Origin of the sequence: Peptoniphilus stercorisuis, from assembly GCF_017874395.1 — a bacterium.
Lineage (GTDB): Bacteria > Bacillota > Clostridia > Tissierellales > Peptoniphilaceae > Anaerosphaera > Anaerosphaera stercorisuis.
In genome coordinates this window covers 1-94,080 of sequence record NZ_JAGGLJ010000008.1, presented here as the reverse complement: position 1 = coordinate 94,080, position 94,080 = coordinate 1, and the positions used below count along the sequence as shown (strand labels likewise).

The window sequence follows — 94,080 nt, the reverse complement described above, 5'->3', positions numbered from 1 at the left end:
GCAACTTAGTAATTTAGCTATTTTATTTGCCCATTAAAGATTTTAATTGGGGATAAGTATCCTTAAATATCAAATTCCTATTCTGCAACTACCTATTTCGATTTTTTCTAAAAAATATCCTAAAATTGAATTAAATATTGTAGAAACTAATACTTCTAATTTAGAAAAGTATTTATATAATGGTGAACTTGATGTAGTTATTGATAATTTTGATTTTGATACTGAAGTTTATCACCAACAGTTTTATTCAAAAGATAATATTATTTTAGCAGTACCGAAAAGTTTTGAATCTAATAATATTGCACAAAAATATCAAATACCTTATGAAGATATTTTAAATGGAAATTATTTAAATAATAATGTTAAAACAGTGCCTTTAGAACTATTTAAAGATGATTTCTTCTTATTTTTAAAAGAAGGTAATGATACTAGAAAAAGATCTGAAAAAATATGCAGTAGAGAAAATATCTCTCCAAATATACTTTTAGAATTAGATCAACAAATAACAGCATACAATTTAACTTGTTTTGGTATGGGTATATCCTTTGTCAGTGACTTGTTAATAAAAAATGTTGAAGAAAATAAAAATATCAATTTTTATAAATTAGAGTCTATTGACTCAGGAAGAGAAATTTCATTTTTCTATAAAAAATATAGATATTTGAAAAAATCAACTAAAGAATTTTTAAAAATTGCTGATGAATACAGTAAATCAAATTCAATTTAAAAGAATTTTTAAATAATATAAACGGCAAAAGATTTTAAAGTCTATTGTCGTTTTTTATTTAATATTATAGATGATTGTAATGGTGAGTTTTTCATAATATAATTAAATATTATGGATGTGAGGTTTTAATATGGAAAATTTAAATTTAATTAATGATTATAATGAAAATATTGAAGAATATATAAGAAAACTAAGAAATAATTATACTAATAATAAAGTAGCAAAAATAGTAACACATGGATGTCAAATGAACGAACATGACTCTGAGAAAATTAGATGGTTACTTGAAAAAATGGGTTATATTTTTTCTGAAAATGAAGAAGAATGTGATTTAGTAATATTAAACACATGCTCTATAAGACATTCTGCAGAGGATAAAGTATATGGTCAAATTGGAAGACTAAAACATCTAAAACAAACTAAACCTAGTATAAAAGTTGCCGTTTGTGGATGTATGATGCAAAGAGATGAATCTAGAGAATATGTATTAGAAAAATTTGAAAATGTAAATATAATATTTGGTACAAATAATATTTATAAATTCCCAGAATTACTTTATAAAAATTATTGTGGAAAAAAATTATCTATGGACATTGAAGAAAACTTCAAAAATATAGATGACAAATTAGGAGCTAATAGATTATATTCTTATAAATCTTATGTAAATATTATGTATGGATGTGATAATTTCTGTACTTACTGTATCGTTCCCTATACTAGAGGAAGGGAAGTAAGTAGAGATCCTTATGAAATTATTGAAGAGGTTAAAGATCTTGTTAAAAATGGAACTAAGGAAATTACACTTTTAGGTCAAAATGTTAATTCTTATGGTAAAAGTCTTAATTCTGATATGACATTTACAAAATTATTATACAAAATCAACGATATAGAAGGACTTGAAAGAATAAGATTTATGACATCTCATCCTAAGGATATTTCAGATGAGCTAATATATGCCTTTAAGGATTTAGATAAATTATGTAATTTTTTACATCTTCCTGTTCAAGCTGGATCTACTAAAGTATTAAAAGAAATGAATCGTAGATACACTAAAGAAGAATATTTAGAAAAAATAGAAAAAATCAAAAAAATAAATCCTGATATTGCTCTTTGCACAGATATAATGGTAGGTTTTCCTGGAGAAACAGAAGAAGATTTTAATGAAACTTTAGATTTAGTCCAAAGAGTAGAGTATGATACCTCTTTTACTTTTATCTATTCTCTAAGAGAGGGCACAAAGGCTGCAAAATCTAGTGAGCAAGTTCCTGAAAATATAAAACATGAAAGATTTGAAAGATTACTTGATGTATTATATCCAATTCAATTAGAAAAAAATAAAGCCTTTATAAATAAAATTGTTAAAGTACTTGTAGAAGATTTAAGCACTTCTAAAAAAGGTAATGTCATAGGAAGAACTAGTGAATTTAAATTAGTTTCTTTTCCTGGAGATGAAAGTTTAATAGGAAAAACTATAGATGTGAAAATTGTAGATGCAAATACTTTTGCATTAGTAGGTGAACAAATTGACTAAAGAAAATCTAACTCCAATGATGAAACAATATTTAAGTATTAAAGAGGAATATAAGGATTCTATATTATTTTTTAGACTTGGAGATTTTTATGAAATGTTTTTTGAAGATGCTATCATTGCTTCTAAAGAACTTGAAATTGCTCTTACTAAAAGATCTACAGGAGCAAATAGCAAATCTCCTATGTGTGGGATTCCTTATCATGTTGCAAATACTTATATATCAAAACTTATAAGTAAAGGTTATAAAGTTGCAATATGCGATCAACTAGAAGATCCTGCTCTAGCTAAGGGGATAGTTAAGCGTGATGTTACTAAGGTTGTAACTCCTGGAACACTTGCGGATTTTGACTATTTAAAACAAGATGAAAATAATTATTTATTAAGTATGATTGTAAAAAGTCATATGGTTTATTTAAGCTATACAGACTATAGTACAGGAGAATTATATACTACATCTAAAGCATATTTTGAAATAGATGAAGCTATAGATTTTATTGCAGATGAACTATATAGAATTAATCCACCAGAAATATTAATAAATGAAATTTCTAATGATAAAATAAATAATTTTTTAAATTTATCAAATTTTTATATCAATAGGATTAAAGAAGAAGAGTTAGAAAATATTGTTTTTAATAGCGAAGAGAAATCTCTTATTAATGAGATAGTATTTGAAAATATTGAAAAAATTGAAAAAGAAAATAAATTATCTGATTTATCTTCTATATATATACTTTTAAAATATTTAATAAAGACACAAAAACATAGTCTAAATCATTTAAATACGATTATTTATTATGAGAGAAATAAATTTTTAATTCTTGATGAAAACTCTAAAAAAAATCTAGAGTTAGTAAAAGGACTAAATACTAATACAAAATCTGGCTCTCTTCTTGAAATTCTTGATAAGACAAAGACTTCAATGGGATCACGTGAGCTTAAAAAATGGGTTGAAGCTCCTCTTAATAATAAAGATGAAATAGAATATAGATTAAATTTAATTGAAGAATTTAATAGTAATTTAATTTTACTAGATGATATTACAAATATCTTAAAAGATATATATGATATAGAAAGATTAAGTGTAAAAATTTCTAATAAAAATATCAATCCAAAAGAGATTGTTTCTCTAAAAAATTCTTTATATGAAATAAATAATATAAAAACACTACTAGAAAACAGTAATAATAATCTATTTAAAGAATTATCATCAAGTATTAATCCATTAGTAGAAATTCAAAAAGAGATAGATAGTATTATAGTAGAGGATCCTCCTGTTACTACAGATGATTCTAGATTTATAAAGATTGGTTTTTCTGAAGAATTAGATGAACTTTTTGAAGCTAGTGAAAAAGGTAAAAACTGGTTATTAAATTTGGAAAACTCAGAAAAAGAAAAAACTGGTATTAAGAACTTAAAAATTAAATATAATAAAATATTAGGATTTTTCATAGAGGTTACGAAGGCAAATTTATCTATGGTTCCAGATAACTATATAAGAAAACAAACACTTGTTGGATCTGAAAGATATTTTACTATGGAACTTAAAGAGATGGAATCTAAAATACTAGGTTCTAAAGATGAAGCTTTTAAATTACAATTAACTATTTTTAATAAATTAAAAGACTTTTTAGTAGATAATATTTTTAATATTCAAAAAACAGCTAAGAATATTGCTAAAATAGATTCTATTATTTCTCTTGCTCAAGTTTCTAGAAATAACAATTATACTAGACCTAATATAAATGATAGTGGAATTATAGATATAAAAAACGGAAGACATCCTATAGTAGAAGCTAAGTTTACAGGTGAGTTATTCGTTCCTAATAATACATTTTTAAATAATAGTGATGAAATGATTCATATAATTACAGGGCCAAATATGGCAGGAAAATCAACTTATATGAGACAAGTTGCATTAATAACTATTATGATGCATATTGGCTGCTTTGTTCCTGCTGATAGTGCAAATATATCTATAATAGATAGAATATTTACAAGAATTGGTGCTTCTGACAATTTAGCTAAGGGCGAAAGTACTTTTATGGTAGAAATGAAAGAAGTATCTAATATTGTTTCTAATGCTACAAAAAATAGTTTATTAATACTTGATGAAGTTGGAAGAGGTACTAGTACCTATGACGGACTTTCTATAGCTTGGGCCATAGTAGAATATATTGCAAAAAATATTAAAGCAAAAACACTTTTTGCAACACATTATCATGAACTTGTAATATTAAGTGAGAAATTTGATAATATTAAAAATTTAACTATAGAGGTTGAAAAAACAGAAGATTCTATTATATTTTTAAGGAAAATTATTGAAGGATTTACTAATAACTCTTATGGTATAGAAGTTGCAAAACTTGCAGGAATTAACGATGAAATAATAAGAAGAGCATCTCAAATATTATCTGTTGTTGAAAATAAAGAAAATAGTAATTTTAAAGAAAAAATAAACGATAATTCTTTAGTAGATATTCAGCAAAAGTCAATTTTTGATGTTAAAAAAGATGAATATATTAATAAAGTTGCAAATATTAATATTAATAGTATTTCACCTATAGATGCATTAAATCTTCTTAATGAACTAGTAAAGGAATCAAGGGATATATAATGAGTATAAAACTTTTAGATGATGCGACAATCTCAAAAATAGCTGCTGGAGAAATAATAGAAAACCCTGCATCTATTATTAAAGAATTGTTAGAAAATTCAATTGATGCTAATGCTAAAAACATTGTAATAGAAATAAAAGGATCTATTGGAGAGTATATTAGAATAACAGATGATGGAGATGGAATAGATGAAAGTGATTTAGATATTGCATTTTTAAGACATTCTACTTCTAAACTTAGAAAAGTCGAAGACTTATATAATATAGTTTCCTTAGGTTTTAGAGGAGAGGCTCTAGCTAGTATTTCTCATATTTCTCATGTAGAAGTAATGACTAAAACAAAGGATTCTAAAGTAGGAACGCGTGCTGTTGTTGAAAATGGAAAAATAATTTCTAAAAATAATATAGGTCTTCCTATTGGTACAACTTTCTATATTAAAGATGTATTTTATAATACTCCCGTTCGAAAAAAATATCTTAAAAATGATACTACTGAATTTAATTATATAAATGAAGTCGTGCAAAAAATAGCACTTGGGAATAATAATGTATCTATTAAATTAATAAGAGATGGAAAAATCGTGCTAAATAGTAATAGAGATGTTGAACTTAAAAACCATATCTATTCAATACTTGGTAGAGATATTGCTGCAAACTTAATAGAAAACAATTTTAATTCTGAATCCTATAAAATCAAAGCATTTTTTTCTAATAATAAATTATATCGTTCTAATAGAAATCACCAATATATTTATATAAATGGACGATATGTTAAAAATTTAGATATTTCAAGAAAACTAGAAAAAGAATATTATTCTTTAATACCATTAAATAGATATCCAGTATTTCTTTTATATATAGAGATAGATCCAATTCTTGTAGATGTTAATATTCACCCTAAAAAGCATGAAGTTAAACTATCTAAGGAAAATAATCTAATAGCTATTTTATGTGAAATGATAGAAGACTCTATATATCCTAATAGAAGTATTGAAAAACCTATTGAAGAAATTGATAGTAAAAATAAAAAAAATGTTACTGTTTTTGAAATGTTTACAGAAAAAGATACAGATGAACCTATAATTGAAGAGAATTTTTTATTAAATGATTTTAATAGTAAAAAATCCTATGATTTTTCTAATATTGATTCTAAGGATAGTATTGAACTTATAAAAGAAAGTGATGAGTTTTTCCAAGATAATTTAAAAGAAACTACATCTTCCTATGAAGCTGAAGACGATATTATAAATAACAATATAGTTACTGATGATAATAAAATTATTCCTGCTAATGAAGATTCAAAAATTGATAAAAGTCTATTGGAAACTACTATAATAGGAACTCTTTTTAAAACATTTATAGTACTTGAAAATTCCAAGTCTGAAAAATGTTATTTAATAGATCAACATGCTGCACATGAAAGAATTATGTATGAAAAATTCAAATATCAATATGAAAATACGAAAATTGATAAACAAATGTTATTAACTCCTGAAATAATAAATGTAAATGCTGAAGAAAAAAATAAAATAGAAAATAATATAGAACTATTTAATTCTTTAGGCTTTGAAATTGAAGAATTTGGTGAAAACTCTATTTTAATAAGAACTGTTCCTATGATTTTTGGTACTCCTTCTAATATAAGTTTCATATATGACTCTATTAATATGCTTGATAGAGATATTAAATCAACTTATGAAATAGATCCCTATAAAATCATGAGAAAAGCTTGTAAAGCAGCAGTAAAAGCAGGAGATGTATTATCTAATTCAGAGATATATGCTTTAATTGAAAGTTTAATAGATTGTGATAATCCCTATACATGTCCTCATGGAAGACCAACTATTATTGAATTTAGCAAATATGATATAGAAAAAGCATTTCTTAGAGAGGGGATGTAAATGGAAAATTTATTAATATTAACAGGGCCAACTGGTATTGGAAAAACAAAATTATCTCTTAATATTGCAGAAAATTTTAATGGTGAAATCATATCTTCAGATTCTATGCAAATATATAAAAAAATGGATATAGGAACAGATAAAATAAATCTTGAAAATACTAATATAAAACATTATATGGTTGATATTGTAGATCCTGATGAAAATTTTACAGTTTCTGATTTTAAAAATCAGGCAAAAAATATTATTTCAGAAATTAATTATAAAAATAAACTTCCTATTGTAGTAGGTGGTACTGGATTATATGTAAATTCTTTAGTTTATAACTTAACATTTTCAAATGTTGAGCCTAATCAAGAGTATAGAGACTACCTTGAAAATATTATTTCAGATAAGGGACTATATTATCTTTATGAACAACTTCAGGAATTAGATAAAATAGCTTCTGAAAAAATAGATAAAAATAATAAACAAAGAATTATACGAGCTTTGGAGATAATTAAATTTAGTGATAAAAAAGAGACAAAAAACTTCAGAGAAGAAAATACAGATTATAATTTAAAAATGATTGGCCTTAATATGGATAGAGCTCTCTTATATGAAAGAATCAATAATAGAGTTGATGAAATGTTCCAATTAGGATTAGTAGATGAAGTTAAAGATTTATTAGATAATGGCTATAGCGAGAATCTTGTTTCTATGAAAGCAATAGGATATAAAGAAATAATATCTTATTTAAATAATGAGATAACACTTGAAGAATCCAAAGATCTTATTAAAAAGAATTCTAGACATTATGCTAAGAGACAGTTGACATGGTTTAGAAGAGATAATAGAATAAAGTGGTTTGATCGATTAGATAAAAACTTAGAAGAAAAAATATATAATTATATAGGAGATAGTTTTGAAAGAATATAAAGATTTATTATTTAACAGTTATAATATAGATGAAAAAGTAGTTGATTATGTAAATAATTTAGAAAGTGAATTACATGAAAAGTTTGATGCTTTATCACTTATTAGCGAATATAATCAAGTTAAAATATTAAAAGCTATGCAAGATAATAGACTTGCTGCTACAGATTTTAACTGGACTACTGGTTATGGATATGGAGATATAGGTAGAGAAAAGGTCGAAAGTATTTTTAGTAATATTTTTAATACAGAAGATGCTTTAGTAAGACCAAATATCGTTTCTGGAACACATGCTATATCACTTGCACTATTATCAGTATTACAACATGGAGATCATGTATTGTCAGGTTCTGGCACTCCCTATGATACTTTATTAAAAGTAATAGGAATAACTGGCAACGAACCTGGAAATATGCTTGAGCAAGGCATAGAATATTCAGAGGCTGAACTTATAGATAATAAAATTTCAATTGAAAATATAAAAGAAAAACTTCAAAAAAATACAAAGGTAATAATGCTTCAAAGATCTACTGGATATAGTGATAGACGTGCTATTACTGCTGATGAATTTAAAGAAGCAATTGCAGGAATAAAAAAAATAGCTCCTGATGTTATAATCTTTGTTGATAATTGCTATGGTGAGTTTACTGATTTATATGAACCGAGTGATTTTGGCGCCGATATAATGGCTGGATCTTTAATTAAAAATCCAGGTGGTGGACTTGCATTTTCTGGTGGATATGTAGTAGGTAAAGAAATTTATATTAATAGAATTGCAAATAGACTTACAGCTCCAGGAATAGGTAAAGAATGTGGACTTAGTTTTGGAATGACAAGACAAATATTACAAGGATTGTTTATTAGTCCTAAAGTAGTTGAAGATGCAATAAAGGGAGCTCTACTTTTCACTAAAATTTTCACAAATTTAGGATATGATTGTACACCATCTCTTGAAGATAAAAGATCTGATATTATTTTAGCTATAAAATTTAAAGATCCAGAAAAAGTTAAGGCTTTTTGTCAATCTATTCAAGAGGCATCTCCTGTAGATGCACATTTTCTTCCAGAACCTTGGGATATGCCAGGATATGATGATCCAGTCATTATGGCAGCTGGTGCTTTTATTGAGGGATCTTCTATTGAACTTTCTGCAGATGGACCAATGAGAGAACCTTATTATGCTTATTATCAAGGTGGACTTACTTATTATCATGCTAAGTTTGCGCTTATAAAAGTTTTACAAAGTTTTTTAGATAAAAATTTAATAAATATAGATGAATTAATTTAAAGAAGGTCGGTTTATTCCGACTTTTTTTATTGTCTAAAATACTACATATTTTATATAAGACTAAAATAGTATATAATTATACAAATTAATGGGTACCATTGTTAATACAAAGATATATTACATTATTTGAATATAAGGATGGCGATTTTATGAAAGATGTAGTAATTGTAAGTTACGCTAGAACGCCTTTTGGTAAATTAGGAGGTGCTTTAAAAGAATTTTCAGCAGTTGACTTAGGTGCTATGGCCATAAAAGAATCTCTTAATAAAATTAATCTTAACCCTAAAGAAGTAGATTATATGTATTTCGGACAAGTTTTACAAGCAGGTTCTGGACAAATGCCTGCAAGACAAGCTCAAATAAAAGCTGGGCTTAGTTGGGAAACTCCATCTGTTTTGATTAATAAAGTTTGTTGCTCAGGTATATCAGCTATACAATCAGCTTATTTTCGAATTTCTATGGGCTTATCAGATATTGTAGTCGCTGGTGGAATGGAAAATATGAGTAATACTCCTTATGCAATAGATAAAATGAGATTTGGTACAAGAATGGGAGATTCTACGGTAAAAGATTTAATGATTAGTGATGGATTATGGTGTCCTTTTTATAATAGACATATGGCTCTACATGGAAGTGATATAGCAAAAGAATTTAATATTTCAAGAAAAGAGCAAGATTTATGGGCTGAAAGATCTCATAAATATGCAATAAAGGCTATAGAATATAACAAACTAGACAATGAAGTATTTCCAATAGAGACTAAAAATGGTATTTTTTCAAAAGATGAGTCACCAAGAAAAGACACAAATTATGATATTTTATCAAAATTACCTCCAGTTTTTGATGAACACTCTCTAATTACAGCAGGTAATGCTCCTGGTATAAATGATGGAGCTGCATCACTAGTATTAATGTCTAAAAATAAAGCAGAAGAACTTAATTTAAAAGTACTTGCTACTATAATAGACTATCAAGAAGCTTCTAGAGAGGCTAAATATATAGCCACTGTTCCAGGACATGCTATTAATAAAATTATTGAAAAAAATAATATTAACATTGATGAAATTGATTTATTTGAAATAAATGAAGCTTTTGCTGCAGTTGTTCTAGTAAGTCAAAAAATCGCAAATTATGATTTAAATAAAGTTAATGTCGATGGAGGAGCTGTAGCTTATGGACATCCAATTGGTGTTACAGGAGCAAGAATTGTAATGCATTTAATAAATGCTCTTGAACAAAGAAATGGCGGATATGGAATAGCAGCTATTTGTAGTGGTTCTGCTCAAGGTGATGCTATTTTATTAAAAGTTGAATAAGAAGGGATATAATGAAAAAACTTAATATCATGGTTATAGGAGCAGGACAAATGGGAGGAGGTATTGCTCAAACATTTGCCCAATCAGGCTATAAAGTATATCTATATGATTCTATAGAAGATGCTCCAAAAAAAAGAATTGAATTTATAGAAAATATATTAAATAAAAACATTCAAAAAAATAAAATAAGTGAAAAAGATAAAGTAAATACTTTAAATAATATTAATATCTCTACATCTTTAAAAGACGCAAAAGACTGTGATCTAATAGTTGAAGCAATTATAGAAGATATTGATATTAAAGCTGATTTATTTAGAGAGTTAGATAATATAGTTAATGATAATTGTATATATGCATCAAATACTTCATCACTTCCTATAACAGAATTAGCTTCTAAAACAAAAAGAGCAGATAAATTTATAGGAATGCATTTTTTTAACCCAGTACCTGTTATGACTCTTGTGGAATTAATAAGAGGTCTTGCAACAAGTGATGAAACATTTAATTTTATTTTTGAAATATCTAAAAAAATCAATAAATATCCAGTATATGTTAAAGATTTTCCTGGATTTATTTCAAATAGAGTTTTACAAGTAATGATCAATGAAGCAATATACTGTGTTCATGAAGGAATTAGCTCTATAGAAGGAATAGATGAAATAATGAAAAGAGGCATGAACCATCCAATGGGACCTTTAGAACTTGCTGATTTTATAGGATTAGATACTGTATATAATATATTGAATATTATGTACGAAGGTTTTGGTCAAGAGAAATATAAACCTTGTCCACTATTAAAACAGTATGTAACTATGGGATGGTTAGGTAAGAAGACAGGAAGAGGTTTTTATAATTACAATAAAGAGGTGTAAATAAATGAATATATTGTTATATTAAAAAATTCTATAGAAAAAGATAGCGACTATACTAGTATAAACAAATTTGATAGAGCTTCACTAGAGATGGCACTAAGTATAAAGGATCAATTAAAAGACACTAATATTATAGCTTTATCTAGATCTAATGATGAACTTTTAATTAGAGAAGCTTATTCTATTGGCGTAGATCAAGGTATATTATTTAAAGATGAAAGTTATACAAAAGAGACTTTAATAGAAAAAATCAAAGAATTTGAACCAAGTATTTTAATTACAGGAAAAGATAATTTAGAAATTCAAGAAGATATATCTAAAAAACTAAATTTACCTTTAATAAATAATGTAGAAAATATAAATATAAAAGACAATAAACTTGAAGTTAAGTGTGAAACTAATAATGAACTATTAAATTTTCCTATCTCTGTAAATATAATTAACAAAGATATTAAGATTAGATATTCTTCCATTGGAGAAATTTTTAAATCATACGATAAAGATTTATTAGTTATTTAAATATGAAAAGGAGATGTCTATATGTTTGAATTAACTGGAAAATATAAACTTGTACAACAAATGGCAAAAGAATTTGCCGAGAAAGAAATAAAACCTATTGCTCAAGAAATAGACGAAAACGAAAGATTTCCAGAAGAAAGTATACCTAAACTTTTTAAAGCAGGAATAATGGGATCACAATTCCCCGAGGAGTTTGGTGGTGAAGGTGGAGATACAATGTCCTATGTTATAGCTTTAGAGGAAATAGGAAAAGTATGTGCTACTACGGCTACTATTGTATCTATACATTCATCTATTGGAATTAATCTTTTAATAAAATATGGAAATAAAGAACAACAAGAAAAATATTTACCTATTTTAACATCTAAAGGAATAGCTGCTTTTCTATTAACAGAACCTCAAGCAGGAACAGATGCCACAAATCAAAAAACAACTGCAATTAAAGATGGAGATTACTATATTATAAATGGTAGAAAAATGTTTATATCTAATGCTGGACATAATGATCTTTATATTGTTATTGCTGTAACAGATGCTGATAAAGGAACTAAGGGAATTACTGCTTTTCTAGTAGAACCTGATAATCCAGGAATAAGAGTTGGAAAACCTCTTAAGAAAATGGGAATAAGAGGATCTTCTACATCAGCAGTATTTTTAAAAGATTGTAAAGTCCATAAGGATTCAATTTTAGGCAATGAAGGAGATGGCATAAAGATTGCTTTAGGAACTCTTGATACTGGTAGAATTGGAATAGCTGCAGAATCTATAGGAATAGCTCAAGGAGCTCTTGATGAAGCTATTAAGTATGTAAACAAAAGAGAGCAATTTAATCAAAAATTATCTGCATTTCAAAATACTCAATTTAAAATTGCTGATATGCAAACAAAAATTGATGCTGGGAGACTTTTAATCTGGAGAGCAGCAACTTTAAAAGATGACGGTAAAAACTATGCTAAAGAAGCTGCTATGGCAAAACTTTATTGTTCTGAAATTGCAAATGATTCAACTAGACTTGCTGTTCAATTATTTGGAGGATATGGATATTTAAGAGGTAATCATGTCGAAAGAATGATGAGAGATGCAAAAATTACAGAAATTTATGAAGGAACATCTGAAGCACAAAAAATTGTCATATCTAGATTTTTAGGAGTTAAATAATAAATTTAAATATAAAAGGTACTTAAGATAAATTTATCTTAAGTACCTTTTATATTTTTCTATACAATCCAACAATTTTTCCTAAAATTTTAACTTCATTTAAAATAATAGGTTCCATAAAATCATTTTCTGGCTGTAATCTATAATATCCCTTTTCCTTATAAAAAGTTTTTATAGTTGCTTCATCATTTATTAAAGCTAAAACCTTATCTCCATTCTCTGCATAATCTTTTTTTTCGATTATTACAAAATCTCCATCTAAAATTCCAGAATTTATCATACTCTCTCCAGAAACTCTCAATATAAATAGGTTTTTAGAGGCTGCAAACTCTGCTGGTATAGGATAGGTATCCTCAATATTTTGATATGCTAAAATAGGTTCTCCTGCCGTTACACGTCCAATCACCGGAATATCCACAGTTTTTTTCTTAATCATTAAAAAATCATCACTTGGATCTAATATTTCAATAGCTCTAGGCTTTGTTGCATCTTTTCTTATATATCCCTTTGTTTCTAACTTTTCTAAACTAGCATGAACAGTTGAAGTACTTTTAATATTTAATTCTTTACATATTTCACGAACAGTAGGGGGATATCCTTTCATATCAATAGCTTTTTTTATATAGAGTAAAATTGCAATTTGCCTTTGATTTAAATCTTCATACATAAAATTTCTCCTTTATATTAAAACATCAATTTAATAAAGTTTAACTACATTATATCAAAACAATATAATCTCTTCAAACATTTGTTTAATCTCAAAAAATAAAAGAGCATACGTTTGAAACTTATGTTTGTAATATTTTTAAAATTTACTATTAACTAATTGTAATAATAGAAGCGGTTAATATTTTATATAATAAATATATTTAACCTTTTAATTATATCTGAATTTAAAAAATATTATTTTATAATTATTTAGATCTATTATAATTATATTTTTATCTTGCACGAAATAGAGAAGTAGCAAAAAAATATAATTATAAAAATTTTAGAAGAGGAATAGTGATAAATAGTCTAAAAAAGGTCTTTTAAATTAGTCACAAAATAATAATTTTGTGACTAATTTAAAATATTTTTGACCAGTTCTCTTAAATTTTCACTTTTTTAGCTATTTTATGATTTTTTCAAATTTGTTAATAATTACTATATTCTATAAGTATTTTTATTTATTATAATGAGTTTAATAATAATAAAATAAAATTAAAATAAATAAATAATATATTTATCTATATAAATTATTAATAACTTTAATTTATGATAAATATATTCTTTATATTATTCTTATATCTTATATTTAATTAACACTTACTCAAATATATTATTAATTACTTATTTTTAATAAGTTTGTTAATTTTTAAACAATTCTATTATTCTTCTTAAGATTACCAAATTGCTATATTTGAATCTGTTCTAGGATCACATCCACCACAATATATATTTGCATCATTTTTCCATATAATTTGTCCTCTTCCAAAAGTTGATGAATCTTTTTTAATTATTGTATTATGTCCTATATCATTTAATCTATTGATTATATCCTTATCATAACTATCTTCAAATTCAATAATCTTATCACCTACCCATTGCCAACGTGGCTTATTTAAAGCATCTTGAGGATTTAACCCCTCAATTATAGTTGATAGCAATACTTGTAAATGACCTTGTGGTTGCATAAAAGCTCCCATTACTCCAAAAGGACCTACAGCTTTATCATTATGCATTAAAAATCCTGGAATAATTGTATGATATGGACGTTTATTAGGCATAATATAATTATCTGATTTTTCATTTAATGAGAAATTACATCCTCTATTATGTAAAGATATGCCTGTATTAGGAATTACTATCCCAGATCCAAACTGAGTATAATTACTTTGAATATAAGATACCATATTCCCCCACTTATCAGCTGTTGCTAAATATACAGTACCTCCTGATTGAGGTTTACTTATAGTTGGAAGGATAGCATTATCTTTTATTAAATTTGCTCTTTTATAAGCATATTCCTCAGATAATAAGTAATCTATGCTATATGTCATATGATTTTTATCAGCAACATATTCTTTTACATCAATAAATGCAAGTTTTAAAGCTTCTATTTGTTTATGAATAGATTCTACAGAGTTTAAATTTTCTATATCTAAATTTTTTAATATATTTAATGCAATAAGAACTGTAATTCCATGACCATTAGGTGGGATCTCACATATATCAAAACCTTTATAGTTTGTAGATATTGGATCTACCCATTGGCTAGAGAAATTTTCTAAATCTTTTTTTCTTAAATATCCTCCATTTTTTTTTCATGAAATCATCTATCTCATAAGCTATTGCTCCACTATAAAAACTTTTACCTTTAGTTTTAGCTATTTCTTTTAAACTTTCAGCTAAATCTTTATTTTTAAAATATTCTCCTGCTTTTAATGGCGCATTATTTTTAGAAAAAACTTTAAACCATTCATTAAATATAGAATCATCTTTAACTTTATAAAACCTTTTAAATTCTTCTTTCCATAAATGACCTACTAGCGTTGAATTATATATCCATTTTCAGCATAATCAATTGCTGGCTTTAATAGCTTTTCAAAATCTACATTTCCAAACTTATTTGACATTTCAGACCATGCTTTTACTTGTCCTGGTACTGTTATTGGAATTAGTCCCTCAAAGGGAATTTTATTATATCCTAAGTTTTTAATTTTTTCTGCTGTTAATAACTCTGGTGATACTCCTGAACTATTTAGTCCATAGAGTTTATCATTATAATATATAATTGAAAAAGCATTTCCACCTTGTTTTAACACTTCTAAGCCTGCTTGAGATGCCATAGGGTTTCCTGTTGCAACCATTCCTCTATTAGAATAGACTACATTTCTATTTGAACTATACTTATAATTATATGTATCAAAGTTTAAATTCATTATTATCTCCATTTCCTTTTTACTATATAATAACATATAATTTTAAATATAAAAAAAGCCACTAGAAAACTAGTGACTTTAAATATTTATCTTAAAACATTAGCATTGATGCACATAGTATTACAACATTTACTACGGCAATTATTAACATTGGTTTCGTAACAAATTTTACCCAAGTTGAATACTCTACTTTAGCCATTTCAAGACCACCCATAACTACTCCTGATGTAGGTGTAATTAAGTTAATAAGTCCACATCCAGCTGAGAATATCATAATCATAACTTCAGGGCTCATATCTAATGCATATGCAAGTCCACCCATTACAGGTATTGAAACTGATGCAAGACCTGATGTAGATGGTATTAAGAATGATAAGAATAGATATAATAAATAAGATCCTATTACAAAGATTATAGGACTTAGTCCATACAATGCTTTAGCAGCTCTATCAAGGATTAAAGCGTCTATATGTGTACTACTCATTAATACAGATACAGCACGTGATACAACTATAATTAATACTACTGATAGAATATCTGCAGCTCCTGCAATAAATTCATTAACTATTTCTTTTTCACTCATACCAGCAACTATTGCAGTGACAATTCCCATAATAAAGAACCACATTGCAATTTCACCAAAGTACCAGTCTCCATAGTCTTCTCCTGTTAGTTTAGAAGACCATCCATCAAATACATTAACTCCAAGATCTTTCCAAGGAATTAGTGAACCAATCATTACTATAAATGTTATAGCAAAAACAATTAAAATTGCTTTATGTTTTCCTGTAAATTCAAGTTTTTCTGAATCAGATAAACTAAATTCATTTCTCATATCTTCTTGTTCTTGTAAAGATAAAAGAGTAGATCCCTTATCTTCTTGAACTTTTTTAGCGTATTTTGTAACAGTAAAGATACAAATTATAAGAGTTACTATCCAAAGAACAACTCCTATTGGTAATATGATTTTTTGGTTGGCATCTATTCCAACACCTTTTAAAGCATCAACTGCAGCACTTATAGAGAATGGATTTACTGTTGAACCTAAAACTCCTGCACCTGCTCCAAGACATATTGTTCCAACAGCAACTAATGAGTCAAATCCTGCAGCAACCATAGCCATAGTAATTATACCATAAAAAGCTACAGTCTCTTCTGCCATACCATAAGTAGTACCACCTATTGAAAATAGTATCATTAAGATAACTATTAAACTTAATTCTTTACCTTTTCTTTTCTTTACTAATGAATGAATTCCTGCTTCAAGTGCACCTGTAGATTGAATTATTCCTAAAAAACCTCCAAGTACAAGTACGAATATTGAAATATCAATAGCATCAACGAATCCATTATATGGTGACATTACTAGTGTTGATATTTTTGCACCAGTTACTTGAGACACCATCTCACCAGTAATTCTATCTTCAATGGGATCAAATCCCATTCCATTTAACAATTTAGAAATTATAAAAATTACAAATAAAATTATAAAGAGTATACTAAAGGCTGATAATGATTTCTTTTTTTTCTTAGTATCCATTATCTCACTCCTGTTCTAGTACTATTTTTTAATTACTGTTCCAGTTTCTCCACTAATAGCTTCAGCAGCTTTTTCTAAAGAAGTAATTATAGCTACTGCATCTTTTTTGCTATTTTGAACAAAATTTCTACATGCCTCTACCTTTGGTAACATCGAACCTTTAGCGAAATGTTCCTCTTTAATATATTTTTCTACATCTTCAAGTGTCATTGAAGATAATTCTTCTTGATTTGGTTTATTAAAATTAATTGCTACTTTTTCAACAGCTGTTAGTATTACTAATATATCTGCTTCTAAATCCATTGCAAGTTTAGCACTTGATGAATCTTTATCAATAACTGCTGGAACTCCTTCAAGTCCATTTTCAGTTTCAATAACTGGTATTCCACCACCGCCAACTGTTATAACAATATTTCCTTCTTCTACAATTTTTTCAATTACATTAGATTCAACAATTTCAACAGGTTTTGGTGAAGCAATCACTCTTCTATATCCTCTTCCTGCATCTTCTACAAAAGTATATCCTTTTTCTTTTGCAATAGCTTCAGACTCTTCTTTTGAATAGAAAGAACCTATTGGTTTTGTTGGATCTTTAAATGCATTATCATTTTTATCTACTACTACTTGTGTAACTACAGTTGCACAAGTTTTATCAATACCTTGTTTTTTTAACTCATTTCCTATAGCTTGTTGTAAATGATATCCTATATATCCTTGGCTCATAGCACCACATTCAGGAAAAGGCATATAAGGTGTATTGATATCACCTTGCGATGCATATTCCATCGCAAGGTTAATCATACCAACTTGAGGGCCATTTCCATGTCCAATCATAATTTCATAGCCTTCCTTAACTAAATCAACAATAGGTTTTGCTGTATTTTTAACTAATTCTAGCTGTTCTTCTGGACTATTTCCTAGTGCATTACCACCAAGAGCTATTACTATTCTTTTACTCATAAAATCCCTCAATTTTAATTTTTATTTTAAATTTAATTTTTATTTTAAAGTAGCATACATAACTGCTTTAATTGTATGCATTCTATTTTCAGCTTCATCAAATACCTTAGATTGACGAGATTCAAATACTTCATCTGAAACTTCCATTTCTTTAATTCCAAATTGTTTTTCAATATCTTGACCAACTTTAGTATTTGTATCATGGAAAGATGGTAGACAGTGAAGGAAAATACATCCTTTAGCTCCTAAATCCATCAATTCTTGTGTTACTCTATAAGGTTCAAGAAGTTTAATTCTTTCTGCCCAAACATCAGCAGGTTCACCCATTGAAACCCAAATATCAGTATAAATTGCATGAGCATCTTTTGCTCCTTCTTTTGGATCTTCAGTTAGAGTAATTGTACTTCCATGTTCTTTTGCAAGCTCTCTACAAGTTTCTACTAAGTCAGCTTTTGGCATTAAGTCTTTAGGTCCACAAGCTGTAAAGTTTATTCCAAGTTTTGCACTTACTACCATTAATGAGTTCGCTACATTGTTTCTAGCATCTCCCATATAAGTTAAGTTAAGTCCTTTAAGACGTCCGAAGTTTTCTTCAATAGTCATTATATCTGCAAGCATTTGAGTAGGATGGAATTCATCAGTTAAACCATTCCATACAGGAACTCCAGCCTTATCAGATAATTCTTGAACAAGATCTTGTGAGAAACCTCTATATTCAATACCATCATAAAATCTTCCAAGTACTCTTGCTGTATCTGCAATAGATTCTTTATGTCCCATTTGAGAAGAACCTGGTTCTAGATATGTTACTCCCATACCTAAATCATATCCAGCTACTTCAAAGGAACAACGAGTTCTTGTTGATGTTTTTTCAAATAATAAAACTATATTTTTTCCTTCAAGATATCTATGTGGTGTTCTTGTTAGTTTTAATTTCTTAAATTCTTTAGATAATTCTAAAAGGTATAAAATTTCTTCTGTTGAAAAATCTAAAAGTTTTAAAAAACTCTTTCCTTGTAAATTAATAGGCATATTCTTAATCACTCCATCTATATTAAATTTATATTTAAAATTCTTCTATTAGTCTTCTCTTACTAGAGGCATTGACATACATCTTGGGCCGCCACGTCCTCTTGATAACTCTGCACTTGGCATTTCAATAAGATTAAGTCCTTTCTTTCTAAGAACTTCATTTGTTACATCATTTCTTTCATAAACTACAATAGTTCCAGGACTAATACATAAAGTGTTAGATCCATCATTCCATTGTTCTCTAGCTGCTACTATTGCATCACCATCACCACATAGAATTAAATCTACTGGATGACCTAGTGCTTCTGCTAGAACATGTTCTAAAGTATCATGCATTTCAACAACTTTAACATCATCATTTTCTTTAGTTAATTTAAATACTCTTAATGTTCCTAAAATTGCTGGATGAATTGTAAATTTATCAGTATCAATTTGTGTAAATACAGTATCTAAGTGCATAAATGCTCTTGTAACTGGTATATCAAAAGCAAGTATTTCTTCTACTTTTGAATTTGATTCAAAGAAAATATTTCTAGCAAGTTGATCTATTGCTGCAGCTTCAGTTCTTTGAGAAATACCTATTGCAAGAACTTTATCATTAATATTTAGCACATCTCCACCTTCAATATGGAAAGGAAGATCTCTATTATAAAGTAATTCTACTTTTCCTTTGTATTCTGGATGATATTTGAAAATATAATCAGCATAAATTGTTTCTCTATTACGAGTTACTGAATACATTCTATTTAAAACTACTCCATCACCAACAGATGCAAAAGGATCTCTTGTGAAATAAAGATTAGGCATTGGATTTAAAATCATCATTGAATTTGAATCATTCATATAATCAACTAAAGAGTTAGATTTTTCGATTTTGAGTTCGTTAATGTTAACGCCTTCCATAGTTTTTAGAACTAATTCCTTATCATCTTTAATAGCATTAAAGAAATCAAAAATCATTTTTTGGTATCTTTCTGTTTTTATTCCTGCTTCTTTAATAAATTGTTTTAAAAATTGTTCTCTAAGACCTTCATTAGCTTTTAGTGTTTCAGCCATTAAGTCTTCTAGATAAACTACCTCTACTCCATTATCTTTTAAGATTTTAGCAAAAGCATCATGCTCTTCTTGAGCTACTTTTAAAAATGGAATATCGTCAAATAGTAATTCTTCTAATGTTTCAGGAGTTAAATTTAATAATTCTTTTCCTGGCCTATGAAGTAATACTTTTTTTAAAGGTTTAATTTCACTAGTTACATTAATTACAGACATTATTTTTAACCTCCTTGTTAAAACTAATATATTCTACTAAATATTCTTACATTAATATTATACCCATAAATAATTTCTTAATCTGGGAAAATACAATGAATATTTTTGTATAATCCATTAAATTTTTAAAATTGATGACTATACTTGAATTTCTACATCTCTTCTAAAGTCAGTTGGTCTCATTTTTTTCAAGCAATAAAAGTGGTTGTTAAAAGTTTTTACATTATTGTATCCAACCATTATTGCAATATTCAATATGGTATAATTGGTAGTTTTTAGTAACTTACATGCATAATTTATTCTCAAATACTTGAGAAAATCATCTACATTCATCTCTACATTAAATAATAATATTTTATTTATTTCTGAAATAGACATTGAAAATTTTTCAGATAAATACTTTTCATCTAAATTTTCTAGAAAATTATTTTTAATATACATAATTAAATCATAAGTTATATTCTTTTCTTCTGAATTTAAAATATTGACAACATTTTGATTGATCTTTCTATACTTTCTAGGAGTGGTACCTATTCTTTTAGTGAAAAATTTAGACAAATGAGATGCATCGCCAAAACCTACAATTTCAGCTATCATGTTTAGAGAAAAATCAGAATACATTAAAAAATCCATAGTCTTTACAAGACGCATTTCATCTAATAGATCATGAAAAGTATTTCCAGTAATACTTACACAATAATTAGAAAGTGTAGATTCTGATATATAGAATAATGATGATATAGATTTTAGAGTTTGTTTTTCTCTTAAATGTGAATATAAATATTTAAAAATAGATGATTTATCTTCTTGAGATATATTTGAACTGTCTATACAATCTAAATTCTTGGTTTTATGTTTAATCCTTATATAATGAATTAAAAACTCTATAATTTTATTAGTTATATATATATTTGATAAGATTTTATGCTGTTTTGTATCAAGTAAAGACTCCACTCCAACTTCTTCTTTGATATCATTAAGTATAATAGATAAATTTTCAGCTTCCTTCTTGTCACAATATACTATTGGACATTCTGAGAGTTCTTGTAAAAAATTCATTTCTTCACTTAAAGGACTATAAGAAGCCTTTATATTTTCATTTAAAAAGTTAAAATTATAAATAACCTTTATAAATTGAAGAGGTTCTAATACTTCTGTAACTTCACTTATTTCCCAAGGGATGATTGCAACACAAGAATTAGGAAGTATTTCATAAGATTTCCCATTTAGTTTTATTGTTCCTTTTCCCTTTGTAAAATATAAAAATCTTGAATTTTGATGCATTATTAAATGTGTTGGTTCTAAAATTTGTTCTACATCATAAGAGCAAATTTTTCTTTTATCGAACATTGAACTATACTGTGTTTGAAGTTCAGAAATTTTATTCATTTACACATACACTCCTATACGTTATTTAAATAAAAAACAGCATAACTAATCCTCATCTTCACCTATATTAGCAAGAGGATTACTATTTACAGTATTTTTAAGTTGTTCACTTCTTACATGAGTATATATTTGAGTTGTAGTTATAGATTCATGACCTAATATTTCTTGTAATGACCTTATATCTGCTCCACCATATTGATACATTAAAGTTGCTGCTGTATGCCTTAATTTATGAACACTATATTTTTTTGAATCTAATCCTGTATCAACTATATATTTTTCAATCATATGTTGAATGGCCCTATTACTCATTCTATTATTTCTCATTGATAAAAATAAAGCATTGCTTTCTATATCAGGTCTATTCTTCATATAATCTTCTAATGCATCTTGACATGCATTATTTAAATAAATAGTCCTTTCTTTATTACCTTTACCCAATACTCTAAGTGTATTATCATTTGATATGTCATCTAAGTTTATTCCAGATAGTTCTGATAGTCTCATTCCACAGTTTAAAAATAGAGTAACTATTGCATAGTCTCTAGTCTTATATATTTCTTTTTTATTTGTATTTTTAATTGTATCTAATAAATTTAAAGCTTCATTTAAATCTAAATATTCAGGAAGAGTTTTCTCAAGTTTAGGCATATCTATATTTTCTATTGGATTATATTCTATTAAGTCAACTTTTGCTGATAGATAATTAAAAAATGTCCTAATAGATGAGATTTTTCTATACTTAGAACGATTTGAAACTTTTCTAGTTTTTTCTAAAAAGGCATTAAATGCATATATATCTTGTTTTTTAACTGATTTTAAAAGTTCTATATCTATATCTTCTATTGATATATCATCAAATTCTATATCTTTTGCAAGACCTCTTCTTTGTTTTAAAAATCTTAGAAATAATCTAATGTCATAATAATATTCTTTTACAGTAGATTCCGAAGAACCCCTTGTAGATTTCATATAATCTAAAAAATCATCTAATAAATTACTTTTTATCAAAAAATCACCTTCTATTATTCTTTATATATTAAAATAACCTGCCAGATGGCAGGTTATAATTTATTTTGCATAATCAATTGCTCTTGTTTCCCTAACAACATTAACTTTGATTTGTCCTGGGAAATCTAATTCAGACTCAATTTTTTTAACTATATCTCTTGCAAGTATAATTATTTCAGATTCTGAAATATCTTCAGGTTTTACTATTATTCTAATTTCTCTACCTGCTTGAACTGCATAAGATTTTTCAATTCCATCAAAGGAATCAGCTATTTCTTCAAGTTTTTCAAGTCTCTTTATATAAGCTTCTACTGTTTCACGTCTTGCTCCAGGTCTTGCAGCACTTATAGCATCAGCAGCTTGTACTAATACAGCTTCTACTGAATGTGCTTCAACATCTCCATGATGAGCTTCTATTCCATGAATAACAGCTTCAGATTCTCTATATTTACGAGCAAGTTCAACACCAATATCTACATGTGGTCCTTCTACTTCATGATCTATACTTTTTCCTATATCATGTAAAAGTCCAGCACGCTTAGCAACTTTTACATCTGCTCCAATTTCACTTGCAAGCATTCCTGCAATATGTGAAACTTCAACAGAGTGTTTTAAAACATTTTGTCCATAACTAGTTCTAAATTTAAGTCTTCCTAGATACTTTATAAGTTCAGGATGAATTCCATGAACTCCTGCATCATAGGCTGCTTGATCTCCAGACTCTTTAATAGTTATATCAACCTCATGTCTTGCTTTTTCAATTGTTTCTTCAATTTTTGTTGGATGAATTCTTCCATCAGAAACTAATCTTTCTAATGCTATTCTTGCTACTTCTCTTCTTATAGGATCAAAACAAGAAAGTACTACTGCTTCTGGAGTGTCATCTATTATTAGATCTACTCCTGTTAGAGATTCAATAGCTCTTATATTTCTTCCTTCTCTTCCTATAATTCTACCCTTCATTTCATCATTAGGTAGATTTACAACAGATACTGTGCTCTCAGCAACTTGATCAGCGGCATATCTTTGAATTGCTTGTGCAATTACTTCTCTTGCATACTTGTTGCTCTCATCTTTAATTTTAGCTTCATTTTCTTTAATTATAAGTGCAGATTCTTGAGTTATTTCTTTTTCTAGTTCAGATAAAAGTATTTGCTTACCTTCATCTGCAGTTAACCCTGCAATTTTTTGAAGTTCTTCTTCTCTTTCAACTACTAAAGCTTCAGCTTTTTCGTCTTTTTCTTTTAAATTTTCAATTTTGTTAGTTAATTTTTCTTCTTTTTTCTCTAATTGCAAAGATTTTCTTTCTACAGATTCTTCTCTAGATAAAACTCTTTGTTCTAATTGTTGTAATTCGTTTCTTCTAATTTTAATTTCATTATCATGTTCAGATCTTAATCTATGAATTTCTTCTTTCGCTTCAACTAATAATTCTTTCTTCTTAGTTTCAGCATCATGTTCTGCATCTGTTACTACTCTTCTTGCAATTTCTTCAGCATTATTAAGCTTACCTTCTGCAATATATTTTCTAACAGCATAACCTATAGCTACACTGATTAAACAGCAAATAATAACAATCAATACATTTAGCATAATTGGCAACGGTTACACACCTCCCTATTAAATTTTCAAGTTCCAAATTATTTATTTTAAATTTTATATTTAAACTTGTATAAAATTATTTTATATCTTTTTTAAAAATAAGTCAATCTTACAAAAAATATGTATATAGGAAGACCTATTAAATTTAAGATACTTCCTCAACTTTCTCCAAAAAACTAATTCCATCTTTAATATTTATAGTATGTGATTTGTCACATATTTGAGATAAATAAGTATTATGAGTTACCATAATTATTTGTCTTCTAAACATTTTTGAAGCCTGTTTTAAAAATTCACCTAAGTTGAAAACATAATCATCACTTACATGTTTACCAGGCTCATCTAACAAGATAGGGCCCTCTATTTGAGGTTTGTGTATCTGAATGAAGGCAAGCCTTAGTGCAATTGAAATTATATCAACTACACCCCCTCCACGAGCTATCTCTGGTTTTGTCTTTACAGAATACCCATCACTATAATGTGACACTACATAAAACTCAGCTTGTGGAATATTTCTGCTTTCTGTTATTTCAATTTGAAATTCAATATTACTTTCAAATATAAATTGCAAACATTTAGTTACTAACTCTTCGATTTGAGTCTTAGCTTGAAGTCTTCCATATTCAGATGTTTTTTGAAATAATATCATTACTTTACTTAATAATTCTTCCTCTTCTACTAAGTTATTTATTTCCTTAGATACTTCCTTTAAATTCTTTGAAATAACTTCTTTTTTTCCTTTTTCAATATTTATATCTTTATCTAATTGATTAATATATATATCTAAATCTTTAACATTCATTTTAATCCCTCGGAATTAAATTTTCAGCTTCTTTAAATAATGCTTCTATTTCATTTTTCAACTTTATTATTTCATTTTCTAATTCATCAGGTTCAATACCTTCTTTTTTTATATCTTCTATTAAGCTATTCTTTTGAATATTTAGTTGTTCAAGTGCAGCTTCTGCTTTATACTTCTTTTCTTTAGATTCTTCTAAATTATTTTTTAAATAATTTAGTTTTTCTTCATAATTCATTTTTCACCTCAAAAAATGTTGATTTATATGTTCTAATGTATTATTATCAATTTTACTTCTACAAAAAGGACAATATCCTAAGTCTAATAAAAGAGTATTATAAGTTTTCATATCTTCATCTAGATTATAATTTAATATTTTTAATTCCTTATCTCTTTTACTTATTTTAAGAGATAAATTCTTATAATCTAATAGAGATACTTTTAATTTTTCTAGTTTTTTATTTTTTACATAAATAGTATTTATATCTTCTTCAAATTCTCCTATATAAGATAATTTATTTAAAAAAATCAGACCATCATTTATTCGTTTATTAGTATAATTATAATTTTTATTTAATTTACTTATCTTATTATATCTATAAATATATTCATCTAAACTTCTAGCTTTTACATATAATTCATCTAAGTAAATATATTTATCTAAAAGATATTTTAATGAATTTTTTTGTTCCTTTAACTTAATAAGATTAGAATATAAATTAGTATATTTTTTATAATTTTTTAGTTTAAAATCTAATAATAAAAGATTTGAATTTAATTTATCTATATCTATAAATTTATTAATTAATATTTGATTGTTTTTTATATTAATATTAGCTCTTTTTATTTCTTCACTATATCTTCTAAATCTTTTTAAATTATTCAAGTTATTTTCTTCTAAATAAATTTTTTCAGCAATTAAGTCTAAATTTGTATATTTACTGTAAATTTCTTCGTTAATTTCAATTTTTGCATTTAAGTTTTTTAAATTCTCATTAAAATTAATTAATAAATTTAACTTTGATTGATTATCTAAAATAAGAGTTCTTATTTTTTTTAGATTGTTTAAATCCTCTTCGGCTTTATCTAAATAATCAAACTTTTTTAAATCCTCTTCTAAATTTTCTTTTCTGATATATAAATTTTTAATATTAGAATTAATTTGTTTATTATCTCTAATAGTTTCTCTTAAGGCGTCATCTATATAATTCACACCAACTAGTCTACCTATTGCACTTGCTCTAATTGATGATTTTTCATTTAATAGAAAAGGACCTTCAAGTTGTTCTGCAATATTTATAATTGATGTAGATTTTTCATCTAAGTTGATCTTATCCATTTCTATTTCATCAATTATTTCCTTTGGAACTCTTTGTCCAAATCCATCAAAAGTATATTCTTCACCATCAGATTTTTTTAAATAGTAAGTATTTTTAGATGAAGATCTATATCGTCTAACTATGGCATTAGTGTTAAAGTGAATTGTGACAGAAACATCTTTTTCACCTTGTTTTATAAAATAATCTCCTAAGGGTTCATTATATAATGCCCATTTAATAGCACGAAGTATTGCAGTCTTTCCACTATCAGAATTTCCAACAATTACATTTAAACCACGATGAAACTCTAAAGTAGTATTTTCATGAGACTGAAAATTTTTAAGTTCTACTTTTGTAATAAAAATCATTAATATTCAGCCTCCCTTAATTGAATGTCTTGTACCCTTTTTATAGCTTCATCTCTAACATCTTCTGGTATTGATTCATTTTTAGAAATTTGAACTAATAAATTAAATATATCTAAACTTCCTAGATCTGATGTCGTATCTATTATCTCTTTAAATTCATATATTTTACTTCTTTTAAATTTATGTCTTTCCATTTCATTTCTGTCTAATACAAGTTCTCCTGGAAGTGCTGATTTTAAATAAATTTCTTTTATAGATATTTCATCTTTTAAGTCTATTAAAATAACCTTAGGACGTCTTTTTATCTCTTCTAAACTATTAGAAATTCTAACTATAGATCCAGGATTTATAAAATATTTATTATCTATATTAATAGTTTTAAATCCAAAATGATAATGTCCAGCAAGTGTTATATCTGCAAGTGTATCTGTAATTTCACTTATTAATGTATGAGGAACTCCTTTAATAAAAGGTTTATCTAATAAAAATCCATGTACCATATGAATCATATAATTTACATCTTTATTTTTTTCTAATACTTTGTATTTATCTTTATAAGACTCATCTTCCATATTAAAAGAATATGGATTTGCCGTTAATTGAACTTTTATATTATCTTTTTCTAAAATAATTGGATTTTCATCAACTAATTTTACAAGGTTTAAGCTAGATAATAATCCAAGCATAGTTCTATTTATGGTTTTTTGATTATGTCCAAAAATATCATGATTACCACTAACTATATAAATAGGAGCTTCAAACTTTTGTAATATTTGAGAAAACTCACTAACCACTGCAATAGAAATATCGGGACGATCAAATAAATCGCCCCCATGTAATATATAATCAACATTTTCATTTATACTAATATCAACAACTTCATTTAATTTATTTTTTAATGTTTCAATAAAATTGTCTTTTCTATTTTTTGGATTGTTTCCTCTAATATGAGTGTCTGTAAAATATAATAATTTCAAATTATCACAATCCTTATTTTTCGTCTTTCTTGCTTTCTTCTTTTATTTCTACTTCTTCATCTGCAGGAATTAATTCATAAAATTGTCTAACTTTCTTTTCAACTTCAGTTAATATCTCTGGATTTTCAACTAAGAAATTTTTAGCATTTTCTCGACCTTGTCCTAATTTTTCTTCACCATAAGAATACCAAGATCCTGCTTTATTTATAATGTCTGCTTGAACAGCTACATCTAAAATATTACCTTCTTTTGAAATACCTTTTCCATACATAATGTCAAATTCAGCTTGTTTAAAAGGTGGTGCTACTTTATTTTTAACAACTTTAACTCTAACTCTATTACCTATTATGTCATCACCTTGTTTTAAATTTTCAATTTTTCTTATATCAAGTCTAACTGATGCATAAAATTTCAGAGCTCTACCACCTGTAGTAGTTTCTGGATTTCCAAACATTACTCCAATTTTTTCTCTTAATTGGTTGATAAATATAACTGATGCTTTAGATTTATTAATTGCACCTGTTAGTTTTCTAAGTGCTTGAGACATAAGTCTTGCTTGAAGTCCCATATGACTATCTCCCATTTCGCCTTCGATTTCAGCCTTTGGTACTAGTGCCGCAACTGAGTCTATAACTACAAGATCAACAGCGTTACTTCTTACTAAAGATTCAGTAATTTCAAGTGCTTGTTCGCCTGTGTCTGGTTGAGAAATTATTAAATTTTCTGTGTCTACACCAAGATTTCTAGCATAGGCAGGATCAAGAGCATGCTCTGCATCTATAAAAGCTGCTATTCCACCGCTTTTTTGTGCTTCTGCTAATATATGAAGAGCAAGTGTTGTTTTTCCTGATGATTCTGGTCCATAAATCTCAATTATTCTTCCCTTTGGAATTCCACCAACTCCCAAAGCTAAATCAAGAGCTAAAGAACCTGTTTCTATAGTTTCAATATCTAAAGTTGAATGTTCACCTAATTTCATTATGGAACCTTTACCATATTGTTTTTCTATTTGAGCAATTGCTAAATCAAGTGCTTTCTTTTTATTTTCATTTTCCATTTTACTTGCCCCCTTAATTGATTTTTAATAATAATTTTGTAATTATATAGTTTGCAGCTCTTTCTTGTATTTCATTTCTATTTCCATGAAATTTTATATCTTTAATAAAATAATTATCTTCGCCTTCATAAAAACAAATAAATACTTGTCCCACTTCTTTTTCTGTTGGAGTAGGACCTGCTTCACCGGTAATTGATATTGCAATATTAGAAAATCCTTTATTATATAAACCTCTTGCCATTTCAATAGCTGTTTCTTCACTAACTGCACCAAATTCATTTAAAGTTTCTTCTCTTACATTAAGTTCAAAGATTTTAGCCTCATTTGAATATGTCACATAAGATGATTTTAAAATTTTAGAAGAGTTTGGAACTGATGTTATCTTTGATGAAAGTAAACCTCCAGTAATAGATTCCGCAAAACTTATTTTTATATTTTTATCTATTAATTTTTTAACTAGAGTTTCACATGGTGTTGTCAAACCTGTTGAATATACATTTTTACCAAATTCTTTTCTTATTAAATATTCAATTTTACTGATTTCTTCTTTTAATAATTCACTATTAAGTCCCTCAGCTATAATTTTTACTTCAGTATCATAGAAATGAGCAAAGGTATTAATTGTAACATTATTATAATTTATATTTAATTTTCTAATTCTATCTTCAATATTTGATTCTCCAAGACCTATTATATTAATAGATAAAATTTCAATATCATTATCTTCATAGATATTATTTAAAACATATTTATTAACCATAGGTTCAAATTCCTTTGGTGGCCCTGGTAATAAAAATATTTTTTTACTATCTAATTCAATAAGTTCTCCAGGAGCTATCCCCCAATGGTTATGAAAAACTTTTGATCCTTCTATTACTCGAACTTGTCTAATATTATTTTTAGTCATAGTTTTATTAGAATTTTTATAAAACTCTAATAAATTCTCTTCTTCTTTTTTATCAATATATAGCTTTTTATTTAATACATCTGCTAAAACATCTTTTGTAATATCATCTTCTGTAGGTCCAAGTCCACCACATAAAAATATTAAATCTGATCTTTCTATAGATCTATTTATTTGGTCATATATTTTATCATAGTCATCTTTTACAGAAATTTGATACTCAACATTAACACCTATTTCAGATAATTTTTCAGATAAAAATTTAGCATTTGTATTTAAAATACTTCCGATTAATACTTCTGTTCCTATTGTTAATATTTCAGCTTTCAAATTTCACCTCAAATATTTTTTAAATCCAATACTTTAATATTTTTAACAAAATAATCTATTCCTGATATTATTGTAAATAAAACTGCAAAGTAGAATAAATATAAACCAGCATTATATAAACTTACAATATCAGATAATAAAAGTATCATAGCAATTAATTGAGATACTGTCTTTATTTTTCCAAGTTTACTTGCTGCTATTGTAATATTTTCAGATGCAGCTATAACACGAAGTCCTGTAACTGCAAATTCTCTAGCTATTATAATAATTACGCCCCAAGCAGGAATGTCTCCTATTTCAGTTAAACAAATAAGAGCTGCACACACAAGGATTTTATCAGCTAAAGGATCTGCAAATTTACCAAAATTTGTAACAAGTCCATCTCTTCTTGCAAGATAGCCATCTAAAAAATCAGTGAATGAAGCTATTGCAAATACTGCTGTTGCTACAAGTCTTGAATTTTCAAAATTACAATACATTAATACTACAAAAATTGGTACCATTAATATTCTTAAAAATGTTAATTTATTTGGCAAATTCATATTAATTCTCCTATTAAATCATATTCTAGGGTTTCATTAATTTTAACATTAACAAAACTACCTAAGTCTAAAGGCTCATCACTATGAATATATACAACACCATCTATTTCTGGAGAATCCATATAAGATCTGCCTATAAATAGATTATCTCCAGCAACTTCCTCTACAATAACTTCTAAAGTTTTACCAATGTTTTTTTCAAGTAAGTTAGATGAAATTTCTTGTTGTACTTCCATTAATCTATTTAATCTATCTTCTTTTATTTCTTCATCTATTTGATTATTCATAGAACAAGCAACTGTATCTTCTTCTTGTGAATATTTAAAAGCTCCCACTTTATCTAAAGGATTTTCTTCAATAAAATTAGTTAATTCATTGAAATCTTCTTCACTTTCTCCTGGAAAGCCTACTATAAATGTAGTTCTTATAACTATATTTTGCACGTTTTTTCTAAGTTTTTTTATTAAATTAATAATATCATCTTTATTAGTTCTTCTATTCATATTTTTAAGAACATTGTTACTAATATGTTGTAGTGGAATATCTACATATTTTACTAATTTTTCATTGTTTATAAACTCATTTACTAGTTCATCTGTAAAATGATCTGGATATAAATACATAACTCTGATCCATTTAATTTTTTCTATTTTAGATATTTCTTTTATTAATTCATGAAGTTTATATTCTTTATAATTATCTATTCCATAATCAGTAGTATTTTGAGCTATTAAAATAACTTCTTCAGTTCCATTATTAGCTAGATACTCTACTTCTTCTACTATAGATTCTATATTTCTAGATCTATTTTTTCCTCTTAATTTAGGAATTATGCAATAGGTACAATTATTATTACAACCTTCTGAAATTTTTACATATTCAGTTTTTAAAATAGAATTTTTTTCTTTTTTATATCCCTCTAAATATTCATCATTAATATTATCAGCTTTAATTATTTTTTTATCATCTAAAACTTTATCTAAAAAAACATTAATATCTTTAATATTTCCAGTTCCTAAAATACCATCAACTTCTGGCATTTCTTCAAGCAACTCTTTGGAATATCTTTGAGCTAAACAACCAGCTAATATTAATTTATCACATTTTCCAAACTCTGAATCTTTAAATTTCGCACATTCTAATATAGTTTCAATAGATTCTTCCTTTGCTGAATCTATAAAACCACAAGTATTTACTACTATTATATTGGCTTCTCTAACATCCTCTGTAACAGCATATTTACTATTATCTAATACAGATTTCATAAGAGATGTGTCAACTTCATTTTTTGAACAACCTAATGTTACAAAATTAATGTTATTCATTAATTTCCTCCAATATCTTTTCTATTTCTTCCTTGCTCATTAATAAACTTCTTGGCTTAGATCCTTCATGTGGTCCAAGTATTCCAACTTCTTCCATTTGATCTACAATTCGAGCAGCTCTTGAATATCCAATCCTAAGTTTTCTTTGTAGAAATGAAATTGAAGCTTGCTCCTCATTTACTATATATGATAATGCATCAAAAAATAGAGGATCTTTTTCACTTTGACTTTCATTCTTTTTCTTTTCTATTTCTTTTATTATAATTTTTTCTAATTTATCTTCTTTTATATCTGATGAATTTGCTTTTATAAAGTCAACTACACTTTCAACTTCTTCATCACTTATAAAAGCACCTTGAACTCTTTGAGGTTTTGAATAGAAACTTGGATAGAATAACATATCTCCTTTTCCAAGTAATTTTTCAGCTCCACCCATATCTAAGATAGTTCTTGAGTCCACAGCAGAAGATACTGCAAAAGCAATTCTAGATGGAATATTTGCCTTAATTGTACCTGTAATTACATCTACAGAAGGCCTTTGTGTTGCAATAATTAAATATATTCCTGCAGCTCTTGCCATTTGAGCAAGTCTTGCTATATAATCTTCAACTTCACTTGCAGCAACCATCATTAAATCAGCAAGTTCATCTACAACAATTACTATTTTCGGAAGTTTATCATCTTTATTTCCATTTTTTTCTAATTTTTTATTATATGATTTTAAATCTCTTACTGAACTTTCAGCAAATAATTTATATCTTTTTTCCATTTCTCCAACAGCCCAACTTAATGCAAGTGCTGCTTTTTTTGTATCTGTTACAACTGGTATCAATAGATGAGGAATTCCATTGTATACATTTAACTCAACAACCTTAGGGTCTATAAGCATTAACTTTACCTCTTCAGGTGATGATTTATACAATATACTTGTAAGTATACTATTAATACAAACAGATTTACCTGATCCTGTTGCTCCTGCAATAAGTAAGTGAGGCATTTTATCTATTGAAGATATAATAATTTCTCCTGATACATCTTTTCCAAGTGCTAGTGGAAGATCTGTATTTAGATTATTATATACATCACTTTCTATAATTTCTCTTACACTTACAGGATCTTTTATTTTATTTGGAACTTCTATTCCAACTGCTGATTTGCCAGGAATAGGAGCTTCAATCCTAATATCCGAACTTGCAAGACTCATTGCAATATTATCATTTAAAGCAACTATTTTACTAAGTTTAACACCTGGAGCAGGCTCTAATTCATAACAAGTAATAACAGGACCCTTATTAATGGCAACAATTTTAGAATCTATTCCAAAGTTTTCCATTGTTTCTTCAATTATTTCGCCATTTTTAATAATTTCATCTCTTGATGTATTATTCTTTAATTCTGTAATGTCTAATAGCTCAATAGGAGGAAATGTATAATCACTTTTTTGCATTTCATCTATTTCTAATACTACATCATCATCTTCTGAATTTTCATCTATTACATCATTATTTTTTGGTGTATCTTCTTTATTTTTATTACTACTATATTCTGTTATTACAACATTTTTCTTGCTAATTTCTTTATTTTTTTCTTTAGTGGATTTTTTCTTTGTTTTTTTAGCACTTTTTTCTTTAACAGTCTCTTTGTTATTTTCTATTTCTTTTTGTTTTTTATTTTCTATTGCTCTTTTTTTGTATTCTTCAAATTTAATTTTTATATTTTTAAATAAGTCTTTAATATTTGAAAGATTTAATTTTAATATGAAATATATATTTACTAAAATAACAATAGTTAGTATTGTATAAGTACCTATTGATCCAAATAATTTATACATAAAAAAACCAAATATTGCTCCTATTATTCCACCACTGCGAGCTATATCAGCATATTCTAGTGATAATTGAATTCTATCAATTAATGTTAAATCATAGGGCTTACTACCATCTAAAATAATCAATATACAAAGTAAGATTAAACTAGTACCTATTATATATCTTTTATAAGAGTTAATAAGATTTTTACTATTTAAAACTATTCCCCAAAATACTAATAATATAGGCATTATAAAATTCCCACTTCCTAAAGTTAAGGAAAAGAATTTATAAAGTAAAGTTCCCACTATGCCCATTTTATTACTATACAAACTTATAAAAGAGATAATTCCAAATACTATTAAAAATAATCCTAAAATTTCAACATTTATTTTTTTAGAATTTAACTCTTTAGTAGATTTAGTTTTTTTCTTTACTGATTTTTTTTTAGTTTTTCTCTTGTCCAATATAACACCTCTTTTGTATTAATTATAACATAAAGAAAAGTCAAAAACTATTAAACACCAGTATGTCCAAAGCCACCTTCTTGTCTGTCAGAATCAGTAAGAGACTCAACTATCTCAATTTCTGCACGCTCATATTTCATTATTACAAGTTGAGCTATTCTATCTCCATCATTAATAATGATATCTTCTCTACCAAGGTTTATAACTATTACTTTAAGCTCTCCTCTGTAGTCTGAGTCGATAGTTCCTATTCCATTTGGAAGTGATAATCCTTTTTTAAGAGCAAGTCCTGATCTTGCACGAACTTGTCCTTCAAAACCCTCTGGTATTTCTACAAAAATTCCAGTTGGAACCAATGCTCTATCTAAATTTTTTAAAATTAAAGGTTCTTCTAAATTTGCTCTTAAATCCATTCCTGAAGAACCCTTAGTTTGATACTTTGGAAGTTCATTTTTACTTTTATTTACAATCTTAACTTTCATAATTACTCCTTTTATTCCTAAAAAAACATGAACCAGTGGGTTCATGTTAATTCATTTTATAAACAATTATTGACAATCTTTTTCTTCTTTTTCAATTAATGCTTTTCTTGATAAAGAAATTTTGCCATCTTGATCAATATCTAATACTTTTACTTTAACAATTTCTCCAGCTTTAAGAACATCTTCAACTTTATTAGTTCTTTCATGTTGAATTTCTGAAATATGAAGTAATCCTTCTGTTCCTTTTTTAAGTTCTACAAAAGCTCCAAATTTCATTATTTTCTTAACTTTTCCTTCATAGATATCTCCAGGTTCAACTTCTTTTACAATTCCTTCAATAATTTTAATAGCTTCTTGTGCTTTTTCATTGTCTTCAGAAAGAACTGCAACTTTTCCATCTTCATCTATATCTATTTTAACGCCAGTTTGTTCAATTATTTTATTAATAACTTTACCACCTGCACCAATAACATCTCCTATTTTTTCTGGTTTAATAGAAATCGTATGGATAATTGGAGCAAATTTTGATAAATCTTTTCTTGGTTCTTCTATAGTAGTATGGATATGATCTAGTATTTGAAGTCTTGCAACTTTTGCTTGTTCTAAAGCTTTTTCTAAAACTTCTCTACTGATACCTTCTACTTTGATATCCATTTGAATAGCTGTTATTCCCTCACGAGTTCCAGCTACTTTAAAGTCCATATCACCGAAATGATCTTCTAGACCTTGAATATCTGTTAAAATCTTTGTTACACCTTTTTCTTCAATAAGTCCCATTGCAATTCCTGCTACTGGAGCTTTAATAGGAACACCTGCATCCATTAATGCTAAAGTAGATCCACAAATTGAAGCTTGAGATGATGAACCATTTGAACTTAATACTTCAGATACAACTCTGATAGCATATGGGAATTCCTCTTCAGATGGTATAACTGGAACTAATGCCTTCTCAGCTAATGCACCATGTCCGATTTCACGTCTTCCTGGTCCTCTTACTGGTCTTGTGTCTCCTACGCAATATGGTGGGAAATTATAATGATGAATATATCTTTTTGGTGTATCATCACCTATTCCATCTATTACTTGAACATCTGAAAGTCCAGATAAAGTTGCTACAGAAAGAGCTTGTGTTTGTCCTCTTGTAAATAGTCCTGAACCATGAGTTCTAGGTAGAAGTCCAACTTCAGAAGAAAGTGGTCTGATTTCAGTTAATGCTCTTCCATCAGGTCTAATTTCATCTTCAAGTATTCCACGTCTAACTTCAGTTACTTCAATTTCTTCCATAACTGCAGATATATCTTTTTTATAATCTTCTAATAGATCTTCAAAATGCTCTTTAATAGTTTCTTTAGCTTTTTCAACTTGTTCTATTCTAAGCATTTTATCTGCTTCATTAATAGCGTTAACAATAAGGTCTGTACCAAATTCTTTAACTTTTTCTGCTATTTCTTCATCAGGTTTAAATACTTCATATTCAGATTTTTCTTTTCCAACTTCTGCAACTATTTCATCTACAAAAGTACAAATTTTCTTAATTTCATCGTGACCTTTTATAATAGCATTTAGCATTTCTTCTTCAGTTACAATATTAGAACCTGCTTCAACCATCATTATGGCACTGTCAGTTCCTGAAACAACTAAATTTATATTAGTTTTTTCTCTTTGCTCTTCAGTTGGGTTAATTATATATTCTCCATCAATATATCCAACCATAACAGAACCTGTAGGTCCATCAAATGGAATGTCTGATATTGCAAGAGCTATAGAAGAACCTATCATTGCTACAATTTCTGGAGAACAATCTTGTTCTACTGATAATACTGTTGCAATTACTTGTACATCATTTCTATAACCTTCTGGAAATAGTGGTCTAATAGGTCTATCGATTAGTCTAGAAGTTAGTATTGCTCTATCGCTAGGTCTACCTTCTCTTTTAATAAATCCACCAGGCATTTTTCCAACTGAATACATTTTTTCTTCAAAATCTACACTTAATGGAAAGAAATCTATTCCTTCTCTTGGATTTTTAGAAGCTGTAGCTGTTACTAATACAACAGTATCTCCATATTGTAAAAGACATGCTCCATTTGCTTGTTCAGCAACTTTTCCAATTGTAACTTTTAAAGTTCTTCCTGCTAAATCTAGGGTAAAAACTTTTTCCATGTTTCCTCCTCTTAAAAAATAAAGAGCGGCATCCCCCCGCTCTTTTTCATTAACCTCTTATTCCTAATTTTTCAATAAGATTACGATATCTTTCAATATCTTTTTTCTTTAAATATCTAAGTAAGTTTCTTCTCTTACCAACCATTTTTAAAAGACCTCTTCTTGAATGATGATCTTTTTTATGTTCCTTTAAATGTTCATTAAGTTCATTAATTCTTTTAGTAAGAATAGCTACTTGAACTTCTGGTGAACCAGTATCTTTTTCATTAATTTTAAATTCTTCAATTATTACTTTTTTTTCATTTGCTTTTATCATTATATACCTCCAAAATTTTTAATATGCCAATGCACAAGTAAGCGCCGAGGAACGTCAAACACATGCATGGTATTATATTTAATATATTATCATAAGATTTTTAAGATGTAAATAATTAAATCACCTATTCTCTACATCTTTTACATCTTTAGCTATTTGTTTAAACAATTCATCTACAGTATCAAATTTGATTTCAGGTCTTAAAAATTTAATAAGTCTCAATGCAACTTTTTTACCATAAATGCTTTCTGAAAAGTTTAAAATATGTGCTTCTACTCTTAATCCTTCATTTTCAATTGTTGGATTTTTCCCAATATTTGTAGCAGCTTTATAGACTTTTCCATCAATTATAATATCTGAGTCATATACTCCATACATTGGAATTACATATTTTACATCAGGTTCTATATTGGCTGTTGGATAACCCATTTTATTTCCAAGTTGCTTTCCATGTATTACATACCCATCAATTGTATAACAATGACCTAGTAATTTATTAGCCTTATCAACTTGACCTGATTTTATTAAATTTCTTATATAAGTGCTAGATAATAGATCTCCTTCTATTTCAACTGGTTTTATAATATTTAAATCAATATTATTTTTCTCACAAAGTTCTTTTAATATTTCAATATTTCCACTTGCTTTATATCCAAAAGTATAATCAAAACCTACTATTACAGAATTAATTTTTAAATTATTAAATAAAAAATCTTCTGCAAAATACTCTGGTGTCATTGTCATAATATCTTCATTGAATATTATTTCATAGACAATATCTATTCCTATTTCTTCAAATATTCTATATTTTTCTTCATTTGAAGTTAATAAAAATTGTTTTTCTTTATAAATAAAGTTTTTAGTATGTTCTTTAAATATAAGAATACTGCTTTTCATATTTAATTCTTTAGCCTTTGATACTAAAGTTTTTAATAATTCTCGATGTCCTAAGTGTACACCATCAAAATTCCCAAGAGCTATTACAGATTTGTCATTTGCAATATAGTCTTTGTCTATTTTTATAATTTCCATAGGTCCCCCCTACAACAAGAGTTTTTTAATTTTCAACCTTTGGTCACTATCCTTAGTTACAACTTCGCCAATTCCCAAAAACTCATTGTTGCAATAAACTCTATATAGTTTTTCTTCAACATTTTTTTTCAATATAAATTGTACACCATTAATAGCACGATTGTAAAACCATTCTGGTAAAATAAATTCTTCTAAATCACTTAATGCTGTATCCATAGATATAATCTTTTCTTCTAACTCTTCTAAAGACATTAGATCCAGTTCTTCTTTAGTAATTGAATCTTCTATTTTATAGTTTCCAACTTGGGTTCTTTTTAAAGCTGTCATTGTACATAGTGAATTTAAGGCTATTCCCATATCTCTAACTAAAGATCTAATATAAGTTCCACTAGAACAATTTACTTTTATTTCAATTTCTTTATCAGATATTATATTTAAAATTTCTAAATTAGAAATAGTTATTTTTCTTTTTTTTCTTTCAACAGTTATTCCTTCTCTTGCAAGTTCATATAGTTTTTTACCATTGTGTTTAAGTGCAGAATACATAGGTGGCTCCTGAAGTATTTCTCCAGTAAATTCTTTTAGAATACTTCTTACCTCCTCTATTGTTGGTATATAGTCTGTAGTTTTAGTTGTAGTTCCTGTAATGTCATAAGTGTCTGTTTCATATCCAAATTCAAGGCGTGCTATATATTCTTTAGTATCAGCACTTATATATTCTGCTACCTTCGTAGCTTTACCTATACACATAGGAAGAACCCCTTCAGCAAGTGGATCCAGGGTTCCAGTGTGTCCTATTCTTTTTATTCCAGTTTTTCTTCTTAGAATATAAACTACATCATGAGAAGTTATACCTTTAGGCTTATTAAAAATTAATATTCCCTTCATCTTCTTAACTCCTCAATAGCATATTTTAAAACATCTTCTTTGGCAGTTTTTAAATCAGAGTTAATAGTTGCACCAGCAGCTCTAATATGTCCACCTCCACCAAACTTTGAAGCTATTTTTGTTACATCTACATAAGATTTACTTCTAGAACTAAATCTTACACAATCAGTTTTTTCTTTTAAAAGAATTGCAAGTTCAACTGTTGAAATATCTCTTACAAATTCTACTATGCCATCTGCATCAGATTTTCTTGCATTGCAAGATTTTATATCCTCATCTGTTAATACTACAATTCCTAGTTTATTATCTTCATAAAGCTCTAAAGTATCCATAACTTTTAATAAAAGTTTAGTTTTCCCAAGACTTCTTTTTTGATATAAATTAACAGCTATTTCATTTAGATTAATTTTATAATCCATAAGTTCTGCAGCTATTAAGAAAGTTTCTTTCCTAGTACTGTCATATTTAAAACTTCCAGTATCAGAAGATATTGCAGAATATATAGATGTTGCAATATCTTTATCTAATTCAAAATTCATATTTTTTAATACTTCATATAAAGTTTCTCCTGTTGCTGGAGAATTTTCATCTACAATATTTAAATCTGCAAATCTTGTATTAGTACTGTGATGATCTATATTTACAGTATGCTTAGCACCATTAAATAGATCTTTTGCACTTGCTAATCTATCTACATCAGCACAGTCAAGAGTAATAAATAAATCAGCATTATTTTCTAATTCTTCGCTTCTCACCATAAATTTATTTGCAGGAAGAAACTTTTGAGCATCTGGTATTTCATCATCTTCTATAAGAAATACATTATCTTTTCCATATTTTTTAAGAGCTAAATACATTGCATTTATACATCCTAAATTATCCCCATCAGGATTAATATGTGATGCTATATAAATTTTATTTGAATTATCTATTAGAGATTTTAATTTACTTATCTCCATGATTTACCTCATTTATTAATTTAGCCATTTTTACTCCTCTTTCTATAGAGTCATCAGCTACAAAAATAAGTTCTGGCATTGCTCTTAATTTTACAGATCTTCCAAGTTCTTTTTTTACAAATCCCTTAGCACTATTAAGTCCTTCTATTGCTTCTTCTTGTTCCTTCTCAGAGCCAAATATAGATATATATATTTTTGCAAAGGAAAGATCATTAGTAACATCTACATGAGATATACTTATAATCTCAGGGATTCTTGGATCTTTTACTTTATTTTGCACAATATCAGAAACACATCTTCTTACTTCTTCTGATATTTGTTGAATCCTTTTTTTATTCATAAAATCACCTTAATCTTTTTTTACTTCTTTAAGAATATAACTTTCGAAAAAGTCCCCTTCTTTAATATCGTTAAATTTATCAAGAGTCATACCACCTTCATAACCAGTAGCAAGTTCTTTTACATCATCTTTAAATCTCTTAAGAGAACTAATAGGTCCCTCATGGATTACAATATCATCTCTTAGAACTTTAACCATTGAATTTCTAGGAAGTTTTCCATTAAGCACATAAACTCCTGCTATAACTCTATTTCCTGGAAGTCTAAATGTTTGTCTTACTTCAGCTCTACCTTGAATTTCTTCAACAATTGTAGGTTCAAGCATACCCTTTGCAGCAGTTTCAATGTCATTTATAATATCATATATTACTCTGTAAGTTCTAACATCTACATCTTCAACTTTTGCAAGTTCAATAGCATTAATATTAGGTCTAACATTAAATCCTACTACTATTGCATTTGATGCTGATGCAAGAGAAATATCACTTTCGTTTATTCCACCTGCTCCAGAGTGAATTATATTAATTTTAACTTCTTCATTAGTTATCTTTAATAAAGATTGATTTACAGCTTCTACAGAACCTTTAACATCACCTTTTACAACGATGTTTAGCTCTTTCATTTCGCCCTCTTTAATTCTATCAAATAGATTTTCTAAAGATACTTTAGTATGAGCATGAATTCTTTCTTCTCTTATTGATGCTCTATTTGTATCAGCAATTTCTCTTGCTACTTTGTCATCCTCTACTGCATATATTAATTCTCCAGAGTTAGGAACTTCTGATAGACCTAATATTACAGCTGGCATTGATGGACCTGCTTTTTTAATTTCTCTATTTTTATCATCAGTCATAGCTCTAATTCTACCACTAGATACACCTGATACAACAGAGTCTCCAAGTCTAAGAGTTCCTTTTTGTACAAGTATAGTTGCCATAGGGCCTTTACCCTTATCAAGTCTTGCTTCTATTACTGTTCCAATAGCTTTTCTATTAGGATTAGCTTTAAGTTCTTGCATTTCAGCTACAAGTTGAATCATATCTAATAAATCGCTTATACCTTCTCCAGTTTTTGCAGAAACAGGAACCATTATTGTGTCTCCGCCCCATTCTTCAGGCATAAGACCATTTTCAATAAGTTCTTGTTTTACTCTGTCCATATTAGCCGTTGGTTTATCCATTTTATTAATAGCAACTATAATTGGAACTCCTGCAGATTTAGCATGAGAAATAGCTTCTATTGTTTGTGGCATTACACCATCATCTGCCGCTACTACAAGTATTGCTATATCTGTAATTTGTGCTCCTCTAAGTCTCATTGAAGTAAATGCTTCGTGACCTGGTGTATCTAAAAATGTAACTTTTTTTCCATCAACATTTACAGTATAAGCTCCTATATGTTGAGTAATTCCACCAGCTTCAGAAGTAGTTACATGTGAATTTTTAATATAATCTAGTAATGATGTTTTACCATGATCAACATGGCCCATAACTGTTACAACAGGAGGTCTTGATTTTAATTGAGATTCTTTATCTTCAAAATCAAGTCCTAATTTTTCTTCAATTGTTTTTTCTGCTTCTGGCTCTTTAAACTCTACTTCAACACCAAATTCATCTGCAAGTAAAATACAAGTATCTTCATCAAGTGCTTCATTTTGACTTGCCATTATTCCTAAACCAATTAATTTTGTTATAACTTGTGCTAGTGGTTTTTCAATTTCTTCCGCGAATTCCTTTACTGTAATAGGACTATTTAGACTAATTATAATATCATCTCCAACTTCTAATTCTTTTTTTTCTTCTTTTTTTCCAGCTTTACTTTTTTTGTTCTTTTTATTATCTTTTTTATCTGATTTATTAGTTTTGTTTTTTTCTTTATTGTTAGAATTTTTAGAACTATCTTCTTCTTTTTTCTCAACCTTTTCTACACTAGGTTTTAAAGAATTTTTAACCAACTCTTGTTCTTTTTCTCCAATAGTTGACATATGATTTACTACCTCTATTTCTAAAGACTCTAATTTTTCTATTAAATCTTTACTACTGATACCTAACTCTTTTGCTAATGCGTGAACTCTAATTTTTGACAATTAGAACACCTCCTTAAAGACGAGGAGCTATTGTTTTTTTAATAAATTTATTGATTCTCTTAACTCATCATAAGTCGTATTTTCTATTTGCATTTCAAAAGCTCTATTTAAAGCCTTTGATTTAATAGCCTTTTCAAGACATTCATTATTAAAACATATATAAGCACCTCTACCGTTTTTCCTACCAGTTTCGTCTAAAAAGATTTCTCCATCTTTGTTTTTTACAACTCTTATAAGTTCTTTTTTTGGTTTATTTTCATTACAACCAATACACTTTCTCATTGGAACTTTCTTTATTTTAGCCATAATACACTCCAAAATTAAATTTCAAAATCTTCATTGTTTTCTAACTCTTCTTCTATATCTTCAGAATCTTCATCTGATTCAATAATTTCTTCTATTGATTCTTCTTCTGTTAAGTCTTCTAGATTATTTTCAGGTTCAATTATTTCTTCTGTTAAGTCTTCATTTTCCTCAACTTCAACAACTGAGAATAATTTTATAACATCTTCTTCTGTTAAGTTTTCAGTTTCTAAATATTCTTCAAATTGTGCAACTGATTTTATATCTATTTTCCAGTTTGTAAGTTTAGCTGCAAGTCTTGCATTTTGTCCTTCTTTACCTATTGCAAGAGATAATTGATAATCTGGTACAACTACTAGAGCAGATTTTTCTTTTTCATTTGCAAATACTTTTTCTACTTTTGAAGGACTTAATGCATTTGCTATAAATTTTTCAATATCTTTTTCATAAATTACAATATCAATTTTTTCATCATGTAATTCATCTACAATAGCCTTTACCCTAGCACCTTTATATCCTACACATGCTCCAAGAGGATCTACTTTTTCATCTCTTGAAAATACAGCAATTTTAGTTCTAGAACCAGCTTCTCTTGCTATTGAATAAATCTCTACAATACCATCAGAAATTTCTGGTACTTCTAATTCAAATAATCTTTTTATTAAATTAGGATGTGATCTTGATAAAACAACTTGTGGTCCTTTTGTAGTTTTTTTAACTTCTAATAAAAGCAGTTTAAATCTATCACCTTGTTTATAATTTTCACCTTTTATTTGTTCATTTTGTGGTAATACAGCTTCAGTTCTTCCTAAATCAAAAAATACATTTCCATAAGAAACTCTTTGAACTTGACCTGTTATAATTTCATTTTCTCTATCTGTAAAATCTTCATATATAACATCTCTTTCAGCATCTTTTATTCTTTGAATAACTACTTGTTTTGCTGTTTGTGCTGCAATTCTACCAAACTTTGCAGGTTCTATTTCTTTACTGTATATATCTCCTACTTCAAATTTAGGATCTAATTTTTTTGCATCTGTAATCGTCATTTGAACACTGTCATCTTCTACATCTTCATCAGCTACAATTTCTTTTACTGCAAATAATTCAATTTTTCCTGTTTCACGATCTATATCAACAGTTACATTTTGTGATGTACCAAAGTTTTTTTTGTAACTTGATATAAGTGCTGATTCTAAAGCATCAAAGATAATTTCCTTTGAAATTCCCTTTTCACGCTCTATCTCTTCTAGTGCACCTATAAATTCTTCATTCATAATTTCCTCCACCTTAAAAAATAATCCTTTGTCTCATTAACGAAATGGACTTAACAGGTAATTTTATTTCATCTTTTTCTCTTTTTATAGTTACATTTTCATCATCATAAGAATATAATATTCCTTCTAGATGTTTTTCTCCATTTAATGGAGCATATAATTTCACTTCAACATCTTTATTCAGGTTTCTTCTAAAATCATCTTTTGTTTTTATTGGTCTATCTAAGCCTGGAGAGGATACTTCTAAATAGTAAGGATTCTCTATTAAATCTCTATTTTCTATTTTATCTTCAATGTCTCTGCTCATATCAGAACAGTCATCTAAATCTATTCCTTCTTCCTTGTAAATGAAAATTGTAAGTAAATCGTGTTTAGATCCTTTTTTGTATTCAATATCAACAATTTCGTATCCTAAATTTATAGCGCTTTTTTCAGCTATTTCGTAGATCTCTTTAATTAATTCACCCTTTTTCATAATACACCTCCCCTTTTTAAAAAAACAAGAGTGGGAAAACCCACTCTTGAAACAATTTCTATATCTTTCTTAACAATTATAACACAATTCTCTAGTATTTCCAATAGTTTAGGCCTTAAAAATAGTATGTTTTAAAAATTCATTTTATAAATTAAATAAGCTAAGTTGATTACTTTCAGGAAGTTTATCTACCATATTATTCTTTTTAAATATTTGAATATTTGTCTTAGTAGCCTTTGTTCTTTTAACTAAATCTTCAATAGATAAAAATTCTCCTTTTTTTCTTTCTTCAACTATATTATTAGCAACATTCTCACCAACTCCAGATAATCCTCTTAAAGGTATTAAGACTTTATTATTATCTATTGTAAACTTAGAGGCTTCAGATTTATATAAATCAACTGGTTCAAACTCATAACCTCTTGAAAGCATTTCTAATACAACTTCAAAAATAGCAATTTGCCCTTTATCTCTTGCTGATAATTTTTCATCTGAATTTTTTAAAATATCTAATTGCTGTTTTATTGCATCTGGACCACTTAATACAAGTTCAGCATCAAAATCTGCAAGCTTTATTGTAAAATGTGTTGCATAAAATGCAAGCGGATAATTAATTTTATAGTAAGCTATTCTAAAAGAAAGCATTACATAGGCAACAGCATGAGCTTTAGGGAACATATATTTAATTTTTTCACAAGAATCTATATACCAATCTGGCAAGGGTAATTTTGACATAATTTCTTTCTTATCATCTGTTAGCCCTTTACCTTTTCTAACTTTTTCCATAGTATCAAAGGCCATTTTATTTTCAGCACCTGCATGAATTAAATAAAGCATAATATCTTCTCTTGTACATATTACTTCAGATAATTTTGCTCTTCCTGCTCTAACAAGTTCTTGAGCATTATTAGTCCATACATCTGTACCATGTGAAAGACCTGAAATTCTTACAAGTTCAGAAAAGTTTTGTGGTTTTGTTTCAAGTAACATTTGGATTACAAAATTTGTACCAAACTCTGGGATACCTAAAGTTCCAGTACTACATTTAAAAATCTCATCATTCATATTTAAAATATCAGCATTTGAAAAAAGAGATATTGTTTCTGGATCATCAAGAGGTATTTCCATTGAATTTACTCCAGTAAATTCTTCTAATAATTTTATTATAGTAGGACCATCATGCCCTAAAATATCAAGCTTTAAAATTTTTCCATGAATAAAGTTATAATCAAAATGCGTTGTTATAACACCTGATTTTTTATCATCTGCTGGATATTGAATTGGAGTAAAATCAAAAATCTCCTTGTCTCTTGGACAAATCATAACTCCACCAGGATGTTGTCCCGATGTTCTTTTTACACCGATACACTCTTGTGCTAATCTTTCAACTTCAATATTTGGCATATATTCTTCTTCATAAAATTTCTTAACAAATCCATAAGCTGTTTTTTCAGCTACTGTTCCTATTGTTCCTGCTCTAAATACATATCCCTCTCCAAATAAGTCTTCAGTATATTTATGAGCTCTTGGTTGATACTCTCCAGCAAAGTTTAAATCTATATCAGGCTCTTTGTCTCCATAAAAACCTAAGAATACTTCAAAGGGAATATTGTGCCCATCTTTACGCATTCTAGTATTACAATTTGGACAATCTTTTTCCTTTAAATCTACTCCTGAACCTATATCTGGATCATCAATAAATTCTGAATGTTTACAATTTGGACAAACATAATGTGGCGGAAGTGGATTAACTTCAGTAATATCACTCATCGTTGCTGCAAAAGAAGAACCAACTGATCCTCTTGAACCTACTAAATATCCATCTTCATTTGATTTTTTTACAAGTTTTTGTGCAATTATATATAAAACAGCATATCCATGAGTTATTATAGAATCTAATTCCTTTTCAAGTCTTTTTTCTACAACTTCTGGAAGTACATCTCCATAAATTTCATGAGCTTTTTTATAACACATATCCTTTAAATCTTTTTCAGATCCCTCAATTACAGGAGGGTATGTTCCATCTGGTATTGGCTTTACATCATCACACATATCTTTTATTAAATTAGTATTTTCTATTACAACTTCTCTTGCTATATCCTCACCTAAATATGAAAATTCTCTTAACATTTCATCAGTTGTTTTAAAATAAAGTTCTTGAGGAATTTCTGCATTCATAGGAGGTCTTCCAGTTTGACCATTTAATATAATTCTTCTTGTAATATCATCTTTCTCATCAAGATAATGTACATCACCTGTTGCTACAACTGGAATATTTAATTCTTTTCCAATTGAATATAATTTTTTATTTATATTTTGTAAATCTTCTTTACTTTTTACCATATCTTTTACTATATAAGAAATATTATTATTCACTGGTTGAATTTCAATATAATCATAATATTTAGCAATATTTTTTATAGTTTCATCAGTTTCCATATTAAATACAGCTTTATATAGTTCTGAAGAAGAATTTCCACTTCCTATAATTAATCCTTCTCTGTATTTATCTAATAAAGATCTTGGAACTTTTGCATTTATATAATAATTTTCCATATGAGATTCACTTACAAGTTTATATAAATTTTTAAGTCCTACTAGATTTTTAACTAGAATTGAAATACTTCCTGCAAAAAGAGCTGAAGAATTTATTTCTTTATTTAAAGTATTCATTTCATCAAAGGTTTTTATATTGTCTTTTTCCATTATATCTAGCATTTTCAAAAATACTTCTGCCGTAGCTTCTGCATCATTTACTGCTCTATGGGCATTTACCAAACTAACACCAAGTCTTTTTGAAATAGTTCCTAAATTAAACCTTTTAACACCTTTTACAACTGCCCTTGCAAGAGATAGTGTATCTATTACTGGATAATCATATTCAAGATTATTAGACTTCATCTCACGCCTAATAAATCCTGTATCAAAGGTAGCATTATGAGCTACTAATACTGCACCTTTACAAAACTCATGAAAATCTTTAATAACAGTATCTATTGTTGGCTCATTTTCTACAAAGGAATTACTTATTCCAGTAAGTTCTACTACAACTTGCGGAATAGGCATTTCTGGATTTACAAGTTGAGAAAATCGCTCTACTATATGTCCATTTCTAATTTTTACAGCACCTATTTCTGTTATCTTATCATTTCTAACAGAAAGCCCAGTAGTTTCAATATCAAATACTACAAAAGTATTATATTCAAGATTAGAATCATAATTTGTAACTATTTTCAACTGATCATCTACAAAATTCCCATCTAATCCATATAATAATTTTAGATCATATTTTTCTGCAGCTTCCATAGCTTCTGGAAATCCTTGAACATCTGCAACATCTGTAATAGCTATTGCATCATGGCCCCAATATTTAGCCCTTTTAGCAAGACTCATAAATGAAGATACTCCATTCATCGTACTCATTTTACTATGAAGCTTTAGCTCAACTCTTTTATCATTACTTTTATCTTGTCTTATATATCTTGAGGACTCCTCTAAATATCTAATCATTATATTTTCAGATTTAGAAAAGTTATCATATTGCATATTTCCCGTAATTATTAATGTATCTCCAGTTGAAACATTATCTAAAAAATCCTTAGATTTATCTTTAGACATAAATATCTTTGCAGTTATAGAAGATGTATAATCTGTTACTGACAAAATAAGTAAGTCTTTTCCACTTTTTAAGTTTTTGACCTCTAAATTAAATAAATCTACTTTTACTGTAACTTTTTGCATATTTAAATTTAAGTCTCTAATATCTAAAATTTCTCCTATATCTTTTCTTCCATAGGAGTATATTTCATCACTTGATTTATTATTATTTGATTCTTTAGCAGGAATATCTCTTTTAATTTCAATATTTTTACATAAGTTTTTCTCTTCTGACTCAATACTTGATATAAAATCTTCTATTTTTCCATTAGAATCTTCTTCATTCATTAAAAACTGAACACTATATGTGTCAAATTCTTCTAATTTATTTTCTAAATGCTTCTTTAGACCATTATTAGTAAGTGAGTAATATATACTTTCTTGATTTACTAAAATTTGAACTGATTTATTTTCTCTATTCACATTTATATTAATAGTTTCAATCCAAGCTCCACTAGAGGGATTGTATTTTAATATTTCATTTTTTATTAAATCTTCTTCAGATTTATAGTCATTTAACTGCACTTCATATTTTATATAAACTTTAAATTCGCTTAAAAGTCTTCTTGCCCCTTTTAAAATTAATTGTTTTTCTTCTTGTGTAAATTCACTATAAGAAAGAATATGGAAAAACATCTCCATATTCTTTTCATCTAGATATATTTTTTCAATTGTAGCGTCTTTATTATTTAATTCTTCTTTTTTAACTGATATAACACTTAAAAATTCTGAAAAACTAACCAAAATATCACCTATAACTTTTCTATTTCTTTAAATAATTCATCTAGTAAGTCTTCTTCTCTTACCTTTTTAACGATTACTCCCTTTTTAAAGATGATGCCTTCTCCATCTCCACCTGCTATTCCAATATCAGCTTCACGAGCTTCTCCAGGTCCATTTACAGCACATCCCATAAGAGCAACTTTTAAATTTTTATCTTTTATTTTATCAAGTCTTTTTTGAGCTTCTTCAACAATTTCTAATAAATTTATTTTAGTTCTAGCACAAGTAGGACAAGATACTATATCTATTCCTTTAGTATATAAGCCTAAGGACTTTAAGATTTCACGACCAACTTTAACCTCTTCAACAGGATCAGCTGTAAGTGATACTCTTATAGTATCCCCTATTCCATTAGCAAGTAAAGTACCTATTCCAACAGAAGATTTTATTGTTCCTGCAAAAGCAGGTCCTGCTTCTGTAATACCTAAATGTAATGGATAATCGCTTAATTCTGAAAATCTAGTATAAGATGCTATAGATAAATTAACATCACTTGCCTTTAGAGAAACTTTTATATCATTAAAATTCATAGATTCTAAAATTTCAATTTCTTCTAGTGCTGAGTAACATATTGATTCTTCATTTACTCCATTATATTTTTCCAAAAACTCTTTTTTAACAGATCCTGAATTAACACCAACTCTTATTGAAATATTATGTTCTTTGCAAGCTTTTACTACTTCTTCAACTTTCCATCTTTCACCAATATTTCCAGGATTAATTCTAAGTCCATCTATTCCATTTTCAGCAGATGCAAATGCTAGTCTATAATCATATTGTATATCTGCTATAGTTGGAATATTAATTTTACTTTTAATAATTGGAATTGCTGCTGCGTCTTCTAAATCATTTACAGCAAATCTAATAATATCACAACCTGCATCTTCTAATTTTAAAATTTGTTCTACTGTTTTATCTATATCTTTTGTAATTGTATTAGTCATAGACTGCACTGATATAGGTGCATCTTTACCAATATATAAATTTCCTACTTTAATTTGTTTTGTTTTTTTTCTATTTATCATATTATTACCTACTAATTATCCTTGCTAAATCTCCAAATATTGTCACATATAGCATTAAACCTATTAAAAAGCTAAAACCTATTAAACTAATAGTTGTTTCAAACTTTTCATTGATTTTTTTGCCAGTGATTGCTTCTATTAATAAAAATAAGAATTTTCCACCATCAAGTGCAGGAATAGGAAGTAAATTTACAACTCCTAAGTTTGCACTTATTATACCTAGTATATTGATTAAATAGACAATTCCCTTTGCCGTTTCTTTTCCAATTTGAGATATTACTCCAACTGGTCCAGATAATAATTGCATATTGAAGTTTCCACTAAAAATCAACTTAAATACATCAATTATACTTATAACTATATACCATGTCATTTGAAAAGCTGATAAGATAGATTTTGATACAGACTTTTCAAGTTTTGTACCTATTCCAACTGTTGGAACTCCATCTTTTAGCTCAGGTGTAATTTCTTTAGTTATCTTTTCACCATTTCTATCTAATTCTAATTTAATAATCTCACTATTTTGTGTTGATGAAATTTCTTCAATAGTTTCTTGCCATGATTTAATTTCTTTATCATTTACAGATAAAATTTTATCATCTTTTTGAACTCCTGCTATATAAGCTGGAGAATTTTCAATAACTACACCTACATTTGTAGTTGAAGATCCTAGTAAAAGCGCAACAAAGAAAAAGGCAACTATTGCCAGAACAAAATTCATAAAAGCTCCTGCAAGTACAACTGCCATTTTCTTTGGAATTGAAACATTTTCAAAACTTCTTGGATCATCTGATGATTCTTCTTCACCTTCCATAGCAACATATCCTCCAATAGGAAGTGCTCTAATGGAGTATTTAGTTTCTCCTTTTTCCTTTTGAATTAACTTTGGTCCCATACCAATTGAAAATTCATTTACCTTTATTCCAACTAATTTAGCTACTGTAAAATGCCCAAGTTCATGTAGCATTATAACTAGCATAAATACTATTATAGATCCTATTAATGTTGCCATAATACCTCCATTTTAGAATAAAAAGAACTGTAAAATATAAATAAATGGAATAATTAAAATAGTACTATCAAATCTATCTAAAATTCCACCATGTCCAGGTAAAATCTTAGCATAATCTTTTATTCCTGTAATTCTTTTTATTTTTGATGCAAATAAATCTCCTATCTGTCCTGCCATTGAAGCAATAATAATAAATATTATAGATAAAATATTTATAGGTAATTTTATATAGTAAAAGTATATTAATGTCAATACTAAACATCCTATAATGCCACCAAGTGCCCCTTCAATAGATTTATTCGGACTTACTTTTGGGATTAATTTATGTTTTCCAATAGCAGATCCTATAAAATAAGCAAATGTATCTGTACTAAATGCTATAATAAATACTAAATATATTAAACTTTTGTCTAAACCATATAGTAAATTTAATAAGTAAGGACCATATATAAAAGAAAAAACTGTAAAAGCAATATCATTTAATGAGTACTTTTCGCTAAATAATACAAATATAAAAGATGAAATTAAAACTAAAATAATACTAAAATCTAAAGACACTTCATAAATTTCAAATATAAATAAAGATATACAACCTATTAATAAACTTATTATATTTAAATTTATTTTAATATTTCTAAAAGCATTATAAAGTTCTCTAACTACTTCTACTGATAAAAGAAATAGTGCTAATTTTAAAAAGATTCCGCCTTGCATTAGTACGAATAATAAAACTACTATTCCCACTATACCTGTTAAAACTCTTTTTTGTAATTCTGTCAATTATATCCCACCAAACCTTCTGTCTCTATTTTGATAGTCTATTATGGCTTTGTATAATAATTCTTCTTTAAAATCTGGCCACAATATATTTGAAAACCAAAATTCGCAATAAGCTAGCTGATATAGCATAAAATTACTAACTCTTAATTCACCACTTGATCTTATTAGCAAATCAAGTTCTGGTTGGCCCTTTGTATAAAGATAATCACTAAAAGTATTTTCATCTATATCCTCTATATCTATAATACCCTCTTTATACTCTTTAGAAATATTTTTAACAGCTTTAATTATCTCATCTCGTCCGCCATAGTTAAGACCTATATTTAATGTCATTTGATCATTTGATTTTGTAAGAGATAATACTCTTTCTACTTCACTTTGAACTTTCTTAGGAAGTTTTGTAATATCACCCATTACATTTATTTTAATATTGTTTTTTATTATTTTATTAAGTTGAGTTCTAATATAATAAATCAAAAGTTCCATAAGTTTATTTACTTCTTCTTCTGGCCTTTTCCAAGTTTCTGTGGAAAAAGCATATAAAGATAGAGATTCAATCCCAAGTTTATAAGAAGCTTCTACTATGTCTATTACTCTTTTTGCTCCTTCTTTATGGCCCATACTTCTAGGCAAATTTCTATTTTTAGCCCATCTTCCATTTCCGTCCATAATTATTCCAATATGATGAGGAAGTCTATTCATATCTATTTTTGATTTTAAGGTTTCCATAAATCTCCTTTTAAAAAAAGGGCCTTTCGGCCCTATTAATTAAATTTCCATTAATTCTTCTTCTTTTGCTTTAGTTATTTTATCTAATTCGTCAATAAATTTGTCAGTGATTTTTTGAATTTCTTCTTCTCCAACAATTCTATCATCTTCACTAATTTCTTTTGATTTTTCTCTTTTTTTAATGTCATCTATTACTTCACGTCTAATATTTCTAATTGCAATTTTAGCATTTTCGCCATTTTTCTTTACAATTTTAGTAAGATCTAAACGTCTTTCTTCTGTTAGTTGTGGAATAACAAGTCTTACTACTTTTCCATCATTTGATGGATTTATTCCTAAATCAGATCTAAGAATAGATTTTTCTATTTCAGGAATTAAGTTTGCATCCCATGGTTGTATAACTAAAAGTCTAGCTTCAGGTGCAGAGATTCCAGCAACTTGATTTAATGGAGTTTGTTGTCCATAACATTCAACAGTAATTTTGTCTAATAATGCTGGATTAGCACGGCCTGCTCTTATAGTTTGTAGATCTTCTTTATAAACATCTACAGTTTTAGTCATTCTTGATTCAGCATCTTTTTTAAGATCAGATATCATATATATCCCCCTTATTTAACATTAGTACCTATGTCCTTACCACAAACAACATCTATCATTGAGTTTGGCTCATCTATTCCAAATACTATTAAAGGAATTTCATTATCCATACATAAAGATGTTGCAGTTGAGTCCATAATTTTTAACTCACGGCTTAATATTTCATAGTATGTTAGATTGTCAAATTTTTTGGCATCTTTATTGAATTTTGGGTCTGAGTCGTAAATACCATCAACACCTTTTTTTGCTAATAGAATTACATCAGCATCAATCTCAGCAGCTCTTAGTGCTGCTGTTGTATCAGTTGAGAAAAATGGATTTCCTGTTCCTGCCGAAAAAATAACAACTCTATTTTTTTCTAAATGTCTTATGGCACGTCTTCTAATATATGGTTCTGCTACTTCTTTCATTTCTATAGCTGTTTGAAGTCTTGTAGTAACACCCATTTCTTCAAGACAGTCTTGAAATGCAAGTCCATTCATTACAGTTCCAAGCATTCCCATATAGTCAGAAGTTGCTCTATCAATTGTTAGAGCATCTCTACCTCTCCAAAAGTTACCGCCTCCAATAACAACGCTAGTTTCTACACCCATTTCATGAATGCTTTTTATTTGTGAAGCTATTTGTTTAACAGTATCAATATCAATACCAATACCTTGTTCACCAGCCATAGCTTCTCCACTTAATTTTAAAACAATTCTGCGATATTTTGGATTCATAGATATCTCCCTATTATTGACCAATTTGTTTTGCTACTTCAGCTGCAAAGTCTTCTTCTCTTTTTTCAAGACCTTCGCCAACTTCAAATCTTACAAATCTTCTAATTTTAATGTTTTCACCAATCTTAGCTGCAAGATCATTTTGAAGATCGATTATTTTTTTGTCGCCATCTTTAATGAATTTTTGATCCATTAAACAAATTTCTTCAAAGAATTTTTCCATTCTGCCAACGATCATTTTTTCAACGATGTGTTCTGGTTTTCCTTCGTTTAAAGCTTGTTCTTTAAGAATTTCTTTTTCGTGTTCAACTTCATCAGCTGGTACTTCATCACGATTTAAGTATTTTGGATTAACAGCTGCTACTTGCATAGCAATGTCTTTAGCGAATTGTTGGAATTCTTCGTTTTTAGCAACAAAGTCTGTTTCAGAGTTAATTTCTACTAAAACACCAATTCTTCCACCATGTACATATGATTCTACAATACCTTCTGATGCAATTCTTCCAGATTTTTTAGCTACGCTTGCAAGTCCCTTTTCTCTTAAAAGGTCCATCGCTTTATCAATATTACCTTCTGATTCTACTAAGGCTTTTTTAGCGTCCATCATTCCTGCTCCGGATTTGTCTCTTAATTCTTTTACAAGTGCTGCACTAATTTTCATATATATACCTCCTAAAAAAAATGAGAGTCTTAAAGGCATAGCTTTAGAACTCTCATAAATATATTATTCTAATTCTTCTTTTTCTATGACGGGTTGCTCTTCTGAATCTTCAGTTTGAGTACCTTGCTTTCCTTCCAATACTGCATTTGCAATTGTTTCGGTTACAAGTTTAACAGCTCTAATAGCATCATCATTTCCAGGAATTGGATAATCAATTTCATCTGGATCACAGTTTGTATCTACAATTCCTACGATTGGAATTCCTAGTATGTGAGCTTCTTTTACTGCGATTCTTTCCTTACGTGGATCTACAATAAAGATAGCATCTGGCATACCTTCCATGTTTTTAATTCCACCTAGGAATTTTTCAAGTCTTTCTCTTTCATGTTTTAATTCAATTACTTCTTTTTTAGGTAGAATGTCGAAAGTTCCGTCTTCTTCCATAACATTTAATTCATTTAATCTTTCAATTCTTTTTTTGATTGTTTTGTAGTTTGTAAGAAGTCCACCTAACCATCTTTGGTTAATAAATGGCATTTCGCATTTTTTAGCTTCTTTTTCAATAGCATCTTGTGCTTGTTTTTTAGTTCCTACAAAAAGAATTGTTCCACCTTCTGCTGATATTTCTCTTACGAATTCATAAGCTTCGTCTACTTTTTTGACAGTTTTTTGAAGATCTATAATATAAATACCATTTCTTTCAGTAAATATAAATCTATCCATTTTAGGATTCCATCTTCTAGTTTGATGTCCAAAATGAACACCAGCCTCTAATAAATTTTTCATTGATATAACTGACAAAATATCCACCTCCGTTTTTTATTCTTCCACTTTTGTCATTTGATTTAAGGACTATATAAGCAACTCTTAAACCATCTAAAAGTGTGTGTTTTAATTATCGTAAATAAGTATATCATAATATTTTTTAACATTCAACAAATAAATAAACTTATAATTAAAAAATCCCAATTTCTTGGGATTTAAAATTTCAATTCTTTTTTATCATAAACTAAATAAGTCAATAAAATAAATATAACAAAAACTACTAAATTTATTAATATTCCAACTATTGAAAAAGTTCCTGTTAACATTTTTATTGGTTTAAATACTTCTAAAGAAAAATTATTAATAATATTTTTAAGTGTTCCACCATTTATTTTACCAAAAATAATAAGAATAATATTTATTAAAACAAATAATACACTTATTCCTTCAGTATAATTTATAGTCTTAGATAGAGAACTTACAAAATATCCAATAGACATATATACAAATCCGCTTGCTAAAAGTCCAACAAATATTTTAATAAGATCAATTACAATTTGTTGTTTCCTTATATCTGCATCCTTAGGAGTAAGTACAACAGCAAGACCAAATGTCGCAACTGCTAAAACAACTAAGAATATTATATAAGTTAAAACAGATGATAATAATTTTTGAGTAACTATTTCACTTCTACTTATTGGATTTGAATAAATATATTCAATATTTCCAAGACTTTGTTCTCTAGCTAGAGAATTTGCTCCAATTTGCATAGCAAACATAGCAATTAAAACTGCAATATATTGATATATAAATGCAATATATTGTCCCATATTAGTATAATCAATTTTTTCTTCTAGTCCTAAACCTGATTTAAAACTAGTGCTTAAACTAGAAATAAAACTATCAAACATACTTTTCATATTTAAGTCAAGCATCATAGGATATAATGCAAGTAATAAACCTACTAAAACAAGTAGCACTAATATCCAGGCTATCATTTTTCCAAAGGTGGATTTAAATTCCATTTCGAAAACCATTATTCTGCCTCCTTCTTAGTGTAATAAGCTGTGATTTTATCAGCAAGTGATGAATCTTCAATGCTATAATTATCAATATTTAAATCTGCTATAGTTCTAGATAATTCTTTTAAATCTCCATCAAAATATAAAACTTTCTCTTCAGGAGTATTTTTTATAATCTTAGATCCTATCATTGTAAAGGCATCAATAGTTTCTATATTACTATATATTTTTACAATCTTATCATTTGAAATTTTATCATTTAAATATTCAATATCTTTAATTTCACCATTATATAAGTAAGCTGCTCTATCACAATAGTTTTGAGCTTCTATTAATGAATCTGTAAGTAAAAGTATAGTAAGACCTTCTTCAGTCTTTAATTTATTTAAATGTTCAAATAGTTTTATAGATTGTTCAACTGTAAGACCTCTAGTTGGCTCATCTAAAATAATAAGTCTAGGTTTTACAATTAAAGCATTTATTATAGAAAATATTTTCTTATCATTTTCTGTCATTTCTGGAACTCTTATTTTGGGATTAAATCCAAAATAGTCTAATAAATATTTTAGTTCTTCAGTATTTTGTAAATTATGAAGAGCTAAAGTTTTCTTAAATAATGTAGATGCTTTTATATTTTCTTGAAATAATAGTTCTTCAGATACATAACCAACACTCTCTTTAATAGTTTTAGAGTCTTTAGAACAATTCATATCAAAAATAGTCGCAGATCCCATGGCTGGTTTTAAATAATTAAATAATATTCTTGCAAGTGTTGTTTTTCCTTCTCCTTCTAAAGCTAATAGAGAAAAAAACTCTCCTTCTAAAACCTCTAAATTAATGTTAGAAAAAATAATTTTCTTTCCCATTCTTTTAGTCAAATTATTTATGACTATGGCACTCATTACTATTCACCTCTTTATTTTCTTTTCTCTTATTTATTATACACTAAGGCCTATATAATTCCAATATCTATAGTTTCTATAATTTATCCTTTTAAATCAAAACATCAAAAATTAAAATAATTAATATTTCTTAAATTTATAAATCTCTTTTACATTGGGTAATAAAAACATTTATGATATAATATAGCCTGAAAAAGAAGAAAATGAGGCGATAAAATGAAATTAGGTATAGTAGGACTTCCAAATGTTGGAAAATCAACTCTATTTAACGCACTGACAAAAGCTGGAGCAGAGGCAGCAAACTACCCTTTTGCAACTATTGAGCCTAATATTGGTGTAGTAAATGTTCCTGATGAACGTTTAAAAAAACTAACTGAAATAAGCAATTCTTCAAAAACACTTTATACAAGTATAGAGTTTTTTGATATAGCAGGTTTAGTAAAAGGCGCTAGTAAAGGCGAAGGATTAGGTAATCAATTTCTAGCAAATATTCGTGAAGTAGATGCTATAGTACATGTTGTTAGATGTTTTGAAGATGAAAATATAATACATGTTGATGGATCAGTAGATCCCCTTCGTGATATTGACAATATAAATCTAGAACTTATTTTTTCAGATCTTGAACAAATTGAAAAAAGACTTTCTAAAACTCAAAAACAAGCAAAAGGCGACAAAAAACTTTTACCAGAAGTTGCTTTACTTCAAAGATTACTTGAAGTTTTAGAAAAAGGTGAACCAGCTAGAACTGTAAAGTTAAATGAAGAAGAAGATAAATTAGTTAGAAATTATGCACTTCTTAGTGCAAAACCTGTAATTTATGTAGCTAATGTTGCTGAAGACGATTTATCAGAAGATATGTCTCACAATAAATATGTTCAATCTGTTGAAGAATTTGCAAAAGAACAAGGCGATGAAATAGTAGTAATAAGTGCTGAAATAGAATCTCAAATTCAATCACTTGAAGATGATGAAAAAGAACTATTTTTAGAAGAACTTGGACTAAGTTCATCTGGACTTGATAAACTTATAAAATCAAGTTATGACCTATTAGGACTTATAAGTTTCCTAACAACAGGACCTGAAGAAACACGTGCTTGGACTATTAAACGTGGTACAAAGGCTCCTCAAGCAGCAGGTAAAATCCATACTGATATTGAAAGAGGTTTTATAAAAGCAGATACAATCTCTTATGATGACTTAATAAGTGCAGGTTCAATGGCAGTAGCAAGAGATAAAGGATTAATAAGAAGTGAAGGTAAAGAATATATAATGCAAGACGGAGATGTCGTGGTATTCAAATTTAATGTTTAATTATCTTACTATGAAAACTTATTAATTAATTAAAAGACTAGTAAACCTTATTGGTGATACTAGTCTTTTTTATTTAAAATTTTAATGTTTTTTATAATAATGTTATAATTTATATTTAAAGAAGGTGATTTTATTAAACTTGGAATTATTGATGTAGGCGGAGGCCTTCGTGGTATATATGCTGCTGGAGTTTTAGATTATTGTTTAGATAAAAATATTAAATTTGATATAGGAATAGGAGTTTCTGCTGGAAGTGCTAATATAGCTTCTTTTGCTGCAAATCAAAGAGGTAGAAATTATACCTTTTACACTAAATATATTCATAGAAAAGATTATATGAGTCTTAGAAATTTCATAAAGAAAAAGTCCTATATTGATTTAGATTATGTATATAGCACACTTAGTGACTCTAATGGAGAAAATCCCTTAAATTATAAATATTTAATTAAAAATCCAATGGATGTATTTATAGTTGCCACTGAAGCAAATAATGCAAAAGCTATTTATTTTAATAAGAATGATATGAAACAAGATGACTACACTATTTTAAAAGCTTCTTCTGCTATTCCTCTTGTTTGTAATCCTTATTATATTAATGACAAGACATATTTTGATGGCGGAATTTCAGATCCAATTCCCTTTCAAAAAGCTTTTGAACTTGGTTGTGATAAATTAGTTGTAATACTAACAAAACCAAAAAACTATATAAGAAATCCAAGACAAGATATTAGAATTGCAAGACTTATTTCTAAAACCTACCCAAATACAGCTAAAAAACTTGCTAAAAGAGCTTACTTATACAATAAGCAACTTTCTATCTTAAAAAAACTAGAAGAAGAAAATAAGATTATTATTATTTCTCCAAATGATACTGCTGGAGTTAAAACATTAACTAAAAATACTAATTCTTTAAAAACTTTGTATTTAAAGGGTTATAATGATGGGAAAAAAGTTAATAATTTTCTAAATATGTAATTTAAAAATCCAAGTTTAAATAAACTTGGATTTTTTTATATTCCTTTAATAAATTTTAAACCTATGTAAATTAATATTAAAATCAAAGTTACAATTAATGGCACTTTTGGATTCTTTTTCATAAAAACCTCCTTACTAATAATATTATTATACTATTTTAAATATATAATTAAAGCTTTTTAATAGAACATATATTTAGAACATATATTCTATCTATTTTCTTATAAACTTTTAAATTTTTGTGAAAAGCACTTTAAATATTTACTTGTTTATTTAAAAGTATTGTACAGTAATATATTCTAATGATAATTTATTTAAATGTGTAATTATGATAATATAATAATATAAATTAATTGAGGTGATTTTATGGGATATGTATCAAAAAAGAATATTTTTATAGCAACTATGGCAGGTCTTACTAAAGATGATGCTTTTAAAAATAATAGAATAGGACTTTTAACATCTTTTGGTTTAGTTGTTGGAGAAATTGCAGATTTTTCTGAAATTGAAAATAAAGATATTTCAACTCTTAATAAAGATGAAGCTGTAGATTTTGCAGTAAAGTATTATACAGAAAGTTCATTTGAAAACTACAAGAAAGTAAATGAAGATAATTCTAGACCTGATGATGCTCTTTATGATGGAGTAATTACATTAAAAAACGTTGAAGTTCGAGGTAATATTACAATTAACCTTCAATTTTTAACTGTATTTTATGATCAAGTTCTTGGTATTACATTTATAAGTGAATAATTTATGAGGTGATAAAAATGATACTTTTAAAAAATATCGAAGTTTTTTCTCCAAAATATATTGGTATTAAAGATGTATTAATCTCTGGAAACAAAATAGAAAAAATAAACGACCAAATAGAAGATAATATTTTATTTGAAACTATTGATTGTACTAATAAAAAATTAGTTCCAGGGTTTATTGACAACCATGTGCATATTATCGGTGGAGGCGGCGAAGGAAGCTTTAGATCAAGAGCACCAGAGATTTACCTATCTGAACTTATTTATGGCGGTATAACTACTGTATGTGGATTACTTGGCACAGATTCAGAGACTAGATCTATTGAAAACTTAGTAGCTAAAACTTATAGTCTAAGAGAAGAAGGAATTTCTGCTTATTGTTTTACAGGTTCTTATGGTTATCCATCTATAACTCTTACAAATTCTTTAAAAAAAGATATAACTTTTATAGATCCTATTATTGGAACTAAAATTGCTATTAATGATCATAGATCAGCTTCTATTACAAACTCAGAACTTGCAAGACTAAGTTCTGATACTAGAGTTTCTGCTATGATTTCTGGTAAATCTGGAGTTGTAATCGCTCATATGGGTGATGGTAAAAGAAATCTAAAACAAATAAGAGAAGTAATTGAAAATAGTGATATTCCTATTACAACAATTCATCCAACTCATGTAAATAGAAAAAAAGAACTCTTAAAAGAGTCCTATGAGTATGCAAAAATCGGAGGATATATTGATATATCTGCAGGTTATATTGATGATGATACTGAAACTTCTGTGCTTAGTGCAATAAATAATTCTATTAGGAAAAATATTCCTCAAAATAGAATTACAATTAGCTCTGATGGACAAGGTTCTTGGTCAAATTATGATAGTGATGGAAATTTAATTAATATGGGAGTTGCATCTGTAGATATTCTATTTAAAGAATTTAAAAATTTAATAGATAATGACTACTCTATTGAAGATGCTCTTATTTATTTTACATCTAATGTTGCTGATTCTTTTAATTTTAAAAATAAGGGTTATATTAAAGAAGATAAAGATGCTGATTTAATTATTTTAGATAATGACAATAATATTGATTCTGTAATTACTCTTGGTAAGTTTATGTTAAAAGAAAAAGAGTTAATTAGAAAAGGAACTTATGAAATTTAAACATAAAAAAAAGAACTTTCAAATGAAAGTTCTTTTTTCTTTGGAGCGGATGACGAGATTCGAACTCGCGACCCTCGCCTTGGCAAGGCGATGCTCTACCACTGAGCCACATCCGCATACTTTGATGGTGCCCGGAACCGGAATCGAACCAGTGACACGTGGATTTTCAGTCCACTGCTCTACCGACTGAGCTATCCGGGCAAGTCCTTTACTCACAAGGACTAACAAAGTATACCATTTTAAAAAATAGTTGTCAATACTTTATCAAAGATTTTTTAAAATTTTTTTAATTTTTAGAAATTTCTAATAATTCTTCTAAATCTTCTTCATTAAATTTATAAGATTCATTACAGAAATAACACTTAACTTCTGTTTCTTTATCTTCTTTTAATATAGAATTAATTTCATCTGTTCCCAAGCTTAATATAGCATCTTTTATTTTTTCTCTTGAGCAATCACATTTATACTCTATTTCTTTTTTCTCTAGAATAGTCATTTCAAAGCCATCCATTACTCTATTCATAATGTCTTTAGCATCATAATTTTCTTCCATCATTTCAGTTACACTTTTTATATCTTTAATATTTTCTTCTATTCTTGAAATAGTTTCTTCACTTGCTCCTGGCATAAGTTGAAGAATAAATCCACCTGCTCTTTTTACAGAATAATCTCTATCTACTAAAACTCCAAGTCCAACAACTGATGGAATTTGATCAGATGTATAGAAATAATTTGCAAGATCCTCTGCTACTTCACCAGATACTAAAGGAACTTGGCCTGTATAAGGTTCTTTTAGTCCTAAGTCTTTAACAATAGTAAGTGTTCCATTTCCTATTATCTTAGAAACATCTAATTTATTATCAGATTCTCTTATATCTACATCAGCTTCTGGGTGATCTACATATCCCTTTATTTTTCCATCATTTTTTCCAGTAACGATAATTCTACCTATTGAACCGTCGCCTCTTATATTTATTGTCAAGGAATCTTCCTTGTTTTTTAAATCATCAGTCATCATTACACCTGCAGTAAGCACTCTTCCCAATGCAGCAGATGATGTCTTAGATAAACCATGAATTTTTCTTGCATTTTCTACAATTCCAGTAGTTATTGCAACTTGAATCTTTACATCTTTTTCTTTATTAATGGCTCTAATTATATAATCCATTATTACCTCCTAGCTATAAATACTAATCTATGAGTAAAATCAGAAACTTCATCTAAATAATAATCATCATATATTTCTACATCTTGAAATCCAGCTTTTTTTAAGGACTCTTTTACAAAATCTATACTATAAGCTCTTTCAATATGTTCTTCATAGACTCTTTTATAAATATCTTCAAACTCATCTTTTTCTACGAAAAAATTTACCCCATAGGTGTTTAATTTATTTTCATAATCATAATAATTTTCCCAAACATAAAACACATCATCTACTTCTTCTACATAGACTTCTTCCATATCTAGAAATTTTCTTTCTGTATTTAAATCAAATATAAATTTTCCATTTTCTTCTAAATGATTATATACATTTTTAAAAATATTATCTATATCATCTTTTTTTAATATATAATTTAAACTGTCACATATACAAAAACAAGCATCATAAGTTTTTGACATATTAAAATATCTCATATCTTGTTTAAATAATTTCACATTTTTAAATTTATTAATTTTATTTTGTGCAATAGAAAGCATATCCTCTGACAAATCCAATGCATCTACATTGTAATTATTTGCAAGTTTTTCAGTTAAACTTCCTGTTCCACAGGCTAATTCTAAAATATTTAATGTATTTTTATCAACTGTATTCTTTAGTGTTTCATATACTAAATCATAATCAAAATCATACATTAAAGCATCATAGATTTTTGCAAAATCTCCATAAATCATAATTGTTTTTCTACCTCATGTAGTATTTGACTTAAAACTTCTCCTGAAGATCTATTAAATACTACTTCTGCCTTTCTATCTTGTGGTGTTGGATCATTATTAATAATAATTAGTTTTTCTGCATAATCAGGTAAGAAATTCACAGGACTTACTGTAAGGCTTGATCCTACAACTATTAAAAGTTCTGTTGAATAAAGTTCTGCTAAAGCCTTTTGAAAAGCATCTGGCATCATATCACCAAACATAACTACATTAGGCCTTAAAACTCCTCCACATTCATCACATTTAGGTGGGATTTCTCCTTTTTCTACTTTATTTTTCATAACTTTAAAAGGATATTCTTTTCCACAACCCATACAGTGAATTCCTCTAGTTTCTCCATGTACTTCATAGACATTTTTACTTCCTGCTTTTGTATGAAGATTATCAATATTTTGTGTTATTATACCATTGAGTTTTCCAATCTCCTCTAATTTTGCAAGAGCTAAATGTCCTTTATTAGGTTCTTTTTCATTTAAATCAGTTAAAATCAAATATCCTTCCTTGTAAAATCTTTTTGGATTTCCAAGTAATACATCTTTTGAAAGTGCCATTGCAGGATCCATTTTAGAATAATATCCTGTTGATGATCTAAAATCAGCTATGCCAGATTCAGTGCTAATCCCTGCTCCAGTTAAGGCAAATGTCTTTTTCGAATTTAAAATCAACTCTGCTGCTTTTTTAATATCGTCCATAATGTCCTCCTTTTGCTAAAACACAATTGCATAATATATAAAATACAATATTACTAATGCGACTATTGGTACAAAATTGAAAAAATCAATTGACTCAATTTCTCTAATTCTTTTTTTATTCCCAGATTTTGCAATACGTCTTTTTCTCTCTCTGTTCATTCTTACAAAAATTTTTCTAAGAAGAATCCCCGATATAATAGATGCAATAATTAACACTATAATAATATATAATTGCAAAGAACCTATATCTTGAGCCATATTAGTATCTTTTAAATAGGCAAATATTTGATCATTTAAATATTTTGATGTAATAATTCCAAGTACATTATTTATAAAATGTCCAAGTATTACAGCAAATAAAGAACCTGTTAATTCTAAAAGATTCCCAAATAAAATTCCAAGTAAAAAAGGAGCTATGAAATTTTGAATATCAAAATGAAATAGTGCAAAAACTAACGAAGACATAAATATAGCAAACTTGCTACCATATATATCATAAGAGTTTATTAATGCACCTCTAAAAAATATCTCTTCACATATTGCTGGAACAACACATAAAAAGAAAAAATACTGAAGTATTGGCTCTTCTTCTAATAAAATATCCATAGAAAAATTTTTAAGTTCTATAAAATTTGACAAAATATTTAAAAATAGACCATTTAATAATAGTATTATTGGATAAGATAGTACTACTATTAAGATTACCCTTAAAAAGTTTTTTAAAGAAAGCTTCTTAATTCTAAGCACTTCTGTTAGCTTTCCCGTTCTAGATAATAATAGAGCTGGTATTAATATTATAAATACCTCATTAATAAATGTGCCCTTAAAAAAATCTTTACTTTGAATAAAATATCCAATAGTTAAAAAGAATATTGATAATACTAATGTTAAGGTATTTACACTTAATACATTTAAATTATTTTTTTTAAACTTCTTTTTTTCTATCATAGATATGTGTAGATATAGGGCACATTCCTACAATAATCTCCATAATTTAATCCATATCCTACTATGAAAACATCTGGTATTTCAAAAGCTACATAGTCTGGTTCTAATTCTACTTCTCTTCTTGAAGGTTTATCTAAAACAACACAAGTTTTAATTGATTTAGGATTTTCTTCTTTTAATTTTTCAACAACAGCCTTCATAGTATGGCCTGTATCCATAATATCATCAACTATTAAAACATCTCTTCCTTCAACCTTAGATCTTAATTCACTTAAAAACTTAACCTTTCCAGAAAAAGTTTCTTCATTTCCATAGCTTGCAGTAGTTAAAAAATCTATTTCAAGTTTAATATCCATTTCTCTTACTAAATCAGCTGCAAAAACAAAGCTACCTCTTAGTAGTGAAATAACTAATAAATCTTTGTCTCTATATTCATCACTTAACTCTTTTCCAAGTTCACAAACTCTATTTTGTATTGTTTCTCTTGAAAATAATACCTTTTCTTCTTTTTCCATTACTTCCCCCTATTTTTCAATTCTTTCATATTTTTTTAATTCAATTCTTAATTTTCTAATTTCCTTTAAAATTTCTATTAAAGTAAGTTCTATTGTAATTAATACTATTAAAAATATCATTACCATTATAAATTTAATATCCATATAATCACCTTTAGTAAATTATAACAGATTACACTTTCATTTAAAACTTAGAGCTTTTTTATGATATAATTATTTCTGAGGTGGATTATGGATAATTCAGAGATGATTGAACTTGCTCAACATAAGCTAATAATACTCTATATTATTAAAGGTGCTAATCACCTTTTTGTTGATGAAGAGCTATCAAGATTTATTCTTGAAAATGATTTATTAAATTACTTTTTCTTACAACAATACATAACTGAATTGTTAGAAAGTAATTTAATATCCGTTGATAACGATAATTGTTACTTTATAACAGAAGATGGTACAGTAGCTTTAGATTTATTTATTAACAAAATACCTCAGGATATTTTAAGTAATTTAAAAAATGAAATCACAGAATTTAAGAAAAATAAAATAAAAGATCAATCTGTAATTTCACAATATTACAAAGATGATTATGATAGATTCTATGTTGATTTATCTATTAAAGAAAATGAGTCTGTAATATTTTCACTTAATTTTGAGGTTCCAACAGAAGATTATGCAAAAATCATTTGTAATAATTTTAAGGAATTCCCAGAGAATTTTTATCTAAAAGTTATTAATATTTTCGATATATAAAAACAGCTTCTAAATTAGAAGCTGTTTTTATTTTTTAAAATTATTTCTTTTACATCACTTACTAAATAAAGCGAACCAGATATAATTATTAAATCATTCTTCTTTGCAGCATTTAAAGTTTTAATAATTGCAGTATTTAAATCTTCTATTACTGAAACTTTAGTATTATACTTTAAAACTTCCTTCTCTAAAATAGAAATATCTGTTTTTCTTTTCGTATTTAAATCAACTAAAATTATCTCTTGTGCAAATAAACTTAATTCTTTTAACATCTTATCATGTTCTTTATCTTTTAAAATAGATGCTATTATATATAATTTATCATATTTAAATATATTAAGATTTTTAGTTAAATTTTTAATTCCATCTAAATTATGGGCCCCATCTAATACTACCATTGGATTATCGTGAATTTTTTCCATTCTACCAGGCCAATAAGCATTATTAATTCCAGTTAATATACTTTTATTATCTATATTTAGAATACCTCTTATTCTAAGCTCTAGTGTTGTCAAAATAGCAAGTGCAGAATTATAAATTTGATAATATCCCATGAGAGAAGTTTTTATATTTTCTAAAATAATATCCTTGTATTTTAAAGAATATATAGAGCCCTTTTCATTTGCAAAAACATTATATATTTCAAGATCTTTTAAAGAATATATATTAGAATTATTTATTTCTGCAGTTTCTTTTAAAATATCTAATACTTTTTCATCAGAATTTGATGTAGCAACTAAAGTATTATTTTTTATTATTCCTGCTTTTTGCACTGCAATTTCTTCTATTGTATCTCCTAAAAATTCAGTATGATCCATTGATATTGGAGTTATAATAGATGCAAGTACATCACAAGCATCTATTACATTTGTACTATCTGATAGCCCTCCCATACCAACTTCTAAAACACAATAATCACATTTATTTTCTTTAAAATATAAAAATGAAATTGCTGTTATAACTTCAAAAAAAGTTAAATCTTCAAACTCCACTTTAATTTCATCTTCTGCCACTAAAACTTTTTCAAATAATCTAATAAAATCATCATCTGAAATCATATCATCATTTATTATAATTCTTTCATTATATTTAACTAAATGAGGCGATGTATAAAGCCCTGTTTTATAACCTTTTGCTTTTAAAATATTATAAATAAAATTTGAAGTTGATCCTTTTCCATTTGTTCCTGCTATATGAAAATATTTTAAATCTTTTTGTGGATTTTCTAATTTTAGAAGTAAACTTCTCATTCTATTAAAATCATAAGATTTCTTTTTTCCTGATCTACTTTCTAAATTATTTATTATATCTTTAAACTCCATTATAAGTTCTCTTTAACACTTTCTATTCTCTTATCAATAGTTATAAGCATTTTTTCATATTTTTCTTTTTTTGCTTTTTCTTCATTAATTAATTTTTCTGGAGCTTTTGATACAAATCCTTCATTGGCAAGTTTTTTAGTAGCTCTTTCTATTTCTGAAACTACATCTTTTCTTTCCTTTGAAAGTCTTTCAAATTCTTTTTTATAATCTACTAAATCTTTAAGAGGTAAAAATATTTCTGATCTATCAAGTACAATTGAAATATTATCTCCTTTAGTATCTTCTTTATTAGAAGTTACTAATACATCTGTTGAATATCCAAGATTTAATAGATGGCCTTTATTTTCTTCAATTATATTTTTTACTATTTCATCTTCTGTAAAAATAATTGTATTTGATTTTTTATTATTTTCAATATTCATCTCAGCTCTTGCATTTCTTATGCCACGAATAGCATCTTTAATATAGCTTATATTCTTTTCATCATCTGTAAAGATATAATCACTATTTACAATAGGCCAATCTGCAACTATTAAAGCACCTTCTGCTGCTGGTAAATGTTGCCAAATTTCTTCAGTTATAAATGGCATAAATGGATGAAGAAGTTTTAATACATTTTGTAATACATATAATAATGTCTTTTTAGCAGCTTCTTTTTCAGCTGAATCCTCTCCATATAGTCTTGGTTTTACCATTTCAATATACCAATCACAATACTCTGTCCAAATATAATCATAGATATCTTGAGCTGCAAGACCAATTTCATATTTATCGAATTTCTCTGTTACATCTTTAATTAAAGTTTGTAGTTTTGATAATATCCATTTATCTTCGCTTCTTAAATCATCAATATTAATATTTGTATCTATATCATCATCAAGATTCATAAGTACAAATCTTGTTGCATTCCAAAGTTTATTTGCAAAGTTTCTATTTGCTTCTACTCTTTCCATATAGAATCTCATATCATTTCCAGGAGTATTTCCTGTTACTAAAGTAAGTCTTAAAGCATCTGCACCATATTCATCAATAACTTCAAGTGGATCAATACCATTTCCAAGAGATTTAGACATTTTTCTACCTTGAGCATCTCTTACAAGACCTGTTAAAAATACATCTTCAAAAGGTACTTCTCCCATAAAATCTATTCCTGTAAATATCATTCTAGCTACCCAGAAGAATATTATGTCATATCCTGTAACAAGTACATTTGTTGGATAGAAATAATCTAAATCTTCTGTTTTATGAGGCCAACCTAGTGTAGAAAATGGCCATAATGCTGATGAAAACCAAGTATCTAAACTGTCTTCATCTTGTTTGAAGTGAAGCCCTTTATATTTTTCATCATTTTCAGGATTTTCTTTTGAAACTACAACTTCTCCAGTTTCTTCACAATAATATACAGGAAGTCTATGTCCCCACCAAAGTTGTCTTGATATACACCAGTCACGAATATTTTCAAGCCAATTTACATAAATCTTTGCAAATCTTTCTGGTATGAAACTTACTTCTCCATTTCTATATGCTTCTAAAGCTGGTTTTGCAAGTGGTTCCATTTTTACAAACCATTGTTTTGAAATCATAGGTTCTATTACAGTATTACATCTTTCACAATGTCCTATTGAATTATGATGATGTTCTTCTCCTGCAAATAATCCTAGTTCTTTAAAATCTTCTATAATTTTCTTTCTAGCTTCATATCTTTCAAGTCCATTATATTTCCCTGCTTTTTCATTTAAATGTCCATCATCTGTAAATATTTTATATTGTCCTAAATTATGTCTTTCTCCAACTTCAAAGTCATTAGGATCATGTGATGGAGTGATTTTTACAGCACCTGTTCCAAATTCCATCTCTACATATTCATCAGCAAGAATAGGAATTTTTTTATTATCCATAATAGGAAGAAGTGCATATTTTCCAATATAATCTTTATATCTTTCATCTTCAGGATTTACAGCAACTGCTAAATCTCCAGGAATAGTTTCTGGTCTTGTTGTTGCTACTTCTATATATCCTGATCCATCTTCTAGAGGATATTTGAACTTCCAAATAAGTCCTTCTGTCTCTTCATGCTCTACCTCTGCATCTGATATTGCAGTTCTACAACTTGGACACCAGTTTACAATTCTGTCGCCTCTATAAATAAGATCTCTTTCATAAAGTCTTATAAATACTTCTTGAACAGCCTCTGATAATTGATCATCTAAAGTAAATCTTTCTCTTGACCAATCACAAGATACTCCAAGAGTTCTAAGTTGTTTTCTTATATTTCCACCATATTTATCAGTCCAAGCCCAAGCTTCTTCTAAGAAACCTTCTCTGCCTAGTCCATCTTTAGTATTTCCATCTGCTTTAATTTTTTCTACAACTTTTGCCTCTGTTGAAATAGAAGCATGGTCTGTTCCTGGAAGCCATAATGCAGAATATCCTTGCATTCTTTTTTCTCTTATTAATATATCTTGAATTGTACTTCCCATTGCATGTCCCATGTGTAGATTTCCAGTAACATTTGGAGGTGGCATTACAATAGTAAAAGGCTTTTTATCCTTATCTACTTCAGCTCTGAAATAATTGCCGTCCATCCAATATTTATAAAGTCTATCTTCAAAATCTTTAGGAGCATATGTTTTTGATAGTTCTTTCATTTTTTCCTCCTTAATAATAAAAAAAGTCCTTCGGCCAAATAAGGACGAAGGACGTGGTACCACCTTAATTCTAATTATAAAAATTTTATAATTAGCACTTAATATTTTAACGTAATAACCGTTGTAAACTACTTTATTTCATTTACAAAGCAACAAAGCTACCTTCAAGTTTTAGTAATGATATTTTGCACCTTCCAATATCTCTCTTTAAATACTAAAAATTTACTCCTCTTTGTTATTGCCTTTATTAAATTCAAATTAAATTTACAAGCTATTATACCTTTACTAAATTAATTTTTCAAGTATTAAGCTTATACTTACTTAAATTGAATTTACATTAATTCTTCTATTTTGTCAACTATATTTCCAATATAATCAATTGTATTAAGAATAAATTCATCTTTTGTTATATCAACACCTGCAACATTACATAATTCTATAAGATCTACTGATCCACCCTTTGATAGAGCATCTAACCATTTATCTGAAGCAACTTTTCCATCTTCATTAATTCTCTTAGCAACTTCTGTTGCAACACTAAGCCCTGCACTATAAGTATATGAATATAATCCCATATAGTAATGAGGTTGTCTCATCCAAGTAAGCCCTGCATAGTCATCTATCTCTACAGCTTCTCCCCAGAATTTTTCAGTAACTTCTTTTGTTATATTAGTTAAAACTTTTTCAGTTAGAGCTTCTCCATTATCTACAAGTCTATAAACCTCTCTTTGATAAGCAGCTTCTAAAAGATGTGTCACACAATTGTGATAATAAGTATTTCCTATTTGTGCTGCATATACAAATCTTTTAAATCTATCATCTTCTGCTTTTTTAAGAAGGCTATTAGAAAGTAATAATTCATTTATTGTAGAAGGAGACTCTATAAAGTATAGTGATGGCTCTTCTTCTAAAATAGAATTATTTTTTTGTGCAAAGTAAAAATGAACACCATGTCCTATCTCATGAGCAAGTGTATATACTTCATTAAGTTGTTCTGTAAAAGATAAAAGTATAAAGGATCCCTTCTTATAAGGAGATGAACAAAATCCTCCAGTTGACTTTCCAATATTATTTGCAAAATCAATCCATCTATCACTATATGCACTCATTGCAACCTTTAGATATTCTTCTCCCATTACACTAAGAGCATCTTCTATATAAGATACACTTTCTTCCTTTGTAATTTTAGGAACAAATTCTGCATCTAGAGGCACTTTTAAATCTGCAAAAGTCATTTTATCTAAATCGTAAAACTTTTGAATTAAACCTGCATATTTTCTCATATGAGGAGCTAAATTTTCCATCATTAAATCAATTTGTCTTTCATAAAGTGGTCTTTCTACTTTTTGTTCAAATAATAAATAATCTATTACACTGTCAAATCCACGAAGAGTTGCAATTTGTTTTTCAGTCATTACATGTGTAATATATAATGATGCAAAAGTATTTTTATATTTTTCAAGTCCCTTAGAAAAACTTTCATAGGACTTTCTTCTTACTTCTGTATTTGTATCATAACAGTGGAAGTTTTCATATAATACAAAACTATTTGCATATTTCTTTCCATTAACTTCAAAATCATCAAAAGTCATATCAGAAAGTTTTGAATCTTCATAAGTTCTATAAGGAGCTGATACTGATGGAGATAGAGCAGCTATTATATTTTCTTCTTTTTCAGATAATAAATGTTCTTTTTTACCTAAAAGCCTTTTTAAATAAGCTTTATATTTTGTAGTTTTTTCTATTGTTTCTTCTATAATATTTTTAGATAATTTTAGCACTTCATTTTCAAAGAAATTAATTTTTAGATTTATATTATTAAAAAATATATTGAAATTATTAAGTCTTAACTTAGCTTCTTCATTAGTAGTATCTACACTATAATCTAAATAACTATAATTATCTGCTAAAGTAATTCCTTCTATAAGTCTTTCATATAAATCTATTGATTCTAATAGTTCTTCTACATTATTAATATTATCTTTAAATTTAACTAATTTCTTTGATAAATATTCAATTTCTTTTAATTTATTTTCATATTCACTTTCATCTTTGAAAATTCTTGTTAAGTCCCATTTTAAATCATTTTTTATTTCAGATCTTTTTTTTAGTTGTTCCATAATTTACCTCGCAATAAATCCCATTTTTTTATGAACTTTTCTAAGTGTCTTAGTTCCAAGATAGCTTGCCTTTTGTGCTCCTTCTTTATAAACCTTCTCAAGATATTCTTTATCACTTCTAATTTCTTCAAATCTCGTTCTTAAAGGTCTAAGTCCCTCAACTACAATTTCAGCTAAATCATCTTTAAATACTCCATATCCAATATTTTCATAATCTTTTACAATCTCTTCTGGAGTTTTTCCAGTAAAAGATGAATATATAGTTATTAAATTTTTAAGACCTGGTTGATCATCTGTATAATTTACAACACCTATTGAATCAGTAACAGCTTTTTTAATTTTCTTTCTAGTTTCATCTTCTGAATCTAAAAGTAGTATATAGGAATCTTTATTATCAGAAGATTTACTCATTTTATATTCAGGCTCTTGTAGTGACATAATTTTCGCACCTACTTTTGGAGTCATAATTTCAGGCACTACAAAAGTATCAGAATACTTAGAATTAAACCTTTGTGCAATATCACGAGTAAGCTCTAAATGTTGTTTTTGATCAATTCCAACTGGCACAAAATCACTTTGATATAATAAAATATCAGCAGCCATAAGCGTTGGATAATTTAAAAGTCCTGCATCTACTTCCTTTGTCTTAGAAGACTTATCCTTAAATTGTGTCATTCTTTGAAGTTGACCAAGTGGTGTTATTGTATTTAGACACCATCCTAACTCTGCATGTTGTGGTACATGTGATTGAATAAATATAGTGGACTTTTCTGGATCAAGTCCTGCTGCAAGATATAAAGATAATACATCTAAAGTATTTTTTCTTAAATCCTTTGGCTCTTGAAATACTGTAATAGCATGAAGATCAACTATACAATATAAACAATCATATTCTTCTTGTAGCCCTACAAAATTTGACAATGCACCAATATAATTTCCAAGCGTTAAGGAACCTGATGGCTGAATACCACTAAAAACTCTTTTCTTTTCCATTTTAACCTCCACTATCTATTTATAAGTTCTTTTGTTAATTTATTTATTTTATATTTTATATATTCTTCGTCAATTGTTAAAATTTCTCTATTTTTCATAATTAAATTTCCATCAACTATTAAATCTAGTATATCATTTGATGATGCACTATAACAAAGTGCAGAAATTAAATTATTATTTGGTGTAAAATTCATTGAATTTAAATCATATATTTGAATATCTGCAAGTTTTCCCTCTTCTATACTTCCTGCATCAAATCCCATAGCTTCAGCACCATTAACAGTAGCCATTTTTAATACTTCTACTGCTGGTACAACTTCTGCATTAAGTTCAACTGCTTTATTTACAATAGATCCTATGTGAATTTCTTCTACCATATTTTGATTATTATTTGATGAAGATCCATCAGTTCCTATTGCAACTTTTATACCAGCTTTTAATAATTTATCTATTGGAGTAAATCCACTAGCTAATTTTAAATTTGAACTAGGATTATAAACTGGATAGAAGTTTTTATTTTTTACTAATTCTATCTCCTCATCAGTAATATGAGTACAATGTGCTCCTATTACTTTAAGATCAAAAAGTCCAATACTATTTAAGTACTCTACAGGAGTCATATTATTAGTTTCTTTACAGTCTTCTATCTCCTTAATAGTTTCTGAAATGTGAATATTTATTACTGAATCAAATTCCTTTGACATATTTATTATTTCTTTTAAATAATCAGTAGAACAAGTATAAATTGCATGAGGTGCTGGAACTATTTTCACTCTACCATTTGCATAATTATGGTAATTTTTATAAAGTTCTCTTGTTTCTTCAAGTCTTTCTTCTCCTCCACCATTTATATCCATAAGTCCTCTTGTAAGAACTCCTCTAATACCAGATTTTTTAATAGCTTCAGATACTTTATCCATTGAATAATACATATCACAAACAGTACTAGTTCCAGATTTAATATTTTCAACAATAGATCCAAGACTTGCCCAATATATATCTTCATCAGTTAGTTTTGCTTCAAAGGGCCAAATTTTTTCATTTAACCAAGTATTTAAATCTAAATCATCTGCATAATTTCTCATCATTGTCATTCCTAAATGTGAATGTGAATTAACATATGCAGGTACTGCTAATTTATTATTTCCATATATTACATTATCAACTGTTAAATCTTCTAAATCTTCACCTATTTTTACAATTTTATTGTCTTCAATTAATATATCTTTATTTTCAACTATACATTCCTTTTTAATATCTAAATAAGAAATGTTTTTTAATAAAATACTCATAATTCCTCCAAAAATTTATAATAAAAAAACCATTCATTCCAAAATTTAGGAACAAATGGTAATTCGCGGTGCCATCCTACTTATATTACATTAGTAATATATCTCATAAGACATAAGTCTTTCTCTTAACGCGAGTTACGTCAAAGCTATTTATTCGCTTTGCATTCATAGAACCCATTCACAAATTTCTTTTATTGATTTTCACCAAACATCAACTCTCTAAAAAATTCCCTTTGCTACTATTTCTAATCAACACTTTAATATCTTCTTTATAATATATTATATCTACTTTAATATGTCAATAAATAAGGACCTATAATAGGCCCTTATAATAATTAATATAAATCAGTACTTAAATATCTCTCTCCATTATCAGGAGCAATATATAGAACTTTTTTTCCACTTCCTAGTTTTTTAGCAACTTCCTTTGCTCCTACTAGTGCAGCTCCTCCTGAAATTCCCATTAAAATCCCCTCAGTACGAGCAAGTTCTCTTGATGCATTATAAGCATCTTCATTTGATACCTTTATTACCTCATCAATTACATTCATATCTAAAATATTTGGAATAAAACCAGCTCCAATTCCTTGAATCTTATGACTTCCCTTTTCTTCACCAGAAAGTACTGCAGAATCTTTCGGCTCTACTGCAAAAACTTTAATATTTTTATTATTTTCCTTTAATACTTTTGCAATTCCAGTAATAGTTCCACCAGTTCCAACTCCTGCTACTATTGCATCTACATCTTTTAAATCTTCTAAAATTTCAAGAGCAGTAGTTTTTTCATGAGCTAAAACATTATTTTTATTTTCAAATTGATAAGCCATTACATATCCATCTTTAGAAGCTATTTCTTCTGCTTTTTCAATTGCTCCAGGCATACCTAAAGAACCTTTAGTTAATACAAGTTCTGCTCCATAAGCAGATATAATTTTTTGTCTTTCTACACTCATAGTATCTGGCATAACTATTATTATTTTATATCCTAAAGCTGAAGCTACCATTGCAAGTCCTATTCCCATATTTCCACTTGTAGCTTCAACTATTGTATCATTTTCTTTTAATTTTTTATCCTCTATCATATTTTTAATAATATAATAAGCTGGTCTATCTTTAATAGAGCTTCCTGGATTAAAATATTCAAGTTTTGCAAAAATTTCTGCACTATTTTCTTTATCTAATGTATTTAATTTTACTATTGGTGTTCTTCCTATTGCATCTACTATATTTTTATATAACATTTTTTAGATCTCCTTTGTATTTTCTTTCTATATTTCTTGCTGGCATTCCTACAGCAGTTGCATAATCAGGTACAGGTTTTACAACTACAGCATTAGCTCCTACCTTTGCATTATTACCTATTTGAATTGGTCCAAGAATTTTACATCCACTTGATAGCAAAACATTATTTCCAACATCAGGATGTCTTTTGCCTTTATCTTTTCCTGTTCCTCCAAGAGTTACATTGTGATAAATTAATACATCATCTCCAACAGTTGCCGTCTCTCCAATGACAATTCCCATTCCATGATCTATACAAATTCTTCTTCCTAAAACTGCTCCAGGATGAATTTCTATTCCTGTCTTTTTTCTTGTGTGGTACGAAATACTATTAGCTATAAAAAACATTTTTTTATTATAAAAAAAATGTGCTATCCTATGTCTAAATATAGCTTTTATCCCTGGATTATGAAAAAATATATCTAAAGAATTTGAAGATGCCGGATCCTTATCTTTAACAGCTTTAATATTTTCTTTTAAATCTTTGATAATTGAAAAATTCCTTTTAATTTTTTGCGACAAAACAACACTTCCTTTTCTATTAATCCATTTATTAGTATATTTAAAAAATAAAAAAACTCGCCTCTATAAAAGAGACGAGTAACGTTGTTCCACTCTAATTCATCTATATAAGTATAGAAATATACAAATAGACCTTCTTCAGATACTGACATATCCTATTCTTATAACGTAGAAATACCGTTGCATCATTTAAATGCAAAACTCCAGAGCGCATTTCATTAATTTATCCGTTTGGACTTCACACCTACCGTCCTTCTCTTTAACGAAAATAAAAAAACTACTTTTCCCTATCTTTGTCTTTATTTTTAAAACTTCTATTAATAAATTTATTCTTATATTAACTTAGTTATTTCAATAAGTCAATAGATTTCGCAGTAATTTAGTAGGAATTTTTATTTTTTTAAAATTTTTCAATAAAATTCTTTACAAAAATGGCTATTTTTAGTATACTACATTTGGCTCTTAAATTATCGCGGCGAGAAATTTATAGGAGTTGAATTAAAAATATGGCAAAAATGATGGATCCTAGATTTAAACAATCTAGAAGATTAGGTCTAAATGTATGTGGTCACCCTAAGGCTATGAAAAGAGCTCATAAAGGAACTGCAAGAAGTGATAAAAAATTAACTGAATACGGTAAGCAATTACTTGAAAAACAAAGATTAAGAGCTTACTACGGAGTGTTAGAAAAACAATTCGTTAACCTATTCAAAGAAGCTAAAAAATCTAAAGAACAAACTGGTCCAGCACTAGTACAATTCTTAGAAAGAAGACTTGACAATCTTGTTTACAGAATGGGATTTGCAAGCTCTATAAGACAAGCAAGACAAATGGTAACTCATGGTCATGTTACTGTAAATGGAGGAAAAGTAAATATTCCTTCTTACAGATGTAACGCTGGAGACGAAATTGCTCTATCACCTAGAGGAAGAAAAGCTGAATTATTCAAAGAAAACTTTGAAACTAATTTCGTAACTTCTTACCCATACATTTCAAAAGATAAAGATTTCAAAGCAACACTTGTAACTCTTCCAAATAGAGAAGATATACCTGTTGAAATCGAAGACCAATTAATAGTTGAGTTCTACTCAAAGAATATGTAATTGAAATTAAGAAAACTGATGAGGTTATTCCCCATCAGTTTTTTCTTTTTCTAAATTATGTTAATATAAATAAAAGAGGTGCTATATGAATAAAAATTTAAAAGATTATGATTTTGTAAAATTAGTTACAGTTTTTGATCAATTTAAAATAGGTGCTGTTAAAGGTATCTTAGAAGATAATGATATTCCATACATATATTATGTACCTGATAATAATAATTATACTTTATTTATTTTTGGTACAAACCCATCTGGTCTAGATATATATGTACCTGATTTTTTACTTGAGAAATCTCAAGACTTACTTGATGAAATTTTTGGAGATGATTATAATAAATCTGACTTAAATGAAAAGTAATTAAAATACTTTTATAGTTTGCTTGTTCAAAAGAAAGTATAGTCTTGTTTTAAATATCTTTATTATTTAAGGATTTTTAAACTGATATCGATTTCAAAGGTAGATTTATATAAATTAATAATCCCATTAAAAAAGGACCTAAAGTAAAAACTTTAAGTCCTTTTTTATTTCTCTAAGTAATTAAATTTCAGCTATTGCTTCAATTTCAACTAAGTTATCTTGTGGAAGTCTTGCTACTTCTACACAACATCTAGCTGGTTTGTGATCAGAGAAATATTCTGAATATACTTCATTTAATGCTGCAAAGTTATTCATATCTGAAATAAATATATTAACTTTAGCAACTTTTTCTAATGATGATCCTGAATTTTCAAGTATCGCTTTAACGTTTTCTAAGCTTTGTCTTGTAGCCTTTTTTATATCATCTTTAACATGTTCTCCAGTTTCTGGAATAATTGGTATTTGTCCAGATGTAAATACTAGGTTTCCTACTACTGTTGCTTGAGAATAAGGTCCTATTGCTGCAGGAGCCTTATCTGTATGTGTAATTTTAATACTCATTAGTTGTTGTCCTCCTTGTTTTCTACTTTTTCGTCTGACCAAAGTCTTTCTAAATTATAGTATTCCCTCTCTTCATTGTGGAATACATGAACTATTATATCACCATAATCTAGTAAAATCCATCTTAATGAATTTTTACCTTCTTGATTATCTAATTCTATTCCTGCTTCAGACATTTTATCTTCTATTTCATCAGCTATTGCATTTACTTGGTTTGAAGATCCACCACTTACAACAACAAAATAATCTGCTACTGAAGTCATACCCTTTAAATCAAGTATTTTTATATCTGTTCCTCTTTTATCTTCACAAGATTTTACTATTATATCTAACTTTTCTTTATTATCCATTTATCCTCCTATTTAATTCCCATTGTTCTTAATAATTCATCTGTTTTATTTTGATTCACAAAAAAATAAGACACTTTATTCCTATAACCTGGATATCCTGGCAATGTATTTGTTGTAATATTTTCTGTTGAAAATTTTCTAACATTTAATCCTAATTTTACAATTTGTGAAAAAGGCATATTACTATCTGTATATTTGCCATAAGATTTAAGTAATATTGGTGCTTTTACAAAAGTTAATGGTGATTTAACCTTATTAATAAAAGCTGATACAAACTGTTGCTGAGCTTGTACTCTACCTAAGTCTTGATTTGTATATCCTTTTCTAAATCTTAAAAATTGTAAAGATTCATTTCCATTTAAACTTTGCACACCTGGTTCTAAATGTATGCTTAAAGGCGGATCTGCCCAAGGATCTTCATAATCCATTTTTATAGGTACATCTACTGTTACACCACCTATTATATTTACTACATCTTCTACAAAGCTATAATCCATAGTTATATAATATTTTATATCTGTTCCTAATAAATTATTTACTGTTTGTAATGTTAAATCAGAACCTCCATAATTATATGAATGGTTTATCTTTTGATTATTATACCCTTCTATACTTGCATAAGTATCCCTAGGTATAGAAATCAAATCTGCACTACCATTTTCCAAATTCATATTTACAAGCATTATTGTATCTGATCTTGTATTAGTAGCAGATGCTGAATCTAAGCTATCTACCCCTAATAATAAAAATTGTATATTATCATTTGAGCTTTTTAATTCTGAAATCATATCTCCAGGATTTTCTATATGATTTTTAAATAGAAAAAATCCTGTTGATCCTACAAATAGTACTACTATTACTAAAAATGTAGTAAAAAAAGCTTTAAAAAATCTTTTCATTTTAATATCTCCAAAATATAGTTTCTTGCTTTTATTGTATCTAAAGCTATATATTCATCTTTACTACACAAAAATTCTATCGTATTATTTAAACTAAATAACATAGCTTCATCTAAATTTATCTTTGATAATTTCCTTGCCTCTTCTACTCCATCAAAATTTCTCATAGGTTCAATATAATCAGCTAAAAAAATAATCTTATCTAAATCGCTCATATTATCTTTTCCAGTAGTGTGACTTTCTATTGCACTTAAAATCTCTATATCATCTATATGATATCTTTTATTAGCAATTTTAGCTCCTAAATATCCATGGATAATTTGAGGAGCTCTTTTCATATCTTCAGTTAAATTTAAATTATAAATTTCTGCTTCTTTCAATAATTCTTCTTTGTTCTTTATTTTTGCACAGTCATGAAGATATCCTGCAATTTGTGCCTTTTCTTCATCTATACCAAAATTCCTTGCAAGTTCCACAGCTGTTTTCATAACTCTTAGAGTATGATTATATCTTTTTTCCCCAATTCTTTGTAGAATCTCATTTTTTATATCTTCTGTTATTATTTCCATAACTAACCTCTATATAAATTATTTTCATCTATATAATCAATAACTTCATCTGGAACTATATACTTTACAGATTTTTTCTCTTTAAGTCTTTTTCTTATTTTAGTAGATGAAATATCATATAATGGAGAATCAACCATATGAACCCTTACATGATATTTCTTATCTAGATAATCAATCTCTTTTTTAATTTCTTTTTCTAAAGCATAATGCGGTCTTACAGCACAAGCAAAATCAACAAGAGTTGCAAGTTTTTCTATATCTTTCCAATTTTTAAGATCAAATAAAGAATCTGATCCAATAATAAAATATAGATCACCTTGTAATTCTTCTTTTAAAATATTAATAGTTTCAATACTATAAGATTCTTTAACTCTTTTAGTTTCCACATCAGATATTTTAAAATCTTGATTTTCCCTAATAGCTATACTAACCATATTATATCTTTGATCAGCTGGTAAATAATCTGTTTTGTGTGGAGGATTACCTGTTGGTATAAATATTATTTCATCTAATCCAAGATCCTCTTTGACATACTCGCTAATCATAAGATGTCCTAGATGAATAGGATCAAAGGTTCCTCCCATTAATCCATATTTTTTCATTATATTTCAATAGTTTTATTCTCTTTTGATTCTCTATAGATTGTAAGCTTACTTCCTATTTGTTGTACAAACTCTGCACCTGTTCCATCAATAATTTCATCAACTATTTCTTTAGCTGTTACAGGTGAGTTTTGAAGTACAGTAATTTTTACTAATTCATGATTTTCTAATAATACATCTATTTGTTCAATTAAACTATCACTAACACCATTTTTACCAACTTGTATAAGAGGTGTTAAATTATTTGCTAGTGATTTTAAATAAGATCTTTGTTTTCCTGTTATCATCTTAACCCCTATTCAAAAAATTCGAATTCAAAATTCATAATAAATACAGAATCCCCTTCATTTATACCAAGCTCTCTTAATTTATCTATTACATTATTTTTTCTTAAGTTCTCTTGGAAATATTTTAAAGATTCATTATCCTCAAAATTTGTAGATTTTAATAATTTTTCAATATATGGTCCATCAACTATATAATTATCATTTTCTACATAGACATTTATACCTTCTTCCCTTGTTTTTACTGGAATGTATTCTTTGTCAAATGTCTTATACTCTTCCTCATCGTCATTTTCATAATTTTGAATTTCATTAAAAGTATACTTCATAAGTTCTCTTAAATTTTCAGTTGTAGCAGCACTACCGCTAAAAATTTTATATTTTTCCCCAAATTCTTTTTCTAATTTTTCTAAATTTTCTTCAGAACCTGGAATATCAGTTTTATTTGCAAATATTATTTGCGGTTTTTCAGCTAGTTTTTCATTATATCCCTTTAACTCTTCATTTATTTTATAAAAGTCTTCAATTGGATCTCTTCCCTCAGAACCTGAAACATCAATAACATGTATTAAAACTTTAGTTCTTTCAACATGCTTTAAAAATTCATCCCCAAGTCCAAGTCCATCACTAGCACCTTCAATAAGTCCTGGTATATCCGCTATTACAAATCCCATTTCTTGACCTAAATTTACAACACCAAGATTTGGTTTTAATGTCGTAAAATGATAATTTGCAATCTTAGGTTTTGCTGCAGAAACTACTGAAAGTAATGTTGATTTTCCAACATTTGGAAATCCTACTAAACCGACATCAGCAAGAAGTTTTAATTCTAAAGTGATTTCTTTTTCTTCACCTCTAGAGCCAGCTTGAGCAAATGCAGGAGCTTGTCTTGTAGATGTAGTAAATTTTGCATTACCACGTCCACCTCGTCCACCTTTAGCGATAATATACTCTTGATCTTTTTCTTTTAAATCAACTATTACGCCACCAGTTTCTTTATCTTTTACAAGAGTTCCAACTGGTACTCTTAGTATAATATCTGCTCCATCTTTACCAAATTGTTTCTTACTTCTTCCATTTTCACCATTAGGAGCTTTATATTCTCTTTTATATCTAAAGTCCATTAATGTGTGAAGTCCCTCATCAGTTTTTAGGATTATGTTTGCGCCATTACCGCCATCTCCACCAGCTGGTCCTCCAGCAGGTTCAAACTTCTCTCTTCTCCAAGCAACAGCGCCATCTCCGCCATTACCTGCTTTTAATCTTATATTAGCTATATCTATAAACATATCCCTTTATCCTTATCTAATAAATTCTAATCCCAATTATATCACAATAAATATAGTTGAAATCTTAAAGTGTTCTTAAAATATCTATGATATTTCTAAGTTTATATAAAATAAAGCCGTAGCAAGCTACGACTTCATTAGATTTCTTATGCTAATTCTTCTGTATATACACTAACAACTTTTTTGTTGCCTCTGCCTTTAGTTTCGAATTTAACACGTCCATCAACAGTTGCAAATAGTGTATCATCTCCACCACGCATTACATTTTCGCCTGCATGGATTTTTGTACCTCTTTGTCTAACAATAATATTACCTGCAATAACATATTGTCCGTCGCCTTTTTTAACTCCAAGTCTTTTTGCTTGAGAATCACGACCATTCTTTGAAGAACCTACTCCCTTCTTAGAAGAGAAAAGTTGTAAATCAAATTTTATCATCTTTGCACCTCCATTACCTCTAAATTTATATGATTAGAGTATTGTGCCTCTAAAAGTTTCAATCCAGTAATCATAAACTCAAAATTACTTTGAATTTTTATATTATTCGATTTATTATAATCTAATTTTATTTCTAGAAATCCATCTTCCTGTATTGCATGAATTTCATTTTCATCTATATTACAATTTTCTACAAGTGAAAAATATAGTCCTTGTGTAAGTATAGATATTGCAGCGCAAACTATATCATATTCTCCGCTACCATTAAAATCCGCATGTCCCTCTGATTTAAAACCAGTATAGACATTTTGATTTTTATAAATAATTATATTAGTCATTAGATAATATTATCTATTTTAACTAATGTATAAGGTTGTCTATGTCCTTTTCTAGTTCTTTCGTTCTTTTTAGATTTGTATTTATAAACAACTATCTTTTTGTCTTTAGCTTGTTTAATAACTTCACCTTCAACTTTAGAACCTTCTACGTATGGAGCACCAACTTTAACATCGTCTCCTGCGATGAATAAAACTTTATCAAAAGTTACTTTTTCACCTTCGTTAGCGTTAAGTTTTTCAACTTTAACTGTTTCTCCAACCTTAACTGTGTATTGTTTTCCACCTGTTTCTATAACTGCGTACATATTGTAGCACCTCCCTATTTTATAAGACTCGCCATTGTAGGTAATTAAAAATTTTAAGACCATACTTTGAGCGGTTACAGTTAATTATAATAGCATAAGAAACACTATATTGCAATATTTTCTTAGAAAATAAAATATTTATTTTTCCTATGTTTACATTAACTTTTTGTAGCTAAATTATATAGTAATATATTAAATAATAAAACTTATTAATATAACTTTCTTTCCAAATATTTTCTAAAATACTTAGTAATAACTATAACTTAATTTTGCTTCACTATAATCATATTTCAAAATCTCTAAAATTTCAATCTTAAATAAATCTTATTTCTATCTTTCTAAATAAAAATTATTTATTATCTAACACATATATACCTATTATATTAAATAATAAACTTTCTCTCTATCATAACCATTTAAAAGCTATCTTTTAAAGCCATACAAGACCTATTTACAAACTTCTACACTAACTTAGTATGAAGTTTACTATATCCAATTATTTTTACATTTTAAGCCCTATAGCATCAATATATCAACTTAAGTTAAATTAAATTTATTTCTCAATATTTTCTCATCTTTAATATCTAAGAAGTAAGCATATATTGGAAGTAAATATAAATAAAAAGAAAATATTATACTTTTTGTACTAGCTCCAACAGTTTCAAGAGGTACCTTTGCTGCAATTGACCAAGGAATTAAAGGAGCTATAACTATAACAGTATTAGCAAGAATAATAGCAAGTTTTTTATTATCCTTAATAATATCCTCACTTAATTGATAAGTTAATAAAATAGATAAAGTTTGATTACAACTTATAATTGATGTAAAAATAGCAACAAAATAAACACTTGCATATTTTGAATACCTATAAGCTATATTATCCACATTCTTTTTAAAACCTTTTAATAAATTTGTTTGCTCAAAAATTCCAGCATAAGCAGAAGATATAAATATAGTTAAAATAACACCAAACATAGATACTATTCCACCGCCATTTAATATTTTTGCAAGCTCTTGATCCATTGATTTATATCCTAATACATAAAATTTAAAAAGTTCTAAAACTTCCATATCTTGAACAAATATACAAATTAAACTTCCTAATAAAATACTTAAAATCATAGTTTTTTTAACATCAACTTTAAAAAAAGAAAATACTACTATAATAATAGCTGGAATAATTGTAATAATACTTAAATTAAAATTTCTTTCAAATAATCTATCAATAGATATAATTTCTCCACTGCTATTTAAACTAAAACCTAAAAATAAATATATAATACAAGTTATCATAAATGGTATAAATGCTATTTTAAACATAATTTTTATATTATCAAAAATATCTGTATTAGTTATCTCAGAAACTAAAAGAGCACTAGAAGACATAGGAGACATTCTATCACCAAAATAACATCCAGATAATATTGCTCCTCCAACAAAGACTTGATCTACTCCTAAAGACGCTGCCATAGTCATACAAATAGCCCCCATAGTTGCAGCAGTTCCAAAAGATGTACCTATTAAAAAAGAAACTAAAGAACATAATAAAAAAGTAATAAATATAAAGCTATTTGGCCTTATTAATTTAGTAGAATGATAAATAATAAAGGCAATAGTCCCTGATCCTCTCCATACAGAAGTTAATATACCAATTATAAATAAAGTAATAGTTACATTTTTAACCTGATAAACACCCTTTAAAGACATTTTAATCATACTTTTAAAACTATTCTTTTCATACAAACCATATATAAAAAATAATATATATCCAAAAAACAACACAATTATTATTGAAATTTTACTTACTACACAAAAAATCAAGCTCAATATGAAAACACCTAAAACAATTGATTCAATCATGGCATCCTCCCTTTTAATAAGAATATATTGTTTATTAAAAAAAGTCCATTAATAAAAATTTTTTCGTAAATTTTGTTTATCTAAGTATTTAATTGTATTCTTATGGGTATAATATTTTATTATAATGTATTTAAAATACACAGTAGGATTAAAATGATTAATCGGTCTTATAAATTAAGAAAAATAGACCTTAAGGAATTTAAAAGAATTTACAAAAATAACTTAAAAAATGTTTTTCCATTTTCAGAGAGAAAGCCATTCTTTCTAATAAAAAAAATGTATCAAGAAAATAAATACACTTGTTATATTTTAGAAAAAGATAATCAATTAAAAGCTTATGCAGCCTTTGTTTGGAAATGTGAAAAAACTTTACTATTAGATTATTTTGCAACAGTTCAAGAAGAAAGAGGAAATGGTATTGGAAGTATTATGCTTGAACATTTAAAAAATGAACTTAATATAAACTCTCTAATATTTGAATGTGAAAATCCAAAGTATGCAATAGATGAAAATGAAAAAATAACAAGAACAAGAAGAATAGATTTCTATAAAAAAATGGAGCATACCTTTCAAATGCAGAAATAAATTTAGCAGGCGGAAAATTTAATATAATGTATATGCCAATGAAATTATATAATTCCAATACAAATATCAAAAAAGAATTAAACTTAATCTACAAAAATATGTATCCAAAAATTTTATTTAAAAAAATAGCAAAGATATACTAAGAAGTATATCTTTTTGCTTACTTATAAATAAAAAATTATATATTATCACTAATTCTTTGTATATAATATGATTGTAATTAAAATTATTATATTAATGGAGAGCATATGAAAAAATTTATATCACCACTATTATTAATTCTGGGAATAAGTTTAATCCTTATCCCTAAACTAAATGATTTATATATTAATAATAATTCAAAAAAAACCTTGAATAATTCTTATAATAAAATCAAAAACTCAGAACTTCAAAATGAAAATATTAATAATATTAATAACTTAGAGATTGATGATGCAAATATTCTATTGACTATAAAATCTTTATTTTCCGAAAAAAATAATAACGATATAATAGGAATTTTATATATTCCAGATATTGATACTAAACTTCCTATTTTTAATGAACCGACTAATGAAAATCTAATGACAGGCACTAGCATTGTTAATACTAATCAACAAATGGGACAATTAAATTACACTTTGATTGGTCATTATTCGAAAAATAAATCCGTTCTCTTTGGGGCTTTAATGGATATAGAAATAAATTCTCCTATTTTTATTAGTGATGGTTCTAATTTATATAAATATAAAACCGTTGAAACATTAGTTGTTGACGATACTGAAGTAAGTATGATTAGTATTGATAAATATTCAGATCCAACTATATCATTAATGACTTGTTATTATAGTTCTAAAACTGGTAAAAGATTTTTTGTTATAGGAAAATTAGAAGAAGTTTCAGACTTAGACAAAAACCAATACAATTTAATATTTAATTAAAAAAAGGATAGAAAAATCTATCCTTTTTTATTATTCTGATTTAGTTTTTTTCTTAAAAATAAAACTTAATAGAATTAAAACACTTCCTAAAAGATAATAAATAACATTATCTTTTTGTCCAGTTTTAGGTAATCTTTCTAAATTACCATTTTCGTTATATCTTGAATTGTTTTCTTCTTTATTCAAATTATTATATTCATCTAAATTACTTGATTTATTAATATCTCCTATATTTTTTTTATTATCTACACTATTTGATTCAAATTGATCTGTTGGATCAATTGGTTTCGTTGGGTCAACTGGTTTCGTTGGGTCAACTGGTTTTGTTGGATCAATTGGATTCGTTGGATCAATTGGCTTTGTTGGATCAATTGGCTTTGTTGGATCAATTGGATTCGTTGGATCAATTGGATTCGTTGGATCAATTGGATTCGTTGGATCAATTGGTCTTGGCCTATTTGGTCTACTTGGTTTTGATGGTCTATTAGGCTTTCTTGGCTCTTCATAAATATTTGTAATAGTTAATCCATTTAATTTTTTTCTATAATTTTTTGGAACATTTACTTCATCTATTGTATATTTATATTCATTTCCATTATGATCATTTTTATCTAAATCTGTCCAAGTATAACTTAACTCACCATTTTTAAGTTTAATTTTTTCTCCAAAAGCTTCATCATTTCTATAAAGTTGGATCTCAATATTTGGTTTATCTTTTGGTCCACCATTCCAAATTTTTCTTCCTGTTATTTCAGTTTTAGGACTATTGTAGATATTTTTAATAGTTAAATCATCTACTCTTTCTTTTCCATAATCCTCTGGTGTTTCTACTTCGTCTATTGTATATTTATATTCATTTCCAACATTATCTGTTTTATCTAGATTTTTCCAAGTGTACTGAGTATTTCCAGATTTTAGTAAAACTTTTTCTCCTAAAACTTCATCATCTCTATAAAGCTGAATTTCAATATTTGGTTTGTCCTTTGGTCCACCATCCCAAATCTTCTTTCCAGTAATATCTATTTTTTCTTTTTCGTTTTCTATTGTTTCATTAATTTTTTTATGATCTTTATTTATTGTAATTTCTTTTGGCTCTTCTAAAAGAATATATCCTTTTGGAGCTTCTACTTCTTCTATGAAATAATTTCTATAAGGCAAACCCTTAAATGATATTTTACCATTAACTGTTGTTATTATACCATCTTCATCTTCACTTCCAATTTCAGTTTTTCCTTTAACTAGCTGTCTGTCTCCATTTAGAAGATAATAGAGTTTAAATTTAGCCTCATTTTTTTCTATAATTTCTTTAGTACTAGAATCTATTTTGATTATTTCTAAGGATCCTATTTTTTCTTTTCCTGAACCTGTAGCCCATGAGCTTTGCTCTACTGTATATTCCTTTTTTGAGTTAGTTTTTTCTTCAATACCCTTACCTGTTAGCTCAGCTTGATTTGATATACTTCCATTTGTTGATAATACTACTGTCTTATATTGGATTTTTAATTCTTTATCTAAGTTTCCTAAATCTAATTTCAATATAGTTTCACTATCTACATTATTATTTTCAACTTTTAATTTATCCTTTATATTTTCTATCTCTTTACCTGATTTATCAAATACTTTTAAACTGTCTTCTATATAAATATGCCCTTCACTTATTGTATCTTTAAAAACAGCATTTTGAATATAAGATAAACTTTTATTAATATCTACAGTCCATAAAATTTCATCATCTGTATATGCTTTTGAACCTTCAATATCACTTTCTTTGTCTATAAAGCTATTATGATAATCATAATTTACTTTTTTACTATATTCCTTTGAATAATCTGAAGATTTTACATTTGCTTTATTAGAATAATTTTCCTTTGAAATCCCTACAATTTCACTAGAATACTCTAATAATATAGGTTTATCTATTCCATTTTCAAATTCTATTGAAAAACTATCATCAGATAAATCTTTAATACTAAATCCATCATTTATTTCCTTTATATTAACTATATTTCCATCTTTATTTATATCATATGTGCTAATTTTTATATCTTTATTTGATTTTTGTCCTTCACTTAATTTATCTGTGATAGTGTATTTATCAGAATATTTCCTTGATAAAGTATTAGTATATACTTTCCAATTAATATTTCTACTGTCTCTATCTAAGGATGCTTCTTTTTTTCCATTATTAAAAATATATTTTTTTAAGTTATATTCAGCTGTTTTTTCATCACTAAATTTTTCATCTTTACTATTTTCTCCAGTAAAGGTAGCTTTATTATTATAAGTTGATTTTTCATTATAAGTTGATTTTTCATTTATTATTCCTTTTTTTTCAATTAACTCATTAAGTTCAAAGGATGTTTTAAAATAAATTTCATATTTTGCTTTTTCTAATTCTCCATTAAAGTTAATTCCAAATCCATCTACTCCATGATCTACTATTTGATATAAATTTTTATCCAAAACTATATTATCTTTCATAATTATAAGACTATCTTCTAATAAAAACATACTTCTAGCAGGAGTAAATTCTTCTTTAATATTTAATCTTTTTATTTTATCTTTAAAAGCATCTACTGTCAGTTTCCAAGACATAGTTTTATTTTCATAATCTATACCATTATAATTAATATCATTTATATTTCCATTAACTGTTTCTTTAGCAAATATATTATTTTCTGTAAGTGTTCCAGAAACATTTATTTCTTCAATTATATTTTCTTCAGTTCCTGTTCCTGGGCCTTCTTTAAAATTCCCTTTTAATATTGCTTGGTTTGTATATTCTTTTATATTTTCATTTGTAATTTCAACTTTGTATTTTATAGTATATTCTTCTTCAATAATTCCTAAATTTATTTTGAATCCATTACCATTTATAGAAATATCACTATCATTAATTTTTCCTGAAGAATTTTTTATCTCAATACTATCTTCTATTAAATTTTGACCTTCTCCTATTGTATCTTCTAATATAGAATTATATATTTTTGCATTTGCACTATTTACTTTTATAGTCCATTCCATAATAGGTTTTTCATCTTTATAAGAAGTTATTTCTCTACCACTTTTAGATAATATACTTCCTCTATCTATTTCTACCTTAGCATTATCTGACCAAGTTTGTTCACAAGTTTGTTCATTAGATTTTAAAGAAGCTGTATTCTCAAATTCTAATTTTTCTTTAAATTCTACTTCGTCTAATTTTGCGTAATCTATATTTGTTTCAAATTCTATTTCATAAGCAGAGTCTATTTTTCCAAGATTAATTGAAAGGTTTTTATAGTCATTGTTTAATTCTTCCTCTCTACTAAAGTCAGTTCCATTTTGATTTAACTTATATACTCTTATAGAATTTTCTTTTAAAATTAATCCCTTTGGAAGATTATCTTCTATAGTTGCATTTTCAAGATTATCTAATCTCTTATTTACAAATATATTCCATTTAATAGTTTTATTATCTATATTATTTCCAGTTTTTTCTATATAAGAGCCTTTTTCTTTAATATCATTTGCTTTTTCTTTGTCATCTTCTAATAAAATAGCTTTATTCTTAAATGTATTTTCATTAGAATCAACTATATTAGTTTTATATTTTATTCTATATGCAGAATTTATATCACCTAGATCTATTGGAAATTCATAAAAATCTTTATATTTTGTCCCCTCTACAACTTTTCCCTTTGATCCAACTATTAAATTATAAACTTCAATACTTCCATCTAATTCTAGTGATTTTATAATATCATCTTGAATTTTAACTTTTTTTAGATCATCTAAGGAAGTATTTATATCAATAGTCCAGTTTATATTTTTTGGATTTAATTCATTGTCAAATTCTCCATTTTTTTCTATTGTTTTACCATTTTTGGGTTTAACTGTAATATTATAATCTTTTTTTTCTTTAGTTTCAAAAGATATAATTTGCTTAGTATTTTCCTCAAAAATATCATTATTAATATTAAATAATAATCCAAAAGTTCCATTTCTTTCTTCTAATTTATTTAACTTGTCATTAAAAACAATTTTAAGATTATCTCCTTCTATATTATATATTCCAACGACTTCATCATTAGATATAACATTTCCGCTTTCTGATGATTTAATTGCTTTAATAGCATTTGGTAGTTTAATACTTGCATAGTCTTCAGCTATTATTTCTTCATCATCAGCAATTTCCCAATTATATTCCACTTTTATTGAACTAACTTCAGAAATCTTAACTTCGTCCTCTGGACTAATTTTGTTACTATCTATCTCTATAGTAGCATCTTTAAAAATATTTCCTAAGTCTTTAGCTTCTAAATTCTCATCTTTAGCTTCTAAATTCTCATCTTCTGGCATTTCTTCTTCGAATGTTTCAAATATTGAGATATTATTATGCTCTATACTTTCATTTGCAAATATTAAATTGTTGAATGGATATATTATTTGCAATATGAAAGAGAATAAAAGTATTACCGCTATGTTTTTTTCATTTAAAATCCCCTTTTTTAAATATTTAATTAATCCTGTAAAAACATTTTCTTTAATTTGATTAACTCTCCCATATAATCACATTCAAATATAGTATTTGTATATCCTTTATTCAATAGCATATTTCTTTATTTAGTTCCCATTTTTTAGATAAAAATACATTTTTTCCATTTAGTTTGATTATTCCTATGATTAGGGACTTTTTCTTCCATTATTAGGGACATTTTATGTTCATACAAATATTAATATAGTTTGTATCTATTAAATTTAAACATACTAATCATTTTAACTATATTCATTTGGATATTTAAAACTCTAATTATTTTAGATAAACAATTTTTAAATGTTAAATAACATAAAAAATGGATCTAAAATATTATATAGACATTAATTTAAAATATAAAAACCTCTTTCTTGCATTATCAAGATATCTCAAATATTAGCTAATACATTAAATTTTCTTAAAATAGTGATATGATTATAATATGTTATTACTTATGTAAAATTTAAGGAGTGAAATTATAGGGAAATTATTATTAGTTACATTATTATCTAGTACATTATTACTTACATCTTGTGGAAATAAGCAAACAAATAATATTATTAATGAAAATAATAAAAATCAAGTTGAAAATATGACAAAACAAGAATTTCCTACTGTTGAAGATTTACAACTTGAAATCACAAAGCCACTAGAATTACAAGGAGAAGCCTATTATGGAAAGTTTATACTTTCAAATAATTCTAAGTTTAATATTAAAAGTTGGAAAACTCTATATAGAAATAATAAAGAAGAAGAGATTCTCCTAGTAGTTGCAGAAACATTGACACCAGGAGAAGTTTCTGTTGAAAAAGATATTTTTTCAAATGAAGGAGATGTTGATATTAAAAATAGTAATCCTATATGGACTGAAGTTATATATACAGGTGGAAATGGAGAAGAAAATTATTATAAATATGATTATAAATTAAAAGCATATGAAGAGTATTAACTAAGTAAGTTTATATAATTAGTTATGAAAAATTAAGAAGGAGTTATTTATGAGTAAGACAATCAAAAGATTATCTCTTGTATTAATGCTGTTAATTTCATTAATACCAAATTCTATTTATGCAGAAGAACAACCTATAAAAATATGGATTAATGGAAACTATGTAAATTCAGATGTTTCTCCTATTATTGAAAATAATAGAACTCTAGTACCTATAAGAGTTGTATCTGAAAATTTAGGATATAATGTGATTTATTATCCTGAAAATAAAAGTATTCATATTGCATATTTAGAAATAGTTAATGATGTAGAAACAAAAGATGATAGTATTTTTAATACCTTTCATATGACTATAGATAATCCTATTATTAATGTTGATAATCCCAAAAATGCTACTTCTTCAACAAAAATTCTAGATGTTGCACCTAAGATAATTAATAATAGAACTTTTGTACCAATAAGATTTTTAGCTGAAGAAATGGGATTAAATATAGATTGGGATTCTGAAAATCTAACTGTTGTTATAGGCTCTGGTTATAATAAATAAAATATTATTAAGCAATATGATATTCTAAATTTTAACTTAGATAATAAAATTTCAAATTCATTTAGAACTATATACGATGAAAATAATCCTGAACATCAAAATTTACCACATTCACCAGAGATAGGCTATAATTTTGAATATGATCTATTAAATATGTAGATAATAATGAAAAATAAAAATCTTCTAAATAATAAAAAAACCTCGCAATCAACGATTACGAGGTTTTTTCTTGGTGCACCGTAAAGGATTCGAACCCTCGGCCTTCTGGTCCGTAGCCAGACGCTCTATCCAACTGAGCTAACGGTGCAAATTTTTGGAGCGGATGACGAGATTCGAACTCGCGACCCTCGCCTTGGCAAGGCGATGCTCTACCACTGAGCCACATCCGCAAAACTGGTGGGGGAGAGTGGATTCGAACCACTGAAAGCTGAGCTAACGGATTTACAGTCCGTCCCCTTTGGCCAACTCGGGAACTCACCCTTAAGTAAATATATATAAAAATGGAGCTGGTGAGAGGACTTGAACCCCCAACCTACTGATTACAAGTCAGTTGCTCTACCAATTGAGCCACACCAGCTTACTTAAATGCTATAAAATTTTTTGGCGACCTGGAAGGGACTCGAACCCTCGACCTCTAGCGTGACAGGCTAGCATTCTAACCAACTGAACTACCAGGCCGCATATGGTGGACACAATAGGGCTCGAACCTATGACCCCCTGCTTGTAAGGCAGATGCTCTCCCAACTGAGCTATGCGTCCATAAATGGTGACCCTGCCGAGAATCGAACTCGGGATACCACCGTGAAAGGGTGGTGTCTTAACCGCTTGACCACAGGGCCTTATTAAATTTTTGGTAGCGGGAAGTGGATTTGAACCACTGACCTTCGGGTTATGAGCCCGACGAGCTACCGAACTGCTCCATCCCGCGTCATTTATTTTTATAGCA

At 27.4% G+C, this 94,080-nt stretch carries 87 protein-coding genes, 10 tRNA genes, 1 pseudogene and 3 other annotated features; of the genes and pseudogenes, 21 read left to right on the top strand and 77 right to left on the bottom strand.

Going from position 1 to position 94,080, the window contains the following annotated elements; all coding sequences use genetic code 11:
• Positions 1–46 precede the first annotated feature (46 nt).
• The 10 genes from J2Z71_RS05335 to J2Z71_RS05290 all read left to right on the top strand — a co-directional run bounded on the left by J2Z71_RS05335 (position 47) and on the right by J2Z71_RS05290 (position 12,844).
• On the top strand, positions 47–727 hold the full coding sequence (locus J2Z71_RS05335; RefSeq protein WP_210060815.1) for a LysR family transcriptional regulator substrate-binding protein: 681 nt from the start codon (positions 47–49) through the stop codon (positions 725–727).
• Positions 728–857: 130 nt separating this feature from the next.
• On the top strand, positions 858–2,258 hold the full coding sequence (gene miaB / locus J2Z71_RS05330) for a tRNA (N6-isopentenyl adenosine(37)-C2)-methylthiotransferase MiaB (protein ID WP_210060814.1): 1,401 nt from the start codon (positions 858–860) through the stop codon (positions 2,256–2,258).
• On the top strand, positions 2,242–4,875 hold the full coding sequence (gene mutS, locus J2Z71_RS05325; protein WP_342590799.1) for a DNA mismatch repair protein MutS: 2,634 nt from the start codon (positions 2,242–2,244) through the stop codon (positions 4,873–4,875). The genes miaB and mutS overlap by 17 nt, the downstream gene beginning before the upstream one ends.
• Complete coding sequence (gene mutL, locus J2Z71_RS05320) at positions 4,875–6,776, top strand: DNA mismatch repair endonuclease MutL (protein WP_210060813.1); 1,902 nt, start codon at positions 4,875–4,877, stop codon at positions 6,774–6,776. The genes mutS and mutL overlap by 1 nt, the downstream gene beginning before the upstream one ends.
• Positions 6,777–7,694: a tRNA (adenosine(37)-N6)-dimethylallyltransferase MiaA gene (miaA, locus tag J2Z71_RS05315; RefSeq protein WP_210060812.1), complete on the top strand. Its 918-nt coding sequence runs from the start codon at positions 6,777–6,779 to the stop codon at positions 7,692–7,694.
• Entirely contained in the window at positions 7,681–8,979 is a 1,299-nt protein-coding gene (locus J2Z71_RS05310) for a methionine gamma-lyase family protein (RefSeq protein WP_210060811.1), read from the top strand. The genes miaA and J2Z71_RS05310 overlap by 14 nt, the downstream gene beginning before the upstream one ends.
• Before the next feature lie 149 nt (positions 8,980–9,128).
• Positions 9,129–10,295 (top strand): acetyl-CoA C-acyltransferase, encoded by a 1,167-nt coding sequence (locus J2Z71_RS05305; RefSeq protein ID WP_210060810.1) that lies wholly within the window; start codon positions 9,129–9,131, stop codon positions 10,293–10,295.
• An 11-nt stretch (positions 10,296–10,306) separates the two neighbouring features.
• The gene (locus J2Z71_RS05300; RefSeq protein ID WP_210060809.1) at positions 10,307–11,167 is read left to right on the top strand and encodes a 3-hydroxyacyl-CoA dehydrogenase family protein; all 861 of its coding nucleotides are present in this window, start codon (positions 10,307–10,309) and stop codon (positions 11,165–11,167) included.
• A complete protein-coding gene (locus tag J2Z71_RS05295; RefSeq protein WP_342590803.1) occupies positions 11,168–11,686 on the top strand; it encodes an adenine nucleotide alpha hydrolase family protein in 519 nt (172 codons plus the stop codon).
• Between the two features lie 21 nt (positions 11,687–11,707).
• A complete protein-coding gene (locus tag J2Z71_RS05290) occupies positions 11,708–12,844 on the top strand; it encodes an acyl-CoA dehydrogenase family protein (RefSeq protein WP_210060808.1) in 1,137 nt (378 codons plus the stop codon).
• A 49-nt stretch (positions 12,845–12,893) separates the two neighbouring features.
• Here the strand turns inward: J2Z71_RS05290 and lexA are convergent, their stop codons facing one another.
• From lexA to J2Z71_RS05090, 42 genes and pseudogenes are all read right to left on the bottom strand, one after another.
• The gene (gene lexA / locus J2Z71_RS05285; protein WP_210060807.1) at positions 12,894–13,511 is read right to left on the bottom strand and encodes a transcriptional repressor LexA; all 618 of its coding nucleotides are present in this window, start codon (positions 13,509–13,511) and stop codon (positions 12,894–12,896) included.
• Between the two features lie 718 nt (positions 13,512–14,229).
• Positions 14,230–15,138: pseudogene (locus tag J2Z71_RS09020) on the bottom strand (gamma-glutamyltransferase family protein); the annotation flags it as partial.
• Positions 15,101–15,316 (bottom strand): gamma-glutamyltransferase, encoded by a 216-nt coding sequence (locus tag J2Z71_RS09015; RefSeq protein WP_342590802.1) that lies wholly within the window; start codon positions 15,314–15,316, stop codon positions 15,101–15,103. The gene J2Z71_RS09015 and the pseudogene J2Z71_RS09020, both read right to left, overlap by 38 nt.
• 56 nt (positions 15,317–15,372) lie before the next feature.
• Entirely contained in the window at positions 15,373–15,768 is a 396-nt protein-coding gene (locus J2Z71_RS09010; RefSeq protein WP_280954010.1) for a gamma-glutamyltransferase, read from the bottom strand.
• A gap of 91 nt (positions 15,769–15,859) precedes the next feature.
• Complete coding sequence (locus J2Z71_RS05275) at positions 15,860–17,308, bottom strand: YfcC family protein (RefSeq protein WP_210060806.1); 1,449 nt, start codon at positions 17,306–17,308, stop codon at positions 15,860–15,862.
• 21 nt (positions 17,309–17,329) lie between these two features.
• Entirely contained in the window at positions 17,330–18,268 is a 939-nt protein-coding gene (arcC, locus tag J2Z71_RS05270; RefSeq protein WP_210060805.1) for a carbamate kinase, read from the bottom strand.
• Between the two features lie 39 nt (positions 18,269–18,307).
• A complete protein-coding gene (gene argF / locus J2Z71_RS05265) occupies positions 18,308–19,300 on the bottom strand; it encodes an ornithine carbamoyltransferase (RefSeq protein ID WP_210060804.1) in 993 nt (330 codons plus the stop codon).
• A 48-nt stretch (positions 19,301–19,348) separates the two neighbouring features.
• A complete protein-coding gene (gene arcA / locus J2Z71_RS05260; RefSeq protein WP_210060803.1) occupies positions 19,349–20,569 on the bottom strand; it encodes an arginine deiminase in 1,221 nt (406 codons plus the stop codon).
• 138 nt (positions 20,570–20,707) lie between these two features.
• Positions 20,708–21,958 carry an AraC family transcriptional regulator gene (locus J2Z71_RS05255; RefSeq protein ID WP_210060802.1) on the bottom strand — a complete coding sequence of 417 codons (1,251 nt, stop codon included), beginning with the start codon at positions 21,956–21,958 and terminating at the stop codon, positions 20,708–20,710.
• Between the two features lie 45 nt (positions 21,959–22,003).
• The gene (locus J2Z71_RS05250; protein ID WP_210060801.1) at positions 22,004–22,969 is read right to left on the bottom strand and encodes a tyrosine recombinase XerC; all 966 of its coding nucleotides are present in this window, start codon (positions 22,967–22,969) and stop codon (positions 22,004–22,006) included.
• Positions 22,970–23,029: 60 nt separating this feature from the next.
• Positions 23,030–24,571 (bottom strand): ribonuclease Y, encoded by a 1,542-nt coding sequence (rny, locus tag J2Z71_RS05245; protein ID WP_425351665.1) that lies wholly within the window; start codon positions 24,569–24,571, stop codon positions 23,030–23,032.
• A 145-nt stretch (positions 24,572–24,716) separates the two neighbouring features.
• A complete protein-coding gene (locus J2Z71_RS05240; protein ID WP_210060800.1) occupies positions 24,717–25,373 on the bottom strand; it encodes an ATPase in 657 nt (218 codons plus the stop codon).
• Between the two features lies 1 nt (position 25,374).
• Positions 25,375–25,608, bottom strand: coding sequence for a hypothetical protein (locus J2Z71_RS05235; RefSeq protein ID WP_210060799.1), 234 nt, complete (start codon positions 25,606–25,608; stop codon positions 25,375–25,377).
• A 3-nt stretch (positions 25,609–25,611) separates the two neighbouring features.
• Positions 25,612–27,057 carry an AAA family ATPase gene (locus tag J2Z71_RS05230; protein WP_210060798.1) on the bottom strand — a complete coding sequence of 482 codons (1,446 nt, stop codon included), beginning with the start codon at positions 27,055–27,057 and terminating at the stop codon, positions 25,612–25,614.
• Positions 27,057–28,034, bottom strand: coding sequence for a metallophosphoesterase family protein (locus tag J2Z71_RS05225; RefSeq protein WP_210060797.1), 978 nt, complete (start codon positions 28,032–28,034; stop codon positions 27,057–27,059). The genes J2Z71_RS05230 and J2Z71_RS05225 overlap by 1 nt, the downstream gene beginning before the upstream one ends.
• Positions 28,035–28,047: 13 nt before the next feature.
• A complete protein-coding gene (recA, locus tag J2Z71_RS05220; RefSeq protein ID WP_210060796.1) occupies positions 28,048–29,091 on the bottom strand; it encodes a recombinase RecA in 1,044 nt (347 codons plus the stop codon).
• A gap of 13 nt (positions 29,092–29,104) precedes the next feature.
• Entirely contained in the window at positions 29,105–30,325 is a 1,221-nt protein-coding gene (locus J2Z71_RS05215) for a competence/damage-inducible protein A (RefSeq protein WP_210060795.1), read from the bottom strand.
• A gap of 8 nt (positions 30,326–30,333) precedes the next feature.
• Complete coding sequence (pgsA, locus tag J2Z71_RS05210) at positions 30,334–30,867, bottom strand: CDP-diacylglycerol--glycerol-3-phosphate 3-phosphatidyltransferase (RefSeq protein ID WP_210060794.1); 534 nt, start codon at positions 30,865–30,867, stop codon at positions 30,334–30,336.
• On the bottom strand, positions 30,864–32,192 hold the full coding sequence (rimO, locus tag J2Z71_RS05205) for a 30S ribosomal protein S12 methylthiotransferase RimO (protein ID WP_210060793.1): 1,329 nt from the start codon (positions 32,190–32,192) through the stop codon (positions 30,864–30,866). The genes pgsA and rimO overlap by 4 nt, the downstream gene beginning before the upstream one ends.
• Positions 32,185–34,467, bottom strand: coding sequence for an FtsK/SpoIIIE family DNA translocase (locus J2Z71_RS05200; RefSeq protein ID WP_245311188.1), 2,283 nt, complete (start codon positions 34,465–34,467; stop codon positions 32,185–32,187). Before J2Z71_RS05200 ends, rimO begins: the two co-directional genes overlap by 8 nt.
• Positions 34,468–34,517: 50 nt before the next feature.
• Positions 34,518–34,949 carry a dUTP diphosphatase gene (gene dut, locus J2Z71_RS05195; protein WP_210060792.1) on the bottom strand — a complete coding sequence of 144 codons (432 nt, stop codon included), beginning with the start codon at positions 34,947–34,949 and terminating at the stop codon, positions 34,518–34,520.
• Positions 34,950–35,015: 66 nt separating this feature from the next.
• Positions 35,016–37,112: a polyribonucleotide nucleotidyltransferase gene (locus J2Z71_RS05190; RefSeq protein WP_210060791.1), complete on the bottom strand. Its 2,097-nt coding sequence runs from the start codon at positions 37,110–37,112 to the stop codon at positions 35,016–35,018.
• A gap of 49 nt (positions 37,113–37,161) precedes the next feature.
• Positions 37,162–37,428, bottom strand: a complete 267-nt coding sequence (gene rpsO / locus J2Z71_RS05185) for a 30S ribosomal protein S15 (protein WP_210060790.1) — start codon at positions 37,426–37,428, stop codon at positions 37,162–37,164.
• Between the two features lie 120 nt (positions 37,429–37,548).
• Complete coding sequence (locus tag J2Z71_RS05180; protein WP_210060789.1) at positions 37,549–38,460, bottom strand: bifunctional riboflavin kinase/FAD synthetase; 912 nt, start codon at positions 38,458–38,460, stop codon at positions 37,549–37,551.
• 9 nt (positions 38,461–38,469) lie between these two features.
• A complete protein-coding gene (truB, locus tag J2Z71_RS05175; RefSeq protein WP_210060788.1) occupies positions 38,470–39,348 on the bottom strand; it encodes a tRNA pseudouridine(55) synthase TruB in 879 nt (292 codons plus the stop codon).
• Entirely contained in the window at positions 39,345–40,307 is a 963-nt protein-coding gene (locus J2Z71_RS05170) for a DHH family phosphoesterase (protein WP_210060787.1), read from the bottom strand. Before J2Z71_RS05170 ends, truB begins: the two co-directional genes overlap by 4 nt.
• On the bottom strand, positions 40,294–40,647 hold the full coding sequence (rbfA, locus tag J2Z71_RS05165) for a 30S ribosome-binding factor RbfA (RefSeq protein WP_210060786.1): 354 nt from the start codon (positions 40,645–40,647) through the stop codon (positions 40,294–40,296). Before rbfA ends, J2Z71_RS05170 begins: the two co-directional genes overlap by 14 nt.
• Before the next feature lie 9 nt (positions 40,648–40,656).
• The gene (gene infB / locus J2Z71_RS05160) at positions 40,657–42,732 is read right to left on the bottom strand and encodes a translation initiation factor IF-2 (protein ID WP_210060785.1); all 2,076 of its coding nucleotides are present in this window, start codon (positions 42,730–42,732) and stop codon (positions 40,657–40,659) included.
• A 27-nt stretch (positions 42,733–42,759) separates the two neighbouring features.
• Complete coding sequence (gene rnpM / locus J2Z71_RS05155; protein ID WP_210060784.1) at positions 42,760–43,038, bottom strand: RNase P modulator RnpM; 279 nt, start codon at positions 43,036–43,038, stop codon at positions 42,760–42,762.
• Positions 43,039–43,052: 14 nt separating this feature from the next.
• On the bottom strand, positions 43,053–44,312 hold the full coding sequence (nusA, locus tag J2Z71_RS05150) for a transcription termination factor NusA (protein WP_210060783.1): 1,260 nt from the start codon (positions 44,310–44,312) through the stop codon (positions 43,053–43,055).
• Between the two features lie 13 nt (positions 44,313–44,325).
• Entirely contained in the window at positions 44,326–44,787 is a 462-nt protein-coding gene (locus J2Z71_RS05145; RefSeq protein ID WP_210060782.1) for a ribosome maturation factor RimP, read from the bottom strand.
• Positions 44,788–44,931: 144 nt separating this feature from the next.
• Positions 44,932–49,188 (bottom strand): PolC-type DNA polymerase III, encoded by a 4,257-nt coding sequence (locus J2Z71_RS05140; protein WP_210060781.1) that lies wholly within the window; start codon positions 49,186–49,188, stop codon positions 44,932–44,934.
• Positions 49,189–49,196: 8 nt separating this feature from the next.
• Entirely contained in the window at positions 49,197–50,252 is a 1,056-nt protein-coding gene (gene ispG / locus J2Z71_RS05135; RefSeq protein WP_210060780.1) for a flavodoxin-dependent (E)-4-hydroxy-3-methylbut-2-enyl-diphosphate synthase, read from the bottom strand.
• Between the two features lie 4 nt (positions 50,253–50,256).
• Entirely contained in the window at positions 50,257–51,264 is a 1,008-nt protein-coding gene (gene rseP / locus J2Z71_RS05130; RefSeq protein ID WP_210060779.1) for an RIP metalloprotease RseP, read from the bottom strand.
• A gap of 12 nt (positions 51,265–51,276) precedes the next feature.
• On the bottom strand, positions 51,277–52,044 hold the full coding sequence (locus tag J2Z71_RS05125) for a phosphatidate cytidylyltransferase (protein ID WP_210060778.1): 768 nt from the start codon (positions 52,042–52,044) through the stop codon (positions 51,277–51,279).
• Positions 52,045–52,773, bottom strand: coding sequence for an undecaprenyl pyrophosphate synthase (locus J2Z71_RS05120; RefSeq protein WP_210060777.1), 729 nt, complete (start codon positions 52,771–52,773; stop codon positions 52,045–52,047).
• Positions 52,774–52,812: 39 nt separating this feature from the next.
• Complete coding sequence (gene frr / locus J2Z71_RS05115) at positions 52,813–53,370, bottom strand: ribosome recycling factor (RefSeq protein WP_210060776.1); 558 nt, start codon at positions 53,368–53,370, stop codon at positions 52,813–52,815.
• 11 nt (positions 53,371–53,381) lie between these two features.
• Positions 53,382–54,089 (bottom strand): UMP kinase, encoded by a 708-nt coding sequence (gene pyrH, locus J2Z71_RS05110; RefSeq protein WP_210060775.1) that lies wholly within the window; start codon positions 54,087–54,089, stop codon positions 53,382–53,384.
• Between the two features lie 13 nt (positions 54,090–54,102).
• The gene (tsf, locus tag J2Z71_RS05105; protein ID WP_210060774.1) at positions 54,103–54,750 is read right to left on the bottom strand and encodes a translation elongation factor Ts; all 648 of its coding nucleotides are present in this window, start codon (positions 54,748–54,750) and stop codon (positions 54,103–54,105) included.
• A gap of 63 nt (positions 54,751–54,813) precedes the next feature.
• On the bottom strand, positions 54,814–55,551 hold the full coding sequence (gene rpsB, locus J2Z71_RS05100) for a 30S ribosomal protein S2 (protein WP_210060773.1): 738 nt from the start codon (positions 55,549–55,551) through the stop codon (positions 54,814–54,816).
• A 179-nt stretch (positions 55,552–55,730) separates the two neighbouring features.
• Entirely contained in the window at positions 55,731–56,552 is an 822-nt protein-coding gene (locus tag J2Z71_RS05095) for an ABC transporter permease subunit (RefSeq protein ID WP_210060772.1), read from the bottom strand.
• Positions 56,552–57,439, bottom strand: coding sequence for an ATP-binding cassette domain-containing protein (locus J2Z71_RS05090; protein WP_210060771.1), 888 nt, complete (start codon positions 57,437–57,439; stop codon positions 56,552–56,554). Before J2Z71_RS05090 ends, J2Z71_RS05095 begins: the two co-directional genes overlap by 1 nt.
• Positions 57,440–57,655: 216 nt before the next feature.
• Between J2Z71_RS05090 and ychF the strand changes: the two genes are divergently transcribed.
• From ychF to iadA, 4 genes are all read left to right on the top strand, one after another.
• On the top strand, positions 57,656–58,750 hold the full coding sequence (gene ychF / locus J2Z71_RS05085) for a redox-regulated ATPase YchF (protein ID WP_210060770.1): 1,095 nt from the start codon (positions 57,656–57,658) through the stop codon (positions 58,748–58,750).
• A gap of 111 nt (positions 58,751–58,861) precedes the next feature.
• Positions 58,862–59,725, top strand: a complete 864-nt coding sequence (locus J2Z71_RS05080) for a patatin-like phospholipase family protein (RefSeq protein ID WP_342590801.1) — start codon at positions 58,862–58,864, stop codon at positions 59,723–59,725.
• A gap of 366 nt (positions 59,726–60,091) precedes the next feature.
• The gene (locus J2Z71_RS05075) at positions 60,092–60,478 is read left to right on the top strand and encodes a hypothetical protein (RefSeq protein ID WP_210060769.1); all 387 of its coding nucleotides are present in this window, start codon (positions 60,092–60,094) and stop codon (positions 60,476–60,478) included.
• 17 nt (positions 60,479–60,495) lie between these two features.
• On the top strand, positions 60,496–61,641 hold the full coding sequence (gene iadA / locus J2Z71_RS05070; protein WP_210060768.1) for a beta-aspartyl-peptidase: 1,146 nt from the start codon (positions 60,496–60,498) through the stop codon (positions 61,639–61,641).
• A 41-nt stretch (positions 61,642–61,682) separates the two neighbouring features.
• On the opposite strand, the gene J2Z71_RS05065 is transcribed toward iadA, so the two are convergent.
• The 8 genes from J2Z71_RS05065 to J2Z71_RS09005 form a co-directional block, all read right to left on the bottom strand.
• Positions 61,683–61,757 (bottom strand) — tRNA-Gly (locus J2Z71_RS05065).
• Between the two features lie 9 nt (positions 61,758–61,766).
• Positions 61,767–61,842, bottom strand: a tRNA-Phe gene (locus J2Z71_RS05060).
• A gap of 85 nt (positions 61,843–61,927) precedes the next feature.
• Positions 61,928–62,809 (bottom strand): Hsp33 family molecular chaperone HslO, encoded by an 882-nt coding sequence (hslO, locus tag J2Z71_RS05055; RefSeq protein WP_210060767.1) that lies wholly within the window; start codon positions 62,807–62,809, stop codon positions 61,928–61,930.
• A gap of 2 nt (positions 62,810–62,811) precedes the next feature.
• The gene (locus J2Z71_RS05050) at positions 62,812–63,537 is read right to left on the bottom strand and encodes a class I SAM-dependent DNA methyltransferase (RefSeq protein ID WP_210060766.1); all 726 of its coding nucleotides are present in this window, start codon (positions 63,535–63,537) and stop codon (positions 62,812–62,814) included.
• Positions 63,534–64,271 carry an SIR2 family NAD-dependent protein deacylase gene (locus J2Z71_RS05045; RefSeq protein ID WP_210060765.1) on the bottom strand — a complete coding sequence of 246 codons (738 nt, stop codon included), beginning with the start codon at positions 64,269–64,271 and terminating at the stop codon, positions 63,534–63,536. Before J2Z71_RS05045 ends, J2Z71_RS05050 begins: the two co-directional genes overlap by 4 nt.
• Positions 64,272–64,286: 15 nt before the next feature.
• Positions 64,287–65,219 (bottom strand): type II CAAX endopeptidase family protein, encoded by a 933-nt coding sequence (locus J2Z71_RS05040; protein ID WP_210060764.1) that lies wholly within the window; start codon positions 65,217–65,219, stop codon positions 64,287–64,289.
• Entirely contained in the window at positions 65,216–65,734 is a 519-nt protein-coding gene (hpt, locus tag J2Z71_RS05035; protein WP_210060763.1) for a hypoxanthine phosphoribosyltransferase, read from the bottom strand. Before hpt ends, J2Z71_RS05040 begins: the two co-directional genes overlap by 4 nt.
• A gap of 9 nt (positions 65,735–65,743) precedes the next feature.
• The gene (locus J2Z71_RS09005) at positions 65,744–65,878 is read right to left on the bottom strand and encodes a hypothetical protein (protein ID WP_280954009.1); all 135 of its coding nucleotides are present in this window, start codon (positions 65,876–65,878) and stop codon (positions 65,744–65,746) included.
• A gap of 87 nt (positions 65,879–65,965) precedes the next feature.
• Here J2Z71_RS09005 and J2Z71_RS05030 point away from each other — a divergent pair, with 87 nt between their 5' ends.
• Positions 65,966–66,484 carry a DUF4364 family protein gene (locus J2Z71_RS05030; protein WP_210060762.1) on the top strand — a complete coding sequence of 173 codons (519 nt, stop codon included), beginning with the start codon at positions 65,966–65,968 and terminating at the stop codon, positions 66,482–66,484.
• Between the two features lie 14 nt (positions 66,485–66,498).
• On the opposite strand, the gene J2Z71_RS05025 is transcribed toward J2Z71_RS05030, so the two are convergent.
• The 7 genes from J2Z71_RS05025 to epsC all read right to left on the bottom strand — a co-directional run bounded on the left by J2Z71_RS05025 (position 66,499) and on the right by epsC (position 76,662).
• Positions 66,499–67,806 carry a bifunctional folylpolyglutamate synthase/dihydrofolate synthase gene (locus J2Z71_RS05025; protein ID WP_210060761.1) on the bottom strand — a complete coding sequence of 436 codons (1,308 nt, stop codon included), beginning with the start codon at positions 67,804–67,806 and terminating at the stop codon, positions 66,499–66,501.
• On the bottom strand, positions 67,806–70,454 hold the full coding sequence (locus J2Z71_RS05020) for a valine--tRNA ligase (protein ID WP_210060760.1): 2,649 nt from the start codon (positions 70,452–70,454) through the stop codon (positions 67,806–67,808). Before J2Z71_RS05020 ends, J2Z71_RS05025 begins: the two co-directional genes overlap by 1 nt.
• A gap of 37 nt (positions 70,455–70,491) precedes the next feature.
• Positions 70,492–70,702, bottom strand: a binding site (T-box leader).
• Positions 70,703–70,786: 84 nt separating this feature from the next.
• Positions 70,787–72,574 (bottom strand): oligoendopeptidase F, encoded by a 1,788-nt coding sequence (gene pepF, locus J2Z71_RS05015; protein ID WP_210060759.1) that lies wholly within the window; start codon positions 72,572–72,574, stop codon positions 70,787–70,789.
• Between the two features lie 3 nt (positions 72,575–72,577).
• Entirely contained in the window at positions 72,578–73,567 is a 990-nt protein-coding gene (trpS, locus tag J2Z71_RS05010) for a tryptophan--tRNA ligase (protein ID WP_210060758.1), read from the bottom strand.
• 11 nt (positions 73,568–73,578) lie between these two features.
• Positions 73,579–74,859 (bottom strand): amidohydrolase, encoded by a 1,281-nt coding sequence (locus J2Z71_RS05005; RefSeq protein WP_210060757.1) that lies wholly within the window; start codon positions 74,857–74,859, stop codon positions 73,579–73,581.
• A 44-nt stretch (positions 74,860–74,903) separates the two neighbouring features.
• Positions 74,904–75,121, bottom strand: a binding site (T-box leader).
• Positions 75,122–75,194: 73 nt separating this feature from the next.
• On the bottom strand, positions 75,195–76,100 hold the full coding sequence (gene cysK, locus J2Z71_RS05000) for a cysteine synthase A (protein WP_210060756.1): 906 nt from the start codon (positions 76,098–76,100) through the stop codon (positions 75,195–75,197).
• Positions 76,090–76,662 (bottom strand): serine O-acetyltransferase EpsC, encoded by a 573-nt coding sequence (epsC, locus tag J2Z71_RS04995; RefSeq protein WP_245311187.1) that lies wholly within the window; start codon positions 76,660–76,662, stop codon positions 76,090–76,092. Before epsC ends, cysK begins: the two co-directional genes overlap by 11 nt.
• Before the next feature lie 506 nt (positions 76,663–77,168).
• Here epsC and rpsD point away from each other — a divergent pair.
• Together rpsD and J2Z71_RS04985 are read left to right on the top strand one after the other, a co-directional pair.
• Complete coding sequence (gene rpsD / locus J2Z71_RS04990; RefSeq protein WP_210060755.1) at positions 77,169–77,765, top strand: 30S ribosomal protein S4; 597 nt, start codon at positions 77,169–77,171, stop codon at positions 77,763–77,765.
• Positions 77,766–77,850: 85 nt separating this feature from the next.
• Entirely contained in the window at positions 77,851–78,123 is a 273-nt protein-coding gene (locus tag J2Z71_RS04985) for a putative signal transducing protein (RefSeq protein WP_210060754.1), read from the top strand.
• A 180-nt stretch (positions 78,124–78,303) separates the two neighbouring features.
• Here J2Z71_RS04985 and J2Z71_RS04980 read toward each other — a convergent pair whose 3' ends face one another.
• The 11 genes from J2Z71_RS04980 to J2Z71_RS04930 all read right to left on the bottom strand — a co-directional run bounded on the left by J2Z71_RS04980 (position 78,304) and on the right by J2Z71_RS04930 (position 85,617).
• Entirely contained in the window at positions 78,304–78,684 is a 381-nt protein-coding gene (locus J2Z71_RS04980; RefSeq protein WP_210060753.1) for a RidA family protein, read from the bottom strand.
• Positions 78,684–79,034 (bottom strand): ribosome silencing factor, encoded by a 351-nt coding sequence (gene rsfS / locus J2Z71_RS04975; protein ID WP_210060752.1) that lies wholly within the window; start codon positions 79,032–79,034, stop codon positions 78,684–78,686. Before rsfS ends, J2Z71_RS04980 begins: the two co-directional genes overlap by 1 nt.
• A gap of 8 nt (positions 79,035–79,042) precedes the next feature.
• Positions 79,043–79,933, bottom strand: a complete 891-nt coding sequence (locus tag J2Z71_RS04970; protein ID WP_210060751.1) for an LCP family protein — start codon at positions 79,931–79,933, stop codon at positions 79,043–79,045.
• On the bottom strand, positions 79,930–80,502 hold the full coding sequence (gene yqeK / locus J2Z71_RS04965; protein ID WP_210060750.1) for a bis(5'-nucleosyl)-tetraphosphatase (symmetrical) YqeK: 573 nt from the start codon (positions 80,500–80,502) through the stop codon (positions 79,930–79,932). Before yqeK ends, J2Z71_RS04970 begins: the two co-directional genes overlap by 4 nt.
• 2 nt (positions 80,503–80,504) lie before the next feature.
• Entirely contained in the window at positions 80,505–81,104 is a 600-nt protein-coding gene (nadD, locus tag J2Z71_RS04960; RefSeq protein WP_210060749.1) for a nicotinate-nucleotide adenylyltransferase, read from the bottom strand.
• On the bottom strand, positions 81,104–81,391 hold the full coding sequence (yhbY, locus tag J2Z71_RS04955) for a ribosome assembly RNA-binding protein YhbY (RefSeq protein WP_210060748.1): 288 nt from the start codon (positions 81,389–81,391) through the stop codon (positions 81,104–81,106). Before yhbY ends, nadD begins: the two co-directional genes overlap by 1 nt.
• A gap of 8 nt (positions 81,392–81,399) precedes the next feature.
• Positions 81,400–82,677 (bottom strand): GTPase ObgE, encoded by a 1,278-nt coding sequence (gene obgE / locus J2Z71_RS04950; protein WP_210060747.1) that lies wholly within the window; start codon positions 82,675–82,677, stop codon positions 81,400–81,402.
• 146 nt (positions 82,678–82,823) lie between these two features.
• Positions 82,824–83,114 (bottom strand): 50S ribosomal protein L27, encoded by a 291-nt coding sequence (gene rpmA / locus J2Z71_RS04945; RefSeq protein ID WP_210060746.1) that lies wholly within the window; start codon positions 83,112–83,114, stop codon positions 82,824–82,826.
• Positions 83,111–83,452 carry a ribosomal-processing cysteine protease Prp gene (locus J2Z71_RS04940; protein ID WP_210060745.1) on the bottom strand — a complete coding sequence of 114 codons (342 nt, stop codon included), beginning with the start codon at positions 83,450–83,452 and terminating at the stop codon, positions 83,111–83,113. Before J2Z71_RS04940 ends, rpmA begins: the two co-directional genes overlap by 4 nt.
• Positions 83,452–83,757, bottom strand: coding sequence for a 50S ribosomal protein L21 (rplU, locus tag J2Z71_RS04935; protein ID WP_210060744.1), 306 nt, complete (start codon positions 83,755–83,757; stop codon positions 83,452–83,454). The genes J2Z71_RS04940 and rplU overlap by 1 nt, the downstream gene beginning before the upstream one ends.
• Positions 83,758–83,771: 14 nt before the next feature.
• Positions 83,772–83,843 (bottom strand) — a sequence feature (ribosomal protein L21 leader region).
• A 451-nt stretch (positions 83,844–84,294) separates the two neighbouring features.
• On the bottom strand, positions 84,295–85,617 hold the full coding sequence (locus J2Z71_RS04930; protein ID WP_210060743.1) for a Na+/H+ antiporter NhaC family protein: 1,323 nt from the start codon (positions 85,615–85,617) through the stop codon (positions 84,295–84,297).
• A gap of 153 nt (positions 85,618–85,770) precedes the next feature.
• Here J2Z71_RS04930 and J2Z71_RS04925 point away from each other — a divergent pair, with 153 nt between their 5' ends.
• Positions 85,771–86,202 (top strand): GNAT family N-acetyltransferase, encoded by a 432-nt coding sequence (locus J2Z71_RS04925; protein ID WP_210060742.1) that lies wholly within the window; start codon positions 85,771–85,773, stop codon positions 86,200–86,202.
• Between the two features lie 248 nt (positions 86,203–86,450).
• On the top strand, positions 86,451–87,122 hold the full coding sequence (locus tag J2Z71_RS04920; protein ID WP_210060741.1) for a class A sortase: 672 nt from the start codon (positions 86,451–86,453) through the stop codon (positions 87,120–87,122).
• Between the two features lie 30 nt (positions 87,123–87,152).
• On the opposite strand, the gene J2Z71_RS04915 is transcribed toward J2Z71_RS04920, so the two are convergent.
• Positions 87,153–91,463 (bottom strand): collagen binding domain-containing protein, encoded by a 4,311-nt coding sequence (locus J2Z71_RS04915; protein WP_210060740.1) that lies wholly within the window; start codon positions 91,461–91,463, stop codon positions 87,153–87,155.
• A gap of 767 nt (positions 91,464–92,230) precedes the next feature.
• Between J2Z71_RS04915 and J2Z71_RS04910 the strand changes: the two genes are divergently transcribed.
• Positions 92,231–92,587, top strand: a complete 357-nt coding sequence (locus J2Z71_RS04910; protein ID WP_210060739.1) for a hypothetical protein — start codon at positions 92,231–92,233, stop codon at positions 92,585–92,587.
• Between the two features lie 49 nt (positions 92,588–92,636).
• The gene (locus J2Z71_RS04905; RefSeq protein WP_210060738.1) at positions 92,637–93,134 is read left to right on the top strand and encodes a copper amine oxidase N-terminal domain-containing protein; all 498 of its coding nucleotides are present in this window, start codon (positions 92,637–92,639) and stop codon (positions 93,132–93,134) included.
• Positions 93,135–93,364: 230 nt separating this feature from the next.
• Here J2Z71_RS04905 and J2Z71_RS04900 read toward each other — a convergent pair.
• The 8 genes from J2Z71_RS04900 to J2Z71_RS04865 all read right to left on the bottom strand — a co-directional run bounded on the left by J2Z71_RS04900 (position 93,365) and on the right by J2Z71_RS04865 (position 94,062).
• Positions 93,365–93,441, bottom strand: a tRNA-Arg gene (locus J2Z71_RS04900).
• A 7-nt stretch (positions 93,442–93,448) separates the two neighbouring features.
• Positions 93,449–93,523, bottom strand: a tRNA-Gly gene (locus J2Z71_RS04895).
• 5 nt (positions 93,524–93,528) lie between these two features.
• A tRNA-Tyr gene (locus J2Z71_RS04890) sits at positions 93,529–93,614 on the bottom strand.
• A gap of 21 nt (positions 93,615–93,635) precedes the next feature.
• Positions 93,636–93,711: transfer RNA gene (locus J2Z71_RS04885), tRNA-Thr, on the bottom strand.
• Between the two features lie 24 nt (positions 93,712–93,735).
• Positions 93,736–93,812, bottom strand: a tRNA-Asp gene (locus J2Z71_RS04880).
• A 5-nt stretch (positions 93,813–93,817) separates the two neighbouring features.
• Positions 93,818–93,893 (bottom strand) — tRNA-Val (locus J2Z71_RS04875).
• A gap of 5 nt (positions 93,894–93,898) precedes the next feature.
• Positions 93,899–93,973: transfer RNA gene (locus J2Z71_RS04870), tRNA-Glu, on the bottom strand.
• Positions 93,974–93,985: 12 nt separating this feature from the next.
• Positions 93,986–94,062 (bottom strand) — tRNA-Met (locus J2Z71_RS04865).
• Between the last annotated feature and the right edge of the window lie 18 nt (positions 94,063–94,080).

Coding starts and splice junctions, on each gene's coding strand:
- J2Z71_RS04920 (WP_210060741.1), top strand. CDS start 86,451: ATGAAAAAATTTATATCACCACTATTATTAATTCTGGGAATAAGTTTA.
- J2Z71_RS05290 (WP_210060808.1), top strand. CDS start 11,708: ATGTTTGAATTAACTGGAAAATATAAACTTGTACAACAAATGGCAAAA.
- J2Z71_RS04985 (WP_210060754.1), top strand. CDS start 77,851: ATGAATAAAAATTTAAAAGATTATGATTTTGTAAAATTAGTTACAGTT.
- J2Z71_RS05075 (WP_210060769.1), top strand. CDS start 60,092: ATGGGATATGTATCAAAAAAGAATATTTTTATAGCAACTATGGCAGGT.
- J2Z71_RS05045 (WP_210060765.1), bottom strand. CDS start 64,271: ATGGACGATATTAAAAAAGCAGCAGAGTTGATTTTAAATTCGAAAAAG.
- dut (WP_210060792.1), bottom strand. CDS start 34,949: ATGAAAGTTAAGATTGTAAATAAAAGTAAAAATGAACTTCCAAAGTAT.
- rpsO (WP_210060790.1), bottom strand. CDS start 37,428: ATGATAAAAGCAAATGAAAAAAAAGTAATAATTGAAGAATTTAAAATT.
- rpsD (WP_210060755.1), top strand. CDS start 77,169: ATGGCAAAAATGATGGATCCTAGATTTAAACAATCTAGAAGATTAGGT.
- rnpM (WP_210060784.1), bottom strand. CDS start 43,038: ATGGCTAAAATAAAGAAAGTTCCAATGAGAAAGTGTATTGGTTGTAAT.
- yhbY (WP_210060748.1), bottom strand. CDS start 81,391: ATGATAACAGGAAAACAAAGATCTTATTTAAAATCACTAGCAAATAAT.
- J2Z71_RS05190 (WP_210060791.1), bottom strand. CDS start 37,112: ATGGAAAAAGTTTTTACCCTAGATTTAGCAGGAAGAACTTTAAAAGTT.
- J2Z71_RS09005 (WP_280954009.1), bottom strand. CDS start 65,878: ATGGATATTAAATTTATAATGGTAATGATATTTTTAATAGTATTAATT.
- nadD (WP_210060749.1), bottom strand. CDS start 81,104: ATGAAAAAATATGGATTAATGGGAGGAACCTTTGATCCTATTCATCTA.
- J2Z71_RS04905 (WP_210060738.1), top strand. CDS start 92,637: ATGAGTAAGACAATCAAAAGATTATCTCTTGTATTAATGCTGTTAATT.
- J2Z71_RS05170 (WP_210060787.1), bottom strand. CDS start 40,307: ATGGAGATAAGTAAATTAAAATCTCTAATAGATAATTCAAATAAAATT.
- J2Z71_RS05255 (WP_210060802.1), bottom strand. CDS start 21,958: ATGAATAAAATTTCTGAACTTCAAACACAGTATAGTTCAATGTTCGAT.
- J2Z71_RS05240 (WP_210060800.1), bottom strand. CDS start 25,373: ATGAATGTTAAAGATTTAGATATATATATTAATCAATTAGATAAAGAT.
- yqeK (WP_210060750.1), bottom strand. CDS start 80,502: ATGGAAATAATAACAGAAGATATAAAAAATGAGATTCTACAAAGAATT.
- cysK (WP_210060756.1), bottom strand. CDS start 76,100: ATGTTATATAAAAATATAGTAGATGCAATAGGAAGAACACCAATAGTA.
- hpt (WP_210060763.1), bottom strand. CDS start 65,734: ATGGAAAAAGAAGAAAAGGTATTATTTTCAAGAGAAACAATACAAAAT.
- J2Z71_RS04980 (WP_210060753.1), bottom strand. CDS start 78,684: ATGAGTATTAAAATTACACATACAGATAAGGCTCCTGCAGCAATAGGA.
- J2Z71_RS05230 (WP_210060798.1), bottom strand. CDS start 27,057: ATGATTTTTATTACAAAAGTAGAACTTAAAAATTTTCAGTCTCATGAA.
- J2Z71_RS05145 (WP_210060782.1), bottom strand. CDS start 44,787: ATGAAAAAGGGTGAATTAATTAAAGAGATCTACGAAATAGCTGAAAAA.
- J2Z71_RS04970 (WP_210060751.1), bottom strand. CDS start 79,933: ATGAAAAGATTTTTTAAAGCTTTTTTTACTACATTTTTAGTAATAGTA.
- miaB (WP_210060814.1), top strand. CDS start 858: ATGGAAAATTTAAATTTAATTAATGATTATAATGAAAATATTGAAGAA.
- miaA (WP_210060812.1), top strand. CDS start 6,777: ATGGAAAATTTATTAATATTAACAGGGCCAACTGGTATTGGAAAAACA.
- J2Z71_RS04915 (WP_210060740.1), bottom strand. CDS start 91,463: ATGCCAGAAGATGAGAATTTAGAAGCTAAAGATGAGAATTTAGAAGCT.
- hslO (WP_210060767.1), bottom strand. CDS start 62,809: ATGGATTATATAATTAGAGCCATTAATAAAGAAAAAGATGTAAAGATT.
- J2Z71_RS05095 (WP_210060772.1), bottom strand. CDS start 56,552: ATGGTTTTCGAAATGGAATTTAAATCCACCTTTGGAAAAATGATAGCC.
- J2Z71_RS04910 (WP_210060739.1), top strand. CDS start 92,231: ATGACAAAACAAGAATTTCCTACTGTTGAAGATTTACAACTTGAAATC.
- pyrH (WP_210060775.1), bottom strand. CDS start 54,089: ATGAATCCAAAATATCGCAGAATTGTTTTAAAATTAAGTGGAGAAGCT.
- J2Z71_RS05305 (WP_210060810.1), top strand. CDS start 9,129: ATGAAAGATGTAGTAATTGTAAGTTACGCTAGAACGCCTTTTGGTAAA.
- recA (WP_210060796.1), bottom strand. CDS start 29,091: ATGGAAAATGAAAATAAAAAGAAAGCACTTGATTTAGCAATTGCTCAA.
- J2Z71_RS05090 (WP_210060771.1), bottom strand. CDS start 57,439: ATGAGTGCCATAGTCATAAATAATTTGACTAAAAGAATGGGAAAGAAA.
- truB (WP_210060788.1), bottom strand. CDS start 39,348: ATGAAGGGAATATTAATTTTTAATAAGCCTAAAGGTATAACTTCTCAT.
- pepF (WP_210060759.1), bottom strand. CDS start 72,574: ATGGAACAACTAAAAAAAAGATCTGAAATAAAAAATGATTTAAAATGG.
- rbfA (WP_210060786.1), bottom strand. CDS start 40,647: ATGAATAAAAAAAGGATTCAACAAATATCAGAAGAAGTAAGAAGATGT.
- J2Z71_RS04930 (WP_210060743.1), bottom strand. CDS start 85,617: ATGATTGAATCAATTGTTTTAGGTGTTTTCATATTGAGCTTGATTTTT.
- J2Z71_RS05275 (WP_210060806.1), bottom strand. CDS start 17,308: ATGGATACTAAGAAAAAAAAGAAATCATTATCAGCCTTTAGTATACTC.
- nusA (WP_210060783.1), bottom strand. CDS start 44,312: ATGAATGAAGAATTTATAGGTGCACTAGAAGAGATAGAGCGTGAAAAG.
- ychF (WP_210060770.1), top strand. CDS start 57,656: ATGAAATTAGGTATAGTAGGACTTCCAAATGTTGGAAAATCAACTCTA.
- pgsA (WP_210060794.1), bottom strand. CDS start 30,867: ATGAATTTGCCAAATAAATTAACATTTTTAAGAATATTAATGGTACCA.
- J2Z71_RS05020 (WP_210060760.1), bottom strand. CDS start 70,454: ATGAAAGAACTATCAAAAACATATGCTCCTAAAGATTTTGAAGATAGA.
- arcC (WP_210060805.1), bottom strand. CDS start 18,268: ATGAGTAAAAGAATAGTAATAGCTCTTGGTGGTAATGCACTAGGAAAT.
- J2Z71_RS04925 (WP_210060742.1), top strand. CDS start 85,771: ATGATTAATCGGTCTTATAAATTAAGAAAAATAGACCTTAAGGAATTT.
- J2Z71_RS05050 (WP_210060766.1), bottom strand. CDS start 63,537: ATGATTTATGGAGATTTTGCAAAAATCTATGATGCTTTAATGTATGAT.
- iadA (WP_210060768.1), top strand. CDS start 60,496: ATGATACTTTTAAAAAATATCGAAGTTTTTTCTCCAAAATATATTGGT.
- J2Z71_RS05300 (WP_210060809.1), top strand. CDS start 10,307: ATGAAAAAACTTAATATCATGGTTATAGGAGCAGGACAAATGGGAGGA.
- rimO (WP_210060793.1), bottom strand. CDS start 32,192: ATGAATAACATTAATTTTGTAACATTAGGTTGTTCAAAAAATGAAGTT.
- J2Z71_RS05030 (WP_210060762.1), top strand. CDS start 65,966: ATGGATAATTCAGAGATGATTGAACTTGCTCAACATAAGCTAATAATA.
- J2Z71_RS05180 (WP_210060789.1), bottom strand. CDS start 38,460: ATGGAAATTATAAAAATAGACAAAGACTATATTGCAAATGACAAATCT.
- obgE (WP_210060747.1), bottom strand. CDS start 82,677: ATGTTTATAGATATAGCTAATATAAGATTAAAAGCAGGTAATGGCGGA.
- rplU (WP_210060744.1), bottom strand. CDS start 83,757: ATGTACGCAGTTATAGAAACAGGTGGAAAACAATACACAGTTAAGGTT.
- J2Z71_RS05040 (WP_210060764.1), bottom strand. CDS start 65,219: ATGATAGAAAAAAAGAAGTTTAAAAAAAATAATTTAAATGTATTAAGT.
- frr (WP_210060776.1), bottom strand. CDS start 53,370: ATGATATCTGATCTTAAAAAAGATGCTGAATCAAGAATGACTAAAACT.
- J2Z71_RS05025 (WP_210060761.1), bottom strand. CDS start 67,806: ATGGAGTTTAAAGATATAATAAATAATTTAGAAAGTAGATCAGGAAAA.
- ispG (WP_210060780.1), bottom strand. CDS start 50,252: ATGATAAATAGAAAAAAAACAAAACAAATTAAAGTAGGAAATTTATAT.
- rseP (WP_210060779.1), bottom strand. CDS start 51,264: ATGGCAACATTAATAGGATCTATAATAGTATTTATGCTAGTTATAATG.
- arcA (WP_210060803.1), bottom strand. CDS start 20,569: ATGTCTGTAATTAATGTAACTAGTGAAATTAAACCTTTAAAAAAAGTA.
- lexA (WP_210060807.1), bottom strand. CDS start 13,511: ATGTATGAAGATTTAAATCAAAGGCAAATTGCAATTTTACTCTATATA.
- J2Z71_RS04940 (WP_210060745.1), bottom strand. CDS start 83,452: ATGACTAATATAATTATTTATAAAAATCAAAATGTCTATACTGGTTTT.
- J2Z71_RS05235 (WP_210060799.1), bottom strand. CDS start 25,608: ATGAATTATGAAGAAAAACTAAATTATTTAAAAAATAATTTAGAAGAA.
- rsfS (WP_210060752.1), bottom strand. CDS start 79,034: ATGGATAATAAAGAAAAGTTAGATATAATAGTAAAATCTTGTGAAGAT.
- trpS (WP_210060758.1), bottom strand. CDS start 73,567: ATGGAAAAGAAAAGAGTTTTTAGTGGTATTCAGCCATCAGGTTCCTTA.
- J2Z71_RS09010 (WP_280954010.1), bottom strand. CDS start 15,768: ATGAATTTAAACTTTGATACATATAATTATAAGTATAGTTCAAATAGA.
- J2Z71_RS05005 (WP_210060757.1), bottom strand. CDS start 74,859: ATGAGTATTTTATTAAAAAACATTTCTTATTTAGATATTAAAAAGGAA.
- tsf (WP_210060774.1), bottom strand. CDS start 54,750: ATGAAAATTAGTGCAGCACTTGTAAAAGAATTAAGAGACAAATCCGGA.
- J2Z71_RS05120 (WP_210060777.1), bottom strand. CDS start 52,773: ATGGAAACCTTAAAATCAAAAATAGATATGAATAGACTTCCTCATCAT.
- mutL (WP_210060813.1), top strand. CDS start 4,875: ATGAGTATAAAACTTTTAGATGATGCGACAATCTCAAAAATAGCTGCT.
- rpmA (WP_210060746.1), bottom strand. CDS start 83,114: ATGATAAAATTTGATTTACAACTTTTCTCTTCTAAGAAGGGAGTAGGT.
- argF (WP_210060804.1), bottom strand. CDS start 19,300: ATGCCTATTAATTTACAAGGAAAGAGTTTTTTAAAACTTTTAGATTTT.